The organism is Erwinia sp. 198, assembly GCF_003937915.1.
In the GTDB taxonomy this organism is placed as follows: domain Bacteria; phylum Pseudomonadota; class Gammaproteobacteria; order Enterobacterales; family Enterobacteriaceae; genus Erwinia; species Erwinia aeris.
In genome coordinates this window covers 295,703-409,672 of the sequence record NZ_RHUM01000003.1, presented here as the reverse complement: position 1 = coordinate 409,672, position 113,970 = coordinate 295,703, and the positions used below count along the sequence as shown (strand labels likewise).

The following is a 113,970-nucleotide window of genomic DNA, read 5'->3' as shown; positions in this document are numbered from 1 at the left end:
CCCCCCCCCCCCCCCCCCGCCCCCCCTCTCCAAATTTGATTCTTTTATTATCTTCTTCTTTTTTTCTTTTTTTCTTAGTTGCTGAGTTGCTGAGTTGCTGAGTTGCTGAGTTGCTGAGTTGCTGAGTTGCTGAGTTGTTGAGTTGTTGAGTTGTTGAGTTGTTGAGTGATTAGAGTTGATCTGCACAAGGTTGAGCAAAGAAGCCATTAGCCGATTAATGGAAAATAGTTGCGCTGGATCAAGAACTGCGGTCTGACAGAGGACTAATGTAAAGCGAATTCAAGCAAGGTTACCCGTTTGTTTAGCTCATAAAAGAGGTCGCTATGTCCCTGAAACTGTCGCTCGGTATTATCATGCTGGTCTGGCTGGCCTATGTCGCTTTCGCCAGCAATTTCTATATGCACACTTTCGCGCTGTTCAGCTAAAGCTGCCCCATAGCTACCTGCTTTTTCTGAACTGCCCGCCGATAACGGCAGCGCCCCCTGGGAGACGACTGCCGCCTGGCAATAACGTTAGCGGCTTGCAGCCAGCCTGTTAGCCTTCTTCAGCCTTCTCTTTTTTATCACGCTTTTTCTTCGCTTCGGCTTTCGCTTTTGCCTCCGCTTTAGCACGGGTGCTCATATCGTTGCGGATCTGCGCATGGCTAATCAGTGCAAAAATAAATGTGCCGCCGATAATATTGCCGGCCAGCGTAGGAAGAGCAAAAGGCCATAAAAATTCCTGCCAGCTGATAAGACCGTTAAAGACCAGATAAAGGACTTCTACCGAACCTACCACGATATGCGCCAGGTCTCCCAGTGCCACCAGCCAGGTCATCAGGACAATCACCCAAATTTTCGCATTGCCGGCGTAAGGAAACATCCAGACCATCGTGGCGATAATCCAGCCGGAGATCACCGCATTGGCGAACATCTCGCCCGGCGTGTTTTCCATCACTTTCTGGCTGATAGCCACAAAAGCCTGCCGCGTGGCATCGTCAAAGATCGGCATATGGGTAAAGGCCAACGAAGCCAGTGCCGTCCCGATCAAATTGCCGAACAGCACTACGGCCCACAGCCTCAGCAGCAGGACCAGATTGCCGCCGGTCGGTTTGTGCATAACCGGCAGCACGGCGGTTACGGTGTTCTCTGTAAACAGCTGCTGGCGCGCCATAATGACAATGATAAAACCAAAGGTGTAGCCAAGATTTTCCAACAGGAAAGCGCCGGGCACGCCGTCAAGGTGTGCCTGAAAAATCCCTTTGGCCATCAGCGAGGCGCCCATCGACAGTCCCGCGGCAATAGCCGAAAACAGCAGTGCCAGGCCATCGCGCTCCAGCTCTTTCTCGCCGTCCTGGCGGATCTCCTCATGGATGGCCGCCGCACGCGAGGGTAACGCTTCCTCATCCACCTCTATCTCTTCTCCTTCACGTTCTTCACTCTCGACTTCCACATTATCTTCTTTCATTCTTCCTGCTCCCGTAATCGACACTCTGCCTAAGCGTAGCGGGTTTTAGCGTTGCCGAAATGTAACTGTGTTTCAGAATAAGCGTAACAAGGATTTAAAGAAGCGGAATTTTTCGCCGTTAAGCGGCCTGCACGGGGCATAATAGCGGCAACTTAAGCATCCAGTGATACCTCGCAGGCTGCGATACCATTATCAGCTGTGGTACTATTTCACGCATTATTAACAAGCGCGATGCCACCTGATGCTCCAGGCCCACAATCTGACCTGCGTTCGTGATGAACGTACGCTGTTCAGCGAACTCAGTTTTACCGTTTCCGCAGGCGATATCGTCCAAATAGAAGGCGCCAACGGCGCGGGAAAAACCTCGCTGCTGCGTATTCTGGCGGGCTTAAGCCGGGCTGAGCAGGGCGAGGTACTTTGGCAGCAGCAGCCCGTGCGCAAACAGCGAGAAGCCTGGCACCGCGCGTTACTCTATCTGGGACATCAGCCCGGCGTGAAAGCGGTGCTGACCGCGCGGGAAAACCTGCAGTTTTTTCATGCGCGGGAGCCGCAAGAAAAACTGTGGCAGGCGCTGGAAGAGGTCGACCTGGCGGGATATGAAGAGGTGCCTGTCGCGCAGCTTTCCGCGGGACAGCAGCGTCGCGTTGCGCTGGCCAGACTCTGGCTGAGCCGTTCCCCGCTGTGGATCCTTGACGAGCCGCTGACCGCTATAGATAAATCAGGCGTGACAAAGCTGATGGCGCTGTTTGCCCGTCATGCCGACAATGGCGGTTCCGTGATCCTGACTACCCATCAGGATCTGCCGGGATCGGCGCAGCGCGTGCGTAAAATTCGGCTTTCCGTCAAGGAGGCAGGATGATGATCGGACGCATTATTATGCGAGAGCTGCGCGTCGCTTTTCGCAGCGGCGCGGAAGTCGTTAATCCACTGTGGTTTTTTCTGATCGTTATTACGCTGTTTCCGCTGGGTATCGGTCCCGAACCGCAGCTGCTGGCGCGTATCGCGCCGGGGATTGTCTGGGTTGCGGCGCTGCTCTCTTCGCTGCTGGCGCTGGAGAGGCTGTTTCGTGACGACTTTATTGATGGCTCGCTGGAACAGCTGCTGCTGTTGCCGACGCCGCTGCCGATAACGGTATTAGGGAAAGTGCTCGCGCACTGGCTGGTGACCGGCCTGCCGCTGCTGCTGCTTTCGCCGCTGGTAGCGCTGCTGCTGTCGCTGGATTTCATAACCTGGCGTGCGATGGCGCTTTCTCTGCTGTTGGGCACCCCGACGCTAAGTTTCCTGGGCGCGATTGGCGTAGGATTAACGGTCGGGCTGCGACGCGGCGGCGTTTTACTGAGCCTGCTGGTGCTGCCGCTGGCGGTGCCGGTACTGATTTTCGCCTCGGCGGCCATCGACGCTGCGGGAATGGGCCTGGCGATAAACGGCCAGCTGGCAATCCTTGGCGCGATGCTGGTCGCCAGCGCCACGCTGGCGCCTTTCGCTACTGCTGCGGCACTGCGGGTCAGCGTACACTAACAATAACAGACAGAAACGCGTTTCTTTTCAGATGAGCAATTAATAATGTGGAAATGGTTACACCAGTCAGGAAAGCCCGACAGGCTTTACCAGTTATGTGGTCGGCTGCTGCCCTGGTTTGCAGTTGCCGCGACGGTTACGTTAGCCACCGGCTGGATATGGGGATTTGGTTTCGCGCCGTCCGACTATCAGCAGGGCGACAGCTATCGCATCATTTATATTCATGTTCCCGCCGCGATGTGGTCAATGGGTATCTACGCCGCCATGGCGATCGCCGCGTTCACCGGCCTGGTGTGGCAGTGGAAAACGGCCGATCTTGCCGCCGCTGCGATGGCGCCCGTCGGCGCGGTGTTCACCTTTATCGCGCTGGTCACCGGTTCCGCATGGGGGAAGCCGATGTGGGGAACCTGGTGGATCTGGGATGCGCGGCTGACTTCGGAACTGGTGCTGCTGTTCCTCTATATGGGCGTCATCGCGCTTTATAATGCCTTTGACGATCGCCGTATGGCGGGCCGTGCGGCCGGGATCCTTATCCTGGTGGGCGTGGTAAACCTGCCGATAATCCACTACTCGGTGCAGTGGTGGAACACGCTGCATCAGGGCTCTTCTGGCGTCTTCCAGCAGGCGATAGCGCCTTCCATGCGCACGCCTTTACGTTGGGCTATTGCGGGCTTCTGGCTGCTGTTTATCTCGCTGACGCTGATGCGTCTGCGTAATTTGCTGCTGTTCAGCGAGCGCCATCGTCCTTGGGTAAGGGAAGTAGCGGAAAAAGGAGCGCGCCAATGACCGCTTTCCCATCCTGGCAGGCCTTTTGGGCGATGGGCGGCTACGCCTTTTACGTCTGGCTCGCCGTCGCCTGCACGCTGTTTGCGCTGGGCGTGCTGGTGCTGCACACCCTCATTAGCCGTCGGCGGCTGTTGGCCGACATTCGCCAGCGCGAGTCGCGGGAACGCCGCATCAAGGCGGCAAAAATGAAAAAGCAGGGAGCCTCATCGTGAATACCCGTCGTAAAAATCGCCTGCTCGTTGCGATTGCCATCCTGGCCGGACTCGGGCTGGCGACCGCGCTGGTTATGTACGCGTTACGTTCGAATATCGATCTGTTCTATACCCCCAGCGAAATCCTGAACGGCAAAGGCGAAAGCCAGCAAAAGCCGACGCCGGGTCAGCGTCTGCGCGTCGGCGGCATGGTGATGCCCGGCAGCGTCAAACGCGATGCCAACACGTTACAGGTTTCCTTTAAACTCTACGATGCTAACGGCGTGGTCAGCGTGAGCTATCTCGGTATCCTGCCGGATCTGTTCCGGGAAGGGCAGGGCGTGGTCGCGCAGGGCGTGCTGGAGCCGGGCAACCTGATCGAAGCGAAAGAAGTGCTGGCGAAGCATGACGAAAAATACACGCCGCCGGAAATTGAGGATGCAATGAAAAAGAACCATAAGATTGCGGTGAACCAGCCATGATACCGGAAATCGGCAGTTTCCTGCTTGCACTGGGCGTGGCGCTGGCGCTGCTGCTGAGCGTCTATCCGCTGTGGGGCGCTTCCCGCCAGGACAGACGGCTGATGGGGCTGGCCAGGCCGCTGAGCTACGCGCTGTTCGCCTGTGTGCTCGCCGCTTTTATCGTGCTGGTGCACGCCTTTGTGGTGAATGATTTCAGCGTTGCCTATGTTGCCACCAACTCCAATACGCAGCTGCCGGTTTACTATCGGATTGCGGCGACCTGGGGGGCGCATGAAGGTTCACTGCTGCTGTGGCTGCTGCTGCTCAGCACCTGGACGCTGGCGGTCGCGTTATTCAGCCGCGCTATGCCGCTGGATTCCGTGGCCCGCGTGCTGGCCGTCATGGGCATGATCAATCTGGGCTTTTTGCTGTTTATCACGCTGACCTCGAACCCGTTTACCCGCACGCTGCCTGACTTCCCGATCGACGGCAGCGATCTTAACCCGATGCTGCAGGATATCGGTCTGATCTTCCATCCGCCGCTGCTTTATATGGGCTATGTCGGTTTCTCCGTGGCTTTTGCTTTTGCCATCGCCTCGCTGATGACGGGCAGGCTGGATACCGCCTGGGCGCGCTGGTCGCGTCCATGGACCACGGCGGCCTGGGTTTTTCTGACCGTCGGCATCGTGCTTGGCTCGGCATGGGCCTATTACGAGCTTGGCTGGGGCGGCTGGTGGTTCTGGGATCCGGTGGAAAACGCCTCCTTTATGCCGTGGCTGGCGGGCACGGCGTTGATCCACTCGCTGGCGGTAACGGAAAAGCGCGGCACTTTTAAGGCCTGGACAGTGCTGCTGGCTATCACCGCGTTTTCGCTCAGCCTGCTGGGGACTTTCCTGGTGCGTTCGGGCGTGCTGATTTCGGTACACTCTTTCGCCTCCGATCCGGCGCGCGGCATGTTTATCCTGGCTTTCCTGGTCATCGTTATCGGCAGCTCGCTGCTGCTGTACGCCATCAAAGGCAGCAAAGTGCGCGGCCGCGTGCAGAACGAGCTTTGGTCGCGCGAATCCTTCCTGCTGGGCAACAATATTCTGCTGATTGCCGCTATGCTGGTGGTGCTACTCGGCACGCTGCTGCCTTTGGTGCACAAGCAGCTGGGCCTGGGCAGCATCTCTGTCGGTGAACCTTTCTTTAATACGCTGTTCACCTGGCTGATGGCGCCGCTGGCGCTGCTGTTGGGCATCGGGCCGCTGGTTCGCTGGCGTCGCGACGAGCCGCAAAAGCTGTGGAAGCGGCTGGCGGTGGCGCTGGTCGCCACGCTGGCGCTATCCATTTTGCTGCCGTGGCTGATGCAGGACAGCATTGAAGCGATGACGGTAGTGGGATTGCTGATGTCGCTGTGGGTTATCTTCCTGACGCTGATGGAGCTGCACGAACGCGCTACCCATCGTCATCGCTTTTTCACCGGGCTGCGTCACCTTTCACGCAGCCACTGGGGCATGGTGCTGGGGCACCTTGGCGTTGCCGTGACCGTTATCGGTATCGCTTTCAGCCAGAACTATAGCGTGGAGCGCGATGTGCGTATGCGTGCAGGCGATACGGTTGATATTCATAACTATCACTTTATCTTTCGCGATGTGCGTAACCTACAGGGCGCAAACTACAGCGGCGGCGTGGGCATCATCGACGTAACGCGCAACGGTAAGCATGAAGCGACGCTGCATGCCGAAAAGCGTTACTACAGCGTGGCACACACTATGATGACCGAAGCGGCAATCGACGGCGGCTTTACGCGCGATCTCTACGCGGCGCTGGGCGAAGAGCTCGAGGATAATTCCTGGGCGGTGCGTATCTATTACAAACCATTCGTGCGCTGGATCTGGTTCGGCGGCCTGTTTATGGCAGCCGGCGGCATTTTATGCCTGCTCGATCCGCGCTATCGCTCGCGTAAAAAGGTGCCGGCATGAAAAAGACCCTTTATATTCCGCTGGCGCTGTTTCTGCTGCTGGCCGCCGCGCTGATGTGGCAACTTACCCGTAACGCCAACGGCGACGATCCGTCAAAGCTGGAATCGGCGCTGGTAGGCAAGCCCGTACCGGTTTTCCGGCTGGAATCGCTGGACAGGCCTGGCAAAATCTATGACCAGTCGGTGCTGCATGACGGTAAACCCATCCTGCTCAACGTCTGGGCGACCTGGTGTCCAACCTGTCGCGCCGAACACCAGTATCTTAATACGCTGGCGGTGCAGGGCATCCGCGTGGTGGGGCTGAACTATAAGGACGATCGCAGCAAGGCCGTTAACTGGCTCAACTCGCTGGGTAATCCTTACGCGTTGAGTCTCTACGATGGCGACGGTATGCTGGGGCTGGATTTGGGCGTGTACGGCGCGCCTGAAACCTTTTTAATCGATGGCAAAGGGATTATTCGCTATCGCCACGCCGGGGATATGAACGACCGGGTATGGAACAGCGAAGTAAAGCCATTGTGGGATAAATACAGCAAGGAAGCAGGCCAATGAAACGCATTTTACTTTTCGCCGCACTGATCTTCTCTTTCAGCGTACTGGCGGACAACATAGATACCTACCGATTCTCATCGGTCACCCAGGAGCAGCAGTATCGGCATCTGACGGAATCGCTACGCTGCCCCAAGTGTCAGAACAACAGCATTGCGGATTCAAATGCGATGATTGCCGCCGATATGCGCCTGAAGGTTTATCAGCTGCTGCAAAGCGGCCAGACGCCAGAGCAGGTTAAAGCCTGGATGGTGGCGCGCTACGGTAATTTCGTCACTTACGAGCCGCCGGTGATGGCCTCCACGCTGATCCTGTGGGCAGGCCCCGTGCTGTTTGTAGTCGCGGGCATGCTGGTGATGGTACTACGCAGCAGAAAACGCACCGGTTCTGCACTGGATGCGGAGCAGCAGGCGCGGCTTGACGCGCTGTTAAATAACAGGAAGCAACCATGAGTGGATTCTGGCTCACCGTTCTGGCTTTACTGGTGGCCGCCAGTACGCTGCTGCTGATCGCCGGAGGCCGCAAGCGCGCGGCGCTGGCGACAGACCGTGACACGCTGAACAAAACTTTTTACCATCAGCGCCTGCAGGAGCTTGAGCAGGACGAAGCGCAGGGCGTCGTGGCAGAGCGCGCGGAGATGATCCGCGAGCTACAGCAGACGCTGCTGTTGGATATTCCTCAGCAAGCGCCAACCCACGAGCGCGCGCTCAGCCGCTGGGTTTTGTTGCCCGGCGTAGCGGTGCTGCTGGTCGTCAGCCTGGGCCTCTATTTCAAAACCGGCGGCTTTACGCAGGTGCTTGCCTGGCAGCAGGTCAATAACGAACTGCCCGAACTGCGGGCGCAGCTGATGGATCCGCAGGCCAAGCCGCTGACGATGGAACAGCTGGCCCGGCTTGGGCTGGGGATCCGCACCTCGCTGCAACAGGATCCGCGCAACGTGAGCGACTGGCTGATGCTGGGTCGTATCGGCATGGTGCTGAACAACGCCGCTACGGCCACCCAGGCTTTTCGCCGCGCCATGCAGCTTGCTCCCACCGATCCGGAAGTGAAGCTAAGCTACGTCGATGCCCTGACGCGTTCGCCGGATCCACAGGATAATCGCCAGGCGACGGCTATGCTCAACGACATGGTGAAAAGCGACGGCGACAATATTCGCCTGCTCAGCCTGTTGGCATTTAATGCTTTTAGCCAGCAGCGTTACGCGCAGGCCACAGCGATCTGGCAAAAGATGTTACAATTGTTACCGGCCGACGATAAGCGGGTGGCGGCGATCCGCCGCAGCATCGAACAGGCTAAGACAGAGTCCGGCGGACAAACCAGCCGCCTGGCGCTGACCGTGACGCTGGCCGCCGGCGCGGAAAAGCAGCTGCCCGAAGGCGGCGTGCTCTATATTTCTGTTTCCGACGGCGTGGCGAAAGTGCCGGTGGCGGTGAAAAGAGTGCCGCTGAGCCATTTCCCGCTCTCGCTGACGCTGGATGACAGCAACGCCATGATGCCGGAGCGTCTGCTCTCGGCGCAGCATCAGGTTCAGGTGCGCGTGCGCATCTCGCGAGACGGCAGCGCCAATCCGCAGGCCGGTGACTGGTTCGGCACCAGCGCGGTCACGCCTTTCGATGGTCATCAACAGCTGGCCGTTGAGATTAACCAACAGCAGCCGTAGTCGGCTTTATTTAACAGGGAGAGAGAGATGAACTACCGCGTGATGGGCGTGGCGTTGACCAGCGTACTGCTGATTGGCTGCGCCAGTTCGCAGACGGCGGATGAACCCCAGGGGCGCTCCGATCCCCTGGAAGGGTTCAACCGCACGATGTTCGACTTTAATTACAACGTGCTGGATCCCTATGTTGTTCGTCCCGTCGCCGTCGCCTGGCGCGATTACGTGCCGGTGCCCGCGCGTAGTGGCCTGAGCAACTTTCTCGGCAACCTGAGCGAGCCGTCTACAATGGTGAACTACTTTATTGAGGGCAAGCCCTATAAAGCAATGATCCACTTTAACCGCTTCTTCCTGAATACCATTCTGGGTTTGGGCGGCTTTATCGACGTGGCCGGCATGGCCAACCCGACGCTGGCGAAGGAAGAGCCGCGTCGTTTCGGTAGCACGCTGGGCAACTATGGCGTGGGTTATGGCACCTATGTTGAATTGCCGGGCTACGGCAGCTTTACGCCGCGTGAAGACGTGGGCGGCATGGTCGACGATCTTTATGCGCCGCTGAGCTGGCTGACCTGGTGGATGACTGCCGGTAAGTGGGCGCTGGAAGGCGTGGAAACCCGCGCGCAGCTGCTGGATTCCGACGCTATTCTGCACAACAGCAAAGATCCATATGCCTTTGTGCGCGCTGCCTATTTCCAGCGCCACGATTTCCTTGCCAGCGACGGCAAGCTGATCCCGCAGGAAAACCCGAACGCCGCCGCTATTCAGGGCGATTTGGACGATATCGACGCCGACTGATTTGCCGTATGCTGTCGGCAAAAAAGGCCCAAATCGGGCCTTTTTTATTGGCTTAAGCCTCAGAACTTATAGTTAAAGTTAGCGCCATAGAGCCAGGCTTTGCCGGTAGAACGGAAGGTATAAGGGCCTTCTTCTACCGTTACGTGCTGGCCGTGCATATAAGAAAGCCCCACGTCCACGGACGCATCCTGATTAAAGGCGTAGGACGCGCCGGTGCTTAGCCACAGGCGATCCTGATCGGGGATAGAGATGGAACGCTGATCGGCAGGCACCGGGCTGTCATCAAAGGCGATACCGGCACGAAACGTCCAGTTGTCATCATAAAAGTAGGACGTGCCCAGCGCGATACGGTAAGCATCCTTGTAGCTCTCATCCTTATAGAACAAAGTCTGACCGCCGCTGCCGGTGGCCTTCAACTCCTGGAACTGGCTCCAGCTGGTATAGGTCAGGCTGTAGTGTACGGCCCACTGCGGAGCAACTTTATGGTAGCCTGAGACTTCCCACATTTCCGGCAGGTTCAGCGTCAGCGCGCCGGGAATGGTCGATCCGCTGGTGCCGTACGGCAGGCCCAGATTAAGCGCCTGATTAAGCGGGTTGATAGCGCCCGGAATGCTGCTTTTATAGTCGCCGTCGAAATCGACCTTAACCTCGGAACGGTAAGTAAAGCCGAAGCGGTTATCCTCATCCACTTCGTACAGAATGCCCGCGTTCCAGCCGTAGCCCCACTCATCGCCCTTCAGATGCGCAATTTGCGTATCGGTCGGAAAGCCCAGTGCGCGGCCCGCTTCGCCGGCGTAACGTTCAATCTTCGCGCGGGCATAGACGGCGTCAAAACCGACACCAAAGCTGAAATGCTGGTTCAGTCGATAAGCGGTACTTAAGTTAAAGTTAACGGTTTGCAGATCCGTTTTACCGGCATACGGCCCGGCGGCGTAATCATTATTAAATTCCGTCGCCAGTCCGTAATTAGCGGTCGCGGACGCGCCCAGCCACCACTGGTCATTTAGCGGCTGCACATAATGGAGATTGGGCACCCATTGCGTGGGCGCGATATTATCTGCGTTCAGACTCTGGCCAGACAGGCTGCTGGTGCCGTCAATACTGACGCCCGGATCGATAAAAATCGCGCCTACCGAAAGCATTGGACGATCCATCAACGCCATGGTCGCCGGATTACGGCTGGCCGACGCAGCGGTATCGCCCATTGCGCCCTCGCCAGAATAGGCACGACCTAATCCGGCAGAGGAAAATTCATGAAGTTGAAAGCCGGCTGCAAATGCCTGAGAAGAAACAATGGCCACTGCGGCTGCAAGAGCAGACTTCGCAAACAGGTTTTTATGGTTCATGACCACAACCTCTTTATCTGATTTTATTAATACCGTTACGCAGGCAACGGCAGGACGCTACAGAGGGGCTGAAAGACGGCTAACTAATCAGACCAGTGGCCCCAGTATAGGTCTGGCCCCTGTAGTTGTTGCAATATTGTTTTATAAATATTTCTAAATTGATCAATAAAAAGCGATCTGCTTAACAAAAACCTGCGAGACACAACAGGCGGCGTTGAGTCTAGCCTGTTTCAGATCAAATTTATCTTTGATTTTCATTATCTGATGACGCTTATTCGCTGGATCACCGGACAGAAAAAAAGGGCAGGCGTAGAATAAAAGCATTATGACCTTAAGTCCGCCCCGAGCGGCCGTTAACCGGAGGATCTTATGACCCACGCCATCAATAAATGTAGCGCTAACGAAACCGCCGCCTGTTGCTGTGTGGATGTCGGCACTATCATGGATAACACCGACTGCACAGCCAGCTGGCGTCACCTGTATGAAAATCGTCAGCAGGCTGAAGCCGCCCTGCAGGCGCTTATCAACAAAGCGCGTCAGGTCGAATCCGAACCTTGCGATATCGTCGGCCGTTTCGAAGAGAAGCCGGACGGCGTGCAGCTGGATGCGGATTTCACCTTTAGTTGCCAGGCAGAAACGATGATCTTTCAGCTGGCGCTACGCTAATTTTTCAACGCGGGACCGCCGGGCCTGACCCGGCATCCTCAAAAAAATGAGTGGGCTACGTCCACTCATGGTTCCCAAAACCGTGGTTTCCCTCGCACTTTTCTTTTCCACATTATGCAAAATGTAAAAATCTGGTTAACAATAAACAGGTCTGACCTCTTTTGGCAGTGATGCCGCTGATTTTTACAGGTGAACAATGAAAGCGCTCCCCTTGCTGACGCGTCAGGGTCAACGCATAGCGATAACGCACGGTTTACGCACCCCTTTTGCTCGCCAGGCCACGGCGCTTCAGGCTATTCCGGCTATTGAGCTGGGGCGGATGGTGGTCAGTGAACTGCTGGTACGCAGCGATACCCCGCCCGACGTTATTGAACAGCTGGTGTTTGGCCAGGTGATCCAGATGCCCGAAGCGCCGAATATCGCGCGCGAAATCGTCCTCGGCACTTCCTTAAGCGTACATACCGACGCCTATAGCGTGAGCCGCGCCTGCGCCACCAGTTTTCAGGCCGTCGCTAACGTGGCCGAAAGCCTGCTGGCCGGCACCATCCAGGCAGGTATTGCCGGCGGCGCGGACTCCGCTTCCGTATTGCCTATCGGCGTCAGCAAACAGCTGGGCCGCGTGCTGGTGGACCTCAGTAAAACCCGCTCTCTACCGCAAAAGTTACGGCTGCTCAGCCAGCTTCGCCCGCGTGATTTGCTGCCCGTGCCGCCTGCCGTAGCGGAATACTCTACCGGCCTGCGCATGGGCGATACCGCGGAACAGATGGCGAAAAGCTACGGCATCACGCGTGAACAGCAGGACGCGCTGGCGCATCGTTCGCACCTGCGTGCGGCAAAGGCCTGGGAAGAGAACAGGCTGGCGCAGGAGGTGATGACGGCCTGGGTGCCGCCGTGGCGCAGCCCCTTACAGCAGGATAACAACGTACGCCTGCATTCCAGCCTGAAAGATTATGCCCGGCTACGTCCCGCTTTTGATCGTAAACACGGCACGGTAACGGCGGCTAACAGCACGCCGCTGACCGACGGCGCGGCAGCGGTAGTGCTGATGACGGAAGCGCGCGCCAGAGAGCTGGGCATTACCCCGCTGGGCTATCTGCGCAGCTACGCCTTTACCGCCATCGGCGTGCAGGAGGATATGCTGCTCGGCCCGGCCTGGGCATCGCCGCTGGCGCTGGACAGAGCAGGCGTTACCCTGAAGGATTTAACGCTTATTGATATGCACGAGGCATTTGCGGCCCAGACGCTGGCCAACCTCAAAATGTTCGCCGATGAGCGATTCGCTCGTGAAGTTCTGAACCGGCCTCATGCGCTGGGCGAGGTGGACGAAGAAAAATTCAACGTGCTGGGCGGCTCCATCGCCTATGGACATCCTTTTGCCGCGACCGGCGCACGCATGATCACCCAGACGCTGCACGAGCTGCGGCGTCGCGGCGGCGGCCTGGGGCTGGTTACGGCCTGCGCCGCTGGCGGTCTTGGTGCGGCTATGGTTCTGGAGGCGGAATAATGACGGCATCCGCATTTACATTCAGCCTGCGTGCCGACAACGTGGGCATCATTACTTTCGATGTGCCGGGTGAAAAGCTCAATACGCTAAAGGCAGAGTTCGTCCTGCAGATCCGTGAAGCGATTGCGCAGGCGCGTCGCCAGCCGGAGCTGGCTGGCCTGGTGTTTATCTCCGGCAAGCCGGACAGTTTTATCGCGGGCGCGGATATCACCATGATTGCTGCCTGCCGCTCGGCAGAAGAAGCGGCTGCGCTGGCGCGGCAGGGGCAAAAGGTCATGGCGGAGATCGCTGCCTTACCTTTTCCGGCGGTGGCCGCCATTCACGGCGCCTGTCTGGGCGGCGGGCTGGAGCTGGCGCTGGCCTGCCATCAGCGCGTCTGCACGCTGGACGAGAAAACGCAGCTGGGCCTGCCGGAAGTGCAGCTGGGACTTTTGCCCGGATCCGGCGGCACCCAGCGGCTGCCCCGGCTGATCGGCGCCTCTCACGCGCTGGATCTAATGCTGACCGGCAAAACGCTGCGCGCAAAGCAGGCGTTAAAGCTGGGTCTGGTGGAAGAGGCCGTGCCGCAGACAATCCTGCTGGAAACGGCAGTGGACATGGTACTCAGAGGCCGGCAGCCGCGCCGCGTGCTGCCGTTGAGCGAGCGTATGCTTAACGCGCCCATGGGACGCGCATTGCTCTTTAAGATGGCGACCAGACGGGCGGAAGCGAAAACGCGCGGTAACTATCCGGCCACGCGCAGAATTCTTTCGGTGGTGCGTACCGGCCTGCAGCAGGGCCGTAGCGCCGGTTACGCCGCCGAGGCTAAAGCGTTTGGCGAGCTGGCGATGTCGCCGGAGTCCATCGCGCTGCGCGGACTGTTCTTTGCGACCACGGAAATAAAGAAAGAGAGCGGGGCACAGGCGGCGCCGGAAGAGGTGAAATCCGTTGCGGTACTGGGCGGTGGACTGATGGGCGGCGGCATTGCTTACGTCACCGCCTGTCGGGGAAATCTGCCGGTGCGCATCAAAGATGTGCGGCCGGAAGGGATTACGCACGCGCTGAAATATAGCTGGGATCTGCTGGAGAAAAAGATCGCGCGCCGCCAGCTGACGCCGGGTCAGCGCCAGCGCCAGATGGCCCTGATTAGCGGCGGCCTGGACTATCAGGGATTTCGGCGTCGCGATCTGGTGATCGAAGCGGTATTTGAAGATCTTTTTTTGAAGCAGAAAATGGTGGCGGAAGTGGAGGCCAACACGTCGCCCGGCACGATTTTCGCCTCCAATACTTCCTCGCTGCCGATTAGCGATATCGCCGCGCACGCCCGCCGTCCGGAGCATATTATCGGGATGCACTACTTCAGCCCGGTCGACAAAATGCCGCTGGTGGAGGTTATTCCCCACGCGCAGACCAGCGAGCAAACCCTCGCTACAACGGTAAAGCTGGCGAAATTGCAGGGCAAAACGCCGATAGTGGTAGCGGACAGCGCCGGGTTTTACGTCAATCGAATTCTGACGCCCTGTATCAACGAGGCGCTGCGCTGCCTGCTGGAAGGCGAGCCGATAGAAAACATTGATGAGGCGCTGGCGGACTTCGGCTTTCCCGTCGGGCCGATCCAGCTATTGGATGAGGTCGGCATCGATACGGGCGCCCATATTCTGCCGGTGCTGGCCGAAGCCTGGGGCGAACGCTTTCAGGCGCCGCCGGAGCTGGACGCCGTCCTGAACGATAACCGTAAGGGACGCAAAAACGGTCGGGGATTTTATCGCTACGGCAAGAAAGAGGGCGGCAAAAAACGGCCCGATGCGACAATTTATAAATTACTGAACGTTCATCCAAAAGCGCACCTGAGCAAAGAGCTTATCGCGCGGCGCTGCGTGATGATGTTGCTGAACGAAGCGGCGAGAGCCTTTGATGAAAACGTTGTTCGCTGCGCGCGCGACGGCGATATTGGCGCGGTATTCGGAATAGGTTTTCCGCCGTTTACCGGTGGCCCGTTCCGCTATATGGACGCGCTGGGCGCCGGGCAGATAGTGGCGCAGTTGGAACAGCTTTCCCGCAGCTGCGGCGCGCGTTTTACCCCCTGCGAACGCCTGCGAAAAATGGCGCAAACGGGAGAAACCTTTTACAAAACTACAGGTAAGGCGAATATCCAGCCTGTTTCAACGGGTTAGATCGGACGCTTCTGAAAGGTGCTGATAACCGTTTGTCAACAGGCGGTTATTTAGTAAACAATCGGTTGACTTGCCTTCTGGCATTAGGGTACAACACAGCGTTCATTCACAGAGTGAAGAGTCGGAAAACCTGATTTTCCGGCGTTTATGTTTAATAACAGCGGTGCAATATGCAAGTTTTCATTATGCGTCACGGCGATGCGGCACTGGATGCAGCCAGTGATGCGGTAAGGCCTTTGACCCACTGCGGCTGCGACGAGTCGCGGCAGATGGCAGGCTGGCTCAACGGTCAGAAAGTGGATATCGATCGGGTGTTGGTCAGTCCCTATTTGCGAGCTGAGCAGACGCTCTCTACGGTACGTGAAGCGCTGATCCTGCCCGTGGAGCAGGAAGTGCTGCCGGAGCTGACGCCGGGGGGCGATCCGGCGCTGGTGGCCTGCTATCTTCAGGCGTTGGCGAAGGAAGGCGTCAAAGCGGTACTGGTGATTTCCCATCTGCCTCTGGTGGGCTATCTGGTGTCCGAGCTTTGCCCGCAGGAAACGCCGCCGATGTTCGCCACGTCTGCCATCGCCAGCGTCACGCTGAATGACGAAAGCGGCTGCGGCAAGCTGGAATGGCAGGTTAGCCCTGGACGGCTGGCAAAAGCGATGTGATCGCGCCGGGCCGGTTCAACCGGCCTGCTTCGTGGACGACGTCGCGTCGTAAGGGTAAAGCGGCCAGCCCCAACATGGCTCGCCGGGAGAAGGCCTGACTAAGGCAGCTCCGGCGGCTGCCACTCTTCCACTTCAATCAGCACCAGCAAAGCGGCATCGCCGCCAAACATTTTCGGCGCCTGATGAAAGGCCATTACCATAGGATGCTGCGCCAGCCACAGCGGCGTCTGCTGCTTGAGCACGTGCTTGCCGTGACCGTGCATCACGCTGGCGCAAAAGATATGCTCGCGGCGGCAGGCGGCTATCAGCGCGCCCAACTCCTCTTTTGCCTGTTTCTGCGTCAGCCCGTGCAAATCCAGAAAAATTTCTGGCGTATAGTCGCCTCGCCTGAGCTTTTTCAGCTCGTAATGGCTGACGTCGCTTCTGACGTAGCGCACCGGCCCCTCAGCGGACAGCAGAGGCTGAAATTCATCGGAAAAATAGTGGCTGTTGTCTATCTGCTCGGACAGCAGGCGCTTTTGCGGCACCTGCGAGAACGTTTTACGCAGCGGCTTATGTACTATTGTGTCCTGAGCCAGCTTACGCGTGCCGGTCATTAATCCACGGAACAGCGCTTCATCTTCGGCGCTCAGGGGCTGTTTTTTACTCATCTGATCCTCAGGCGGCACGCGGCGGCGGGATTTTTAACAATAATCCCGTCAGTTTACCCTGTCTAATCCCCGCAAATAAACAAATGTCAGTTTTTTCACGCCTGCGCGCTGGATTCTCGTCAGCTTCATGGCAAACTAGCTGCCGAGTTGAGTTTGGCCTGTGGAGGGCACTTTGGACAAAATTTTCGTTGATGAGGCAGTCAGTGAGCTGCATACCATCCAGGATATGCTGCGCTGGACGGTGAGTCGTTTTGCCGCTGCGGAGATCTGGTACGGCCACGGCACCGATAATCCCTGGGACGAAGCCGTTCAGCTGGTGCTGCCCACGCTGTATCTGCCGCTGGATATCCCGGAAGATATGCGCACCGCACGCCTGACTTCCAGCGAGCGTCACCGCATTGTCGAGCGCGTCATTCGCCGCATCAACGAGCGCCTTCCCGTAGCCTATCTGACCAACAAAGCCTGGTTCTGCGGCCACGAGTTTTACGTGGATGAACGCGTGCTGGTGCCGCGCTCGCCGGTCGGCGAACTGATCAATGACCGCTTCGGCGGCATTATCGCGCATGAACCCAGCCATATTCTGGATATGTGCACCGGCAGCGGCTGCATTGCCATCGCCTGCGCCTATGCTTTCCCGGAAGCGGAAGTGGACGCCGTAGACATCTCTGTGGACGCGCTGGCCGTGGCCGAGCAGAATATCGCCGCGCACGGTATGGATCATAACGTGACGCCGATCCGCTCCGATCTGTTCCGCGATCTGCCAAAGACCCCTTACGATCTGATCGTCACCAATCCGCCCTACGTGGATGAAGAGGATATGGGCGATCTGCCGGAGGAATACCAGCACGAGCCGGAGCTGGGGCTGGCCGCCGGGCGCGACGGCCTGAAGCTGGCGCGCCGCATTCTGGCCTGTGCGCCGGACTACCTGAGCGAAGAGGGCGTGCTGGTCTGCGAAGTAGGCAACAGCATGGTGCATATGATCGAACAGTATCCCGACGTGCCGTTCACCTGGCTGGAATTCGCCAACGGCGGCGACGGCGTATTTATGCTGACCCGCGAACAAATTGTTGCTGCGCAACATCATTTCGGCATCTATAAAGACTAAAAAATATCACAGGCATCCCCGGCGCAGGCGGTTTTGCTCTGGTCCACGCGGAAACCGTAGCCCGTGCACGGATTTCGCGCTGGCCTGACGGAAGCGGCAAACGGGATGGCCTCCTGAAAAGTTCAGAGGACTTCATGGCTGGTAATACGATTGGACAGGTTTTCCGCGTCACCACCTTTGGTGAATCGCACGGGCTGGCGCTGGGCTGTATTGTCGACGGCGTCCCGCCCGGCATCCCCCTGACGGAAGCCGATTTGCAGCACGATCTGGATCGCCGCCGTCCCGGCACCTCACGTTATACCACCCAGCGCCGCGAACCGGACCATGTCAAAATTCTCTCCGGCGTATTTGAAGGCGTTACCACCGGCACCAGCATCGGCCTGCTGATTGAAAATACCGACCAACGCTCGCAGGATTACGGCGCCATCAAAGATGTCTTCCGTCCCGGCCACGCCGACTATACCTATGAACAAAAGTACGGCCTGCGCGACTATCGCGGCGGCGGGCGCTCTTCGGCGCGTGAAACCGCTATGCGCGTGGCGGCCGGCGCTATCGCCAAAAAATACCTGGCCCTGAAGCACGGCGTGAAGGTGCGCGGCTATCTGGCGCAGATTGGCGACGTGGCTTGCGAGCTGAAGGACTGGGATCAGGTGGAACAGAATCCGTTCTTCTGCCCGGATCCGTCAAAAATCGAGGCGCTGGACGAGCTGATGCGCGCGCTCAAAAAAGAGGGCGATTCTATCGGCGCTAAGGTCTCCGTTATGGCAGAGAACGTGCCGGTCGGCCTGGGCGAACCGGTTTTCGATCGTCTGGATGCGGATCTGGCGCATGCGTTGATGAGCATTAACGCGGTGAAGGGCGTGGAAATCGGCGACGGCTTTGCCGTGGTCAACCAGCGCGGCAGCGAACATCGTGACGAGATCCGCGCGGACGGCTTTCAGAGCAACCACGCGGGCGGCATTCTGGGCGGCATCAGCAGCGGCCAGCCGATCCTGGCGACGCTGGCGATGAAGCCGACGTCCAGCATCACCGTGCCGGGCAAAACCATTACCCGCACGGGCGAAGAAACCGACATGATCACCAAAGGCCGTCACGATCCCTGCGTAGGGATCCGCGCCGTGCCAATCGCGGAAGCCATGATGGCGATCGTGCTGATGGATCATTTACTGCGTCATCGCGGACAGAATGCGGACGTGCAGACGAACATTCCACGCTGGTAACCACCATGAAAAAGACGCTGTTCGCGCTTTGCGGCCTGCTGCTCAGCGCTTCCACGCTGGCGGCCACGCCCTGGCAATCGATCCGACAGCCGATAAGCGGCGCGCCGCACGCTATCGGCTCTTTTGCCAACGGCTGTATCGTCGGCGCGCAGGCGCTGCCGCTTAACGATCCGACCTATCAGGTGATGCGCCAGGATCAGCGTCGTTTTTATGGTCATCCCGACCTGATCCTGTTTATTCAGCGGCTGGGTGCCCAGGTGCATAATTTGCAGCTGGGCGAGGTGCTGATTGGGGATATGGGCATGGCGGCAGGCGGCCGCTTCAGCAGCGGCCACGCGAGTCATCAGACCGGGCTGGACGTCGATATCTGGCTGCAGTTACCTCAGGCGCGGTGGAGTTCACAAATGCTGCTGAAGCCGCAGCCGCTGGATCTGGTGGCGGCCGACGGCAAAAGCGTGGTAGCGCGCCACTGGCAGCCGCAGATCGACAGCCTGGTTAAGCTGGCGGCAAAGGATGACGACGTTACGCGTATCTTTGTGAATCCGGCGATCAAAAAACAGCTCTGCGCCGATGCGGGCAGCGATCGCGACTGGCTGCGCAAGGTGCGCCCATGGTTCGGTCATCGGGCGCATATGCACGTGCGCCTGCGCTGCCCCACGGACAGCCTGGAGTGCCAGGATCAGCCCGCGCCGCCGCCGGGAGACGGCTGTGGCGCAGAGCTGGCAAGCTGGTTCGCGCCGCCAAAACCTTCCGGCGCGCCGGTAAAGCGCGAGCCGCCGCCGTTGCCGCCTTCCTGTCAGGCGCTTCTGGATAACCATCAGCTTTAGGAAGAACAAATGGAATGGTTTGCTGTCAGCCCGCTGCTGCTAGGGCTACTGTTTTGCATCGCCGTGCTGGCCGCTTTTATCGACTCTATCGCTGGCGGCGGCGGGCTGCTGACCGTGCCGGCGCTGCTGGCGGCGGGGTTTTCTCCGGCGCAGGCGCTGGCGACCAACAAGCTCCAGTCCGTTGGTGGCTCTTTTTCCGCCAGCCTCTATTTTGTGCGGCGCAAGGCGGTGGATCTTAAAGCGCAGCGGCTGAATATCCTGATGGCGTTTATCGGCTCGATCCTCGGCGCGATGCTGATCCAACACATTCAGCCGGGGCTGCTGCGCCAGGTGCTGCCGCTGCTGATTATCGCGATCGGCCTCTATTTTCTGCTGATGCCTAAGATCGGCGAAGAAGATCGCCATCGTCGCCTGCACGGTTTGCCGTTCGCGCTGGTGGCAGGCGGCTGCGTTGGCTTTTATGACGGCTTTTTCGGGCCGGGCGCGGGCTCCTTCTATGCGCTGGCCTTCGTCACGCTTTGCGGTTTTAACCTGGCGAAATCTACCGCGCATGCCAAGGTGCTGAATTTGACCTCCAACCTGGGTGGCCTGCTGTTTTTTATTTTCGGCGGCAAAGTGGTGTGGGGCACCGGCCTGATTATGCTGCTCGGCGCCATTTGCGGCGCACGGCTCGGCGCACGGCTGGTGCTGAGCCGGGGACAGCAGCTGATCCGCCCGATGGTGGTCACCGTTTCCATCGTCATGAGCGCTAAGCTGCTCTACGACAGCCACGGCGCAGAGATCGCTGCCTGGTTTCACCATCTGGTGGGCTGAATCTTAATTTTGACGCGTCGCAAGACGTGAAATTTTTGCAGAAGAGAACAATGCGTACTCACGACTATTCGCAGCTGATCGAGATTTTCGATCGCTGTTTTTTTGACGATTTTCAGACTCGCCTGGTAAAGGGCGATGACGAACCTATCTACCTGCCCGCCGATGAGGAAGTCAGCTATCACCGCGTGGTGTTCGCCCACGGCTATTACGCCAGCGCGCTGCACGAAATCTCCCACTGGTGCATTGCCGGGGCCGAGCGGCGCAAGCTGGTGGATTTCGGCTACTGGTATTGTCCCGATGGCCGCGACGCTATGACGCAAAGCCAGTTTGAAGCGGTGGAGGTCAAGCCACAGGCGCTGGAATGGCTGTTTTGTGTCGCGGCGGGCTTTCCCTTCAACGTAAGTTGTGACAATCTCAATGGCGATTTCGAGCCGGACCGCATTGCGTTCCAGCGCAAGGTTCACGCGCAGGTAATGGCTCATCTGGAAAAGGGAATTCCGTCACGGCCAGCCCGTTTTATCACCGAACTGGGTCGCTACTACTCAACGCCGCCGCTGACCGCAGCGCAGTTTCCCTGGCCGGAAGATCTCTGACCAGCATGGTAAATAAGGAATTGTATGATTGATGAATTTGAAGCGCGTATCCTGGCCCTGATCGATAACATGGTGGAGAGCGCCAGCGACGACGAGCTGTTCGCCAGCGGCTATCTGCGTGGGCATCTGACGCTGGCCGTAGCCGAAATTGAGCAGTCGGGTGAGCACACGCCGGAAGCACTGCAAATCCAGGTGCTGAACAGCCTGGAGACGGCGATCCACGCCGGAGAGCTTTCACCGCGCGATCAGGCGCTGGTGCTGGGCATGTGGGATAATTTATTCCTGCAGGCACGCCATCCCTCCTGATCCCTGACGGCGCCGTTGGCAACAAGCAAGGCCGCCGTGATTTTAGCGGCCTGATGCGTCCGGCGTCTCTGGTTTCCAGTCTGCCCCGTGCGGCGTCCCCGATTTCCTGTTTGTTCCACGCAACGTCTCTGATGACCAGTCTGCCCTACGGGGCGGCAGCGGCTTCTAGCCTGCCGCCTTCACCATTTTACCTTTCAGCAGCTTGCGCACCCAGTAGCGATTAGGATGGGTGGCGGCCAGCGTCTGCCTGTCCAGCGGGATCGGTTCGCCGCACAGCTCCGCCGCCAGCGCTTCTGCCGCCAGCGGCGCGCTGCATAATCCCCTGGAGCCCAGCGCCCCCAGGACGAACAGACCGCGCCAGACCGGAGCCGGTTGCGCTGCGGCTTTACTGTGTGCCAGATCCGCGTATTGCGCCAGCGTTTGCTGATAGTGCGGCAGCGGGCCGATCATCGGCAGATGATCGCGGGTGGCGCAGCGCACGCCGTTACGGGCGCTGCCTGCGCTGACGTCCACTTCGCGAGGCCATTCAGCATCCGGCAGACAGCGGATCAGCCGTTCGCGGTTTTCCTGCTGATCTTGTTCGCGATAAGCCGTAGCGCTGTCGGCGCGATGATAGCTTGCGCCGATGCAGTGCTGCTGATTATGCGGATTAACCGGCGTCAGATAGCCGTCATAGCATAAAACCTGTTTAAGCCGGCCCAGCGCGGGAGTGGTCGGGATATGGCTGACCTGGCCGCCGACGGCATAGGCGGGCAGCTTTTCACTCTGCGGCAGCGCGGTCAGCGCGTGGCCGGTCGCCAGCACCACGTTGCGATGTCTCTGCGCGGGCTGGTCGGCAAAATCGAGCTGCCAGCCCGTTGGCGTTGCGGTCAGCGCGGTCAGCCTGTGATGCCAGTGCGTAATCAGCCCCTGCTGCTGCGCCAGCGCAAACAGCGCGGGCGTCAACTGCGCGGGCGAAAGCCAGCCGCCAGCCGGATAAATAATGCCGCCGCAGCCGGTTTCCACCCCGCACAGCGCTTCGGCTTCCTGCCGATCCACGCCGCGAGCGAGGGTTTCCGGCAGCTGCATGGTCAGCATTTTAGTGATTTTGTCCGCGCTTTTTTCATCCCACCCCAGCTGGGTAACGCCGCACCACTCGTGATCGAACGCGACCGGCAGGCTATCGTAAACACGACGGGCAAAGGTAAATGCAGCCGGAAAAAAGCGCGCCAGCGCCGGATCGTGATGGTTCAGCAGCGGATAAAGCGCGCCCTGACGGTTGCCGGAAGCGCCCTGGGCCGGTTCGCCGTCGGCGCTGTAGAGCGTGACTTTTTTACCGCGACGTAGCAGCGCCAGCGCCAGCAGCGCGCTGGCCACGCCGCCGCCGATCAGCGCAATGTCATCGCCTTCCGCCGCCGGACGGTCATACCATGGCGCTTCGGCTGGTGCATCGATAGCGTTCTCCAGCACGCCCGCCAGCATTTCCCGTTTGGGGCCGAAGCCTTTACGCTTGCCGACGGTAAAACCCGCCTCCTGCAGTCCGCGCCGAACAAAGCCAGCCGAGGTAAAAGTCGCCAGCGTGCCGCCGGGACGCGCCATTTTCGCCATGCAGGCGAACAGCGCCGGCGTCCACATGTCCGGGTTTTTCGACGGCGCGAAGCCATCCAGAAACCAGGCGTCGACCTGATGATTGAGGCTGTCGTCGAAGGTGGGGATCAGCTGGTTAATATCGCCGAACCAAAGATCGAGCGTGACGCGACCCTCGGCCAGCAGCAGCCGGTGACAGCCGGGCAGGGCGGCTGGCCACTGTTCACGCAGCGCGCGCGCGTAGGCCGCCAGTTCAGGCCAGCTTTGATGCGCGGTGGCAAGATCGTTGACGCTGAGCGGATGTTTTTCACAGCTGATAAAGTGCAGGCGCTGCAGACGAGCCTGCGGCTGTTCGACGCAAAAGCGCTCGAAAGCCTGCCAGAGCGTTAAAAAATTCAGGCCGGTGCCAAAACCGGTTTCCGCCGTGATAAACAGATCGCGGGAATGGTGCGCAAAACGGTCGGGCAAGCCGTTGCCGCCAAGAAATACGTGGCGCGTTTCCTCCAGGCCGTTTGCGTCGGAAAAATAGACGTCGCCAAAGGTTCGGGATACAGGTGTACCCTGTTCATTCCAACTTAGTTCTGCATACTCTATTGGGGCGCTGTTCACGGCAAAAGCTCAGTTATCTCGCGGTGCGGCGATTGTAACTCTGGGGGTGTGCCTACGCAAATTTACAAAAATCAAACGCTGGTTGGACTTGTTCGGCTTACAACTGTACGCTAAAGTGCGTGTCGAATCCTAATATAAGTAGTTAACGAGGTATTGAATGAAACGTGCAGTGATTACTGGCCTGGGTATCGTTTCCAGCATTGGTAACAACCAACAGGAAGTCCTTGCATCCCTGCGTGAAGGCCGCTCCGGCATTACCTTCTCTCAGGAGCTGAAAGATTCCGGCATGCGTAGTCACGTCTGGGGCAACGTCAAACTCGATAAAGACGAAATCTCCAGCCTCATCGATCGCAAAACCCTGCGTTTTATGAGTGATGCGTCCATTTATGCCTATATTTCTATGCTGGAAGCGGTAAAAGATTCCGGTTTGACCGTTGAACAATACCAGAACAACCCGCGCGTGGGTCTGGTGGCCGGCTCCGGCGGCGGCTCGCCGATTAACCAGGTGGCCAGCGTTGACGGGATGCGCGCTAAAGGTCTGCGCGGCGTCGGCCCTTATATGGTGACCAAGGCGATGGCGTCCGGCGTTTCTGCTTGCCTGGCGACCCCGTTTAAAATCCACGGCGTAAACTACTCCATCAGCTCCGCCTGCGCCACCTCGGCACACTGCATCGGCAACGCCGTTGAGCAGATCCAGCTGGGCAAACAGGATGTGGTATTTGCAGGCGGCGGCGAAGAGCTGTGCTGGGAAATGTCCTGCGAGTTCGATGCGATGGGCGCGCTGTCCACCAAATATAACGAAACGCCAGAAAAAGCCTCCCGTACCTATGACAACAGCCGCGACGGCTTTGTTATCGCAGGCGGCGGCGGCATGGTTGTCGTGGAAGAGCTGGAGCACGCCCTGGCGCGTGGCGCGCACATCTACGCAGAAGTGGTTGGCTACGGCGCAACCTCCGATGGCGCAGACATGGTAGCGCCGTCAGGCGAGGGCGCAGCACGCTGTATGCGTCTGGCTATGCACGGCCTGGATACGCCGATTGATTACCTGAACACGCACGGCACCTCTACGCCGGTAGGCGATGTGAAAGAGCTGGGCGCCATTCGCGAAGTCTTCGGCGACAACACGCCGGCGATGTCGGCCACCAAAGCCATGACCGGCCACTCTCTGGGGGCGGCGGGCGTGCAGGAAGCTATCTACTCGCTGCTGATGCTGGAGCACGGTTTTATCGCGCCAAGCATCAACATTGAAGAGCTGGATCCGGCGGCGGAAGGTCTGAACATCGTGACCAAACCAACCGAGCAGCAGCTGACTACCGTGATGTCCAACAGCTTCGGCTTCGGCGGCACCAACGCCACGCTGGTGATGCGCAAGCTGTAATCTGTCAGCAATGTCAAAAAAGGGTGCCTCGCAAGGGCATCCTTTTTTTATGGCATGAATTTGGCTGAGCGCCGTAGCGGCAATGCCTGGCTGACCGATGTTTGATCATAGCCACGCTACATTCCGCCTCACACCATGCCACGCCACATTACTCCGCACTATGCCACCTCACGTCACGTGATGCCGCATCAGGTCGATCACCCTAAGGCTGATTGTCCGGGAAAAATACGGTAACCTTCCCACTTCGCTGTAATCACAGAAGCGTTGATCATGAACAACAGGATGACAATAAAGGATATTGCCCGACTGAGCGGGGTAGGGAAATCGACCGTGTCCCGCGTGTTGAATGGGGAAGGTAGCGTCAGTCAGAAAACGCGTGAGAAAGTAGAAGCCGTTATTCAACAGCAGAATTTTATGCCGTCAAGATCGGCCCGCGCCATGCGCGAGCGGAGTGACAGGGTGGTAGGCATTATCGTTTCACGCCTGGATTCCCCGGCTGAAAATCAGGCGGTCAGGGCCATGCTGCCGCTGTTTTATCAACAGGGTTTTGATCCCGTGGTGCTGGAAAGCCAGTTCGAACCGTGCCTCGTACAGGGGCAGCTGCGTATGCTGGCTCAGCGTCACGTGGATGGCGTGATCCTGTTTGGCTTTAGCGGACTGGATGAGCCGATGCTGAGCGGCTGGCAGGACAAGATGGTGGTAATGGTGCGCCGTTACGCCGGTTTTTCATCAGTGTGTTATGACGATGCAGGCGCGGTCAATTTACTGATGGATAAGCTTTATCAGCAGGGGCACCGCCACATCAGTTACCTGGGCGTGGAACAAAGCGATACCACTACCGGAGCCTGTCGTTATCAGGCCTACCTGGCTGCCTGTCGGCGCCTGCAGATCGACCCGCTCGGCGCGCTGGGTGAGTTGACGTACCAATATGGCTATGAGGGCGTAGCCGGGATCCTGACGGCGCAAACTACTGCGCTAATCTGTGCCTCAGACAGCATAGCGCTTGGAGCTAATAAATACCTGCAGCAACGGCCCCTTCCCCACGTCCAGGTTTGTGCCATCGGCAATACCCAGCTGGCCAGATTTCTGTTCCCTCAGACGCTTTCCGTGGATTTTGGCTACGGTGAGGCCGGTTCCCTGGCGGCCAGGCAGCTGCTTGCTCAGCTTAATGGCACCGCAGAGGTGCGGCAATTTATTATCCCCTGTCATTTCTGACAATACTTAATCGCCATAACCGCTATTTTTGTGATCTTCCCTTTAAAATGGGAACGTTCCCTTTTTTTGGTTTTTATTTGCCGTTACACTCGCGGGAATTAAACGGGCAAGGGGAGGGGATCAATTTTTAAATTGTATGGCCTTTATATTGTTACTGCCATGTTAATTTAATTTTGCATTAAAAAATAGTTAAATAAAGTATTTATTCAGGTAATTAAACTTCTTATTTTATTTTTTAATAAAAGGACTTACCGTGGAGAAAATAAAACAGGCGACCAACCGCTTAATCGAACTCGTAGGCGGCAAAAAGAATATTGCCGCCGTCAGCCATTGTATTACCCGATTACGCTTTGTCCTTCATGATGCGACCCTGGCCCGGCCCAAAATGATTGAGGCGCTTTCCGGTGTCAAAGGCTGTTTTACCAGTGCAGGACAGTTTCAGGTCGTGATTGGCACAGATGTCGGCGTCTGGCATCAGGCGCTGCTGGCCGCCACGGGGGCCGACGACGTTAATAAAGAGCAGGTGAAAATTAAGGCCCGACAGAATATGAAGTGGTCTCAGCGAGCTATTTCACATTTTGCTGAAATATTTTTCCCTCTCTTGCCTGCATTAATTTGTGGCGGTTTAATTTTAGGCTTTCGCAATATTATCGGCGACGTGCCCTTTTCTGGCGGAAAAACGCTGGCACAGCAGTCAGCAGCCTGGCAAACGCTTTATGATTTTTTGTGGCTGCCTGGCGAAGCCATATTTATGTTTTTACCGGTGGCCGTTTGTTGGTCAACGGTAAAAAAAATGGGCGGCACGCCGGTATTAGGTATCGTGCTGGGCATAACGCTGGTTTCACCTCAGCTGATGAACGCCTATCTGTTGGGTCAGCAGGTACCGGAAGCCTGGAATTTCGGCTGGTTTACCATTGAAAAAGTGGGCTATCAGGCCCAGGTTATCCCTTCCGTGCTGGCCGGTATGATGCTGGCCTGGATTGAACTGCGCCTCAAAAAATGGGTGCCGGATTATCTCTGGCTGGTTGTGGTGCCGGTCGTGACCGTTTTACTGGGCGTTTTTCTGGCACATGCGCTGATCGGGCCTTTGGGCAGGCTGATTGGTGACGGCGTTGCCTGGGGCGTAAAAGCGTTAATGACCGGCAGCTTTGCCCCCGTTGGTGCGATGCTGTTCGGCTTTTTATATGCACCGCTGGTGATCACCGGCATTCATCAGACCACGCTGGCAATTGATTTGCAGATGATTAACAGCATGGGCAGCACGCCGCTTTGGCCGCTGATTGCGCTCTCCAACATCGCTCAGGCCTCCGCCGTGGTCGGCATCATTATGCTCAGCCGCAAAGCCAACGAGCGTGAAATTTCCGTACCCGCCGCGATTTCCGCCTTCCTGGGCGTTACCGAGCCAGCCATGTACGGCATCAACCTGAAATATCGCTTCCCCATGCTGTGCGCCATGATCGGCTCCGCGCTGGCCGGTCTGCTGTGTGGGCTGAGCGGCGTTCTCGCCAACAGTATCGGCGTCGGCGGCCTGCCGGGGATCTTATCCATCCAGCCTCAGTTTTGGCTGACTTTTCTGCTGGCAATGCTGATAGCTATCGTGGTGCCGCTGCTGCTGACGCTGCTGGTGTATCGCCATAAGGCCCAACGTGGCGAGCTGTCCGTATAGATTTAAAGGATTATTGCGATGAGTAATGAACTTGCCTGGTGGCAGCAGGGCGTTATCTACCAAATTTACCCAAAGAGCTTTCAGGACAGCAGCGGCAATGGCTTTGGCGATCTGAAGGGCATTCTCGCCCGTCTGGACTATCTGCAAGCGCTTGGCGTAGACGCTATCTGGCTTACGCCGATTTATGTTTCTCCGCAGGTTGATAACGGATACGACGTGGCCGACTACTACGCCATCGATCCGCTCTACGGCACCATGGCCGATTTTGAGCAGCTGGTGGCTGCAGCGCGCCTGCGCGGCATCCGTATCGTGATGGATATGGTGTTTAACCATACCTCTACCGCTCATCCCTGGTTTCTGGCTGCACAGCATCCTGACAGCCCTTACCGGCAGTTTTATCACTGGCGTGACGGCAAAGAAGGGCGGCCACCGAACAACTGGCGCTCTAAATTCGGCGGTTCGGCCTGGCAATGGCATTCGGCAAGCGGGCAATACTATCTGCATTTATATGCCGTGGAGCAGGCCGATCTCAACTGGGCGCATCCCCCGGTACGGGAAGAACTGAAAAAGATCTGCCGTTTTTGGGCTGAAAAAGGCGTTGAAGGTCTGCGACTGGATGTGATTAACCTGGTGTCCAGACATCCGGATCTGCCGGACGACGACGAGGGTGACGGGCGGCGCTTCTATACCGACGGCCCGCTTATTCACGACTATCTGCGGGAGATGAGTCGGGATGTTTTTCAGCCTCTCAACCTGATGACCGTAGGGGAAATGTCTTCCACCACGCTGGCAAACTGCCAGCAATACGCAGCCATTGACGGCAGTGAACTGTCGATGACCTTTACCTTCCATCATCTGAAAGTGGACTACCCCGGCGGCGATAAATGGGCGCTGGCTAAGCCGGACTTTGTCGAGCTGAAACGCATTTTTAATCACTGGCAGCGCGGTATGCACAATCGTGCCTGGAACGCGCTGTTCTGGTGTAACCACGACCAGCCACGCATTGTTTCCCGGTTCGGCGATGAGGGCGCGCTGCGCGTGCCTTCCGCAAAAATGCTGGCGATGGTGCTGCACGGGATGCAGGGCACGCCTTACATCTACCAGGGCGAAGAGATAGGCATGACCAATCCGGGCTTCAGTCATATTGACAGCTACCGCGATGTGGAAAGCCTGAATATGTACGCCGGGCTGCGGGAAAAAGGGCGCAGCGAAGCCGACATTCTGGCCATTCTGGCGAGCAAATCGCGCGATAACAGCCGAACGCCCATGCAGTGGACGGCAGAAGCCAGTGCGGGTTTCACAACAGGTAAGCCCTGGCTGAGCTGTGCGAAAAATGCTTCGACCATCAATGTGGAGCAGGCCATGGCCGATCCCGATTCCGTTTTTCATACCTATCGCCAGCTTATTGTTTTGCGTAAAACGCATCCGATCCTGACATTTGGCGATTACGAAGATCTGGATCCGCAGCATCCAGCGCTGTGGTGTTACGTACGGCGCTGGCAAGGGCAACAGCTTCTGGTGGTGGCTAACCTGAGCCGCGAACCACTTCACTGGCACGGAGCGCCTTTGGCGGCCGATTCTGGCTGGCGCAGGCTACTCGGAAACTATCAGGATGCGCCGCCGCAAACAGGCACTTTACGGCCGTTTGAAGCGATATGGTGGCGGAAGGAATGAGCTTATTTAATAAGGGATTAGTAATGAAAAAGAACAACATACTTTTGAGAAAAACCTTTCTTGCGGGTGTTATTGGCGCGGCGCTTTCCGCTCCGGCTCTGGCGGTTGACTTTCATGGCTATGCCCGTTCGGGCATCGGCTGGAGCGGCAGCGGCGGGGAGCAACAGTGTTTCAAAACCACCGGTGCGCAGAGTAAATATCGTCTGGGTAACGAGTGCGAAACCTACGCGGAACTGAAGCTGGGGCAGGAGGCATGGAAAGAGGGCGATAAAAGCTTCTATTTCGATACCACGCTGGCCTACGCCGTGTCACAGCGCGCTGATTTTGAAGCGGTGTCGCCCGGTTTCCGCGAGGTGAATGTTACCGGCGTCAATTTGATCGATGCGCTACCGGGCGCCACGCTGTGGGCGGGCAAGCGTTTTTACCAGCGTCACGACGTCTTTATGACCGACTTCTTCTACTGGGATATTTCCGGGCCGGGCGCCGGACTGGAACATGTCGATCTGGGCTTTGGCAAACTGTCGGCGGCGGTTACCCGCAACAGCGAGTCGGGTGGCTCGCAGGGGTATATGGATACGCAGCGGGATGAGCGACCGACCGTCAACGATGTCTTCGATCTGCGCCTTGCCGGATTAAAAACCAACCCCGGCGGCAGCCTGGAGCTGGGTATCGACTATGGCCGCGCCAGCGTTCAGGATGGCTACCGGCTGGCCGAAAATGCCAGCAAATCGGGCTGGATGCTCACGGCTATCCACACCCAGGCGGTGGCGGACGGCATGAATAAATTTGTGGTGCAGTATGCCACCGATGCTTTGACCTCGCTGGGCAATGGCCGCAGCGAGGGGGCGTCGGTCGCTAATAATGGCCATATGATCCGAATATTGGATCATGGCGCTATCGATCTTAACGATCGCTGGGGAATAGCCTATGTGGCAATGTATCAGGATATCGATCGGGATAACCACAACGGCACACGCTGGCACACCGCAGGCGTAAGCCCGATGTATAAGTGGACGCCCATTATGAGCACGCTGCTGGACTTCGGCTACGATAATGTAAAATCTCAGCGAACCGGCGAGCGCAATAGTCAATATAAGATCACGCTGGCCCAGCAGTGGCAGGCAGGCACCAGTATCTGGTCTCGTCCGGCGCTGCGCCTGTTTGCGACGTGGGCGAAATGGGATGAAAAATGGGGATATGCTCCGGCGGTCGACAACGGCATGGCTTACAGCGATACCCGCCTGCATACCTTCAGTCGGGGCCAGGGCGATGAGGCCACCTTCGGTGCGCAGATGGAAATCATGTGGTAACTGTTAGCGTCAGTCTGAAAAAAGACGAGCCAGCTTTTCTACCGCGCTAACGATTTCTGCTGGCTGCAGGGCGGAAAAACCCAGCAGCCAGCCTTCCTGTGGTACGTTTCCCCGATACAAAAGCGACAGGCGCGGCAGCACTAACCCCGCCTGCAAAGCCTGATGCGTTAGCCTTTCTTCGCCGCCATCCGGCAGCGTGGCTGTCAGCTGTAACCCATGCTGAGAGTCCAGCGGCCGGAGCCTGCCACCCAACATGGTCGCAAGCTCCGCCAGCAGCAGCTCGCGGCGGCTGCCGTAAAGCTTGCGCATCAGCCGCAGATGCGCCTGAAAATGGCCGCGATCGATAAAATCTGCCGTAACCGCCTGCATCAGCTGCGCGCTGTGCCCGTCCATCACGCCACGCATCCGGCCGCAGGCGTCAACCAGCGCGGGCGGCACCGCCAGATAAGCCAGCCTCAGGGAAGGGAACAGCGTTTTGGAGAAAGTGCCCAGATAGAGCACGCGTCCGGCCTTATCCAGCCCCTGAAGCGCGGGCGCGGGCTGCGCGCCGTAATAAAATTCGCTGTCATAATCATCCTCAATCAGCCAGCTGCCGTGCGCGCGGGCAAAGGCCAGCCATGCCAGGCGACGCGACAGGCTCATGGTCACGCCGGTGGGATACTGATGGGACGGCGTCAGATAAACCAGCTTTGCCGCCGGCCGATCGGGAATTTTTGCTCCCTCATCATCCAGCTCCAGCGTGCCAATCGTGGCGCCTGCGCTGTTAAAAGCATGATAAGCGCCGCGGTAGCCCGGCTCTTCCAGCCAGACGGTATCGCCCGGATCGCACAGCAGCATCGCCAGCATCTGCAGCGCCTGCTGCGAGCTGGTCAGGATGATAATTTGTCCGGCATCGCAGCGTACGCCGCGCGACTGAGCAAGATAGCGCGCCACCGCCTCACGCAGTTCAGCCAGCCCCTGCGGCACGCCATAACCCATCATTTTTTCCGGCGTATGGCGCAGCCGCTGCGCCACCAGCCGTCGCCAGATAGCGTGAGGAAAAGCCCGCAGATCCGGCGAACCGGCGGCAAAAGCCTGGGGAAAAAGCGGATCGTCGCAGCCGCCGGAGGCGACGATGTTGCTGCCGCGTGACGAGAGCGCGGGAGCCGCTGTCAATGACGCCGGGGTGGGGCGTCGCGGCGCAGGCAGATCGGCGGCGACGAAAGTGCCTTTGCCGCTGTGCCGCAGCAGGCAGCCTTCGCTTTCCAGCTGCGCATAGGCCGCTTCCACCGTCACCCGGGACAGCGACAAATCGACGGCAAGCAGCCGGGAAGAGGGCAGCCGCTCGCCCTGCCGCAGCGTGCCGTCGGTGATGAGCTGGCGCAAGGCGGCGCATAGCCTGTCCCGTCGGGTGCGGGCCTGCTGCGAGGCGAACAGCTGGATTAAGGGCACGTTGGTCAGCGGCATAAGGGTCTTATCATCCGATTAAAATGGGTATCCTTTTTAAGGCCGTTTTACCCTATCATCAGGCAGACCTTAAGCAAAGGAGTACGCATGATGACCCTGTCCGCCGTTTTACAATTTCCGCCGCCTGACGCCGCACGTAGCGAAGCGTGGCTACGCGAAAAGCTGGCTTACTACAGCGATGCCTGGGATCTGGCCCAGGATCTCGCCAACGGCATTACCGATATTGTGGTGATCGATACCCGTGCGGCAGAGCAGTACTGCGCCGCACATATTCCCGGCGCGATAAGCTTTCCGCACCGCACCATGAGCGCAGAAACGCTGGCGGCGCTGGACAGCAGCAAAGTTTACGTGACCTACTGCGACGGCATTGGCTGCAACGGTTCCACCAAAGGCGCGTGGAAGCTGGCGTCGGCGGGCCTGCGGGTAAAAGAGCTGATTGGCGGGCTGGATTTCTGGCTGCGCGACCGGCATCCGGTCGCGCAAGGAGAAGAAGCGGGCAGCTGGCCGCTCCGGGATTTACAGGCGTGCGGCTGTTAAGCCTAAAGGAAAAGCCACAGCAGAAAAATAAACAGCACCAGCGCGGCAAAAGCGGTTACGGCCGGACGCGTCGCCAGCGGCCTTAATACCGGCGGCACGTAGCCGGAAATAATCGGCTGTGGACGGATCTCGCTGTCGGCCAGCGGCATCTCCTTGAGCCGTTCGGCCCGCCGCGCAAACAGCAGATTCACCAAATCCTGCGCCTGGGCCGCGGTCAAAATCGCCTGCGGCGGCAGCTGGAAGCGCTGCTGGCTGGCCTCTTCCAGCATGCGCTGCTCCGCATGATCGGAAGGCACCTTCAGCGAGGCGAGAAGCGTATGCAGCGTCGGGGCAGGCTGCTGGCTCAGCGTCTGGCTAACCTGAAGGTACTGGGTCAGCAGCGGGAACAGGCGTGAAGGAATGGGATCGCCGCTGTGCAGGTTGACCACCTTCAGCACGGAAGTCCACAGCTTCACCGGCTGTTCGCCGGTAACGGCGGCCAGGCGAGCGACCTGCTGATTGAGCGCGTGGTGCTCCGCCGGCAGCAGCGATCGATCGGTGACGCGGTTCTGCTGCGGCTGCGGGATCGCCATCTGGCCGTTTTGCAGCATGGTCAGCACCTGTCGCAGCTGATCGGGATTCAGCGAGCTGAGCACCGTATGACCAAACTGCTGCCGGATAAAATCGCTTACCGCCTGGCGATTATTGCCCGCAGGCAGCAAATCGCTCAGCTGCTGAAACAGCTGTCGGGTGGCGTGCGTGTTCTGCACCTGCGCAAGCCGCGCATTAAGAAACTGCTCCGCCGCCGGAAAATGACGCGCCAGCAGACCGGCATCGTTCTTCACGCCCACTTCATGACGTAGGCCGGCCCATAGCTCCGGGGCCTTTAGCGAACTGAGCGACATAATTTTGACAATCAGCCTTTCCAGCGTGGTGCGCTGAGCAGGGGTCAGCGGCTGATCGCCCGGTCCGGTTCGGCCGGTGTCAGCGACCGTCGCTCGTTCGCCGGGTAATGGCGCGCCTGGGCCATTAAGAGGTTGCATGGCAAAATCCTTAACTCAACACTGTCCGGAAAGCGCCGGAAAAAAGGGGGATTGGCTATGATAACAATCCCGTTACGCGATAGGTAGTAGCGCCGCGCCGTGCGGTGGATTATTTTTCAGGGATCCGCTGTCGCTCGCGCTGTTTTGCCGATCCGCAGCGGCGTACGCAGCCGCTGCGCCAGGATCACGCCGCATAACGTGACGCCGCCGCCGATAAAGTGATAGCTGTGCAGCTTTTCATGCAGAAAAAGCACGGCGATAACTGCCGTAAAAACAGGCGTCAGATTCATAAAAATCGAGGCGGTGCTGGCGCCCATGCGCATCACGCCCTGGATCCATAAAAACGGCGCAAGAATAGAAGCCGGAAGCGCGGCGAACAGCACCAGCGGCAGATTATGCGCGTTCAGCGCCACGTCTTTTGCCAGTAAAAATCCCGGCAGCAGCAGTATGACGCCAAACACTATCTGCACGTACAGGCTTTGCCAGTTCGGCAGCGGGATCGCCCAGCGACGGGTCAGCACGCCATACAGCGCGTAAGAGGTAGAAGCGGCGAACAGCATCAGTTCGCCTATGCCCATGCCCTGCGTCAGCAGCCGTTCAGGGCTGCCCTGGCTAATCAGCCACACCAGCCCGCCAAACGAGAGCACGCTGCCGATAAGAATGCCCAGCGTGGGCGCCACTTTCAGCAGCACGATGCTGATCAGCACGGTCAGTAGAGGGATCAGCGAAACCAGAATACCCATCGAGAGTGCGCTGACGCTGTGCGCGGCATAGTAGGCAAGGCTTTGATAAAGCACCATGCCCAGCAGACCCAGCGTCAGCAGCTTCCACCACTGCTGCCTGACCTGCGCCCGGTTGCGCCACACCGCAGGCAGTACGAAGGGCGTCAGCGCCACCAACGCTATCAGCCAGCGATAAAAGGAAATAGCGGCAGGATCGATAACGTTCGCCGAGACTTTGCTGACGATGGCGTTAAACGACCAGATCAGCACCGCCATCAAAGGATAAAGAAAATTCATTGTCGAGCCTGAATCAGTAATAAGAGCCGAGAGTGTACCCGTCTGCGGCTACAAATAAATAACCTTTATTACCGCGGCCTGATTTTCTCCCGTCTCTTCTCTGGCTGGTAAAGCGTCACTGCGTAAGGCCATCCGGGCAGAAATAAGAAAAGGCTATGGCAAAACGGCCTGAAGCCTTTTACTCCTTTTTCGGTAACGGCCAGAATTAATTCAGGAAATGACAGTTTTATGACGGCGAAACTGAAAAAAGGAATTTGCACGAGCTAAGCGCTAACGTCCACTACGCTAAGGCAGGAATTACGATGAGTTATTCAGCAAAACCGCCATCCACGCTCGGCGATGGGTTATCCAGTCGCCAGGTCACCATGATTTCTATCGCCGGGATTATCGGCGCCGGTCTTTTTATCGGCTCTGCCAGCGCTATCGCTACCGCAGGGCCGGCTATCTTAATTTCTTATGTATTAACGGGTTTTTTGGTGCTGCTGGTGATGAGAATGCTGGGAGAGATGGCGGTTATGCAGCCTGACTCCGGCTCTTTTTCCACCTACGCTTCACGGGCGCTTGGCCCCTGGGCGGGCTTTACCATCGGCTGGCTCTACTGGTGGTTCTGGGTGCTGGTGATCCCGGTGGAGGCGATAGCCGGCGCGAACATCCTCCATACCGCTTTACCCGCAGTACCCGCCTGGGTTTACACACTTTCTATTATGACTTTGCTGACCTGCACTAATCTTTTCAACGTGAAAAACTTCGGCGAGTTCGAATTCTGGTTTTCCCTGATTAAAGTGGTCGCTATCCTGGCTTTTATCGCGGTGGGCATCGCGGCGATCGCAGGCTACTGGCCTCTGGCGCACGTCAGCGGCGTGTCGCGCCTGTGGGATAGCGGCGGCTTTATGCCACACGGCGGCGGCGCGGTGCTTTCCGGCGTGCTGATCACTATTTTCTCCTTCTTTGGCGCGGAAATCGTGACCATTGCCGCCGCCGAGACCAGGGATCCGGGGCGGCAGATCCGGCGCTCGACTAACCTGGTGGTATACCGTATTGCCTTGTTCTATCTGCTGTCGATTTTTCTGGTGATTTCGCTGGTCGCCTGGAACGATCCACAACTGAAAGAACAGGGAACCTTTCAATACGCGCTGAACGTGCTGCATCTCCCGGGCGCCGGTATCCTGGTCAGCTCGGTAGTGTTTATCGCGGTGTGCAGCTGCATGAACTCCGGGCTGTATACCGCCTCCCGCATGTTTTACTCGCTGGCGCAGCGTGGTGATGCGCCGCAGGCTGGCGCGCGGATTTCCGCAGGCGGCGTGCCCCGCGTTGCCGTACTCAGCTCAACGCTGGCCGGTTTTGCAGGCTGTTTCGCCAACTACGCTTTTCCCGGCAGGGTTTTCGACTTTCTGCTTTCCACCACCGGCGCTATCGCACTGCTGGTCTATCTGGTTATCGCCGTTTCCCAACTGATTATGCGCCGCAGGCTGGAGCGCAGCGGCCGGACGCCGGAATTTAAGATGTGGCTGTTTCCGTGGCTGACGCTGTTTACCATCGGTATTATTCTGGTGGTATTAGGCTATATGTTTATTTCGCCCGATTATCGTTATGAAACGCTGATGACCGCTGCCGTGGCCGCGATCGTGCTGATGCTGAGTTTTATTGTCACGCGCAGGCGCACGGCGCAGACGCAAAAAGTCGGCAGCGGCAAAATGCAGCCTCGCGCGGTGCAAACGATGCGGTAGCTTGTGTCGAGGCGATCGTCAGCAAAAGCCATTCCTGCGAATGGCTTTTTTAGTGGCCGACGCCGCACCGCGTAAACAGGCGAAAAACAGGGCGAACAACCTGCCGCTGGCCGCTATGCTTGAAGAAAGGCTTTCGCTGTTTAAGCGCAGCGACCTTCTTCTATCATAAGGCCAGACTATGACCCGGTTTAGTTCGCCCGATGCGATCCGCGACGCCTTTTCCAAAGCGATGTCGCTGATGTACCAGCAGGAAGTGCCGCAGTACCGTACCCTGTTACGGTTAGTAAAAGAGGTTAACGCCTGCTATTTGCAGGCCCATCCCGAAACCTTTGCGGACGTCGACAGCGCGCCGGAGCTGAACCGGCTGGCGGTCGAACGACACGGCGCTATCCGCCTGGGCAAAGCGCAGGAGCTGGCGACCATGCGCCGACTGTTTGCGGTTATGGGGATGTATCCGGTCAGCTATTACGATCTTTCTGCGGCCGGCGTGCCGGTGCACGCTACCGCTTTCCGCCCCGTTGATGCGCGCTCGCTGCAATATAATCCTTTCCGCGTGTTTACCTCGCTGCTGCGCCTGGAGCTGATCGACGATCCCGAACTGAGGCAGAAGGCGAGCCAGATCCTCGACCAGCGGAATATCTTTACGCCGCGTCTGCTGGAACTGATTGATATCGGCCTTGCTCAGCAGGGCTTAACCGCCGCACAGGCGGATGAGTTTGTCGCCGAAGCGCTGAAAACCTTTCAGTGGCACAGCGAAGCGCTGGTGGACGGGGCAACTTATCAGTCGCTGCTGGATCAGCACCGCCTGATTGCGGACGTGGTTTCTTTTAAAGGGCCGCACATTAACCACCTTACGCCGCGTACGCTGGATATAGATGCCGTGCAGCGGCAGATGCCCGCTTATCAGATGGTGCCGAAAGAGAGCATTGAAGGGCCGCCGCCGCGTCGCGTGCCCATTCTGCTGCGTCAGACCAGCTTTAAGGCGCTGAGCGAAAAAATCAACTTTACCGACAACAGCGAGGGCAGGCACACCGCGCGCTTTGGTGAAATCGAGCAGCGCGGGCTGGCGCTGACGCCCGCAGGCCGCGCGCTTTACGATCGGCTTTTGCAACAGCCGACGGCGGGGGATAAAGCCGCCGGGCTGGCCGCGAACTTTGCCGCTTTCCCGGACGATATGCACGAGCTGCGTCGGCAGAAGCTGGGCTATTTTAGCTATCGGCTGTCGACGGGCGCGACGCTGCCGGAGCAGGCCAGCCGTGAGCAGCTGCAAAGTCTGATCGACGACGGCACCATAGAGGCCAGGCCAGTGGTTTATGAAGATTTTCTGCCGGTCAGCGCCGCGGGCATTTTCCAGTCGAATCTGGGCAGCGAAAGGGGAGCGGCGGGCAAGGGCCACCCCAATCAGTTGGCCTTTGAGCAGGCGCTGGGCTGCGCGGTTATCGACGAGTTTTCACTCTATCAACAGCTGGAAGAGGCGTCGCTGGCGGCCATTTTCGATCGCCCTTGACCGCGCTCTGTCTTTGACGTGGCTGCCGACTTAAGCCTAAAGTTAGCGCGGCGCACAGGCCGCTTTTCAAGGAGAATTTTATGTATACCCGGCTGGCTATTCTGCTGCTATCCCTGTTTCTCGGTATGGGGAACGCTTATGCAGCCACCACGCAGGAAGTGGATCGGCGTCTGGATTCTCTGTTTGGCTCCCATCAGAAATACCAGGATTTTCTTGGCGAACTGCAACAGGCGGTGGCGGCAAAAGACAAAGCCAAAGTGGCGACAATGATTGCTTATCCGCTTGAGGTCGGTTTAAAAGGGAAAGCGAAAACCTATCGCACGGCGGCAATGCTAAAGAAGCACTACGGCAGCGTATTCACGCCTGATTTAAGCCGCGTCATTATCGCGCAGAAATATGAAGATCTGTTTGCCAGGGATCAGGGCGTAATGGTGGGCGACAGCGGCCAGCTGTGGTTTAGCGAAGTGTGTCAGGACAAAGCCTGTCACAACACCCGCGTGCTGATTACACGCATCAATCAGTAGCCGATAATGCTTAAAGGACTCAATCACTTAACGCTGGCCGTTACGGACTTAGGTGTTAGCCTGGCATTTTACCAGCGGCTGTTACAGATGGAGGTTAATGCCGTCTGGGAAGGGGGCGCTTACCTGAGCTGCGGGTCGCTGTGGCTGTGCCTGTCCTACGATCCTGCGCGAGAAGTGCTTCCTGCGGAAAAAAGTGATTACACCCATTATGCTTTTACGGTTGAGTCATCAGACTTCGTCGCTGTGACATTGCGTCTTCAGCAGGCAGGTGTGGAAAGCTGGAAAGAAAACCGCAGCGAGGGAGATTCATTCTATTTCCTTGATCCTGACGGCCATAAGCTGGAAATACACGCAGGCGATTTGCGCCAGCGGCTGGCGGCCTGTCGCAAAAACCCTTATGCAAAAATGATCTTTAAATAGGGCGGCTTATTGGCTTGCTGCACCACGGGCTTATCCCTTTCCCGGCTTTATGGCAGAATAACCTCCCTCACTGTTACCGAGCAGGAACCCCGATTGTGAAAATTCTCGTTGATGAAAACATGCCCTATGCGCGCGAACTGTTTAGCCGCACGGGGGATGTAGTGGCCGTTCCCGGCCGTCCCGTCCCGCAGGCCGAGCTGGATGACGCCGACGGCCTGATGGTGCGCTCCGTGACCAAAGTCAATGCGGAGCTGTTAAACGGCAAGCCGGTAAAATTTGTCGGCACGGCCACGGCGGGCACCGATCATATTGATGAGGCTTTTCTGCAACAACAGGAGATCGCTTTTTCGGCGGCGCCGGGCTGTAACGCCATCGCCGTGGTGGAATACGTTTTCTCTGCGCTGCTGCTGCTGGCGGAACGCGACGGCTTCGCGCTGAAAGATCGCACCGTCGGCATTGTCGGCGTCGGCAACGTCGGCGGGCGCCTGCAGGCTCGTCTTGCCGCGCTGGGGATCCGCACCTTGCTTTGCGATCCTCCGCGTGCCGATCGAGGCGACGAAGGGGACTTCCTGCCGCTTTCACAGCTGGTGGCGGAAGCCGATATCCTGACCTTCCACACGCCGCTGTTTAAGCAGGGCGCCTACAAAACCCTGCATCTGGCCGACGAGGCGCTGCTGCGGGCGCTGAAACCCAACGCTATTTTGATCAACGCCTGCCGTGGGCCGGTAGTGGACAATCAGGCGCTGCTGAAGGTGCTGGCAACGCGCCGGGATCTCAGCGTGGTGCTGGACGTGTGGGAGCCGGAGCCGGAGCTTTCTCTGCCGCTGCTGGAAAAAGTGGATATCGCCACCGCCCATATCGCAGGCTACACCCTGGAAGGTAAAGCGCGCGGCACCACCCAGGTATTTGAAGCCTGGACGCAGTTTTTAGGCAACCCGCAGCAGGTGGCGCTGGAAACCCTGCTGCCCGCGCCGGAGTTTGGTCAGATCGCGCTGCGCGGCGAGCTGGATCAGCCGACGCTGAAAAGACTGGTGCATCTGGTGTATGATGTGCGCCGCGACGATGCGCCGTTGCGAAAAGTGGCGGCCGTACCGGGTGAATTCGATCGCCTGCGTAAAAATTATCTGGAACGTCGCGAATGGTCTTCGCTGCGCGTGCAGTGCGATAGCGAAAGCACCGCGACGCTGCTGTCGGCGTTGGGTTTCAGCGCGTTCTGGCAGGCCGATTGCTAAAAATTTCATGCGGCGTGCCCACGCGTAAGGGCGCGACGCATACTGCGAACAATTCTGAATCGTCGGGCGGTGTCGTCACCGCCCTCTGTTTTTTATGTACATTATCTGGAGTAAACCAACATGTCTGACGGCTGGAATATTGCGCTACTGGGCGCGACAGGCGCAGTAGGGGGAGCAGTACTGGAATTACTGGCCGAGCGTCAGTTCCCGGTTGGTGAGCTGTATTTGCTGGCGAGCGAACGTAGCGCGGGCGAAAACCTGCGTTTTGAAGGCAGAACGCTGCTGGTCAACAACGTCAGCGAGTTCGACTGGTCACAGGTGCAGCTGGCTTTTTTCGCCGCCGGTCGCGAAGCCTCGGCGCGCTATGCCGAAGAAGCCGCAAGCGCGGGCTGCCTGGTGATCGACAGCAGCGATCTTTTCGCGCTGGAGCCGGACGTGCCGCTGGTGGTGCCGGACGTGAACCCGCAGGTGCTGGCCGACTACCGCAACCGCAATATCATCAGCGTGGCCGACAGCGTCACCAGCCAGCTGCTCTGCGCGATCAAACCGCTGGTGGATCAGGCGGGCCTGGGCCGTTTGCAGGTCACCAGCCTGATTGCCGCTTCGGCACACGGCAAGGCCGCCGTGGACTCGCTGGCGGGCGAAAGCGCGCGGCTGCTGAACGGGATGCCGGCGGAAGAGAACTTCTTTGGCCGCCAGCTGGCTTTCAACATGCTGCCGCTGCTGCCGGACGCCGAAGGCAGCGTGCTGCAGGAGCGCCGCCTGATCGACCAGGTGCGTAAAGTGCTGCAGGATGAAGGGCTGCCGATTTCGGTCACCACCGTTCAGGCGCCGGTTTTTTACGGCAACGCGCAAATAGTGCACGTGGAAAACCTGCGCCCGATGTCGGCGGAAGAGGCGCGCGAAGCGCTGATGCAGGCGGAAGATATCGCGCTTTCCGATGAAAATGACTATCCGACGCAGGTCGGCGACGCATCGGGCAGCGCACAGCTCAGCCTGGGCTGCGTGCGCAACGATTACGGTGTCCCGGAGATGCTGCAGTTCTGGTCGGTGGCGGACAACGTGCGCTTCGGCGGCGCGCTGATGGCGGTGAAAACCGCTGAGAAGCTGGTTCAGGAGTACTTCTGGTAATGTCGGCGGCAGAAACTTACAGGCTGGCGCTGGGCATTGAGTATGACGGCAGCCGCTATTACGGCTGGCAGCGGCAGCAGGAAGTCAGAAGCGTGCAGGAGAAGCTGGAAAAGGCGCTCTCTAAAGTGGCCGATCATCCGGTGGTGGTGTTCTGCGCAGGCCGAACCGATGCGGGCGTACACGGTACCGGCCAGGTGGTGCATTTTGACACCACCTCGCTGCGTAAAGATGCCGCCTGGACGCTGGGCGTCAACGCCAACCTGCCGGACGATATCGCCGTGCGCTGGGTGAAGCCGGTTGCGGACGATTTTCACGCCCGCTTCAGCGCCACGGCGCGGCGCTATCGTTACGTCATCTATAATCGTCGTCTGCGCCCGGCTATTTTACACGGCGGCGTAACGCATTTTTACCATCCGCTGGATGTGGAAAAAATGCAGCGTGCGGGGCAGGCGCTGCTGGGTGAAAACGACTTTACCTCTTTTCGCGCGGTGCAGTGCCAGTCGCGGACGCCCTGGCGCAACGTCATACACCTTAATGTCAGCCGTCACGGCGCTTATGTGGTGGTGGATATCAAAGCCAACGCTTTTGTGCATCATATGGTGCGCAATATTGTCGGTAGCCTGATGGAAATAGGCTGTGGGAATCAGCAGGAAAGCTGGATGGCCGAGCTGCTGGCGGCAAAAGATCGCACGCTGGCGGCGGCAACGGCGCGGGCCGAAGGGCTTTATCTGGTCGCGGTCGACTACCCGGAACGTTATGATTTACCCCGTCCGCCGATGGGGCCGCTATTCCTCGAGGATTAACGCATTAAGGAACCTGTATGGAAGTGATTCACACCGTCATCGACTTTATTTTGCACATTGATGTGCATTTGCAGGCGATGGTTGCACAGTATGGCGTCTGGATTTATGCCATTTTGTTTTTGATTCTGTTTTGCGAGACGGGGCTGGTGGTAACGCCTTTCCTGCCCGGCGATTCGCTGCTGTTCGTGGCGGGCGCGCTGGCGGCTATCCCGGACAGTGCGCTGAACGTGCACGTGATGGCTCTGCTGCTGTGCGTAGCGGCGATTGTCGGCGATGCGGTGAATTACACCATCGGACGCCTGTTCGGCAATAAGCTGTTCAGCAATCCTAACTCAAAAGTTTTCCGCCGCAGCTACCTGGATAAAACGCATCAGTTCTATGAGCGTCACGGCGGAAAAACGATTATCCTGGCGCGTTTTGTGCCGATAGTCCGGACTTTTGCGCCGTTCGTTGCCGGTATGGGCAAAATGTCCTATCGCCATTTTGCGCTGTTTAACGTGGCGGGCGGCATCCTTTGGGTGGTGCTGTTCTCTTATGCCGGCTACTTCTTCGGCAACCTGCCGGCTATCCAGCAAAACCTGCACTATCTGATCGTCGCTATTATTCTGGTGTCGGTTCTGCCAGGCGTGGTGGAAGTGTTACGTCATCGCCGCGCGGCGCGTCAGCAGAAACCGCAATAGCCTCTTTGTTATCGTCCGTCCGCCGGCAGCGGCGGCGGGCGAGTTCTCCCGGCTTCCCTTCCTGATGCTTTTGCTCATAAAATATGTTTTCATGGCCGTTGCTGACCGCTTCGCGGCATGATAAATAAACAGCCCGGCTCGCCCGTGCCCGGTAGCGTAAAAGGGAAACGCGGGCCGTTGACGAATTGGTAGCGCGCAAAACGGTTTTATGATGTAATACCGCCTAATTCTCAGGCGATAATCTGTGTTAAGTATCTGATTTAGCACAATAAACAACATAACAGGTCATCAATGAGCTGGATTGAAAGAATTCTCAACAAGAGCACAATCACCCCATCGCGCAAAGCCAGCATTCCGGAAGGCGTCTGGACCAAATGCGACAGCTGCGGCCAGGTTCTCTACCGTGCCGAGCTGGAACGCAATCTGGAAGTTTGCCCGAAATGCGATCACCATATGCGTATGCACGGACGTGACCGTCTGCACAGCCTGCTGGATGAAGGTTCGATGACCGAACTGGGCAGCGAGCTGGAGCCGAAAGATGTGCTCAAGTTCCGGGATTCCAAAAAATACAAGGATCGTCTGGCTGCGGCGCAGAAAGACACCGGCGAGAAAGACGCGCTGATCGTGATGAAAGGCACGCTGCACGGCATGCCGGTTGTGACGGCCGCGTTTGAGTTCTCCTTTATGGGCGGCTCAATGGGATCCGTGGTTGGCGCTCGCTTTGTGCGTGCCGTTGAGCAGGCGCTGGAAGATAACTGCCCGCTGATCTGCTTCTCCGCCTCCGGCGGCGCCCGTATGCAGGAAGCGCTGATGTCGCTGATGCAGATGGCCAAAACCAGCGCCGCGCTGGCGAAAATGCAGGCGCGCGGTCTGCCTTATATTTCCGTGCTGACCGATCCGACCATGGGCGGCGTTTCCGCCAGCTTCGCCATGCTGGGCGATCTGAACATCGCCGAACCTAAAGCGCTGATCGGCTTTGCCGGCCCACGCGTGATCGAACAGACCGTGCGTGAAAAACTGCCGCCGGGCTTCCAGCGCAGCGAATTTTTAATCGAGAAGGGCGCTATCGACATGATCGTGCGCCGTCCGGTGATGCGCTTTAAGCTCGCCTCCGTGCTGGCTAAGATGATGAATCTGCCGGCGCCGCAGGAAGAGCGCGTGCCTGAGGTGGAAGAGGCGCCGCAAAGCCCTGAAGCCTGATCGATGTCCGAAAGGGCGCGCGTCGCCCTTTCACCAATGAACCGTAACTTGTGAACGGGATACATGGATACTCTTCCTCAAGCCACGTCGCCTCTGGCCACGTGGCTTCATTATCTTGAGAATCTGCATTCTCAGGCTATCGAACTCGGGCTGGCGCGCGTTCAGCGCGTCGCCGCACGGCTTGACCTTCTTAAACCTGCTCCGTTTGTTTTTACCGTTGCCGGCACTAACGGCAAAGGCACCACCTGCCGGACGCTGGAAACGCTGCTGATGGCCGCAGGCTATCGCGTCGGCGTCTACAGTTCGCCGCACCTGGTGCGCTATACCGAACGCGTGCGCATTCAAGGGCTTGAGCTGGCCGAAGCGGAGCATACCGCTTCATTTGCCGATATTGAGAAAGGGCGCGGCGACACTTCGCTGACCTATTTTGAGTACGGTACGCTTTCTGCGCTCTGGCTGTTTAAGCGTGCGCAGCTTGATGTGGTGATCCTGGAGGTGGGGCTGGGTGGCCGCCTGGACGCAACCAATATCGTGGATGCCGACGTATCGGTGATCACCAGCATCGCGCTCGATCATACCGACTGGCTTGGCCCGGATCGCGAAAGCATCGGCCGCGAAAAAGCGGGCGTCTTCCGTGGCGGCAAGCCTGCTATCGTTGGTGAACCTGATATGCCGCATACCATTGGCGAAGTGGCCGACGAGCTGGGCGCGCAGCTGTTGAAGCGGGGGCGCGACTGGTCTTATAGCGTTGGTGAGCACGACTGGCGCTTTACCGATGCGCAGGGCACGCTGAACGGGCTGCCGATGCCGCAGGTGCCGTTGCCGAATGCCGCCACCGCGCTGGCCGCGCTGCGCGCGTCGTCGTTAAAAGTCGATGACGCCACGCTTTACGAGCTGGATAAAGCGATTTTGCCCGGGCGTTTTCAGACCGTTGCACAATCGCCGCGCATTATTCTGGATGTCGCGCATAATCCTCATGCGGCTGGCTACCTGGCCGAACGCCTGAGCGAGCTGCCGAAAACCGGAAAGGTCCATGCGGTAGTCGGCATGCTGCACGACAAAGATATCGCCGGGACGCTGGCCTGTCTGGCACCGCAGGTTGACTACTGGTACTGCGCGCCGCTGGAAGGGCCGCGAGGCGCAAGCGCGGAGCAGCTGCTGGCGCATTTGTCGGGCGCGCAGGCCTGTACCAGCGTGGCGGCGGCGTTTGGCCAGGCGCGGCGGCAGGCCGGGCCGCAGGATATCGTGCTGGTGTGCGGTTCTTTCCACACCGTAGCGCAGGTAATGGAAACGATGGAAACGGAGAGTGGCAGTGGCAAGTAAGTTTCAAAATCGTTTGGTAGGAACGGTGATCATCGTGGCGCTGGGCGTTATCGTGCTGCCGGGCCTGCTGGACGGTAAGAAAAAGCACTATAAGGAAGAGTTCGCCGCGATCCCGCTGGTGCCCAAGCCTGGCGATCAGCAGGAAACGGAGATGGTGCCGCCGGTCACGCAGTCGCTGCCAGCCCAGCCGCCGGAAGGCGCAGGCACGGCGATAGCGGGCCAGACCAGTGAAAATACCTCGCAGGCTGAAAGCGGCTCTACCGCGCCGCAGGCGGGCAACCAGCCGACCGTGGTGTCACCGCCGCCGGTAAGTCATGTGGTGACGGAAAAACCGGTCGAGAAACCGAAAGCGCAGCCAAAACCCGTAGAGAAGCCGAAGGCAGAGCCCAGGCCGGTAGCGAAGCCGGAAACCAGGCCTGAGTCGAAACCGGAGCCGAAGCCCGTACAGCAGGAGAGCGCGCCGGCAGGCCAGGCGTGGGTCGTGCAGCTGGGCGCGTTGAAGAACGCCGCGAAGGTTAACGAAATCGTCGCCTCGCTGCGTCTTTCCGGCTATCGCGCCTTTACGGTGCCGTCCACGCCTGTACAGGGTCAGATTACCCGCGTTTACGTCGGGCCGGACGCTTCAAAAGCGAAGATGCAGGCCGCCGTGGGCGAGCTGAAAGGCATCTCCGGACTGAGCGGCGTGGTGAAGCCTTATAGCGCACGTTAGGCTGTTGCTATCGCAGCAAGAGCCGACGCCTTTCAGGCGCTGAAGTCGGGCTGTCGCCGTGCCGTTTCAGGCGAGGCGGCGGCCCGTAAAATAAAGTAAATCAAACAGTTGCCGGGGCGAGTCGGCCAGCCTGTTTTCCCGTTATCCTGGCAGGTTTTGCGCTGGTTTTTTTCACGCCCGGTTTTCGTCAGGACGGTTAAGGAAAAGCTACGCAAACGTTTTCTTTTTCTGTTAGAATTCGCCCCGAACTCAGGTTGTGTCCCTGTGCTGCCCGTGCCGACGCGGCAGACAGCAGAGGGACGCAGCCTGATCAGAGGCACAGTCGCTGGAAGAGTTCATGGTCTGGATAGATTACGTCATTATTGCGGTTATTGGTTTTTCGGCTCTTGTCAGCCTGATCCGCGGGTTCGTTCGGGAAGCACTTTCGCTCGTCACCTGGGGTTGCGCATTTTTTGTCGCCAGTCATTATTACTCCTTCCTTGCTGTCTGGTTCACAGGTTTTGAAGACGAACTGGTTCGAAATGGAATCGCCATCGCGGCATTGTTTATCGCCACGCTGATTGTCGGCGCGATAGTCAACTATGTGATTGGTTCGCTGGTTGAAAAAACCGGCCTGTCGGGAACCGACAGGGTGCTGGGAGTCTGTTTCGGGGCATTACGCGGCGTACTGATTGTGTCGGCCATGCTGTTTTTCCTTGATACCTTCACCGGCTTTTCCAAAAGCCCGGACTGGCAGCAGTCCCAGCTGATTCCCCAGTTTAGCTATATTATCAGGTGGTTTTTTGACTACCTGAAAAGCACGTCGAGTTTTTTACCCCGGTAATTGAGCCGGGGTTGCGGCTTATGAGGAAATGACCACATGTGCGGTATTGTCGGGATCGCCGGTTTTATGCCGGTCAACCAGTCGATTTATGATGCGTTAACGGTGCTGCAGCACCGTGGCCAGGATGCCGCAGGCATCGTTACCATTGATGCCCTGAACTGCTTCCGCCTGCGTAAAGCAAACGGCCTGGTGAGCGATGTTTTTGAAGCCCGCCATATGCAGCGTTTGCAGGGCAATATGGGCATCGGCCACGTCCGCTACCCGACCGCCGGAAGCTCCAGCGCTTCTGAGGCGCAGCCCTTCTACGTTAACTCGCCTTACGGCATTACGCTTGCGCACAACGGTAACCTGACCAACGCCCATGAGCTGCGCAAGCAGCTGTTTGAAAGCGGCCGCCGTCACGTTAACACCACTTCCGATTCGGAAATTCTGCTGAATATTTTCGCCACCGAGCTGGATCGTTTTCAGCACTATCCGCTGGAAGCGGAGAACATCTTCGCGGCGGTGGCGGCGGTGCACCAGCACGTGCGCGGCGCTTATGCCTGCGTAGCGATGATTATCGGCCACGGCCTGGTCGCCTTCCGCGATCCCAACGGCATCCGTCCGCTGGTTATCGGCAAGCGCGCCATGAAGGACGGCCGCAGCGAGTATATGGTGGCTTCCGAAAGCGTGGCGCTGGATACGCTGGGCTTTGAGTTCCTGCGCGACGTGGCGCCGGGCGAAGCGGTTTACGTCACCGAGAAAGGGCAGCTGTTCACCCGTCAGTGCGCGGAAAACCCTAAATGCAATCCGTGCCTGTTCGAATACGTCTATTTTGCCCGCCCGGATTCCTTCCTGGACAAAATTTCCGTATACAGCGCCCGCGTGCGCATGGGCACCAAGCTGGGCGAAAAAATCGCCCGCGAATGGGAAGACCTGGATATCGACGTGGTGATCCCGATCCCGGAAACCTCCTGCGATATCGCGCTGGAGATGGCGCGCATTCTGGACAAGCCCTACCGTCAGGGGTTTGTGAAAAACCGCTACGTGGGCCGCACCTTTATTATGCCGGGCCAGCACCAGCGCCGCAGCGCGGTTCGCCGCAAGCTGAACGCCAACCGCGCGGAGTTCCGCGGTAAGAACGTGCTGCTGGTGGATGATTCCATCGTGCGCGGCACCACGTCGGAACAGATTATCGAAATGGCGCGCGAAGCCGGGGCGAAAAAAGTCTATCTGGCTTCCGCCGCGCCGGAAATCCGTTTCCCAAACGTCTACGGCATTGATATGCCAAGCGCGACCGAGCTGATTGCGCATGGGCGGGAAGTGGACGAGATTTGCAAGCTGATCAAAGCCGATGCGCTGATTTTCCAGGACCTGGACGATCTGATTGAGGCGGTGCGCGAAGAAAATCCGGATATCGCCCAGTTTGAATGTTCGGTGTTTAACGGAGTCTACGTGACGAAAGATGTCGATCAGCGCTATCTGGAGCATATCCAGTCGCTGCGCAACGACGATGCGAAAGCGCTGGCGCGCCAGAACGAGGTCGAAAACCTGGAAATGCACAACGAGGGCTGATGCGCTCGCTGCTTTCCTGGTATCATGGGTCGGAAGCTATTCCGGCCCATTTTTTTGGGGCCGGCCTCAGGAAGGTTAAGGATTATTATGAAACGACTTATCATCGGCATTTCGGGCGCCAGCGGCGTAATTTACGGTATTCGCACGCTCCAGATACTGCAACAGGTCGACGGGGTGGAAACGCATCTGGTGATGAGCCAGGCCGCGCGCCAGACGCTGGCGCTGGAAAGCGACTATTCCGTGCGCGACGTGCAGGCGATGGCGGATGTGGTGCATGACGTGCGGGATATCGCCGCCAGTATCTCTTCCGGATCGTTTAAAACCGACGGAATGGCTATCCTGCCCTGTTCGATGAAAACGCTGTCCGGCATTGTCCACAGCTACAGCGACGGTCTGCTGACGCGTGCGGCCGACGTGATCCTGAAAGAGCGTCGTCGCCTGGTGCTCTGCGTGCGGGAAACGCCGCTGCATCTGGGACATTTGCGGATGATGACCACGGCGGCGGAGCTGGGCGCGATTATCATGCCGCCCGTCCCGGCCTTCTATCATCGCCCTGAAAACGTCATGGCCATCGTTGACCAGACGGTCAACCGGGTGCTGGATCAGTTTGATATCGAGCTGGATAACGATCTTTTCACGCGCTGGCAGGGTGCATAGACGCCTGTCTCCTGCGCTTTTTTGGTGCGCCTGCTCTCATAAAAACGCTTTGCGTGCAAAAAATGCACCAAAGCGAGGCATTCTTCTTCCATAATCCTGCTGTCGGGTCGCGTTTTTTTAACTTCTCCATGCGCCGGTGCGCTTCCTTGACCCTCTGGTAAAGATGGCATGAAAGCTGCACGTCTTTACGCTGGCCCATCCATAATAAAAGTGACTCTGAGGATAATCTATGAAGAAGCAGGTGATGGCTCTTTCTCTGCTGCTGGCGTTCTCTGCCGGTAGCGCGCTGGCCGCCGCGCCGAAAACGCTGCGTATCGGCACCGATCCAACCTACGCGCCGTTTGAATCCAAAAACGCGCAGGGCGAGCTGGTGGGCTTTGATATCGACCTTGCCAACGAGATCTGTAAGCGTATGGAAACGAAGTGTACCTTCGTCGAAAGCGATTTCGACGCGCTGATCCCGTCGCTGAAGGCGAAAAAAATCGATGCGATTATTTCTTCGCTGTCTATTACCGAAAAGCGTCAGCAGGAGATCGCCTTCTCTGAAAAACTTTATGCCGCCAACGCTCGTCTGATCGCCCCTAAAGGCTCCAAAATCGAACCGACCGTGGCGTCGCTGAAAGGCAAAACTATTGGTTTGCTTCAGGGTACGACGCAGGAAACCTATGCCAACCAGTACTGGCGCACGCAGGGCGTAACCGTAACGCCTTACGCCAATCAGGATTTGGTTTATCAGGATCTGACGGCGGGACGTATCGACGCCGCGTTTCAGGATGAAGTGGCCGCCAGTGAAGGCTTCCTCAAGCAGCCTGTTGGTAAAGATTACGCTTTTGCCGGCCCGGCAGTGAAGGACGAAAAAATCTTTGGCGTTGGCACAGGTATGGGGCTGCCGAAAGAAAGCACCGAGCTGAAAGCCGCTATCGATAAAGCCGTGGCGGCGATGCGCCAGGACGGCACCTATGACAAGCTGGCGAAAAAATATTTTAACTTTGACGTCTACGGCGGCTAAGAAAACCTGTCAGGGGGCGGCGCTGACGGCCCCCGATTTGCCCCCGGCATTGGGGCAAACGCCTTAAATCAGACAGGAAACTGCTTATGCTGTATGGCTACTCTGCAATCATTTTCAAAGGCGCGATGGTGACGCTGGAGCTGGCGCTCTGTTCGGTACTGCTTTCGGTAGTGTTGGGTCTTATTGGCGCGGGCGCAAAGCTCTCCGGCCGTCGCCCGCTGGCGATACTGTTTGAAGGCTACACCACGCTGATCCGCGGCGTGCCGGATCTGGTGCTGATGCTGCTGATTTTCTACGGGCTGCAAATCGCGCTTAATCAGGTTACCGAACTGATGGGGCTCAGCCAGTTTGATATCGATCCGATGACGGCGGGTATTATTACGCTGGGTTTTATCTATGGCGCCTATTTCACGGAAACGTTTCGCGGCGCCTTTATGGCCGTGTCGAAAGGGCAAATCGAAGCGGCCACCGCGTTCGGTTTTACCGCGTCGCAAACGTTCCGCCGCATCCTGTTCCCGGCGATGATGCGCTATGCGCTGCCCGGCATCGGCAATAACTGGCAGGTGATCCTTAAGGCGACCGCGCTGGTGTCGCTGCTGGGGCTGGAGGATGTGGTGAAAGCCACGCAGCTGGCGGGCAAAAGCACCTGGCAGCCGTTTTATTTCGCCATCGTCGCCGGCGTGGTTTACCTGATTTTCACCACGCTTTCTAACGGTGTGCTGTGGTGGCTTGCGCGCCGCTACTCCGTGGGCGTGAAAAGGGCGGACTTATGATCGATATTTTGCAGGAATACTGGAAGGCCCTGCTGTGGACGGACGGCTACCGCTTTTCCGGCGTGGCGATTACGCTCTGGCTGCTGATTATCTCCGTGGCGCTGGGCGGCTGTCTGGCGATACTGCTGGCGATTGCCCGCGTGTCGTCCGTTAAGGCCGTACGCTTTCCGGTCTGGCTGTTTACCTATCTGTTTCGCGGCACGCCGCTGTATGTCCAGCTGCTGGTGTTCTACTCGGGTATGTATACGCTGGAGGTGGTTAAAGGCAACGATCTGCTTAATACCTTTTTCCGCAGCGGCCTGAACTGTACGCTGCTGGCACTGACGCTGAATACCTGCGCCTACACCACGGAAATTTTCGCTGGCGCCATCCGCGCCGTGCCGCATGGCGAAATCGAGGCGGCGCGCGCCTACGGCTTCTCTACGTTTAAGCTCTATCGCTGCATTATTCTGCCTTCGGCGCTGCGCATCGCGCTGCCCGCCTACAGCAATGAGGTGATTTTGATGCTGCACTCTACGGCACTGGCCTTTACCGCGACCGTGCCCGACCTGCTGAAGGTCGCGCGCGATATCAACTCCGCCACCTATCGGCCTTTTGTTGCCTTCGGCATCGCGGCGGTGCTGTATCTGATTATCTCTTATGTATTGATTAGCCTGTTCCGCAGGGCGGAAAAGCGCTGGCTGGCGCATATGAAACCTTCATCGACCCATTGAGTAGATCTATGTCCAATAAACTAAACGTCACCGAGCTGCACAAACGCTATGGCGATCATGAAGTGCTGAAAGGCGTCTCGCTTCAGGCAAAGGCGGGCGACGTTATCACCATTATTGGTTCTTCCGGCTCGGGGAAAAGCACTTTTCTGCGCTGTATTAATTTTCTGGAGAAGCCGAGCGAAGGCTCTATTGCCGTCAATAATCAGCTGATTAATCTGGTGCGCGACACCGATGGCCAGCTGAAAGTCGCCAATAAAGAGCAGCTGCGGGCGCTACGCACCAGCCTGACGATGGTATTTCAGCACTTTAACCTGTGGAGCCATCTGACGGTGCTGCAAAACGTGATGGAGGCGCCGATTCAGGTGCTGGGCCTGAGCAGGGCCGAGGCGCAGTCGCGGGCCATTCGCTACCTGGATAAGGTCGGCATCGACGAGCGCGCGCGGGCAAAATATCCGGTGCATCTGTCCGGCGGCCAGCAGCAGCGCGTTTCCATTGCCCGCGCGCTGGCAATGGAGCCGGAAGTGCTGCTGTTTGATGAACCCACCTCGGCGCTCGATCCGGAACTGGTGGGCGAAGTTCTGCGGATTATGCAAAAGCTGGCGGAAGAGGGCAAAACCATGGTGGTAGTGACGCACGAAATGGAATTCGCCCGCCACGTCTCCAGCCACGTGATTTTTTTACATCAGGGCCGGATAGAAGAGCAGGGGCCGCCGGAGGTGCTGTTTAACCAGCCGCAAAGTCCGCGACTGCAGCAGTTTTTAGCGGGCGCATTGAAATAGGGCCGTTACACCACGTCCGCCAGCGCTTCGTCCAGCTGATACCAGCGAAAGCTGAAGCCTGACTCTTCCAGCCGCTTCGGCAATACGCGCTGACCGCCCAGCACCAGTACTGCGGATTCGCCCATCATCAGCTTAATCGCGCTGGCGGGCGTACGCATAAAGGCCGGTCGGTGCAGCGCGTGGCCGAGCATGGCGGCGAACTGTTCGTTGCGTACCGCGTAGGGTGAAACCATATTGAACGGTCCGCGCAGAACCGGGTTATCCAGCAGCCACAGGATCGCGTTTAGCATATCGTCCAGGTGGATCCACGGCATATATTGCTGTCCGCTGCCAAGGGGGCCGCCGATGCCCAGTTTGAAGGGCAGCTTCATTTTGCTCAGTGCGCCGCCGTTTTTAGCCAGCACGACGCCGGTACGCAGCAGGCAAACCCGTGTTCTGTCGCTGTCGGCCGCCATCGCCAGCGCTTCCCAGTGCGCGCACAGCTTATGGGTAAATTCCGCATGACCGGGATCGTCTTCAGTGATCGCCACATCGCCGGTATCGCCGTAAAAACCCGTGGCCGAACCGGAGATAAAAACTTTCGGTGGGGTCGTACTGGCATTGATCAGCGTGGCCAGCTTTTCGGTCATCTGCCAGCGGCTTTCACAAAGATGCTGCTTTTGCTGTTCGGTCCAGCGCTTGTCGGCGATAGGCTCGCCGGCCAGGTTGATAACGGCATCCACGCCGTCAAGATTACGCTGCTGATCCAGCCCGGACCACAGGCTAATCTTTTCCCCCAGTTTCTGCCGTGCGCTGACAACGTCGCGCGTGACCACGCTCACGCTGTCGCCCCGGGATATAAGACGAGGGATCAGATGGCTGCCGATCAGACCGGTGCCGCCCGTGAGTAAAATGTGCATTTTTTTCTCCTCAAAGGGTGTCGTCAATGCCATAAGCTTAGGCTAAGTTGCCGGGAAAGCGCGACGCGCGCCGGCAAAGTAACCGGCGCAGGCCAGGCAGAGATTGCCTTCTGTTAAAAAAATGGGTAAACAGGTTGCAGACGCCGCCTGATAAGGAACCGAGGATGAATTATCCCAACGTTGTTTTGTGGTCAGATGCCTGTTTTTTTAGTCCCTATGTGATGTCTGCTTTTGTGGCGCTCAGCGAAAAGGGGGTGCCTTTTTCGGTAAAGCGTGTCGATCTGGCCAGCGAGCAGCATCTTGAGGCGGCCTGTGTCGCGCTTTCGCTGACGCGCCGCGTGCCCACTTTGCAGCTCGATGATTTGATGCTTTCTGAATCCTCCGCCATCGCCGAATATCTGGAGGAGCGCTTTCCCGCGCCGGAGTTTGAACGGCTTTATCCGCAGGGTCGGGAAAAGCGTGCCAGAGCCAGAGAGATCCAGGCCTGGCTGCGCAGTGATTTTCTGCCGCTTCGCCACGAGCGTCCCACGGAAGTTTTGTTTGCTGGCGAAACCTTTGCGCCGCTGTCGCTAGCGGCGCAGCGCTCCGCTAATAAACTGATAAGCGCCGTTGAAAAGCTACTGCCGTCGGGTCAGCAGAATCTTTTTGGCGAGTGGTCGATAGCGGATACGGATTTAGCGATAATGATTAACAGGCTGGCGCTTCATGGCGACAGCGTGCCGGCGCGCGTGGCGGATTACGCTCATTTTCAGTGGCAGCGGGCGTCGGTGCAGCTTTGGCTGTCTGAATCTTCTAAAGATACCGCAGAATGACACAGCGGGATCAGTATCTTAAGGCGACCCGTGGCAGACTGCGCGGGCAGGCATCAACGAGCGCGAAGGCGCCAGAAAAGTAAGGGTTGGGGATGGTGGAGCAAGACAGCGGCACGGAGTGGGTGGATATCGTTAATGAAGATAACGAGGTAATCGCGAAGTCCAGCCGGGCGCAGATGCGGGCGCAATGTTTACGTCATCGCGCTACTTATATTGTGGTGCATAACGGCGCCGGCAAGATCCTGGTGCAGCGTCGGACGCAGAACAAAGACTTTATGCCGGGAATGCTGGATGCAACCGCTGGCGGCGTAGTGCAGAGCGGCGAAGAGATGCTGGAGTCGGCGCGTCGGGAAGCAGAAGAAGAGCTGGGCATTGCCGCTGTGCCTTTTGCGGAACATGGTCTGTTTTATTATGAAGACCAGCACTGTCGCGTGTGGGGCGGCCTGTTTAGCTGCGTGTCTCACGGCCCGTTTGCAATGCAGGAAGAAGAGGTTGAAGAGATATTCTGGATGACGCCGGAAGAGATCACTGGTCGCTGCGACGAGTTTACAGATGATTCGCTAAAAGCGCTGTCGCTGTGGCTGAGCCGCAACGGTGAGCAGAATCGCTAAAAAAAAGGCCGCATAAGCGGCCTTTTTAGCACTGGTGATTAGCGAGTTTCGCGTACGGCCAGGCGGGGCTGCGTTTTACGACCCAGCATACCCATCCAACCTGCGATCGCGGCTTCCACCAGCAGCGTGATCAGGGCGATCCAGCTGGCTTTAGCCGTAGCGGCGGCGGCTTTTTCACCGGCTTCACGCGCTTTCTGCTCCGCTTGTTTTTTCAGTTCCTGATATTTCTGGTAAGCCTGCTCGTAGCTCTGTTGCGTCTGAGCAACGATCTGATCGACTTCCTGATCGCTCTTACCGGTACGGGCTTTAACGATATTTTTCAGCGCGTCAACGTCGGCAGCCTGAAGGGTAGCCTGGTTACGCTGCACGACGCCTGAGAACCAGCTGGCTAAATCGGTATCGGCATTCTGCTGATCTTTGGCAGTATCCTCAGCCTGATTTTGCGCGGTATCAGCTTCTTTGTTGGCGTCCTGCTGCAGTTTTTCCGGCTGCAGCTCTGGCTTGCCGGTCTGACGCAGCGTGGTTTCCAGCTCGTTTTGCAAATTATTCAGGTCAATATTGTTTTCCTGCAGCTTCTGCTTGATGTTCTGTCCTACAGAAGGCGCCATGCTGGAAATACCGTTGCCCAGCATGTTAAAGCCGGAGCCAATCACGCTGGCGGTCCCGCTAACGGCGCTGCTAAGCACAACGGCGAACAGCCATACGCAAACCAGTGTGTTTACGGCCCACATCAGTAATCCGTGCAGCGCGCCTTCACGCTGTGCCAGACGGCCGGTGATATAGGCGCCCGCACCGACAGAGATCAGCATGCTCAGCCCTGTCCAGATAGTGGCGCCCGTACCCAGGCCTTCAAGCGGATTTTGTTCTTTTAACGGATCGACCGTGGTCGCGCCAATTGCCGTACCCAGAATGGTTAGCAGCAAATAAATAACCACGGAAAGGATCACGCCTGCGAAAATAGCACTCCATGAAATACGCTTTAGCGGAATGCCGCTATTTACTTCATTGTAAACCGGATGAACTTGGTGATCGCTCATGAGAGAACTCCCTTGCCTGATATAGGTGTTGTTCCTGAAGACATTATTATCAAAAAGACTCTGTCTCTTGCCATGATAAGCCTGGCACCGGAACCTGAATTCTACCAGGAATAATTTTATCCTGAATTTTTATTTTATATATCAGTGACTTTACTTTTTTTTCTTTGCGTAAAAATGAATTTTTCAGGACGAGGAAAAATAGCGGAGGTAAGGGTATTTCGCCGTAATGACTTTTTTATTTGTGCAAAAAAAAGCGGACCTTTCGATCCGCTTCAATTTAAAGTGCGTATTAACCTTCGGCCTGTTTAGCCTGAATGGCGGTCAGGGCGATAGTATAAACAATATCGTCTACTAACGCGCCGCGCGACAGATCGTTAACCGGCTTGCGCATACCTTGCAGCATCGGCCCGATGGAAATAAGATCGGCAGAGCGCTGTACGGCTTTATAGGTGGTATTACCGGTGTTGAGATCCGGGAAGATAAATACGGTGGCGCGACCGGCGACCGGTGAATCCGGCGCTTTAGATTTGGCGACATCGGCCATAATCGCAGCGTCGTACTGCAACGGGCCGTCGATCACCAGATCCGGGCGTTTCTCTTTGGCGATGCGCGTAGCTTCGCGCACTTTTTCCACGTCGCTGCCCGCGCCAGAGTTACCGGTCGAGTAGGAGATCATCGCCACGCGCGGCTCTATGCCGAAAGCGGTAGCGGAATCTGCGGACTGGATGGCGATTTCAGCCAGCTGCTCCGGATTCGGATCCGGGTTAATGGCGCAGTCGCCATACACCAGCACCTGTTCCGGCAGCAGCATAAAGAACACCGAAGAAACCAGCGAGCTGCCCGGCGCGGTTTTAATCAGCTGTAACGGCGGACGAATGGTATTGGCCGTGGTGTGCACCGCGCCGGAAACCAGGCCGTCCACCTCGCTGCTTTCCAGCATCATGGTGCCCAGCATCACGTTGTCTTCCAGCTGCTCCTGCGCCACAACCTCGGTCATGCCTTTGTTTTTACGCAGCTCCACCAGACGAGGCACATAGTTTTCCCGCACCTGCTGTGGATCGACGATTTCGATGCCTTTACCCAGCTCGACGCCCTGAGCCGCGGCCACGCGCTGGATCTCATCCGGATTACCCAGCAGCACGCAGGTAGCGATGCCGCGTTCGGCGCAGATAGCGGCCGCCTTAACGGTGCGCGGCTCGTCGCCTTCCGGCAGAACGATGCGCTTACGGGCATGGCGGGCCAGCTCGGTCAGCTGATAGCGGAAGGCCGGCGGCGACAGGCGGCGGCTACGCTCGGAGGCGGCGGTCAGCGAGTCAATCCAGTCGGCGCTGATATGGCTGGCCACGTATTCCTGCACCCGCTCAACGCGTTGGGTATCGTCGCTGGGCACTTCCAGGTTAAAGCTTTGCAGGCTCAGCGAGGTCTGCCAAGTATTGGTTTTCACCATAAACACCGGCAGGCCGGTGGCGAAGGCGCGTTCGCACAGGCGCTGGATAGGCGCATCGATCTGATAGCCGCCGGTCAGCAGGATAGCGCCGATCTCCACGCCGTTCATTGCCGCCAGGCAGGCAGCCACCAGCACATCAGGACGGTCGGCGGAGGTCACCAGCAGCGAGCCGGGACGAAAATGCTCCAGCATATGCGGCAGGCTGCGGGCGCAGAACGTCACCGACTTCACGCGGCGCGTGGCAATATCGCCTTCGTTAATAATCTGTGCATTAAGATGGCGGCACATATCGATAGCGCGGGTAGCTATCAGATCGAAGCTCCACGGCACGCAGCCCAGTACCGGCAGCGGGCTGTTGACGGCCAGCTGTTGTGGATCGATATTGGCAATGCTGGCCTTGGTGGAATCATCAAAAATTTCGGAAAGGTCGGGACGGGTACGGCCCTGTTCATCAACGGGCGCGTTCAGCTTATTAACGATCACGCCCGTGATGTTTTTATTTTTGCTGCCGCCGAAGCTGCTACGCGTCAGCTTTATACGCTCCTGTAGCGCTTCCGGCGAATCGTTGCCGGGCGACATCACAAAAACGATCTCCGCGTTCAGCGTTTTGGCGATCTCATAGTTCAGCGCCGTAGCGAACTGGTGCTTGCGCGTCGGCACCAGGCCTTCCACCAGCACCACTTCTGCATCACTGGTATTCTCGTGGTAGCGCGCGATGATCTCTTCCATCAGCACGTCCTGCTGATTAGCGCCGAGCAGCGATTCCACGCGGCTCATCTGCAGCGGTTCGGCTGCGGGAATAGCAGAGTTTTTACGGATAATCAGCGTGGTCTGGTCAAGCGAATCGCCGCCGGTACGCGGTTGGGCAATAGGTTTAAACACGCTGAGACGGACGCCTTTACGCTCCATCGCGCGGATAACGCCCAGGCTGACGCTGGTAAGACCGACGCTGGTGCCGGTAGGGATGAGCATGATGGTACGAGACAAGGTAAACCTCTCATAATTAGACCCGTTATGCCGGTGCTTTAGCGATAACTGCCGAAAAAACAGCGGCGGTGGGTTTCCTGATGTCTGAAACAGCACCGTCAGCCTGAGCTGACGGTGTGCACTTAAGCGGTTAAGCGGCTGGCGTCCTGCGCAATCACCAGCTCTTCGTTAGTCGGGATGACAATAGCAGGTCGGGTGCCTTCTTTATTGATAAAACCCGCTTTGCCGAAGCGAGCGGCCAGATTACGCTCACTATCGGGTTCAAAACCGAGCAGGGTCAGTTTGTTTAGCGTCAACTCGCGCACCATCGCGGCGTTTTCGCCAATGCCGCCGGTAAAGATAACCGCGTCCAGCCTGCCTTCCATCAGCGCCGTATAGGAGCCGATGTATTTGGCAAGGCGATGGCAATAAACGTCCATCGCGCGCCTTGCATCTTCTTTGGTGGTGTAGTTTTCTTCCACGTAGCGGCAGTCGCTGGTCACGCCAGTCAGTCCAAGCAGCCCGGACTCTTTGGTCAGCATTTTGTTGATGGCGTCAACGCTCATACCCAGCGTGTCGTGCAGGAAAAACACAATCGCCGGATCGATATCGCCGGAACGGGTGCCCATTACCAGGCCTTCCAGCGGCGTCAGGCCCATAGAAGTGTCCACGCACTCGCCGTTACGAATTGCGCTGACGGAACCGCCGTTGCCCAGATGACAGGTAATGACGTTGAGTTCATGCAGCGGTTTGTTAAGCGCTTTGGCCGCTTCGTGCGTGACGTAGTAGTGGCTGGTACCGTGAGCGCCGTAGCGGCGCACGCCGTGTTCCTTATATAGGTGATAAGGCAGGGCATACAGGTAAGACTCTTCCGGCATGCTTTGATGAAACGCGGTATCGAACACCGCCACGTTTTTATCGGAAAGATGCGGAAAGTTTTTCATCGCTTCGTCGATACCGATCAGATGCGCCGGATTATGCAACGGTGCAAAAGAAGAGGCGTCTTTAATACCCTGAACAACGTCCTGATCAATCACCACGGACTGGGTCAGCTTTTCGCCGCCGTGCACGATACGGTGACCTATTGCAGTAATTTGTGCAGACAGCGCTGGTTTTTGTGCCAGAATAGTTTTAACGATAAAGTTAAGAGCTTCACTGTGAGCTGCGCCAGCGCCCAGGGCCGCTTCCTGTTTTTCGCCTTCCAGTTTCCACTTGATGCGCGCTTCGGGCAGGTGGAAACATTCGGCTAAACCGGAAAGATATTCGTCGCCGTTTGCGGGATCAAGAATGGCGAATTTTAACGAAGAGCTACCGCAGTTCAAAACCAGAACTAACTTACTCGACATGGTAGGTCCTATTGGTTGAGGGTGGCGAAAAAAAACTCAATCAGACTATCAGCGTAGCGCATGAAAGCTGGTACATTATGATGAACATCATGCTGTCGGCATAATTTGTCCGAAAGCAAAAAAATTTCATAAAAACCCAAAGATTTTTTGAATTTGTGCGGGCCGACCCGTGTTAGCTCAGCAGAATCGCAGCAAGCATGTAACAGCCATTCAACAAGCGCGCACAGGATAACCAGAGTGCCTTGTAAAGACAAAATTTTTTGAAGGCTGTAAGGTAAAGTTGTTACGTGGTATTTTTTGTTTAATTTTTATCCGTGAAGTTGAGGTCAACCATGGCAAATGAATCCGGCACTGTCGGTTGGGTCAAGCTGTTTCAGAACGGGCAGCATTATATGAAGACGTGGCCAGCCGACAAGCGTCTTGCCCCTCTGTTTCCGGAAAACAGAGTCACTACGGCGACGCGATTCGGCATCCGTTTTATGCCGCCGCTGGCTGTCTTCGCCATGACCTGGCAGATCGCGTTGGGGGGCCAGCTTGGGCCTGCCGTCGCCACCGCGCTGTTCGCCTGTAGCCTGCCGATGCAGGGTCTGTGGTGGCTGGGCAAACGTTCCGCCACGCCGCTGCCGCCCGCCCTGCTGAGCTGGTTTCACGAAGTGCGCGAAAAACTTCAGGCCGCGGGCCAGGCGCTGGCGCCTGTAGAAGGCAAACCTACATACCAGGCGCTCGCCGACGTGCTGAAACGCGCTTTCGGTCAGCTGGATAAAACTTTCCTCGACGATCTCTGAGTTCTGCGTTTTTCGCCGCCGCAGCGGCGAAAAACTGCCCTGCATCAAAGAAGTAGCGGTTTGCTGTGCCTCGCCACAGCGCGTTATGCGATCCTTGCGCCATCCTTTCATTTTGTCCACCGTGTCACCAGGAGTTGATGATGGAAATGAGCCATGCGCAGCGTTTAATCCTTTCTAACCAGTACAAGCTGATGAGCCTGTTGGATCCCGATAATCTTGAGCGCTATCGTCGTCTGCAAACGATCGTTGAACGCGGCTATGGCCTGCAAATGCGCGAGCTGGATCGCGAATTCGGCGAGCTGCCGGAATCCGTCTGCCGTACGCTGATTGATATTATGGAGATGCACCACGCGCTGCATGTGTCCTGGACAAATCTGAAAGATCACAGCGCAATCGAAGCGCGCCGTCTGCAGTTTTTAGGATTTGACGCTGCTACCGAGGCGCGATTCCTTGGCTACGTGCGGTTTATGGTGCAGATTGAAGGCCGCTATACTCAGTTTGATGCAGGCAGCCACGGCTTTAACGCCCAGATGCCGATGTGGGAAAAGTATCAACGGATGCTGGCCGTGTGGCACACTTGCCCAAGGCAGTATCATCTGAGCGCGAACGAGATCGCGCAAATCATCAACGCCTGAGAAGGAACATGTAGTGAAGTGTAAAGGTTTTCTGTTTGATTTGGACGGCACGCTGGTGGACTCTCTACCGGTAGTCGAACGCGCCTGGGTAAACTGGGCCTCACGGCACAACATCGCAGCGGATGAGGTGCTGAATTTTATCCACGGCAAGCAGGCTATCACCTCACTGCGTCATTTTATGGCCGGCGCGTCTGAAGAAGCCATCCAGCAGGAATTTCTGGCGCTGGAAAAAACCGAAGCGGAAGATACCGACGGCATCGTAGCTTTACCGGGCGCGCAGGAACTGCTCGCCACGCTTAACGAGCTGCATATTCCGTGGGCTATCGTTACGTCCGGCTCCGTTCCCGTTGCTTCTGCCCGGCGTAAGGCGGCTGGCCTGCCGGAGCCGGAGATATTTGTCACCGCTGAACGCGTGCAAAACGGTAAACCGGCCCCGGATGCCTATTTACTGGGCGCCCAGCTGCTGGAGCTGGAGCCGGAAGAGTGCGTGGTGGTGGAAGACGCCGCTGCGGGTATCCTTTCCGGCCTCGCGGCGGGCAGCCATGTGATTGCCGTCAACGCGCCTGCCGGTTCACCTCGCCTGGAAGAGGTCGCCATGCAGCTCAGCTCACTGGAAGAGCTGATCGTCAATAAAAACGGTGACGGCACCATCGACGTGCATCGAAAGCATTAACTTATGATTTAGCCCCGCATCTGCGGGGCTTTTTTATGGCATCCTGCCGACAGTTTTGCTCATAAGCGGGAAGCGGATGTGAATAACGAGCTTATCTGGGTGCTGAGCCTGCTGGCGATGGCGATCGCGCTGTTTGTCAGCGGCAAGGTACGTATGGATGTTGTGGCGCTGCTGGTAATTATCGTTTTTGTGCTTAGCGGCACGCTGACCTTGCAGGAAGCTACGATGGGCTTCAGCGACGCTAACGTGCTGCTGATCGCGGCGCTGTTTGTGATTGGCGAAGGGCTGGTTCGTACCGGCGTGGCCCTGAGAATGGGCGACTGGCTGATGAAAATGGCGGGCAGCAGCGAAGCGAAAATGCTGGCTTTGCTGATGCTGACCGTAGCCGGTCTGGGCGCCTTTATGAGCTCAACCGGCGTGGTGGCGATTTTTATCCCGGTGGTGATGAGCGTCTCGGCGAAGATGAACCGTTCTCCGGGCAGGCTGATGATGCCGCTGAGCTTTGCCGGCCTGATCAGCGGCATGCTGACTCTGGTCGCGACGGCGCCCAATCTGGTGATCAACAGCGAGCTGGTACGGGAAGGGCTGGCGGGGTTCGGCTTCTTCGACGTCACGCCGATCGGGCTGGCCGCCCTGCTGCTGGGCATCGGTTATATGCTTGTTGCGCGTTTCTGGCTGGGTGCGGCGGAAAACAAACAGGCCAGAAAAGGGCAGGAACGTACTTTCCGCGATCTGATCAAGGATTACAGGCTGAGCGGCAGAGCGCGCCGCCTGGCCGTCCACCCCGGTTCGCCGCTTATTGGCGAGCCGCTGGACGATTTACGGTTGCGCGAGCGCTACGGCATTAACGTGGTTGGGCTGGAGCGCTGGCGTAAATTCCGACGGGTGATGGTGCCGGTGACCGGCATGACGCAGTTTCGCGCCCGCGACGTGCTGCTGATCGATATGTCCGCTGCCGATATTGATATCCGCGAATTTTGCAGCGAGTATCGGTTGGAACCGATGATCCTGCGCGGCGAATATTTTTCCGATCGGGCGCAGGATGTCGGTATGGCGGAAGTGCTGATTTTTCCCGATTCCGAACTCCAGGGCAAAACGCTGCGGGAAAGCTCGTTCCGCACGCGTTACGGCGTGAGCGTGATCGGCATCCGCCGTCGCGGCGAGGTGCTGGAAGGCGTGCTGAGCGATCTGCCATTGGAGCTGGGGGACTGTTTGCTGGTGATCGGCGACTGGAAAAAAATCACCCAGCTGCAGCTACAAAAGCGGGACGTGCTGTTGCTCAGCCTGCCTGCCGAGGTTAAAGACGTCGCGCCCGCCAGCAGCCAGGCGCCGCACGCCATTTTTTGTCTGGCGCTGATGGTCGCCATGATGCTCACCAATGAAATCCCCAATCCCATAGCGGCGCTCATTGCCTGTTTGCTGATGGGTAAATTTCGCTGCATTGATATGGAAAGTGCCTACCGGGCGATCCACTGGCCGAGCATTATTTTAATTGTGGGCATGATGCCGTTTGCGCTGGCGCTGCAAAAAACCGGGGGAATAACGCTGATTGTCGACGGATTGATGGATCTGGCCGGCGGCTATACGCCGCACGTTATGCTGACCTGCCTGTTTGTTCTCTGCGCGACTATCGGCCTGTTTATCTCCAATACCGCTACGGCGGTGCTGATGGCGCCGGTTGGCGTCGCCGCAGCGCATCAAATGGGCGTTTCGCCTTATCCTTTCGCCATGACTGTCGCGGTAGCGGCTTCCAGCGCCTTTATGACGCCGGTTTCCAGTCCGGTCAATACGCTGGTACTGGGGCCGGGCGGCTATCGCTTCAGCGATTTTGTCAAAACGGGCGTACCTTTTACGCTGTTGATTATGATGGTCAGCGTGCTGCTGGTGCCGCTGCTCTTCCCGTTTTGATCGCGGCTACAGCGATTGCTGGCTGATTTCATCCAGCGACAGGCTAAAGCTCGGCACGAAGACCTCAACAAAATAGTCCATCTCCGGGCTACGCCTTTGAGTCAGGGTCTTTTCCAGCCGGGCTTTCGCCAGCTGAAACTCATGGTTACCGGCGGCCAGCTCTTCCAGACATTTCAGGTAGGCGCAGAGCGCATCAGCCTGCTTGACGATAGCCGTCTCGTCTTCGCTGCGCTGCTGCTCGTCCAGCAGCGGTCGCCAGGCATCCTGCAGATCGTCGGGCAGCATCTCCACCAGCTTCTGCTGCGCTATCTTTTCAATCTTCTTGTATTCGTTGGCGATCTGGGCGTTGTAATACTTTACCGGCGTTGGCAAATCGCCCGTCAGGACTTCGCTGGCGTCATGGTACATCGCCATCAGCGCGATCCGTTCCGCGTTAAGGTTGCCGTTGAATTTTTTATTTTTAATCACCGCCAGCGCATGGGCTACCATCGCCACCTGCAGGCTGTGCTCGGAAACGTTTTCCGTGCGCACGTTGCGCATCAGCGGCCAGCGGTTGATGAGTTTAAGGCGGGAGAGATGGGCGAAAAAATGACTTTGATTCATCGGACGGTTTCCTGTGCCTGAAGACCAGAGCGGGAAGTATTCCGCTCTGGCATCACGGTAGTTGACAGAATGCAGCGATATTGGCCGATCCGGTTCGACAGCAGACTACTGGCGATAGCCTCCCAGGAAGCGGCCGAACTTGCTGATAGCCATTTCAAGATCGTTTACGTGGGGAAGGGTGACGATGCGTACGTGATCCGGCCATGGCCAGTTAAAGGCGCTGCCCTGCACCAGCAGTACTTTCTCCTGCAGCAGGAAATCCAGCACCATTTTCTGATCGTCATGGAGATTGAATTTTTTGGCATCAATTTTCGGGAACATATAAAGCGCGCCGTCCGGCTTGACGCAGCTGACGCCCGGAATATCGTTGATCAGTTCCCAGGCGCGCTGGCGCTGTTCATACAGCCTGCCGCCCGGCACGATAAACTCGCTGATGCTCTGGTACCCGCCCAGCGCGGTCTGAATGGCGTGCTGCGCAGGCACGTTAGCGCACAGGCGCATTGAGGCCAGCATTTCCAGTCCTTCAATGTAGCCTTTGGCATGTTTTTTCGGCCCGTTCAGCACCATCCAGCCCTGGCGGAACCCCGCCACGCGGTAGGTTTTTGACAGGCCGTTAAAGGTAATGGTTAACAGGTCCGGAGCCAGCGCGGCGATAGAGTGGTGCTGAGCGGCGTCATAAAGGATCTTGTCGTAGATTTCATCGGCGAAAATGATCAAATTATGCTGCCTGGCCAGCTCCACGACTTCCAGCAGCAGCTCCTTGCTGTAAACTGCGCCGGTTGGGTTATTTGGGTTAATAATCACGATCCCGCGCGTGCGCGGAGTGATTTTACTGCGAATGTCGTCCAGATCCGGGAACCAGCCAGCGGATTCGTCACAAAGGTAGTGCACCGCTTTACCGCTGGAAAGCGAAACGGCGGCCGTCCATAGCGGATAATCGGGCGCCGGCACCAGCATCTCATCACCGCTGTTCAGCAATGCCTGCATCGATTGCACGATCAGTTCGGAAACGCCGTTGCCAATATAAACGTCCTCGACGGTTATTTCGCGCAGGCCGCGAGCCTGATAGTGCTGCACGATAGCTTTACGCGCCGAATAGAGACCTTTAGAGTCGCAGTAACCCTGCGCGCTCGGCAGGTTGCGGATGACATCGACCAGGATTTCGTCAGGCGCTTCGAAACCAAAAGGCGCGGGATTGCCAATATTGAGCTTGAGGACTTTATTGCCTTCTTCTTCAAGGCGTCTGGCTTCTTTTAACACCGGGCCACGGATGTCATAACAAACGTTATCGAGCTTGCTGGATTTATCAATTGGGGTCATTTCATTCGCCTTTGGCTGAGCCGCATTCCTGCCGTGGAAAAGTAAACCCGCACAATGTACTCCTCTCGCCAGCGCTTTTGAAGCCCGATAGCGGGTTTGCCCGGCATGCCTGCGCGTTGTCTGAACGGCACAGCAGGAAAGCTCGTTCAGGTTCGAAGCTTTTTCCTGGAGAAGGTTTAATAAAACTTACACCTGCATCGAATGCCGCAGCCTGTAAAAAAGCCCGTTTTTTTGCAAGCAAAAAGGCTGTTTTTGTAACGATTAGGTAAAATAAGATGTATTGACACGGTGGGTAACTATTCAGTTATTCTTAACTGGCTGGTCAGGGGTTACTCACTACCGCCGCAACAGGCGACAATGGCAAGAAGCGGCGGCACCTTCAGAGGAGAGCCGTCGTTGCTGATATATTGTTACTAATTGATAAATTTTTATGGTGCGAAGCGAGCAGAAGGTGCGATTCACCATAAAAAATTATTTTACTGATAAGAATAATCGGATTTGGGCTTAAAAAGTAATCGACAGTATGTCAGGATATGCTTCAGGAAAAAGGACGTATGACGAGCCTGTTTCCGGAACGGTAATTAGCGCGTTTTATCGCCAATAATGTTAAGCTTTGTTTATTATTATTCCACTGTCACTACAGTGTTCTGGCTCTTTGATTTTTTATGGTTGTCTTACACTAACAGCGCCGGGCTAATCCAGCGGGCGGCTGGACGTTAACAGGGTGTGGCGGCAGGTAACCTGACGCCAGCCTGAAGTACCAAACGTATAAATCTGTCAGCGGCCTTGCGACGGCATCAGCCGGGCATATTGGGCCGCTGGGATAACGCGTTTGCGATTAAGGCAATGACGAGCCAACGGGTCGCATTGCCTACGGTTGTCTCTCTATCTTATTGATAAAGTAGATAATAACACCAGGATAGTAGTATCTTAAAAATCTTATAAAAGTGAAGAAAACATGACCAGTGCAAATCGTCCAATTCTTAATCTCGATCTCGATCTGCTCAGAACTTTTGTGGCCGTCGCCGATCTGAATACTTTTGCCGCGGCCGCCGCGGCAGTCTGTCGTACGCAGTCTGCCGTCAGCCAGCAGATGCAGCGTCTGGAGCAGCTGGTAGGGAAAGAGCTGTTCGCCCGCCATGGGCGTAATAAACTGCTGACCGAGCACGGTATTCAGCTGCTGGGGTACGCCAGAAAAATCCTGCGCTTTAACGATGAAGCCTGCACCTCGCTGATGTACAGTAATATCCAGGGCGTGCTGACTATCGGCGCTTCTGACGATACGTCAGACACCATCCTGCCTTTCCTGCTTAACCGTGTGACCTCGGTTTATCCGAAGCTGGCTATTGACGTTCGCGTCAAGCGTAATCCATTTATGATGGAAATGCTGAACCAGGGAGAAGTAGACCTGGTGGTAACAACGTCCAGCCCGATGAACTTCACCTGGCAGGTACTGCGTACTTCGCCAACGCTCTGGTACTGTGCGGCCGACTACGTGTTCCAGCGCGGAGAAGCTATTCCTCTGGTGCTGCTGGACGAGCCAAGCCCTTATCGTGATATGGCTATCGATCACCTTAACGAAGCGGGTATTCCGTGGCGCATCTCTTATGTGGCCTCTACGCTGGCTGCCGTCCGCGCCGCCGTTAAAGCGGGTCTGGGCGTGACCGCTCGTCCGGTAGAGATGATGAGTCCGGAACTGCGCGTGATGGGCGCGGCAGAAGGATTGCCGATGCTGCCGGACACGGAATACCTGCTGTGCCGCAATCCGGAAAGCGACAACGAGCTGGCGCTGGCTATTTTCAACGCCATGGAGTCGAGCAACGATCCCTACAATCTGACCGCTACGGGTCAGGATCGCTCCGCTTTTGCAGATGAAGATGAGTGATAATCTGATTTATCTAACTTTCTGATTAGTGTGAAAAAAAGTTAGAAGAATTGTCTAAAAAAGCCTTTCGAAACAGCTATTGTTTTGAGGGGCTTTTTTTATGCGTTAATTTCCTGTCTCCCATGCTTTTCCCCCGCCGTTTTTTATTCTGGTGTTTTAAAAAGCGCCAACGCCGTTTGCTGACCTTATCCGACATAGAGAAAAAATTAAATATCAAATTGAATTGATTTTGCTCACTTCTGCCTGGCTATTTTTTTCTCATAAAGACCGAAACCGTGTGCTGGATCAAAAAAATAACCCTTGTAAGGGGAAGGAAATGCAGGCAATTCCTGCCAGAATAGCCAGTGTTAAAACCGCGATCCGTGCAAGGAAATACCCGCTACACTTTAGTGCAGGATCGGTCACTGACACGATTTAGCGCAATCTTTGCGCATCAAATGTTAAATAAATGCTACTTGTGTAAAATAACCTGCGGATACTTTTATGAAAGTTGACAGAAGGTTATATAAAGGAGTAAAAAACCCCATAAAATTGCTGCTTAATCAATAAAGACAGCATAGTTTATCTGGTTTTTTATTTTTCCCGTGAATCGAGGCTTCAGCCAACTGCCGTGCATGAGAGCAGCCCCCTGACGCCCTTATTGAGTTAAGCAGAGTGTATGTCAACAACCACTGAAGTCGTCGCTCATCATTGGGCGTTTGCCGTATTTCTGATCGTCTCCATAGGTCTGTGCTGTGCAATGTTAGCCGGAGCGTGGTTTCTGGGCGGAAAAGCACGCGGAAGATACACAAATACCCCTTTTGAGTCCGGAGCCGCGCCTGTCGGCACCGCCAAGATGCGCATGTCCGCCAAGTTTTACCTGGTCGCGATGTTCTTCGTCATATTCGACGTGGAAGCGCTCTATCTGTATGCATGGTCGACCGCCATCCGTGAAAGCGGCTGGATCGGCTTTATCGAAGCCACCATCTTTATTTTGGTACTGCTTGCCGGACTGGTTTATCTGGTGCGGATCCGCGCGCTGGACTGGGCTCCCGCACCTCGCCGTGTGGTAGCCAAAACTACTACCGTTTCGCATTCCCATCGTCACACGCAGTAAAAGCGAGGCATAACAATGGATTATACGCTAACCCGCGCAGACCCGAACGGCGATAACGATCGCTACCCGCTGCAGAAGCAGGAGATCGTCACCGACCCGCTGGAAAAGCACGTTCATCAAAGCGTTTATATGGGCAAGCTCGAACACGCTCTGCACGATATGGTGAACTGGGGACGTAAAAACTCTCTGTGGCCGTTTAACTTCGGTCTTTCCTGTTGTTACGTAGAGATGACAACTTCTTTTACCTCCGTGCACGACGTGGCGCGGTTTGGTTCCGAAGTTATCCGCGCCTCGCCTCGTCAGGCCGACTTCATGGTAGTAGCCGGTACGCCTTTCACCAAAATGGCACCGGTTATTCAGCGTCTTTACGATCAGATGCTGGAACCCAAGTGGGTGATTTCGATGGGCGCCTGTGCTAACTCGGGCGGCATGTACGATATCTATTCCGTGGTGCAGGGCGTAGACAAATTCCTGCCGGTTGACGTTTATATTCCCGGCTGTCCGCCTCGTCCCGAAGCCTATATGCAGGCTCTGCTGCTGCTACAGGAATCGATCGGCAAAGAGCGTCGTCCGCTCTCCTGGGTGGTCGGCGATCAGGGCGTTTATCGAGCCAACATGCAGTCCGAACGTGAAAGGAAGCAGGGCGAACGCATTGCGGTCACCAACTTGCGCACCCCGGACGAAATTTAAGAGTTAATGAACAAGGCCCAAACAGCACGCAGAAAAAAATAATACGCGGGCGGCCTGTTCTGACGCCAATACTGAGTGCCTGTCGACAGGCCCACATGGTGAACGACCTATGACAGATTTAACCACGCAAAATCTCGCTCAGCCAGAATGGCAAACCCGGGATCACCTGGATGACCCGGTGATCGGCGAGTTGCGTAACCGTTTTGGGCCAGATGCCTTTACCGTTCAGCCAACCCGCACCGGCATTCCGGTGGTCTGGGTAAGACGCGAACAGTTACTGGAAATTGTAGCGTTTCTGCGCAAGCTGCCGAAGCCTTACGTCATGCTGTACGATCTGCACGGTATGGACGAACGTCTGCGCACGCATCGTGACGGACTGCCAGCGGCGGATTTTTCCGTTTTCTATCACCTGCTGTCCATTGAGCGTAATCGCGACATTATGCTTAAGGTGGCGCTGTCCGAAAACGATCTGCACCTGCCTACCATCACCAAAATTTTTGCCAACGCTAACTGGTACGAGCGCGAAACCTGGGAAATGTTCGGCATTACGTTTGACGGCCACCCGCATCTGACGCGCATCATGATGCCGCAAACCTGGGAAGGCCATCCGCTGCGTAAGGATTACCCGGCGCGCGCCACCGAGTTCGATCCCTTTGAGCTGACCAGGCAGAAAGAAGATCTGGAAATGGAGGCGATGACCTTCAAACCGGAAGAGTGGGGCATGAAGCGCGGCACCGCCAATGAGGACTTTATGTTCCTCAATCTCGGCCCTAACCATCCTTCCGCGCACGGTGCTTTCCGCATTATTTTGCAGCTGGACGGCGAAGAGATCGTCGACTGCGTGCCGGATATCGGTTACCACCATCGCGGCGCAGAGAAGATGGGCGAGCGCCAGTCCTGGCACAGCTATATCCCCTACACCGACCGCATTGAATATCTTGGCGGCTGCGTAAACGAGATGCCTTACGTGCTGGCGGTAGAAAAGCTGGCGGGCATTAAAGTGCCTGAGCGCGTTGACGTGATCCGCGTGATGCTTTCCGAGCTGTTCCGTATCAACAGCCACCTTCTCTACATTTCTACTTTTATTCAGGACGTCGGGGCGATGTCACCGGTGTTCTTTGCCTTTACCGACCGCCAGAAAATTTATGACGTGGTGGAGGCGATTACCGGCTTCCGTATGCATCCGGCATGGTTCCGCATTGGCGGCGTGGCGCACGATCTGCCGAAGGGCTGGGATCGCCTGCTGCGCGAATTCCTTGACTGGATGCCAAAACGCCTGAAGGCCTACGAACAGACGGCGCTGAAAAACTCCGTGCTGATTGGCCGCGCCAAAGGCGTCTCCGCCTACAACATGGAAGAGGCGCTGGCATGGGGCACCACGGGCGCGGGCCTGCGCGCAACCGGCCTGGATTTCGACGTGCGCAAATGGCGTCCTTATTCCGGCTACGAAAACTTTGATTTTGAAGTGCCAATTGGTGACGGCATCAGCTGCGCCTACACCCGCGTCATGCTGAAAATGGAAGAGATGCGTCAGAGTATGCGCATCCTGGAACAGTGCCTGAAAAACATGCCGGAAGGGCCGTTTAAAGCCGATCATCCGCTGACCACGCCGCCGCCGAAAGAGCGCACGCTGCAGCATATTGAAACGCTGATCACCCACTTCCTGCAGGTTTCGTGGGGCCCGGTGATGCCGGCCAACGAGTCTTTCCAGATGATTGAAGCTACCAAAGGGATCAACAGCTACTATCTGACCAGCGACGGCAGCACCATGAGCTACCGCACCCGCGTGCGCACGCCAAGCTTCCCGCATCTGCAGCAGATCCCTTCCGTCATCAACGGCAGCCTGGTATCCGATCTGATCGTTTACCTCGGCAGTATTGATTTTGTTATGTCAGACGTGGACCGCTAATTATGCACGATCAAAGAATTGCGATCGAAACGATCGAGCCTTCAGATGCTTTCGTCCTGAGTGCGACAGAGCATGATGCGATAGAACAGGAAAAGCACCATTACGAAGATGCGCGGGCGGCGTCGATTGAAGCGCTGAAAATCGTGCAGAAACAGCGTGGCTGGGTGCCGGATGGCGCTATTCAGGCCATTGCCGATGTGCTGGGCATTCCGGCCAGCGACGTAGAGGGCGTGGCCACGTTTTACAGCCAGATCTTCCGCCAGCCGGTTGGCCGCCATGTGATCCGCTACTGCGACAGCGTGGTGTGCCATATCACCGGCTATCAGGGTATTCAGGCAGCGCTGGAAGCAAACCTGAACATCAAGCCGGGTCAGACCACGCCGGACGGTCGCTTTACGCTACTGCCGACCTGCTGCCTTGGCAACTGCGACAAAGGCCCGACGATGATGGTGGATGAGGACACGCATGTGCATCTCACCCCGGAAAACGTCGTCACGTTACTGGAGCAGTATCAATGACTATTAAAGAGATTGTTCGTACTGCCGAGACGCACCCGCTGACCTGGCGTATGCGCGAAGACAAACAGGCGGTATTCCTCGACGAATACCGCAGCAAAAACGGCTATGCCGGCGCGGAAAAAGCGCTGAAGGGCATGGCGCCTGATGAAATCGTAGCGCTGGTAAAAGATTCCGGCCTGAAAGGGCGCGGCGGCGCAGGCTTCTCCACGGGACTGAAGTGGAGCCTGATGCCGAAAGACGAGTCCATGAATATTCGTTACCTGCTATGTAACGCCGATGAGATGGAGCCGGGCACCTATAAAGACCGACTGCTGATGGAGCAAATGCCGCACCAGCTGGTGGAAGGGATGCTGATCGGTGCCTTCGCGCTGAAAGCGTATCGCGGCTATATCTTCCTGCGCGGCGAATATATTGAAGCGGCCGTCAACCTGCGTCGCGCCATTGCGGAAGCGACCGAAGCGGGCTATCTCGGCAAAAATATTCTGGGCACCGGCTTTGATTTCGAGCTGATTGTGCATACCGGCGCGGGTCGTTATATCTGTGGTGAAGAAACCGCGCTGATCAACTCGCTGGAAGGCCGTCGCGCTAACCCGCGCTCCAAGCCGCCTTTCCCTGCTTCGGCAGGCGTCTGGGGTAAACCAACCTGCGTCAATAACGTGGAAACGCTGTCCAACGTGCCGGCAATCCTCGCCAACGGCGTCGACTGGTATAAGAACATCTCGAAGAGCGACGATACCGGTACCAAAATGATGGGCTTTTCCGGCCGGGTGAAAAACCCAGGCGTCTGGGAGCTGCCTTTCGGCACCACGGCGCGTGAAATCCTGGAAGACTACGCGGGCGGCATGCGCGACGGCCTGAAGTTTAAAGCCTGGCAGCCGGGCGGCGCGGGAACCGACTTCCTGACCGAATCGCATCTGGATCTGCCGATGGAGTTCGCCAGCATCGGCAAGGCGGGCAGCCGTCTGGGCACCGCGCTGGCAATGGCGGTCGACCACGAAATCAATATGGTATCGCTGGTGCGCAACCTGGAAGAGTTTTTTGCGCGCGAGTCGTGCGGCTGGTGTACGCCGTGCCGCGACGGCCTGCCGTGGAGCGTAAAAATCCTGCGCGCGCTGGAGCGAAAGGAAGGACAGCCGGGCGATATCGAAACCCTGCTGCAGCTTTGCCGCCAGCTTGGGCCGGGCAAAACTTTCTGTGCGCACGCGCCGGGCGCGGTAGAGCCGCTGCAGAGCGCCATCAAATATTTCCGTGAAGAGTTTGAGGCCGGCATGGCGCCACAGGTTTACAGCAACGCGCACGCGATCGCCGGTATCCAGGCGAATCTGCTGAAGGCGCGCTGGTAAAAATACCGTGCAAATAAAGAAATGCGCGAAATAACCAAATTAATTGGCGTTGTAGCCAGGCAGCAAGAGAACGCATCCCCGGGAGCTTACTTCAGTAAGTAACCGGGGTAAGAGAACGCCGCTAACACCGCTACAACGTCAAGTAAGACGGTTATTTAAAGAATTGTGTTTAACGCTCGGTTTCGAGCCTTACTTGAGCAATTTCATTATGGCTACAATTCATGTAGACGGTAAAGAATACGACGTCGACGGCGCGGACAACCTGCTCCAGGCTTGCCTCTCGCTCGGCCTTGATATTCCTTATTTTTGCTGGCATCCGGCGCTCGGTAGCGTCGGCGCCTGCCGCCAGTGCGCGGTCAAGCAATTTCAGAATGCCGAAGACACCCGTGGTCGCCTGGTGATGTCCTGTATGACGCCAGCCTCCGACGGCACCTTTATTTCCATTGATGACGGCGAAGCGAAAGAGTTTCGGGAAAGCGTGGTGGAGTGGCTGATGACCAACCACCCGCACGACTGTCCGGTTTGTGAAGAGGGCGGTAACTGCCATCTTCAGGATATGACGGTGATGACCGGCCACAGCTTCCGCCGCTATCGCTTTACCAAACGTACCCATCGCAATCAGGATCTCGGCCCGTTCATCTCGCACGAAATGAACCGTTGTATCGCCTGCTATCGCTGCGTGCGCTACTACAAAGATTACGCGGATGGCAAAGACCTGGGCGTGTATGGCGCGCACGACAACGTCTACTTCGGTCGTCCGGAAGACGGCGTGCTGGAGAGCGAGTTCTCCGGCAACCTGGTGGAAATCTGCCCTACAGGCGTATTTACCGATAAAACGCATTCCGAGCGTTATAACCGTAAATGGGATATGCAGTACGCGCCAAGCATCTGCCAGCAGTGCAGCGTTGGCTGCAACACCAGCCCCGGCGAGCGCTACGGCGAACTGCGCCGTATTGAGAACCGCTATAACGGCACCGTAAACCAGTACTTCCTGTGCGACCGGGGCCGCTTTGGCTACGGCTACGTTAACCTGAAAGATCGTCCGCGCCAGCCGATGCAGCGTCGCGGCGACGACTGGATCGCGCTCAATGCCGAGCAGGCGATGCAGGGCGCGGCGGACGTGCTGCGCCAGGCGAAAAAAGTGATTGGGATCGGTTCGCCACGCGCCAGCGTTGAAAGCAACTTCGCGCTGCGTGAGCTGGTCGGCGCCGAGAACTTCTCCACCGGTATTCCGGCTGGCGAGCAGGCACGTCTGGAACTGATGCTGAAAGTGCTGCGCGAAGGCGGCATCCATACGCCGGCGCTGCGCGAAATCGAAAGCTACGATGCCGTGCTGGTGCTGGGTGAAGATCTGACCCAGGTGGGCGCACGCATCGCGCTCTCCGTGCGCCAGGCCGTTAAGGGCAAAGCGCGCGAAATGGCGGCGGCGCAGAAAGTGGCCGACTGGCAGATTGCGGCGATTATGAACATCGGTCAACACGCCAAACATCCGCTGTTTGTCACCAACGTGGACGAAACCCGTCTGGACGACATTGCCGCCTGGAGCTATCGTGCGCCGGTGGAAGATCAGGCGCGTCTGGGCTTCGCTATCGCCAACGCGCTGGATGAAACGGCGCCGGCGGTAGACGGTCTCGATCGTGAACTGAGCGGCAAGATCGACGTGGTGGTGCAGGCGCTGGCCGGTGCGAAGAAACCGCTGATTATTTCCGGCGTGCACGCGGGCAGCGAGGCGATGATCCAGGCGGCGGCTAACGTTGCCAGAGCGCTGAAAGGACGCGGCGCGGATGTGGGTATCACTTTGCTATCCGGCGCAGCCAATAGCGTGGGCCTTGGCATGATCGGCGGCAAGCCGCTGGATGCCGCGCTCGACGAGCTTTCAAGTGGTTCTGCCGATGCCGTTATCATTATGGAAAACGACCTCTATCGCCATGCGCCAAAAGCCCGTGTCGATGCGGCGTTGACCAACACGCCGAACGTGATCGTTATCGATCATCAACGTACGGCGACCACAGAGAAAGCGGGTCTGATCCTTTCCACCGCCAGCTTTGCGGAAAGCGACGGCACCGTGGTCAACCAGGAAGGCCGCGCGCAGCGCTTCTTCCAGGTTTACGATCCGTCCTACTACGATGACAAAATTCAGATGCTGGAAAGCTGGCGCTGGCTGCACTCGCTAGCCAGCACCATCAGCAGCCGCGAAGTGGACTGGACGCAGCTCGATCACGTGATCGACGCCTGCGTGGCGGCGCTGCCGCAGCTGGCCGGGATCAAGGCCGCCGCGCCGGACGCCAGCTTCCGTATTCGCGGTCAGAAACTGGCCCGATCGCCGATCCGCGCCAGCGGTCGTACCGCGGCTCGCGCCAATATCAGCGTGCACGAACCGCGTCAGCCGCAGGATAAAGACACCATGTTCGCCTTCTCTATGGAAGGGAACAACCAGCCGGGCGCGCCTCGTTCGCAGATCCCGTTTGCCTGGGCGCCGGGCTGGAACTCTCCGCAGGCGTGGAACAAGTTCCAGGACGAAGTGGGCGGCAAGCTGCGCTTCGGCGATCCGGGCGTGCGCCTGTTTGAAGCAGGCGTTGGCCAGCTGGAGTGGTTCACCGCCGTGCCGGAAGCCTTTGCGGGCAAAGAGAACGGCTGGCGCGTCGCGCCTTACTTCCACCTGTTCGGCAGTGAAGAGATGACCCAGCGTTCACCGGTGTTCCAGCAGCGTATGCCGTTGCCTTACGTGATGGTGAACCCGCAAGACGCGGCGAAACTGGGCGTCAACGCAGGCGCTACGGTCGCCTTCCGCTGCGCGGGCGAAACGCTGAGCCTGCCGGTTCGCTTCTCGACCGCCTTGCAGGCAGGGCAGGTGGGTTTACCGTTGGGCTTGCCGGGCGTACCGCCGTTCCTGCTGGGGGCAAGTATTGAGGATCTGCAGGAGGCAACACAATGAGCTGGCTGACACCGGAAGTTATAGATGTACTGATTGCCGTCGGCAAAGCGCTGGTGATCCTGTTTGTGGTGGTAGGCTGCGGTGCCTTTATGAGCTTCGGCGAACGTCGCCTGCTGGGCCTGTTCCAGAACCGCTACGGGCCAAACCGCGTCGGCTGGGGCGGTTCGCTCCAGCTGGTGGCGGACATGATCAAAATGTTCTTTAAAGAGGACTGGACGCCACCCTTTACCGATCGCGTGATTTTCACGCTGGCACCGATGATCGCGTTCACCTCGCTGCTGCTGGCGATGGCCATTGTGCCGGTCACCTCGACCTGGATGGGTGCGGATCTGAACATCGGTCTGCTGTTTTTCCTGATGATGGCCGGTCTGGCCGTGTACGCGGTGCTGTTTGCGGGCTGGTCGAGTAATAATAAATACTCGCTGCTGGGCGCGATGCGCGCCTCGGCGCAGACGCTGAGCTACGAAGTGTTCCTTGGCCTGTCGCTGATGGGCGTGGTGGCGCAGGCCGGTTCCTTTAATATGGTGGATATCGTCAACAGCCAGCAGCATCTGTGGAATATCATTCCGCAGTTCTTTGGCTTCCTGACCTTCGCCATTGCGGGCGTTGCGGTCTGTCACCGTCATCCTTTTGACCAGCCGGAAGCAGAGCAGGAGCTGGCCGACGGTTACCACATCGAATACGCCGGCATGAAGTTCGGCCTGTTCTTTGTTGGCGAATACGTCGGTATCGTAACCGTCTCTTCCCTGATTGTGACGCTGTTCTTCGGCGGCTGGAACGGTCCGTGGCTGCCACCCGTTTTCTGGTTCGCGATTAAAACGGCTTTCTTCATGATGATGTTTATTCTGATCCGTGCTGCGCTGCCGCGTCCGCGCTACGACCAGGTGATGTCGTTCGGCTGGAAAGTATGTCTGCCGTTGACGCTGTTGAACCTGCTGGCGACTGCCGCAGTGATTCTGTACAACGCGCAGTAAGAGGTTATTACCATGAAAATAAAAGATATTCTGGTAGGGTTCGGCACCACGGTACGCAGTATCGTCCTGATCGGATCGAATGCTTTTGCCAGGCGTGAAACGCAGATGTACCCGGAGGAGCCGGTCTATTTGCCGCCTCGCTACCGTGGCCGCATCGTACTGACTCGCGATCCCGACGGCCAGGAGCGCTGCGTGGCCTGTAACCTGTGCGCGGTAGCCTGTCCGGTAGGCTGTATTTCACTGCAAAAGGCAGAAACGCTGGACGGTCGTTGGTATCCGGAGTTTTTCCGCATCAACTTCTCGCGCTGCATTTTCTGCGGCCTGTGTGAAGAAGCCTGTCCGACCACCGCGATCCAGCTTACCCCCGATTTTGAGCTGGGCGAGTTTAAGCGTCAGGATCTGGTTTATGAAAAAGAGAACCTGCTGATCTCCGGGCCGGGCAAATATCCGGAATATAACTTCTACCGGATGGCGGGCATGGCGATCGAAGGCAAAGACAAAGGTGAAGCGGAAAGCGAAGCCAAACCCATCGACGTCAAGGGTTTGTTACCTTAAGGAGCCAGGTATGGAATTTGCGTTTTATCTTTGCGGACTGGTGGCCGTGCTGACGACGTTGCGCGTTATCACCCACACCAATCCGGTCCACGCGCTGTTGTATCTGATTATTTCACTGCTTTCGGTGGCGGGCGTGTTTTTCTCGCTGGGCGCTTATTTCGCCGGGGCGTTGGAAATTATCGTTTATGCGGGCGCTATCATGGTGCTGTTCGTGTTTGTGGTGATGATGCTTAACCTGGGCGACAGCGTGCAGGCGCAGGAGCGCGAGTGGCTGAAGCCGGGCGTCTGGTTCGGCCCCGGTCTGCTGTCGCTGCTGCTGCTGGTGGTGATGGTTTACGCCATCCTGACTATTAATGACCAGGGCATTGACGGCACGATGATCGATGCCAAAGCGGTCGGCATCAGCCTGTTCGGCCCTTACGTTCTGGCGGTGGAGCTGGCTTCCATGCTGCTGCTGGCCGGTCTGGTGGTGGCTTACCATATCGGTCGCGAACAGCGTCCGGGCGAGGTGTTAAGCAATCGCCCTGATGCGGTGAAGAAGGAGGAAAACGCATGATCCCTTTGCAACACGGGCTTATCCTGGCGGCCATCCTGTTTGTGCTTGGCCTGACCGGTGTGGTGATCCGCCGCAACCTGCTGTTTATGCTGATCGGCCTTGAGATCATGATCAATGCGGCGGCGCTGGCGTTTGTAGTCGCGGGCAGCTATTGGGGACAGGCGGACGGTCAGGTGATGTATATCCTGGCGATCAGCCTCGCCGCCGCCGAGGCAAGTATTGGCCTGGCGCTGCTGCTGCAGCTGCATCGTCGCAGCCAGAACCTCAATATTGATAAAGTGAGCGAGATGCGCGGATGAATCTTCTCTATTTAACTATTTTGTTCCCGCTGATCGGTTTCGTGCTGCTGGCGTTTTCGCGTGGCCGCTGGTCAGAAAACCTGGCCGCTACGGTAGGGATGGGCTCCGTAGGGCTGGCCGCGCTGGTCACGCTCTATGCCGGACTGGATTTCTTTGCGCAGGGTCAGGCGGTGTTTAATCAGGCGCTGTGGACCTGGATGCACGTCGGCAACTTTGATATCAAAGTCAACCTGACGCTGGACGGCCTGTCGCTGACCATGCTGTCGGTGGTCACGGGCGTTGGCTTCTTTATCCATATGTTTGCCTCCTGGTATATGCGCGGCGAAGAGGGCTACTCGCGCTTTTTCGCCTATACCAACCTGTTTATCGCCAGCATGGTAGTACTGGTGCTGGCCGATAACCTGATGCTGATGTATCTGGGCTGGGAAGGCGTGGGGCTTTGCTCTTACCTGCTGATCGGTTTCTACTACACCAACCCGAACAACGGCGCGGCGGCGATGAAAGCCTTTATCATCACGCGCATCGGCGACGTCTTCCTGGCGTTTGCGCTGTTTATCCTCTACAACGAGCTGGGCACGCTGAACTTCCGCGAGATGGTCGAGCTGGCGCCTGCGCACTTTGCGGCGGATAACCACATGCTGCAATGGGCGACGCTGATGCTGCTTGGCGGCGCGGTAGGTAAATCGGCCCAGCTGCCGCTGCAAACCTGGCTGGCGGATGCGATGGCCGGCCCGACGCCGGTCTCTGCGCTGATCCACGCCGCGACCATGGTAACGGCGGGCGTTTATCTGATTGCCCGCAGCCACGGTCTGTTCCTGATGACGCCGGAAGTGCTGCATCTGGTGGGGATCGTTGGAGCGATTACGCTGGTGCTGGCGGGATTCGCCGCGCTGGTGCAAACCGACATCAAACGCGTGCTTGCCTACTCCACCATGAGCCAGATTGGCTACATGTTTCTGGCGCTTGGCGTACAGGCGTGGGACGCGGCAATTTTCCATCTGATGACCCATGCGTTTTTTAAAGCGCTGCTGTTCCTCTCGTCCGGTTCGGTGATCCTGGCCTGCCACCACGAGCAGAACATTTTCAAAATGGGCGGCCTGCGCAAAAGCATTCCGCTGGTCTATGCCTGCTTCCTGGTAGGCGGCGCGGCGCTGTCGGCGCTGCCGCTGATCACCGCTGGCTTCTTCAGTAAGGATGAAATCCTGGCGGGGGCGTTGGCGAACGGTCATATTAATCTGATGGTGGCCGGTCTGGTTGGGGCCTTTATGACCTCGCTCTACACCTTCCGCATGATTTTTATTACCTTCCACGGCGAAGAGAAAATTCACGCGCACGCAGGCAAAGGCATTACGCACCATCTGCCGCTGATTGTGCTGCTGATCCTCTCCACCTTTATTGGCGCGCTGATTGTTCCTCCGCTGCGCGGCGTGCTGCCGGAAACCACAGAGCTGGCGCACGGCAGCGTGCTGACGCTGGAAATCACTTCTGGCGTAGTGGCGATTATCGGCATCCTGCTGGCGGCCTTTCTGTGGCTGGGCAAACGCTCGCTGGTTAACAGCATCGCCGGCAGTGCGGTTGGCCGTTTCTTTACTACCTGGTGGTTCGCCGCCTGGGGCTTCGACTGGCTTTACGACAAGATTTTCGTCAAGCCTTATCTGTTCGTCGCCTGGGCGCTGTCACGCGATCCGCTGAATGCGCTGATGAACATTCCGGCACTGTTCTCCCGCCTGGCGAACAAAGGGCTGGTGGTCAGCGAAAACGGCTATCTGCGCTGGTACGTCGCTTCGATGAGCGTCGGCGCGGTCGTGGTGCTCGCGCTGTTGATGGTGGTTTAAAAGTTTGTGAGCGGGGTGGGGTAAACACTCACCCAGAATTAAAAGATGTTAAAAATTACCTGAATGTTGGGCGTTATCGGCGCAGTCAGTTTTGTCACGAGCCGCTTAGCAACCGCAGCATACTTTAGTATGTGAGGACTGCGAGCACTGCCGGGGGCAAAAATGGCCAGTAAGATAGCCCATGCAGGTTCAGAAAAGGGAATCAAATCGCCATGTTATTACCCTGGCTTATACTCATCCCGTTCATCGGCGGCCTGCTTTGCTGGCAGTTTGAACGCTTCGGGAGCAAGGTGCCGCGTTGGATAGCGCTGATCTCGATGGGGCTGACGCTGGCGCTCTCGCTACAGCTCTGGCTACAGGGCGGCTATTCGCTGACCCAGGCCGCCGGGCTGCCGCAGTGGCAATCCGAGTTTCTGGTTTCCTGGATACCGCGTTTCGGTATCAACGTGCACCTGGCGCTGGACGGCCTGTCGCTGCTGATGGTGGTGCTTACCGGTCTGCTGGGCGTGATGGCTATCCTCTGCTCCTGGAACGAAATTGAGAAATGGCAGGGCTTTTTCCACCTGAACCTGCTGTGGATCCTGGGCGGCGTTATCGGCGTGTTCCTGGCTATCGACCTGTTCCTGTTCTTCTTCTTCTGGGAAATGATGCTGGTGCCGATGTACTTCCTGATCGCGCTGTGGGGACACAAGGCGTCGGACGGGAAAACGCGTATCACTGCGGCCACCAAGTTCTTTATCTACACTCAGGCCAGCGGCCTGGTGATGCTGATTTCGATTCTGGCGCTGGTCTTCGTTAACTACAACGCCACGGGCGTCTGGACCTTTAACTACGAAGATCTGCTGAAAACGCCAATGAGCAACACCGTTGAGTATCTGCTGATGCTGGGCTTCTTTATCGCCTTTGCGGTGAAAATGCCGGTGGTGCCGCTGCACGGCTGGCTGCCGGACGCGCACAGTCAGGCCCCGACGGCGGGTTCCGTTGATCTGGCGGGCATCCTGCTGAAAACGGCGGCTTACGGTCTGCTGCGCTTTGCGCTGCCGCTGTTTCCGAACGCGTCCGCTGAGTTCGCGCCGATTGCGATGTGGCTGGGGATTATCGGGATTTTCTACGGTGCCTGGATGGCTTTCTCGCAGTACGACATCAAACGCCTGATCGCCTACACCTCTATTTCGCACATGGGCTTTGTGCTGATTGCTATCTATACCGGCAGCCAGCTCGCTTTCCAGGGCGCGGTAGTACAGATGATTGCGCACGGTCTTTCCGCCGCCGCGCTGTTTATTCTCTGCGGCCAGCTTTATGAGCGTCTGCATACTCGCGATATGCGTCAAATGGGCGGGCTATGGGCGCGCATCAAATGGCTGCCGGGCCTGTCGCTGTTCTTTGCCGTAGCGAATCTGGGAATGCCGGGCACGGGTAATTTCGTTGGCGAATTTATGATCCTGACCGGCAGCTTCCAGTCGGTGCCGACGATCATCGTCATTGCTACCTTCGGACTGGTGTTCGCTTCCGTATACTCGCTGATTATGATGCAGCGGGCCTATTACGGCGCACCGAAGTCAGAAACGCCGCTGCGGGGCATGTCGCCGCGCGAGTTCCTGATGATTATGGTGCTGGTGGTGCTGCTGCTGCTGCTGGGCGTTTACCCACAGCCGATTCTGGACACCTCACATGCTGCAATGAGCAATATTCAGCAGTGGTTTACCGCTTCAATTTCAACTACAAGGCCGTAATTCGCCATGACAATAACTCCTCAACATTTGATCGCGCTGCTGCCCATGCTGATCGTCGGATTGACGGTGGTAGTCGTGATGCTCTCCATTGCGTGGCGGCGCAACCACTTCGTCAATGCCACGCTGGCGGTAGTAGGGCTGAACCTGGCGCTGTTCTCACTCTGGTTCGTGGGACACGCGGGCGCGATGGACGTAACGCCGCTGCTGCGCGTCGATGGCTATTCAATGCTCTATACCGGCCTGGTTATTTTAGCCAGCCTGGCAACCTGCACTTTCGCCTATCCGTGGCTAACCAACTACCCGGATAATCAGGAAGAGTTCTACCTGCTGGTGCTGATTGCGGCACTGGGCGGCGTGGTGCTGGCAAGCGCTAATCACCTGGCTTCGCTGTTTATCGGTATTGAGCTGATTTCCCTGCCGCTGTTCGGCCTGGTGGGCTATGCCTTCCAGCTGAAGCGCTCGCTGGAAGCCAGCATCAAATACACCATTATGTCCGCCGTGGCTTCCTCCTTTCTGCTGTTCGGTATGGCGCTGCTTTATGCCAACTCCGGCAACCTGGGCTTTGTTGCGCTGGGCCGCAGCCTGAACGACGGAATGCTGCAACAGCCGCTGCTGCTGGCCGGTCTGGGCATGATGATTGTGGGGCTGGGCTTTAAGCTGTCGCTGGTGCCTTTCCACCTGTGGACGCCGGATGTTTACCAGGGCGCGCCTGCGCCGGTATCGACTTTCCTGGCGACCGCCAGCAAAATCGCCATCTTCGGCGTGGTGATGCGTCTGTTCCTGTACGCGCCGGCCGCCGACAGCGAAGCGGTACGTCTGGTGCTGGCGATTATCGCGTTTGCCTCGATTCTGTTCGGCAATCTGATGGCGATCTCGCAGAGCAATATCAAACGTCTGCTGGGCTACTCTTCCATTGCCCACCTGGGCTATCTGCTGGTGGCGCTGATTGCTATTCAGACGCACCAGCTGTCGCTGGAAACGGTGGGCGTTTACCTGGCCGGTTATCTGTTCAGCAGCCTGGGCGCTTTCGGCGTGGTCAGCCTGATGTCCAGCCCGTATCGCGGCCCGGACGCGGACTCGCTGTATTCCTATCGCGGCCTGTTCTGGCATCGTCCGATCCTGTCGGCGGTGATGACGGTAATGATGCTGTCGCTGGCAGGTATCCCCATGACGCTGGGCTTTATCGGTAAATTTTACGTCATTGCCGTAGGCGTAGGTGCGCAGCTGTGGTGGCTGACTGGTGCGGTAGTGGCAGGCAGCGCGATCGGTCTTTACTACTATCTGCGCGTGACCGTCAGCCTGTATCTTAATCCGCCGGAGCTGTTGCAGCGCGATACGCCAGCCAACTGGGCCTTTACCGCAGGCGGCGTGGTTGTGCTGATCTCGGCGATTCTGGTGCTGGTGCTGGGTATCTATCCGCAGCCGCTGATCTCGCTGGTGCAGATGGCGCAGCCGCTGATGTAACTCAGCAGGCTGTGAAAAAATCCCGGCTCCTGACTGACAGGCCGGGATTTTTTTTATGCGCAACCGGGCAGGCTTCAGTCCACCAGGTTGACGCCCAGGCTTTCCAGCAGGCTTAATGCTTCCAGACGGGAAAACGTTGCGCCTGCCACCGAATTGTTCAGTACATTGATGGAGAAATCGCGCGAGTCGGTCAAATCCGCCGCCTGAAGATTGGTTCTGTTAAACAAGCTTCCGGCCAGATCGCAGTTCAGTATTTCGGCTTTGCTCAGATCGCACTCTCTGAAATCCACGTCATGCAGTTGGCACTCCATCATTTTCACTTCTTGCAGCGTCAGGCCGAAAAAGGAGGCGTTGGACAACAGGCATTGCGTAAAACGCAGCTCGTGATCCAGATTAAAAGCGGGCCAGTAAGCGCGCGTCCAGTCTGTGCCGCTGAGTTTGCATTCGGTAAAGCTGACCTCGTTAAAACGCGAGTCGGGAATCTCCATCACGCTGAGATTACACTGGTCGAAGCGGCAGTTAATAAATTTGCAGCGGATAAACCTGGCGGCGGTAAAGTTGCAGTGGCTGAAGTCGCATCCTTCAAAAATGACGCCTTCAAAACAGGCATCTGACAGCGTCTGCCTGTCGAAGGAAACATCGAAATACTCTTTATTATCAACTATCTTTTTCATATAAAGCCTTAATCCTGTGCGGAAGGGGATGGCGCTGTCCCTCAACCGACAGTAACAAAATTGACGCACCTCGGGAGAAAGAAAATGGAGATCCGCTGGCAGAATCTACATCATAGCGAGCTGAATGCAACTCAGCTGTACCAGATCCTGGCGTTACGCAATGCGGTGTTTATCGTTGAGCAGAACTGTCCTTATCAGGACGTGGACGGCGCGGATCTGACAGGGGGAAACCGTCATTTGCTGGGCATGGCGAATAGCCAGCTGCTGGCCTATGCGCGCCTGCTTGCGCCAAAAAACCACGAGGATCCGGTGAAAATTGGGCGGGTGATCGTCTCTGGCGAGGCGCGAGGCCAGAAGCTGGGTAACCGGCTGATGGAGCAGGCCATAGCCTGCTGCGAGCGATACTGGCCGCAGCACGGGATCTTTTTATCCGCTCAGGCGCATCTGCAGGATTTTTACGGACGGTTTGGCTTTAAGCCGACGGGCGAGGTCTATCCGGAAGACGGCATCCCGCACGTGGATATGGAAAGGACGCGGATACACAAATAAGTAAGAGAGCGGAAAGACGCCTTAACAATGGCTTCTTAACGGCACGTCGGCTGCTGACATTTGCCAGCGGTGGCAAGCCCTGCGTTAGCAGGGCTATCCGGGCGGGTCACGCCACTTTTTTTGCTTTCTTGCCGGACTGTTTTTTCATCTCTTCAGAGTGAACCTGGCGTAAAATTCTTTTTTTCTCGCAGTCGGTAAATCTTGTCAGCACCTGCCTGATCAGCGGCTGATAGCCCAGCCCCGCAAGCTCTGCAATCATTTTGAGATCTTCAATCAGCGACTTGTTAAGACGTATTGAGATGGGCTGTAGCTCAAGCGCCTCATTAATCTCTTTTTCAAACGCCGCAGCGCTTGCCTCGCTGGAAATTTTAACATGCGCTTCGCTACGCCCAAGCACGCCTTCTTCCCATGCGGCATCCGTTGAGGCGATGAGAGAGGCGTTTTGGTCTGGCTTGTTAACGTTGTTACTCATAGTTTTTCGTATCCATATTTGTTGTAGATGCGTATTTCGTCATCGTTAGGGGCGTAGGCCGTCCTGATAGCTACCCCTCTACCCGGATAAAAGATAAAAACCACTTTGAGTTTTATTCCATAATCCGTTTCAGCAATAAACCAACGCGTCGGAGGATCTGACTGATGATCCTCTCTGTTATCTTCAAGAAAATGCCCGTCCCTGTTGGAAAAGCACTGGATTATTTCATCTTCCGTTACGGGAGGCTTTTTTTCAGACAGTTTCAGCCTGATTTTCTGAGAAATCATCAGCTCCATGATGTTTCATCCTTCTTCCCTGATTTTTGTATATACAAGGTAGTCCCACTTTATAACCATTTCAAGTGGTTTTCTTATTTTAATACTAAGATTAAAGGATTTTTTGTATATACAATTTTTCATTACGGATATTGACGATCGGATTGATGACAGAGGCCAGCAACTTCGATACGGAGTGGCTGGCTTAGGATTGCTCAGCTCAACCGGGCGTGAGGCAGGGGCGTCAGGTTGGCTTGCGCTACCCGATGGGATAGTGCTGTCCGGTTTTTTCTACAGCAGGCAGCGCCGTTCTTCTCGCGCCAGGCATCGTAGCCTGATGTCGGCACAGGACTTTCTTTGTAGGTAACAGAAATTAGCCGGACGGCTTTTGCGAGTACCCCTGTGCCATTTGCCTGAATTGAACAGGGATAAAAAAGGCGAGGAGTTCCTCGCCTGTTAACGTTTAGCCCGCCGTCATCTGCCGGTCATCAACGTATTTACGCTTATCCGGCGCCGGTGGGAAATACTGATAGAGCCAGGTTTCGGTCAGCGTCTGGTCTTTGGTGCGCAGGAACAAACGCAGGTTAACCGGCTCGACGGAATCGCTGTTCGGATACCAGTCAAACAGAATGCGATAGCCGTCAATCGGCTCGACATACAGGATCTCGACCTGTTTAACGGTGCCCGAGGTGACCGTAATCACCGGTTCGATGCCTTTTGGCGCGGCCGCTTTCAGATCGCCGCCGACAAAATCCACCGCAAAACGGCGTGCCCAGACGTCCGGATAATGCTCGCCCGGCGCCCAGCCTTCAGGGAAGCCGCCCATACCGGTGCGGGTTGCCTTCACGCGCGACAGATCGCTGTGAACCGGCGGCAGGCCGCTCCAGTAAAGCTTGTAGCTGAAGCTGTGCGCGCTGCCGGCCTTGATGCTTTCTGTAGGACGCCAGAAGCACACGATATTATCCAGCGTTTCGCCCGTGGTCGGGATCTCCATCAGGTTAATTGCGCCTTTGCCCCACTTGCCGACCGGCTCCACCCACAGGCTCGGACGCTTGTTGTACCAGCCGATCACATCCTGATAATTCTCAAAGTCGTGATCCAGCTGCAACATGCCGAAGCCGCGCGGGTTCTCGTCCTGATAGGCGTTAAACGTCAGCCGCTGTGGATTATTCAGCGGGCGGCAAATCCACTCGCCGCTGCCGGTCCACATCGCCAGGCGATCGGAATCGTGGATCTGCGGATGGATAGTGTCGCACATGCGGCGCTCGTTAGTGCCGCAGCTGAACATGGTGGTCATCGGCGCAATGCCCAGCTGGTCAATATCTTTACGGGCATAAAGGTGGTTTTCCACCTCCATTACCACGCGCTTCTCTTCGCAGTGAATAATAAATTTAAACGCGCCGGTGCAGCTCTCGCCGTCGAGTAAGGTATAGACGGTGAAGGTGGTGTCATCGGCTTTTGGCGTTTCAAACCAGAAGGCGGTAAAGTCCGGAAACTCTTCTTTGCTGCCGAAAGTGTTGATAGCAACGCCGCGTGCGGAAAGACCATACTGATAGGTATCGTCAACCGCACGGAAGTAGCTGGCGCCCAGAAAGGAGACGATATCACGGCTGGCCAGCTCCGGCTTTTTAAAAGCGCGGAAACCGGCGAAGCCTAAATCGGTTTTGCCTTCCAGCTGTTTGGTATCGACTTTGGCGTCGTTATAGTTAAACAGCTCAGGGCGGAAGTGAATTTCACGCGCCTGCCGATCGGCATCCACGGAGAACATGCGTAAACGGCGTTTAAACCCCATGCCGACGTGGAAAAACTGCACGTCAAGCTCGCGATCGGCGTTGCCGTTCCACAGCGAATGATTCGCATCGTACTGAATTTCGTTGTAGGCCTGCGGCGTCAGCGTGGCCAGCGTTTCGGGCAGGGGGGCGGGCGCGCCGCCGTAAGGTTTCTGCGCCAGGGTTGCGGCCATTTTTTGCAATACGTCAAAATCAAAACGCTTTGCCGAGCCGTCGGCGATATCGGTGTCGGCCCAGGCGGCCTGCGCAAACAACGTCGATAAACCGGACATCCCGCTTACCGTAGCGAAAGCCATTGACGCCTTCATAAACATTCTTCGATTCATGCCAGAGTCATATCCTTTGCTGAACGGAACTGTAAAAACTGCGCTAGATCTGTGGCTATAAGAGCCTGTTTTAGCTGAATTGTGAGCGGGTCACAAGGAGTTACGACAGCGTGTGGCGTCAGAAATTCAGTCAGGCAAAATTTAGCAGATAAATCTGACAAAAGCAGGCGTTTAACGGGAATCAATATCAGCCTATTCCTGGGCGGATAAACAAGCAAAGCGGCAAAAAGTGTCTATAGTTAAGGGTATTATTCGCACAAGGAGATGTTATGGCTAAGACAACTGACCCACAAGAAATCGACACCCGCCTGGATGACGATCTGGCTCTGCTGACCGAAACGCTGGAGGAAGTGCTGAAATCATCTGGCGATCCGGCCGATCAGAAATATGTTGAGCTGAAAGCCAAAGCGGAAAAATCGCTGAACGACGTTAAATCACGCGTCAGCAACGCCTCAGATAACTACTATCATCGCGCTAAACAAGTTGCCAGCCGTGCCGATGAGTATGTCCACGAGAAGCCGTGGCAGGGCATCGGCGTAGGTGCTACGCTGGGCCTGGTGGTAGGCCTGCTGCTGGCGCGTCGCTAAGCGATAACGCCGGGCGCTACGCCAGTAATAACGGGCACCCTAAGGGTGCCCGTTTTGTTTTTGCAGCCCGGGTTGCCAAACTGAAAATAACACGTTAATCCTGCCCTAAATCAAAATCGGCCCGCCAGGGCGCTTTTATACTGCCCGCTGCTTGTTTGATCCGGAGTGGGTGATGTCGCACAGTATCTTCAACCGCCGCTGGGCTGCCGTAATACTGGCAGCTCTCAGCCGTCACGGCGTGCAGCACGTCTGTATTGCCCCCGGCTCCCGATCCGCGCCGCTGACGCTGGAAGCCGCTGCGGGCAACCTGATCTGCCATACCCACTTTGACGAGCGCGGCCTCGGCTATCTGGCGCTGGGCCTGGCGAAAGCGACGCGCCGCCCGGTGGCGATAATCGTCACTTCCGGCACCGCCGTTGCCAATCTTGCTCCCGCTGTGATCGAGGCCAGCCTGACCGGCGAACGCCTCATTGTGCTCAGCGCCGATCGCCCGCCGGAACTCATTGACTGCGGCGCCAATCAGGCCATCATCCAGCGCGGTATTTTCGCCAGCCACGTCGGCGGCGCGCTGGATCTTCCTCGCCCCTCTGCGGATATTTCGGCTCGCTGGCTGGTTTCGGCCGTCGATGCGCTGCTGCAACAGCATCCTACAGGCGCCGTACATATCAACGTGCCTTTTGCCGAACCGCTATATGGCGAAGCGTCGTCAGCGTTCCAGGCCTGGCACGGTGCGCTCGGCAAATGGTGGCAACAGGAAACCCCCTGGCTGAACATCCATACGGAACGGGCCACGCCTGTGCTCGACAGCTGGCCGCGCTGGCGGCAAAAACGCGGGCTGATTATCGCGGGTAAAATCACGGCGCAGGAGGGCGTGGCGCTGGCTGGCTGGGCAGAGGCGCTGGGCTGGCCGCTACTGGCGGATATACAGTCCCATACCGGCGCGCCTTTTCCCTGTAGCGAACTCTGGCTACAGGAAGAACATGCGAGGCAGGCGCTCAATGGGGCGGAAATCATTATTCAGTTTGGCGCCCGGCTGACCGGGAAAAGGCTGACCGGCTGGCTGGCGGCAGCGGATCCCGCGGCATACTGGCTTATCGATCCGCTGCCCGGCCATCTGGACCCCGCCCATCATCGCAGTCAGCGCATTGTGGCCGACATCGGCAAATGGCTTACCGGACATCAAGCCGTTTCGCAACCTGCATGGCTGCCTTCTCTACAGGCGCTGGCTCTGGAAACCCATGCCGCGCTCGCCGACAGGCTGCGGGAGTTTGGTGAAGCGCAGCTGGCGCAGCGGCTGGCAGAGCTGCTGCCGGAGCAGGGCGCGCTGTTTCTGGGCAACAGCCTGACCATCAGGCTGGCCGACGCCTTTGCCCGCCTGCCTGCTGGCTATCCCGTGTATGCCAGCCGCGGCGCCAGCGGTATTGATGGGCTACTCGCCACCGCGACCGGCGTACAGCGCGGCAGCGGCAAACCGTTACTGGCGATAGTGGGCGATCTTTCGGCGCTGTATGACCTCAACAGTCTGGCGCTGACCGCCGGGCCGCTGGTGCTGATAGTGGTCAATAACGGCGGCGGACAGATTTTTTCCCTGCTGCCGACGCCTGAAAACGAGCGGGAGCGCTTTTTTACCCTGCCGCAGCAGGCGTGTTTCGCCAGCGCCGCCGCTATGTTCGGCCTTGCTTACCATCAGCCGGAAGACTGGCCGTCACTGCAGTCCGCGGTTGAAGCGGGCTGGCGCAGCGCCACCGCCACGCTGATTGAGATGAAGGTTGAGGCGGGCGCAGGGTGGCTGGCCGGAGCATGGCGAAAATGATGCTGCACGCGCGCTGGCAGGGCGAACACCGTAGCGACCGGCCGACGCTGGTCTGGCTGCACGGTTTTTTGGGCAGCGGCCGCGAGTGGCAGCCGGTACAGGATTTTTTCCGCGACTGGCCGCAGCTGAGCGTTGATTTACCCGGCCACGGCGGTTCACGCGCGCAGCGGATCGGCGGTTTTGAACAGCTTTCAGCGCGGCTGAACGCCACTTTGCGACAGCATCGCATTCGACGCTACTGGCTGATCGGCTATTCGCTCGGCGGCCGCGCCGCACTGTATCACGCCTGCCGTTGCGCGGATCCGTCGCTGGCTGGCGTGGTGGTCGAAGGGGCGCATTTCGGGCTGGTGACGCCTCGTGAGCGGGCGCAGCGGCTGGCTCACGATCGCCGCTGGGCCAGCCTGTTCCGCCAGCAGCCGCTGGGCGACACGCTGCATAAGTGGTATCAACAGCCGGTGTTTGCCGATCTGCGCGAATCGCAGCGGCAACAGCTGATCGCCCAGCGAACTGATAACGATCCGCAGGCGCTGGCCGCTATGCTGCTCAACACCTCGCTCGCCAGCCAGCCGTATCTGCTGCCGGAAATCCAGCGCCTTCCTGTTTTCCACTATCTCTGCGGCGAGCACGACCTCAAATTCCAGCGTCTGGCCGCCGGGGCCGGGCTGCCGGTTGCCACTATCCCGGCGGCGGGTCACAACGCCCATCACGCCTGCCCTCAGGCCTTTGCCGCAGCCCTGGCGCAAAAGCTAAACCCCGTTTAAGGAGAAATCATGATCTATCCCGATGAAGCGATGCTGGATGCGCCGACAGAATGGCGTCCATGCGGCGACTACCACGATATCCTCTATCACAAAACGGCGGACGGCATCGCCAGAATTGCCATCAACCGGCCCGAGGTGCGCAACGCTTTTCGGCCGCAGACCGTTAAGGAGATGCTGCATGCACTGAGCGACGCGCGGCACGACGAGCACATCGGCGTCATTATTCTTACCGGCTCGGGCGACCAGGCTTTCTGCGCCGGCGGCGATCAAAAAATTCGCGGCGACTACGGCGGCTACCGCGACGAGGCAGGCGTACATCATCTTAACGTGCTGGATTTTCAGCGTCAGATCCGCACCTGTCCCAAGCCGGTCGTGGCGATGGTGGCAGGCTACGCGGTCGGCGGCGGGCACGTGCTGCATATGCTGTGCGATTTAACGATAGCGGCGGACAACGCGCAGTTTGGCCAGACCGGCCCCAAAGTCGGCTCTTTCGACGGCGGTTGGGGCGCGTCCTATATGGCGCGGATCGTCGGGCAGAAAAAAGCGCGTGAAATTTGGTTCCTGTGTCGGATGTACAGCGCGCAGCAGGCGCTGGAAATGGGCCTGGTCAATACGGTCGTGCCGCTGGCTGAACTGGAAAAAGAGACGGTGCGCTGGTGTCGGGAGATGCTGCAAAACAGCCCGATGGCGCTGCGCTGCCTGAAGGCGGCGCTGAACGCCGACTGCGACGGTCAGGTGGGCCTGCAGGAGCTGGCAGGCAACGCGACCATGCTGTTCTATATGACGGAAGAGGGCCAGGAGGGCCGTAACGCTTTTAATCAGAAGCGGCAGCCGGATTTCAGCCGCTTTAAGCGAAACCCCTGATGCGCCGGGCAACGCTTTTTAATTACAACATACCAGTAACGACAGGCGTGGTGCTGCGCAATCGGCGGGTAGCATCGCGCCACGGGCTGCTGGTCAGGCTGGAAGAGGCGGGCCGCGAAGGGTGGGGCGAGATAGCGCCGCTGCCCGGCTTCAGTTCGGAAACGGTGGGGCAGGCGCAGACTGAAGCGCAGCGCTGGCTGCAAGGCTGGCGATCGGGTTGGGAAACGGGGCACGGCTTGCTGACGCCATTGTCGCCATTGCTTTCGTCCTCAGCGCCATTGCCAAAACAACAAAATCTGTCGCCTTCCGTGGCGTTTGGCCTCAGCTGCGCGCTGGCGGAGCTGGCTGGCGTAATGCCATCGACGGGCAATTATTCTGGCGCGATGCTGTGCACGGGCGATCCCGACGAGCTGATTGTTCAGCTTAATCAGCGGCCGCAGCCGCTAGCCAAGCTAAAAGTGGGTCTTTACGAAGCGGTGCGCGATGGAATAACCGCATCGCTGTTGCTGGAAGCGGTACCGACGCTGACGCTGCGGCTCGATGCGAACCAGCAGTGGAGTTTAGAGAAAGCCCGACAGTTTGCCCGTTTTGTGCCGAAGCCTTTGCGGTCGCGTATCGCTTTCATCGAGGAGCCGTGCCGAACGCAGGAAGATTCCCGTCTCTTCGCGCAGGAAACGGACATCGCGCTGGCCTGGGATGAGAGCAGCCGGATGCCGGGATACACTCCAACGGCGGAACCCCATCTGCGCGCCATCGTGATCAAGCCAATGCTTGTCGGCAGCCTGGCTACGGTTCGTGAGACTGTTGTCCGAGCCGGCGAGGCGGGCCTGACGGCGGTGATTAGCTCGTCGATCGAGTCGAGCCTGGGCCTGACGCAGCTGGCGCGGATAGCCTGCTGGCTGACGCCCGGCGTCGCGCCCGGCCTGGATACGCTTTCGCTAATGCAGCAGCAGCTGGTACGTGTCTGGCCGGGGTCGCCGCTGCCGCTGACGCCTGCTGAAGACCTGGAGGAAGTATGCTGACTTCAGGCCGCTGGCCCTGGCTGCCGTTGAAGCCTGCTGAAAATCTGGAGGAAGTATGCTGACTTCAGGCTGTTGGGCCTGGCTGCCGTTGAAGCCTGCTGAAAATCTGGAGGAAGTATGCTGACTTCAGGCTGTTGGCCCTGGCTGCCGCTGACGCCTGCTGAAGACCTGGAGGAAGTATGCTGACCGCTGACTGTTGGCCCTGGCTGTACTGGGCGAAGCTGGCGCCGACTCGCCTCGCGCTGACGGTTGACGATCGCGCCTACTGCTGGGCGCAGCTGGCAGACCAAATCGAGGCACTGGCGGCAGGCTTCCACGCGCAGGGCGTAAGCGCCGGAAGCGGCGTGGTGTTACAGGCCGCCAACAGCGAACGGGCCGTGCTGGCCTGGCTGGCACTGCTGCGCTGCGGCGCGCGCCTGCTGCCTATCAATCCCCGGCTGCCGGCCTGGCAGACTGCCGCGCTGCTGCCTTCGTTAAATATGGACTATGCGCTGACGCTGAACGGCGAGGGGCCAGCAAATATCCCTGCGTTAAAGATAATCAATCAAGCTGGCCCGATCCCGGCCCGCTGGCAGCGCGACGCCATCGCCACGCTGACGTTGACCTCCGGCTCCACAGGCCTGCCGAAAGCCGCCGCACATACCTTTAATGCGCATTTCGCCAGCGCGCACGGCGTAACGACGAGGCTTAACTTCGGGGCGGACGACAGCTGGCTGCTCTCGCTGCCGCTGTTCCATGTTTCCGGCCAGGGCATTTTCTGGCGCTGGCTTTATCGCGGCGCAAGGCTGGTGCTCAGCGATAACAAAATCAGCCCGGAAGCGACTTATGCCTCGCTGGTGCCTACGCAGCTCTGGCGTTTGCTGCAGGAGCCGACGCTGCGGCTGAACACCGTTTTGCTGGGCGGCGCGGCTATTCCGCCAGCGTTGACCGCTCAGGCTGAAGCGCGCGGTGTCGCCTGCTGGTGCGGCTACGGCATGACGGAAACGGCCTCGACCGTGGCGGCGAAAAGGGCGGACGGCGAGCCGGGCGTCGGCGAGCCGCTGCCCGGTCATAGCATCAGGCTAACCGAGGGAGAAATTACGATACGTTCAGAGGCGCTGGCCTGCGGCTACTGGCAGCACGGAAAGCTGCTGCCGCTTACCGATAAGGAAGGATGGTTTCACACGCGCGATGGCGGTGTGCAGCGTGGTAACGATCTGGTGATTAGCGGTCGTCTTGATAATCTGTTTTTCTCGGCGGGGGAAGGTATTCAGCCTGAACAACTGGAAGCGGTGCTGGCCCGACACGAAACGGTGGATCAGGTTTTTATCGTGCCGCAGCCTGATGAGGAATATGGACACCGGCCGGTCGCGCTGGTGGCGCTTAAGGGCACCTCTTCGTTTGCGCCGCTTCAGGCCTGGGCGGCAAAAAAGCTGGCCGGGTTTCAACGCCCGGTACGCTGGTACATCCTGCCGGAGCTGAGCGACGGCGGCATCAAGCCTTCCCGCAGGCAGCTGGCGGAGTGGGTTTTACGACAGGAAAAAAAAACAGCCTGCTGACAACGTCCTCGACCGCAGGCCATTCCGATCGCAACCTGTTGTGCTGACAACGGTTGGTCATCAAACGATAATGCCGGGAAAATATCCCGGCATTGCTATGCTGACTGGCGCTATCGAGGCCGAAGACGGCCCGGCATTTAGCCCTGTTTCGCTTCTTTCAGCGCCTGTTCCACGCCTGCACCGTAGGCCGGATGCACCTGGTAAAAGAGCGCGAGCTGGCGCTGCTGGATAAACTCCGGTATCTGACGCAGTTCTCCGGCGATACGCTGGAACATTCGCTGGTGTTCCTCTTCGCTCAGCAGGTTAAACAGCGCGCGCGGCTGGGTGAAGTAGTCATCATCTTCGCGATGGTTCCAGTGGTCGGCTGCGCCTTCCAGCGACAGCGGCGGCTCGCTAAAATCGGGCTGCTCCTGGAAGACGTTAAAGCTGTTGGGTTCGTAGGTGGCGCCGTTGCCGCTGTTGCCGTCCACGCGCATCGCGCCGTCGCGATGATAGTTGTGGAAAGGGCATTTCGGCGCGTTCACCGGGATCTGATGATGGTTGACGCCCAGGCGATAGCGGTGCGCGTCGCCATAGGAGAACAGACGACCCTGTAACATCCGATCCGGCGAGAAACCGATACCGGGCACCACGTTGGCCGGGCTCATGGCGACCTGTTCCACTTCGGCAAAGTAGTTGTCCGGATTGCGGTTCAGCTCAAACTCGCCCACTTCAATCAGCGGATAGTCGGCGTGCGGCCAGACTTTGGTCAGATCGAACGGGTTGTAAGGCGTGGAGGAGGCTTCGGCTTCCGGCATAACCTGCACAAAGAATTTCCAGCGCGGGAAGTTGCCTTGCTCAATGGCATCGAACAGATCGCGCTGCGAGCTTTCACGGTCGCGACCAATCAGCAACGCGGCCTCATCGTCCATCAGGTTCTGAATACCCTGCTGACAGCGCATATGGAATTTAACCCAAAAGCGCTCCTGCTGGTCGTTGATAAAACTATAGGTGTGGCTGCCGAAACCGTGGATATGGCGATAGGAAGTGGGCAGGCCGCGATCGCTGAAGTCGATAGTCAGCTGGTGCAGCGACTCCGGCAGCTGTGAGAAGAAATCCCATTTGTAGGTTGGGTTACGCAGGTTGGTACGCGGGTCGCGTTTTACCACGTGATTCAGATCGGGGAACTTCAGCGGGTCGCGCAGATAGAAAACGGGGGTGTTATTACCGACCAGATCCCAGTTGCCCTCTTCGGTATAAAATTTCATCGAGAAGCCGCGGATATCACGCTCCGCATCGGCACCGCCGCGCTCGCCAGCCACCGTAGAAAAGCGCATAAACAGCTCGGTTTTTTTACCCACTTCGGAAAAAATCTTCGCCCGGCTAAAACGGGTAATATCTTTAGTTACGGTAAAGGTGCCGTAAGCGCCGGAGCCTTTGGCATGCATACGACGCTCCGGGATCACTTCGCGGTCGAAGTGGGCCAGCTTTTCCAGAAACCAAACGTCCTGTAGCAGCATCGGGCCGCGGCGTCCGGCAGTCATTACATTATTATTATGGGCGACTGGCGCGCCTGAGGCGGTAGTGAGTCCTTTTTTGGTCATGAGCGCATATCCTCGTTAACTGAATATATACCTTTCAAAAGTTCTTTTTTAATCGGCACTGACTATTGTGTTGGCTATTCTGCCTGTCCGGGACGAACGGCGACAATCTGGCGTTAGCTATTGCTGCCATTTGCCGTATTGATGGTGAAATGACGTTGTAATTTTCCGTGAGGCTTCATACTGTTAAACAGGTCTGAACAATGCGGAGAAGAACATGATCAGAGTGGAAATGCTGTCTACCGGCGATGAAGTGCTGCACGGGCAAATCGTGGATACCAATGCGGCCTGGCTGGCCGAGCTGCTGTTTCAACAGGGATTACCCATGACGAGCCGCCAGACCGTTGGCGACAGTATGGAAGAGCTGGTCAGCGTGCTTACCGAGCGCAGCAGGGTGGCGGATGTGCTGATTGTCAACGGCGGCCTGGGGCCGACCAGCGATGATTTAAGCGCGGTCGCGGCGGCGAAAGCGGCAGGTGTAGGGCTGGTGATGCAGGAGGAATGGCTGGCGAAGATGGAGGCGTTTTTTGCCGGACGAGGCCGCAAAATGGCCGACAGTAACCGCAAGCAGGCGGAAATCCCGGCGGGTGCCGAGATGATCGACAATCCGATCGGCACCGCCTGTGGTTTTGCGCTTCAGCTCAACCGCTGCTGGATTTTCTTCACTCCCGGCGTGCCGTCAGAATATAAAAGGATGGTCGAGGAGCAAATCCTGCCTCGTCTTAAAGCTCGCTTCCCGGTGTCAGATCCGCCGGTGTGCCTGCGCTTGACTACCTTCGGGCGCGGAGAAAGCGATCTGGCGTCAGAAATTGAGCCGCTGCCGTTGCCGGAAGGCGTGGTAATGGGCTACCGCGCCTCAATGCCGATTATTGAGCTGAAGCTGAACGGCCCGGCCTCTAAGCGGCCTGAGATGGAGCAGTTCTGGCAGCAGGTACGTGAAATCGCTGGCGAAAGTACAATTTTTGAAGGTACGGAAGGGCTGCCCGCGCAGCTGTCGCGTCGCCTGCAGGAGCAAAACTATCGTCTGGCGATCGGCGAACAGTTTACCGCCGGACTGGTGCAGTATCAGCTCGCTTCGGTACAGGCGCCGCTGGCGGCGGGCAACGTGCTGCCGTCGCAGGATGAAAGCCTGGCTGAACTGATGCAGCGCGCGCAACGGTTGGCAGAAGCGGGTAAAGCCGATCTGGCGCTGGTGGTTGGCGCAGAAAAAGAAAATCACCTCGGCTTTGCCCTCTTTACGCCGCAGGGCTGCTGGAGCCAGCGGGTAAAGTTCAGCAACAACCGGCACGGGCTGAAAGCGCGTCAGGACGTTGCGGCCATGATGGCGCTGAATATGCTGCGACGCTGGCTGGACGGTCTGGAGGTGACGGGCGGCCACGGCTGGATTGACGTGGTGGAGACGCAGCGGGACTAAAAAAAACCGCGCCGGAGGGCGCGGTTTTTCAGCGTACAGCTAAAGGTGCAGGATCTCGATCTCAATATCACCTTTAGCCTTGCAGCAGCACGGCAGGATCTCCCCCGGCTGAATAAAGGCCAGCGGTTTCTCCGCATAGCTGACTTCACCTTTTACCAGGCGCATGCGGCAGGAGCCGCAGTAGCCTTCGCGGCACTGAAACTCCACCTGATAGTTGTGGGCTTCCAGCGTCGTCAGCAGGTTAGGGTGATCCTCTGCGCATTCGAGGCGCGTGCCGCAGGCGCTGAGGGTAACGTACATCCGCATATTACAGCTGGAAGTCGTCGAAGTCGTTTTCGCCTACTTCGGAATCGATCTGGCCAACCAGATAGGAGCTGACCTCCACTTCCTGCGGCGCAACCTGCACGTTGTCCGAAACCAGCCACGAGTTGATCCATGGGATCGGGTTAGAGCGGGTTTTGAACGGCAGCTCCAGCCCCACAGCGTTCATGCGGATATTGGTGATATATTCGATGTACTGGCAAAGAATATCTTTATTCAGGCCAATCATCGAGCCGTCGCGGAACAAATATTCCGCCCACTCTTTCTCCTGCTGCGCGGCCAGCACGAACAGGTCGTAGCACTCCTGCTGGCACTCTTTAGCGATTTCCGCCATCTCCGCATCGTCTTCGCCGCTTCTCAGCAGGTTCAGCATATGCTGAGTGCCGGTCAGGTGCAGCGCTTCATCACGGGCAATCAGCTTGATGATTTTCGCGTTGCCTTCCATCAGTTCACGCTCGGCAAAAGCAAACGAGCAGGCAAAGCTGACGTAGAAGCGGATCGCTTCCAGCGCGTTCACGCTCATCAGGCAGACATAAAGCTGTTTTTTCAGCTCTCTCAGGTTAACGGTCACGGTTTTGCCATTAACCTGATGCGTGCCTTCGCCCAGCAGATGCCAGTAGTTGGTCATCTCGATCAGATCGTCGTAGTAGCCGGAAATATCTTTGGCGCGCGACAGGATCTGCTCGTTGGTGACGATATCGTCAAACACCACCGCCGGATCGTTAACGATGTTGCGGATGATATGCGTATAAGAGCGCGAATGGATGGTTTCTGAAAACGCCCAGGTCTCAACCCAGGTTTCCAGCTCGGGGATGGAAATCAGCGGCAGCAGCGCCACGTTCGGGCTACGTCCCTGAATGGAATCCAGCAGCGTCTGGTATTTCAGGTTGCTGATAAAGATGTGCTTTTCGTGGTCCGGCAGGCCCTGATAGTCGATGCGATCGCGCGATACGTCCACCTCTTCCGGGCGCCAAAAAAAGGAGAGCTGCTTTTCGATCAGCTTTTCAAAAATGCCGTATTTCTGCTGGTCGTAGCGGGCGACGTTGACCGGCTGGCCGAAAAACATTGGTTCGTTCAGCTGGTCGTTTTTATTCTGCGAGAACGTGGTGTAAGCCATGACATTATCCAGTGAGGAAGGGCTGGGAAAACCCGGCCCGACGTAAAATCAGGGGGCGAAGCTCGCCCCGCTTTGGTTAAATTTTGCAGGCGCCGCTTTCACAGCCGTCATCCTGAATGGATGGCGCCAGGTCGTCCTGAGCATCTTCCGCACCGTCGCGGGTGTTCTGGTAATAAAGCGTTTTCACGCCGAACTTATAGGCGGTCAGCAGATCTTTCAGCAGCTGTTTCATCGGTACGCGACCGTTGGCAAAGCGCGTCGGATCGTAGTTGGTGTTCGATGAAATCGCCTGGTCGATAAACTTCTGCATCAGGCCGACCAGCTGCAGATAGCCGTCGTTGTTCGGCATATCCCACAGCAGTTCATACCGATCTTTCAGACGCTCATACTCCGGCACCACCTGACGCAGGATGCCGTCTTTGGACGCCTTGATGCTGATATGGCCGCGCGGCGGCTCAATGCCGTTGGTGGCGTTGGAAATCTGCGAAGAGGTCTCTGACGGCATCAGCGCCGAAAGCGTGGAGTTACGCAGGCCGTGCGTTTTAATTGCCTCACGCAGCGCTTCCCAATCCAGGTGCAGCGGCTCGTTGCTGATCGCATCCAGATCTTTCTTATAGGTGTCGATCGGCAGAATGCCCTGCGCATAGGTGGTTTCGTTAAACCACGGGCAGGCGCCTTGCTCCTGCGCCAGCTCGTTGGATGCCTTCAGCAGGTAGTACTGAATGGCTTCAAAGGTTTTGTGCGTCAGGTTATTGGCGCTGCCGTCAGAATAGCGCACGCCGTGCTTCGCCAGATAGTAGGCGAAGTTGATCACGCCGATACCCAGCGTACGACGGCCCATCGCGCCGCGTTTGGCGGCCGGGATTGGGTAATCCTGATAGTCCAGCAGCGCATCCAGCGCACGCACTGCCAGCGTGGCCAGCTCCTGCAGATCGTCCAGGCTCTCAATTGCGCCAAGGTTGAACGCCGACAGCGTACAAAGCGCAATTTCACCATTCTCGTCGTTGACGTCCATCAGCGGTTTGGTCGGCAGCGCAATCTCCAGGCAGAGGTTGGACTGGCGCACGGGCGCGATAGCCGGATCGAACGGGCTGTGGGTGTTGCAGTGGTCAACGTTCTGAATATAGATACGGCCGGTTGAGGCGCGTTCCTGCATCATCAGCGAAAACAGGTCTACCGCTTTTACGCGCTGTTTGCGGATGCTGTCGTCTTTCTCGTATTTGGTATACAGACGCTCGAACTCTTCCTGATCGGCAAAGAAAGCGTCATACAGGCCAGGCACGTCGGACGGGCTGAACAGGGTGATTTCTTCGCCTTTCAGCAGACGGGTGTACATCAGTTTGTTGATCTGTACGCCGTAGTCCATGTGACGCACGCGGTTGCCTTCCACGCCACGGTTGTTTTTCAGCACCAGCAGGCTTTCTACTTCCAGATGCCACATTGGATAGAACAGCGTAGCAGCTCCGCCGCGCACGCCGCCCTGAGAGCAGGATTTCACCGCCGTCTGGAAATGCTTGTAGAAAGGAATACAGCCGGTATGGAAGGCCTCGCCGCCACGGATCGGGCTGCCCAGCGCACGGATGCGGCCAGCGTTGATGCCGATACCGGCGCGCTGGGAAACATACTTCACGATGGCGCTGGAGGTCGCATTAATTGAATCCAGGCTGTCGCCGCATTCGATCAGCACGCAGGAGCTGAACTGGCGGGTTGGGGTACGCACGCCGGACATAATCGGCGTCGGCAGGGAAATTTTAAAGGTAGAAATTGCGTCGTAGAAACGCTTTACGTAATCCAGACGCGTCTCACGCGGATAGCCGGAGAACAGGCAGGCCGCCACCAGAATATAGAGGAACTGCGCGCTTTCGTAGATATCGCCGCTCACGCGGTTCTGCACCAGATATTTGCCTTCCAGCTGCTTAACGGCGGCATAGGAGAAGTTCATATCGCGCCAGTGGTCGATAAAGCCGTCCATCTGCTCGAACTCTTCCACGCTGTAGTCTTCCAGCAGGTGACGATCGTATTTACCCAGATCGACCATGCGCTTCACCTGATCGTAAAGCTTCGGCGGCTCAAACTGGCCATAGGCTTTTTTACGCAGGTGGAAGATAGCCAGGCGCGCGGCCATGTACTGATAGTCCGGCGCATCGCGGGAGATCAGGTCGGCAGCAGACTTGATGATCGTCTCGTGGATGTCGGAGGTTTTGATGCCTTCGTAAAACTGGATATGGGAACGCAGTTCAACCTGAGAGACGGAAACGTTTTGCAGACCTTCTGCAGCCCAGTCAAGCACGCGGTGGATTTTATCCAGATTGATGCGTTCGGTGCGGCCATCGCGTTTAGTGACAAGCAGGCTCTGATTCATGTGGCGTTTTTATCCTGTCCGTGAGATCGAAAATATCCCCCGTTTATACACAGACTGCTCAGGTGTGAGTAACTCTGTGGATAAACACTATATATAGGGGGTAGATGAAGTATTGATAACAATATGGTGGTTATTCTAGTAATTTCTGCGATCTTAACAAGCCTTGACGCAGCGGCAATTTTACGGATCGCGGGCTGGCTGTTTTCCTAAGTCCGCGTTTCTCAAGGCCCTGGGTCCATGTCAACAGGGCGAGAAATTTTTTCTTATTTTTCCTGAATGCGGGATCTTTGTGCACCCTTGATTCGCCGCCTTTTTTTTTGGCCAAAAAGTATACTTCAGATGCTGAAAATATCCCGAAGAATGGCGAAAAAATCGACGCAGGCACGAAATAAAATTTATGTCGAAGCGAATAAGAAGTTCCTGCAAAGGCAGAAGCACAAAAAGTGCGGTGCGGGCAGGGGAGCGCAGGTAAAGCGGAGGCAGGAAAAAATTTCCCTTAAGAAACAGCGCTCTTAAGGGAAATGGCGTTATTCCGCAGGGCGGTGCGTATGCACCATATAGTTAACGTCGACGCCCGGCGCCAGCTTGAATTTGTTGGTCAGCGGATTGTAATGCAGGCCGATCATATGGCGCTCGCGCAGCGAGGTTTCATCGACCCAGTTCAGTAGTTCACCGGGACGGATAAATTTCTTAATATCGTGCGTGCCGCGCGGCACCATACGCAGCACATACTCCGCACCGATTACCGCCATCAGCCAGGATTTGCTGTTGCGATTAAGGGTGGAAAAGAACACTTCGCCGCCGGGCTTAACCAGCTTCGCGCAGGCGTGCACCACCGAGCGCGGATCCGGCACGTGCTCAAGCATCTCCATACAGGTCACCACGTCGTACTGACCGGCGAACTGCTCCGCGTGCTCCTCAACGGTTTGCTGTACGTAATCAACCTTTACGCCGCTTTCCAGCGCGTGTAAACGGGCGATCTCCAGCGGTTCGGCGCCCATATCCAGGCCGGTCACCTCGGCGCCTTCACGCGCCATGCTTTCCGCCAGGATGCCGCCGCCGCAGCCAACGTCCAGCACCTTTTTGCCGAACAGGCCGTCGCTGTGCTGAGCGATATAACCAAGGCGCAGCGGGTTAATGCGGTGCAGCGGTTTAAACTCGCCTTCCAGATCCCACCAGCGCGACGCGACCGCCTCGAACTTGGCAATTTCCTGATGATCCACGTTAGCCGTGGCGCTGTTTTGCTCTGCCTTCATTGTTTCTTACTCCCTGGAAGTTTGGCTTCAGTATACATCTTTCCGCAGGCGAACGGCCGACAGGATAAAAGCGCGTGATTAAAGCGGGCGGAACGACGCTTTCCGTTCACCATAGAGCCTAAAGGTGATATACTTTCGCACCTTTAAATCCGGGTATAATTTAGAAGGAAAGCGCCTCCATGAGTGACCTGGCCAGAGAAATCACACCGGTCAATATCGAAGAAGAGCTAAAGAACTCTTACCTTGATTATGCCATGTCGGTCATCGTTGGCCGTGCATTGCCAGACGTCCGCGATGGCCTGAAGCCAGTACACCGTCGCGTGCTCTATGCCATGAACGTGCTGGGCAATGACTGGAACAAACCTTATAAAAAGTCAGCCCGTGTTGTCGGCGACGTTATTGGTAAATATCACCCGCATGGCGATACCGCCGTGTATGACACTATCGTGCGTATGGCGCAGCCTTTCTCGCTGCGCTACATGCTGGTAGACGGCCAGGGCAACTTCGGTTCCGTTGACGGCGACTCCGCTGCGGCAATGCGTTATACCGAAGTGCGCATGTCTAAAATCGCTCACGAGCTGCTGGCGGATCTGGAAAAAGAAACCGTCGACTACGTGCCGAACTATGACGGCACCGAGCAGATCCCGGAAGTCATGCCGACCAAGATCCCGAACCTGCTGGTTAACGGTTCTTCGGGCATTGCCGTAGGTATGGCGACCAATATTCCGCCGCACAACCTGACGGAAGTGATCAACGGCTGTCTGGCCTATATCGAAGATGAGAACATCAGCATTGAAGGGCTGATGGAACACATTCCGGGGCCGGACTTCCCGACCGCCGCCATCATCAACGGCCGTCGCGGCATCGAAGAGGCCTATCGTACCGGGCGCGGCAAAATCTATATCCGCGCGCGTGGCGAAGTGGAAGTGGACGCTAAAACCGGCCGCGAAACTATCATCATCCACGAAATTCCCTATCAGGTGAACAAAGCGCGCCTGATCGAGAAGATGGCGGAGCTGGTAAAAGAAAAACGTCTGGAAGGGATCAGCGCGCTGCGTGATGAGTCCGATAAAGACGGGATGCGCATCGTGGTGGAAGTGAAGCGCGATGCGGTAGGCGAAGTGGTACTGAACAACCTCTACTCGCTGACCCAGCTGCAAACCTCTTTCGGCATCAACATGGTGGCGCTGCATCAGGGCCAGCCGAAGATCATGCCGCTGAAGGATATTCTGGAAGCCTTTGTTCGCCACCGCCGTGAAGTGGTGACGCGCCGGACTATCTTTGAACTGCGCAAGGCTCGCGATCGCGCGCATATCCTTGAAGCGCTGGCGATCGCGCTGGCCAACATTGATCCAATTATCGAGCTAATCCGCCGGGCGCCAACGCCAGCGGAAGCGAAAGCGGGTCTGGTGGCGCGTGCCTGGGAACTGGGTAACGTTTCCGCCATGCTGGAACGCGCGGGCGACAACGCGGCGCGTCCGGAGTGGCTGGAAGAAGAGTACGGCATTCGCGACGGCCAGTATTACCTGACCGAACAGCAGGCCCAGGCGATCCTGGATTTGCGTCTGCAGAAGCTGACCGGCCTGGAGCACGAAAAGCTGCTGGACGAGTATAAAGAGCTGTTGGAGCAAATTGCCGAGCTGATCCGCATTCTGGAAAGCGCCGAGCGCCTGATGGAAGTGATCCGCGAAGAGCTGGAGCTGGTGCGTGACCAGTTTGGCGATAAACGCCGCACGGAAATCACCGCCAACAGTGCCGATATTAATATTGAAGATCTGATTAACCAGGAAGATGTGGTCGTGACCCTGTCGCATCAGGGCTACGTGAAATATCAACCGCTGACGGATTACGAAGCGCAGCGTCGCGGCGGCAAAGGCAAGTCGGCAGCACGCATCAAGGAAGAAGACTTTATCGACCGCCTGCTGGTGGCCAACACCCATGATACGATCCTCTGCTTCTCCAGCCGTGGTCGTCTCTACTGGATGAAAGTCTACCAGCTGCCGGAAGCGAGCCGTGGCGCGCGCGGACGTCCTATCGTCAACCTGCTGCCGCTGGAAGCCAACGAGCGCATCACCGCAATTCTGCCGGTGCGTGAATACGCGGAAGGCTGGAACATCTTTATGGCGACCGCCAGCGGCACCGTGAAGAAAACCGCGCTGACCGAGTTCAGCCGTCCGCGCAGCGCCGGCATTATCGCCGTCAACCTGCGTGAAGACGACGAGCTGATCGGCGTGTCGCTGACCAACGGCAACGATGAAGCGATGCTCTTCTCTGCGGCGGGTAAAGTGGTGCGCTTCGCCGAGAGCGCGGTGCGCGCGATGGGCCGTACCGCATCTGGCGTACGCGGCATCAAGCTGGCGGAAGGCGATCGTGTGGTCTCGCTGATCGTGCCGCGTGATGACGGCGCTATCCTGACGGTGACGCAGAACGGCTACGGTAAGCGTACCGCCAACAGCGAGTACCCGACCAAGTCTCGTGCGACCCAGGGCGTTATCTCGATCAAGGTCACCGAGCGCAACGGGCCGGTTATCGGCGCGGTGCAGGTGGTCGACAGCGATCAGATCATGATGATCACCGATGCCGGTACGCTGGTGCGTACCCGCGTGTCTGAGGTCAGCGTGGTTGGCCGTAACACCCAGGGCGTTATTCTGATCCGTACTGCGGAAGATGAAAACGTGGTGGGCCTACAGCGCGTGGCCGAGCCGGTTGCTGAAGAAGAGCTGGATGCTATCGACGGCAGCGTGGCCGAAGGCGACGAGGACATCGCGCCGGAAGTGATGGAAGACGACGCGCCGGAAGGCGACGAAGAAGAGTAATTTCTTCCGCTTAAGGTGCCAGAGGCCGGTTCAGTGAACCGGCCTTTTTTATGCGCCGAAGAAAATGCGGAAGGCGCTACGCAAAGTTAACGCTGAAACGGACTGCGGGGAAAGGGACTGCTATACAGGCAGGGCAAACTAAGGAGGGTTGTCAGGCAAATTAAAACCGAGCGCTGTTTTTCTTCGCTGACGAGCAGGGGAGAGTGCTACCTGATTAGCGCGATCAAACGGGAAGGGAGAAGCCGGGAATATGTCGTTGAGATAAACCCACTGCTCCAGGCAATGCATTTTTTATTTATTGGAGGCTGAGTGCGTGGCCGTGTTGAAAATTTCGCCTGGCCGTTGAGTTTTTATGCTTATGATGCGTTGTTCTTGTCCGGCACGCAGAGGCGACCGGCTATCTTTATCATCAGGCATATGTGCAGGAGGCTATTTATGTTATCGAGAAAAAAATCAAAAGCGCAAAGCCAGCAGACCTGCCAGAAAGAAGGTTATTGCACTATCGCTGGGTTGGATGAATGAATCAGCCGAAAAACTGGCTGCGCCGGCGAGAAGAAACGACGTTTTTGCGGGCTGTCGCCGTCCCGCTGACGGTTATCCAGAAAAGTCTTGAGTAAGCGCGGGGTTTTACGCAGAAAACAGCGCGTTGAGCGTACGGGTAACTGGCTTTTTAACGGCTCTGGCGGTACTGTAGCGGGATCGTATTTGTCATCCCGACCAGCCGCCACTGTAGGTTCCGTTTGAAATATTTAGTCTCGTTCAGAACGACGTTAAGGATCTCTCGCTATCTGTTCCGGGCGCTGGCGCTGATGCTCTGGACGCTTGGTGCGCTGCTCACCACCTTTTATATTATTAACGTGCTGCACGAGAAAGAGGCGCAGGTACGGCAGGAATTCAATGCCAGCTTTGAGCAGGCGCAGTGGTATGTTCGCCATTCAACAGACGTTACGCGAGAACTGAAGTATATCGCTGAGAACCGGCTGAACGCGTCCGCCAACGGCCTTGACGTGCTCAACGGCGTTTTTCCCGGCAAAACGGCGCTGCCACAGTTTTATCCGCTCTATTCCGACTCTGACTGTAGCGCCATGAGCGACGTCTGGCGCAATTCGCTGGAGTCGCTGAGCTATTTCCTGCACTACTGGAAAGCCAATTTTGCTTCCGCCTATGAGCTGAACAGGGTGTTCTTTATCGGCGGTGAAAGCCTGTGCATGGCAGACTTTGGCGTCGGCAACGCATCCGCCGACCGGGAGCGCGCGCTGAAAGCGCTGCACGAACGCATCCTGAAATACCGCAGCGGCAATGACGAAGAGCGCAAAAACAGCTTCTTCTGGATCGCACCGGCCAGCCAGCCCGGTACGGGCTACTACTATATGGTGACGCCGGTTTATGTCGCCAGCAAAATGGCGGCGCTGCTGGGTATTGAGCAAAGCATCCGCCTGGATGATTTTGTGGTGCCGGGCAGCTTCCCGGTCAACGCTATGCTGCTGGACGCAGACAATCAGCGCGTGCTGACTTCTTCCCGCCCCGGCAGTCGGGTATCGCTGGACGATCTGCCCGACGACAGTACCTGGTTCGGCTATATCAACGGCTACAAACAGCTGGTGCTGAAAAAAACGCTGACGCCGTCCTCGCTGACCATGGTCTATTCAGTGCAGACTAACGAGATGGTCGAAAAGCTGAAAATGCTGATCATCAATGCCATCCTGCTTAACGTCATCAGCGCCATCATTCTGTTTACGCTGGCCTGGCTGTTTGAGCGGCGCATGTTTTTGCCTGCCGAAGATAATGCCCATCGCCTGGAAGAGCACGAGCAGTTTAACCGCAAAATCGTCGCCTCTGCTCCGGTCGGCATTTGTATCCTGCGCACCAGTGACGGCACTAATATCCTCAGCAACGAGCTGGCGCATAACTACCTCAGTATGCTGACGCAGGAAGACAGGCAGCGCCTGACCGAAATTATTTGCGGCCAGCAGGTTAACTTTGTCGACGTGCTGACCGGCAGCAATACCAATTTGCAAATCAGCTTTGTGCATTCGCGCTATCGCAACGAAAACGTGGCGATTTGCGTGCTGGTGGACGTCAGCGCGCGCGTAAAAATGGAAGAGTCGCTACAGGAAATGGCGCAGGCAGCCGAGCAGGCCAGCCAGTCGAAATCCATGTTCCTGGCCACGGTCAGCCACGAGTTACGCACGCCGCTGTACGGCATTATCGGCAACCTGGATTTGCTGCAAACCCGCGCGCTGCCGAAAGGCGTAGAGTCGCTGGTCACGGCGATGAATAATTCTTCCAGCCTGCTGCTGAAAATCATCAGCGATATTCTCGACTTTTCCAAAATTGAGTCAGAGCAGCTGCGTATTGAACCACGTGAGTTCGCGCCGCGCGAGGTGATCACCCATATCGCCTCTAACTATCTGGCGATGGTAGTGAAAAAACGACTGACGCTCTGGTGCTTTATCGATAGCGACGTGCCGGTCACGCTGGACGGCGATCCGATCCGCCTTCAGCAGGTCATCTCTAACCTGTTAAACAATGCAATTAAGTTTACCCACACCGGCGGCATTATTTTGCAGGCTTACGTTAAGGATGGCTATCTGGCTTTCCGCGTACGCGATACCGGCGTGGGCATACCGGCCAAAGAGATCACCCGTCTGTTCGATCCGTTCTTCCAGGTCGGCACCGGCGTGCAGCGTAATTTCCAGGGCACCGGCCTGGGTCTGGCTATCTGTGAAAAGCTGATCAATATGATGGACGGCGATATTGAGGTCGATTCCGAACCGGGAATGGGCAGCCAGTTTATCGTGCGCATTCCGCTTTATAACAGCAAGGTGAAAACCCCGCAGCGGCATGAAGGCCTGGAAGGCAAAGCCTGCTGGCTGGAACTGCGTAACGAGGCGCTGGCCGCCTTCCTGGAAAAATTGCTCGACGGGCACGGCCTGAAGGTGCAGCGCCTGCATGAGCTAAGCCGCTGTGAGCCGGATGACGTGATCGTGACCGATTACGACTTCCAGAGCCAGCAGGTGCATCGGGCGACTATCCGCTTTGACGGCAGCCACAACGACGGCCCGCAGGAGCTGTCGCCGGGGCGTTGGGTTTACGGCACCACTACGCCGCACGAGCTGCCCGCGCTGTTGGGACGCATCTATCGCGTGGAGGTGGAGATGCCGGATGCTTCGTCGGAACTGCCGGAAACGGACGAGAAAAGCGTCACCAACGAAGATATTCTTATCCTGGTGGTGGACGATCACCCTATCAACCGCATGCTGCTATCCGATCAGCTTGGCTCGTTGGGTTATCGGGTGAAAACGGCGCAGGACGGCGTGGACGCGCTCAACGTGCTGAGCCGCAACGAGATTGATATTGTCCTGACCGACGTCAACATGCCGAATATGGACGGTTACCGCCTGACGCAGCGCTTGCGGCAGCTGGGCCTCACCTTCCCGGTGGTTGGCGTCACCGCCAACGCGCTGGCGGAAGAAAAACAGCGCTGTATGGAAGCGGGCATGGATAACTGCCTGTCGAAGCCGGTTACGCTGGACACGCTACAGCAGACGCTGGCGTTTTACGCGGATCGGGTCAGAAAAAGCCGGGAAGGGTAACGAGGGCGATAAAAAAAGCCTGGCGGGAGCCAGGCTTAGAACAGATCGACAGGTCCCGGGAATTTAGTCTTTATCCACCGGCATGGTGCTGACGGATGAAAGATAGTTCAGCAGCGCGATATCATTATCCACGCCCAGCTTCATCATCGCCGACTTCTTCTGGCTACTGATGGTTTTGATGCTGCGGTTCAGCTTCTTGGCGATTTCGGTTACCAGGAAACCTTCCGCAAACAGGCGCAGCACTTCGCTCTCTTTCGGGGACAGGCGCTTGTCGCCATAGCCGCCCGCGCTGATTTTCTCCAGCAGTTTAGCCACGCTTTCCGGTGTGTACTTCTTGCCTTTTTGCAGTGCGGCCAGCGCCTTAGGCAGGTCGGTTGGCGCGCCCTGTTTCAGCACGATCCCTTCAATGTCCAGGTCCAGCACGGCGCTGAGGATGGCCGGGTTGTTGTTCATGGTCAGTACGATGATCGACAGGTCCGGATAGTGACGCTTGATATACTTAATCAGCGTAATACCGTCGCCATATTTTTCACCAGGCATCGACAGATCGGTGATCAGGACGTTGGCGTCGAGCTTGGATAGGCTGTTGATTAATGCTGTGGAATCTTCGAACTCACCGACAACATTGACCCATTCAATCTGTTCAAGTGACTTGCGAATGCCGAACAGAACAATAGGATGGTCATCGGCAATAATTACGTTCAGGTTGTTCATATTATTGGTTACCTTGCTGCAGCAGTTCGTTGACGTAGCGGTCAATTTCACTGGTGGTATTTTTAATGTTTGAATTGTCACACTCGGTTATGTGCTGTTCTAACGTTTCACAAAGCTGCTTGCCCGGTGTCAAATTAAGCATGGCAAACACACCCTTCAGGCGATGCGCAGTCTGAGCAAGCGAACTCAAGTCCTTTTCTGCTGCCTCATTATACAATCTCTTTACATCATCTGGTACTGTCTCAACAAACAGCTGGAAATAGCCTGGCGCGAACAGCTGCGCAGGCGTCTCCTCTTCTTCGGTCTCATCCAGGGCCAGCTGAAGCTCAATAAGCTGCAGTAACGCATCCTGCATAGCGCTGCTGATATTGAAATTCACCCTGAAGCGATCGCGGGAAAGCGCGGTGTAGCCCGCCTCATCATCCGTCAGCAGCAGCGACCAGGCCGTCAGGCTGGCCGGGTCGTCCGTGACCAGCACATCGTGATCCTGTCCGGAAAAACGCTCGTCCGGCGTAATACAGCTGGCGCCCCAGTTTTCTAACTGATGCACCACAATTTTTCTGACCTCATCCACGTTGATATCAATTAACGCGGTCAGACCTTCCAGCAGCTTCTCTTCCTGAGCCTGCTGGTGTTCCTGCGGTGCATGAACCTGGATGCTGTAACGCGTGCCGATATCGGGACGCGCGACAATTTCAAGATGCCCGCCAAGCTGTTTGCACAGCTGCTTACAAAGGAAAAACGCCAGCCCCGAAGCCTGACCAAAACGGTCAAAGCTGGTTTCGCCGAGGAAAGGAAAATCGGTGTTGCCCATCTCGTCCACCGTCAGTCCGGCGCCGGTATCCACCATTTCAATCGCCAGCCTGTCCGGCCGATCGGCAGGATGGCTGACCTCAACAGAGATGCGGCCCCAGCTGGTGCTGGTAATGGAATAGTGCAGCAGGGTGGTCAGGATTTTGTAAATGGCGCGCCGATCGCCAAAACGGTTCTCGTCGCTGTTCAGGCGGTTGCTGACCACCAGCTTCAGCCCTTTACGCCGCAGCGAGGGCAGGGCCTCGGTCACCAGCTCATCAAGCACGCTTTGCAGGTTAAAGGCTTCGGCGTCCGGCGCCCAGTCATGCGTTTCCAGACGATTTAACAGCACGATATCATCCACCAGCCGACGCAGCGCCTGCGCTTCCTGCAGCGCGTCTTCCAGCTGTTCGCCCGGCTGCGCGGATTCGATTGCCTGCAAATGGCCGATCACATCGCCCAGCGGCCGGTTCAGCGCGTGTCCCAGATTCTGCAACAGCTGCTGACGCGTCTGGTGGCTTTTATCCAGCACCTGCTGCGCTTTTTGCAGCTTTTTATTCACCAGCAGCTCGCGATCCTGATCGCGCATCATAAACAGCTGGGTGCTGGCCGCCAGCATACTGCGCGCATGGCGGATCTCATAAACTTCGTTGTTAACGGTAGCCTGCAACACGCCCTGATGCTGATCGGACATATTGATAATCTTTTGCAGATTGAGATGCGGGAGCAGGTGCTCGGCGATTTTGTTGCTGATAATCGTGCGGTTGCTGGCAAAGTCATACACCAGCAGGCCAACCGGCAGGCTGGCCACAATCTCTTCGTTAAGGACGCGCAGCGACTCCAGTTCGGCGCTCTGGTTTTCGCTGGGGCGCAGCGACTGCTGGCGCAGCAGCAGCAGGCCGGCCAGCGAAAGCAGCAGCAGCACAAAATTCGCCAGCAGCGGCCATATCAGGTTACGCAGCGTATCGGCGATCAGGCCGAGGATCGGCACGCGATAAACCAGCTGCAGGGGCGTGCTGGTCAGCGAGGCGGCGATTTCTACATTGGGGTTAAGCAGCGTTACCTTAGTGCTGTGGGTGCTGTCTTCATCCACGCTGCTGCCGGTACCGGCCGTATCCTGCTTCAGCTGGAAATTTTCCAACGGCATATTCAGCGGGATCAGATCGTTAATCGGCAAATCGAAGGCGACCACCGTAGCCAGATGGCCCGGTTGGTTAAAGGTGGTGCGTACGGTAAAATAGTGGTCATTCTGCCAGGTAAAGCGGCGTAGCGGCGAGAAGCTTTCCCGTTCGTCCAGCGCGTTGGCCTGCTGGAGCATCTCCGCGCGGCGCGCATCGACAATAGTGCTGATGGCGCTCTCTTTATAACGCGTCGCCATATCCTTTAACGGCAGCGTCGAAATTAAAATCAGGCTGTTATCCTGCCCGTTGAGAAAATACATTGACCAGGTGCTGTTTTCGGCGCCCCATAGCGTATCCAGATAATTAGACATACGCAGCGTCATATCCAGCGTGCTGCTGTCGTGCGAGCCAAAAATCAGCGCTTCGGTTTTACGGCGGGTTTTCTCAAGATAATAAACATCGGGACGCAGGCGGGTTTCCTGCAGGCTGTTCGGCGGCGAGCCCGCGGCATTGGCCGCAAGATTTTCATAAATCTGCCAGGTTGCAAACCGGTAGGTGTCGATACGCTTCTGCATAACGTGAGCGATATCCGCCATCGCATAGCGTTTATCGGTCAGCCAGGCGTTAACGGCGTTGTGGATCATAAATCCGGATGCCAACAGCAGTACCAGGATAAACATCACGAAAAACCGGGTGACGTTACCGGAAGTCAGTGGAAATTTGTAGGGCATCATAGCCGTGGAACCCCAGTTAACGAGCCATCAGTCAGGCACAGGTAAAGGCAAGCCGCGAACAAAAGGACGAATGAGACAACGGAAGGCGGGCAGTAGCTGCCTGGCGATTCATCGGAACACAAGGATCTGTTGTGTGGCCACGCGCGTGTAAACAAAGAAATCGCGTGGGGGGCGGCCAGCGCGCAGGCGCTTGCGGGTCTGGCATCCTGAATCGTCATAGGTTCCGTTAAAAGCTTGTCGCAGTAAACACTACTTTTTATCACATTTCGCTAAATTAAAGAAGAACGCGCCACGGGCAAGGCGCATATTATATCGCGACAAAACCATAGCGACGCGGGCGTTTGTGTTAAATAACCTGAAAAAAAGCCCCTGTTAATCAAATATTGAGGCTAAAGGTGATTTTACAGATAACTCCTGGTGGATAGCGCGCCATCTTCTCTTAACTCAAATCATTGGCCAGAGGTAAAAAAAGCGTTTTAATGCGCTTTTGTCTGTCTCTCGATACTGCTGTTTTTTTGTACTACCCATGCCGTTTATCTTTACCGGTTTCTGCACGCTGATATGAAAATTTGCGCGCGGTCAAAAAAAACGAGCGGCAGCGGCGGCAGTAAATCTTCCGGGAGCTGTTACATTTTTTACACTTCCTTAAAAAAATTCCTTAAGTTAAATCAATTTATTAATGCGTTATTTCATCAATTTTATTTGATAGTTGACATTTTGCAGAATTGTAAACTAAGTCAAATTATAAATTATGTTTATCCTGTCGATAAATATTAATCAAGCCGAGTGGCGGGGTTTTTCATACTATCAGAAAGATAAAAGTTAAAAAAAATAGCGTATCAGCGCCTCTTTTTAGGTTGTTTTTAACATTTCTATGCCCGCCGGAAATGTCGTTGCACCAGGTAAAGCCGCCTGCCCTCGGGTAAGGCGATCTATTACTTTGCGCGTAAAGATGAAGGTTTTCTTCATGTTTACGTGTGAAACATTCAATGTCTGGTGTACACGAGGTTACTATGGCTCAGCTTACTGATGGCAGCGTGGAAATACTTTCGCGCGACGATGGCAGCATTCTTTCTCAGGTCGCTGCAGGGAACTCCAACAATACCATCCTCCTGAATCAACCCAGCGTAGTCCGCATTCATGGAACCCGCGCCATGGTGACCGAGTTCGAACGCCAGGGGAACGATCTCATTGTCCACATGCGTGACGGCAGCGTTAAACGCTATCAGCAATTTTTCCTGGATGACGTTGACGGCGATCACAGCGAGCTGGTTTTTGACGACGGCGTCAATCCGCCTGAACATGCGCTTTTCCCGGTCACCAATGAGTTTGCCGATGCGCAGGCGGCCATGACGATTACGCCACAGTATGAATCGCTTGGTTCGCTGGAACCGCTGCTGCTGGCTGATACCGGCGCAACCACCGGGGTTATCACTGCCGCAGGTATCGGCGCGCTCGGCCTTGGCGCAGCAGGCGTCGCCGCACTGGCAGGCGGCGGTGGCGGCGGCGGCGGCGGCGGCGATGATGATGCAGCAGCAGTAGCGCCATCCCTTACCGTCAATCCGTTAACCGGCGATAATACCCTGTCGACGGCGGAAAAAAATTCTGACCAGACGCTGAACGGTACTACCAGCGGCACGGAAGCGGGCAACACCGTTACCGTCGTGCTCAACGGCGTGACCTATACCACCACGGTCGGGGCCGATGGCAGCTGGAGCATCACCTTACCGGCCGCCGCCCTGGCTACGTTACCGGAAGGCAGCAATACGCTGACCGTCAGCGTGACCAACAATGCGGGCGGCACGGCGACCACCGCTGAAACCTTTACGGTAGAAGCTGGCGCGGTCACGCCGACCACGCCTTCCATCGCTATCGCTGCCTTTGCGGGCGACGACGTGCTGGATAACGGCGAGCAGCAGCAGGCGCAGACCATCAGCGGCACCACCAGCAACGTGCAGCAGGGTCAGACCGTTACCGTTACCCTGAACGGACAAACCTACACCGCCACCGTTGACGGCAGCGGCGCGTGGAGCGTGGCCGTCCCGGCTGCGGCCGTGCAGGCGCTGGCGGCGGGCACCGCGACCATTACCGCTACCGTTACCGATGCGGCAGGCGCGGCGGCAACCACCACCCATGATTTCACCGTTAACGCCCCGACTACCGTACCCGCCATCACCATCGCCGCCTTTGCGGGCGACGACGTGCTGGATAACGGCGAGCAGCAGCAGGCGCAGACCATCAGCGGCACCACCAGCAACGTGCAGCAGGGGCAGACCGTTACCGTTACCCTGAACGGGCAAACCTACACCGCCACCGTTGACGGCAGCGGCGCGTGGAGCGTGGCCGTTCCGGCTGCGGCCGTGCAGGCGCTGGCAGCGGGCACCGCGACCATTACCGCTACCGTTACCGATGCGGCAGGCGCGGCGGCAACCACCAC

100 protein-coding genes are annotated in these 113,970 nt (G+C 57.3%); 75 read left to right on the top strand and 25 right to left on the bottom strand.

The window, feature by feature from the left end; genetic code table 11:
- Both EGK14_RS21560 and EGK14_RS06750 read right to left on the bottom strand, forming a co-directional pair.
- The coding region (locus tag EGK14_RS21560) for a hypothetical protein (RefSeq protein ID WP_233598456.1) at nt 1-207 on the bottom strand (207 nt) is incomplete at its 3' end.
- A gap of 327 nt (nt 208-534) precedes the next feature.
- Nucleotides 535-1,446: a formate/nitrite transporter family protein gene (locus EGK14_RS06750; protein WP_125288316.1), complete on the bottom strand. Its 912-nt coding sequence runs from the start codon at nt 1,444-1,446 to the stop codon at nt 535-537.
- A gap of 241 nt (nt 1,447-1,687) precedes the next feature.
- Between EGK14_RS06750 and ccmA the strand changes: the two genes are divergently transcribed.
- The 10 genes from ccmA to mlaA are packed head-to-tail and all read left to right on the top strand — an operon-like array spanning nt 1,688 to nt 9,363.
- Complete coding sequence (gene ccmA / locus EGK14_RS06745) at nt 1,688-2,305, top strand: cytochrome c biogenesis heme-transporting ATPase CcmA (RefSeq protein WP_125288315.1); 618 nt, start codon at nt 1,688-1,690, stop codon at nt 2,303-2,305.
- Nucleotides 2,305-2,964 (top strand): heme exporter protein CcmB, encoded by a 660-nt coding sequence (gene ccmB / locus EGK14_RS06740; RefSeq protein WP_125288332.1) that lies wholly within the window; start codon nt 2,305-2,307, stop codon nt 2,962-2,964. The genes ccmA and ccmB overlap by 1 nt, the downstream gene beginning before the upstream one ends.
- A 45-nt stretch (nt 2,965-3,009) precedes the next feature.
- Complete coding sequence (locus EGK14_RS06735) at nt 3,010-3,750, top strand: heme ABC transporter permease (RefSeq protein ID WP_125288314.1); 741 nt, start codon at nt 3,010-3,012, stop codon at nt 3,748-3,750.
- Nucleotides 3,747-3,962, top strand: a complete 216-nt coding sequence (gene ccmD / locus EGK14_RS06730; protein WP_125288313.1) for a heme exporter protein CcmD — start codon at nt 3,747-3,749, stop codon at nt 3,960-3,962. Before EGK14_RS06735 ends, ccmD begins: the two co-directional genes overlap by 4 nt.
- Nucleotides 3,959-4,423 (top strand): cytochrome c maturation protein CcmE, encoded by a 465-nt coding sequence (gene ccmE, locus EGK14_RS06725; protein ID WP_125288312.1) that lies wholly within the window; start codon nt 3,959-3,961, stop codon nt 4,421-4,423. The genes ccmD and ccmE overlap by 4 nt, the downstream gene beginning before the upstream one ends.
- Entirely contained in the window at nt 4,420-6,366 is a 1,947-nt protein-coding gene (locus EGK14_RS06720; RefSeq protein ID WP_125288311.1) for a heme lyase CcmF/NrfE family subunit, read from the top strand. The genes ccmE and EGK14_RS06720 overlap by 4 nt, the downstream gene beginning before the upstream one ends.
- Nucleotides 6,363-6,917 (top strand): DsbE family thiol:disulfide interchange protein, encoded by a 555-nt coding sequence (locus EGK14_RS06715; protein ID WP_125288310.1) that lies wholly within the window; start codon nt 6,363-6,365, stop codon nt 6,915-6,917. The genes EGK14_RS06720 and EGK14_RS06715 overlap by 4 nt, the downstream gene beginning before the upstream one ends.
- Nucleotides 6,914-7,366, top strand: a complete 453-nt coding sequence (locus tag EGK14_RS06710) for a cytochrome c-type biogenesis protein (RefSeq protein ID WP_125288309.1) — start codon at nt 6,914-6,916, stop codon at nt 7,364-7,366. Before EGK14_RS06715 ends, EGK14_RS06710 begins: the two co-directional genes overlap by 4 nt.
- A complete protein-coding gene (gene ccmI / locus EGK14_RS06705; protein WP_125288308.1) occupies nt 7,363-8,574 on the top strand; it encodes a c-type cytochrome biogenesis protein CcmI in 1,212 nt (403 codons plus the stop codon). Before EGK14_RS06710 ends, ccmI begins: the two co-directional genes overlap by 4 nt.
- A 27-nt stretch (nt 8,575-8,601) precedes the next feature.
- Nucleotides 8,602-9,363 carry a phospholipid-binding lipoprotein MlaA gene (mlaA, locus tag EGK14_RS06700; protein WP_125288307.1) on the top strand — a complete coding sequence of 254 codons (762 nt, stop codon included), beginning with the start codon at nt 8,602-8,604 and terminating at the stop codon, nt 9,361-9,363.
- A 59-nt stretch (nt 9,364-9,422) separates the two neighbouring features.
- On the opposite strand, the gene fadL is transcribed toward mlaA, so the two are convergent.
- Nucleotides 9,423-10,709 (bottom strand): long-chain fatty acid transporter FadL, encoded by a 1,287-nt coding sequence (fadL, locus tag EGK14_RS06695; RefSeq protein WP_125288306.1) that lies wholly within the window; start codon nt 10,707-10,709, stop codon nt 9,423-9,425.
- Between the two features lie 369 nt (nt 10,710-11,078).
- Between fadL and EGK14_RS06690 the strand changes: the two genes are divergently transcribed.
- From EGK14_RS06690 to sixA, 4 genes are all read left to right on the top strand, one after another.
- Nucleotides 11,079-11,375 carry a YfcZ/YiiS family protein gene (locus EGK14_RS06690; protein WP_125288305.1) on the top strand — a complete coding sequence of 99 codons (297 nt, stop codon included), beginning with the start codon at nt 11,079-11,081 and terminating at the stop codon, nt 11,373-11,375.
- A gap of 196 nt (nt 11,376-11,571) precedes the next feature.
- A complete protein-coding gene (gene fadI / locus EGK14_RS06685) occupies nt 11,572-12,879 on the top strand; it encodes an acetyl-CoA C-acyltransferase FadI (protein WP_125288304.1) in 1,308 nt (435 codons plus the stop codon).
- On the top strand, nt 12,879-15,032 hold the full coding sequence (fadJ, locus tag EGK14_RS06680; RefSeq protein ID WP_370256036.1) for a fatty acid oxidation complex subunit alpha FadJ: 2,154 nt from the start codon (nt 12,879-12,881) through the stop codon (nt 15,030-15,032). Before fadI ends, fadJ begins: the two co-directional genes overlap by 1 nt.
- A 170-nt stretch (nt 15,033-15,202) precedes the next feature.
- The gene (sixA, locus tag EGK14_RS06675) at nt 15,203-15,685 is read left to right on the top strand and encodes a phosphohistidine phosphatase SixA (protein WP_125288302.1); all 483 of its coding nucleotides are present in this window, start codon (nt 15,203-15,205) and stop codon (nt 15,683-15,685) included.
- A 98-nt stretch (nt 15,686-15,783) separates the two neighbouring features.
- Here the strand turns inward: sixA and smrB are convergent, their stop codons facing one another.
- Nucleotides 15,784-16,335, bottom strand: coding sequence for an endonuclease SmrB (smrB, locus tag EGK14_RS06670; protein WP_125288301.1), 552 nt, complete (start codon nt 16,333-16,335; stop codon nt 15,784-15,786).
- 172 nt (nt 16,336-16,507) lie between these two features.
- Between smrB and prmB the strand changes: the two genes are divergently transcribed.
- The 6 genes from prmB to EGK14_RS06640 all read left to right on the top strand — a co-directional run bounded on the left by prmB (nt 16,508) and on the right by EGK14_RS06640 (nt 21,199).
- Nucleotides 16,508-17,440 carry a 50S ribosomal protein L3 N(5)-glutamine methyltransferase gene (gene prmB, locus EGK14_RS06665; protein WP_125288300.1) on the top strand — a complete coding sequence of 311 codons (933 nt, stop codon included), beginning with the start codon at nt 16,508-16,510 and terminating at the stop codon, nt 17,438-17,440.
- 134 nt (nt 17,441-17,574) lie between these two features.
- The gene (gene aroC / locus EGK14_RS06660) at nt 17,575-18,660 is read left to right on the top strand and encodes a chorismate synthase (protein WP_125288299.1); all 1,086 of its coding nucleotides are present in this window, start codon (nt 17,575-17,577) and stop codon (nt 18,658-18,660) included.
- Nucleotides 18,661-18,665: 5 nt separating this feature from the next.
- A complete protein-coding gene (gene mepA / locus EGK14_RS06655) occupies nt 18,666-19,487 on the top strand; it encodes a penicillin-insensitive murein endopeptidase (RefSeq protein WP_125288298.1) in 822 nt (273 codons plus the stop codon).
- A gap of 9 nt (nt 19,488-19,496) precedes the next feature.
- Nucleotides 19,497-20,300, top strand: coding sequence for a sulfite exporter TauE/SafE family protein (locus tag EGK14_RS06650; RefSeq protein ID WP_125288297.1), 804 nt, complete (start codon nt 19,497-19,499; stop codon nt 20,298-20,300).
- Nucleotides 20,301-20,350: 50 nt separating this feature from the next.
- Nucleotides 20,351-20,893 (top strand): elongation factor P hydroxylase, encoded by a 543-nt coding sequence (locus tag EGK14_RS06645; RefSeq protein ID WP_125288296.1) that lies wholly within the window; start codon nt 20,351-20,353, stop codon nt 20,891-20,893.
- 24 nt (nt 20,894-20,917) lie between these two features.
- Nucleotides 20,918-21,199 (top strand): YfcL family protein, encoded by a 282-nt coding sequence (locus tag EGK14_RS06640; protein WP_125288295.1) that lies wholly within the window; start codon nt 20,918-20,920, stop codon nt 21,197-21,199.
- Nucleotides 21,200-21,364: 165 nt separating this feature from the next.
- Here the strand turns inward: EGK14_RS06640 and mnmC are convergent, their stop codons facing one another.
- Entirely contained in the window at nt 21,365-23,374 is a 2,010-nt protein-coding gene (mnmC, locus tag EGK14_RS06635; protein ID WP_125288294.1) for a bifunctional tRNA (5-methylaminomethyl-2-thiouridine)(34)-methyltransferase MnmD/FAD-dependent 5-carboxymethylaminomethyl-2-thiouridine(34) oxidoreductase MnmC, read from the bottom strand.
- Nucleotides 23,375-23,531: 157 nt separating this feature from the next.
- On the opposite strand from mnmC, the gene fabB reads away from it, so the two are divergent.
- From fabB to EGK14_RS06610, 5 genes are all read left to right on the top strand, one after another.
- A complete protein-coding gene (fabB, locus tag EGK14_RS06630; RefSeq protein WP_125288293.1) occupies nt 23,532-24,752 on the top strand; it encodes a beta-ketoacyl-ACP synthase I in 1,221 nt (406 codons plus the stop codon).
- A 270-nt stretch (nt 24,753-25,022) separates the two neighbouring features.
- Entirely contained in the window at nt 25,023-25,967 is a 945-nt protein-coding gene (gene treR, locus EGK14_RS06625; RefSeq protein ID WP_125288292.1) for a trehalose operon repressor TreR, read from the top strand.
- 253 nt (nt 25,968-26,220) lie between these two features.
- Nucleotides 26,221-27,633, top strand: a complete 1,413-nt coding sequence (treB, locus tag EGK14_RS06620; RefSeq protein WP_125288291.1) for a PTS trehalose transporter subunit IIBC — start codon at nt 26,221-26,223, stop codon at nt 27,631-27,633.
- Between the two features lie 18 nt (nt 27,634-27,651).
- The gene (gene treC, locus EGK14_RS06615) at nt 27,652-29,307 is read left to right on the top strand and encodes an alpha,alpha-phosphotrehalase (protein ID WP_125288290.1); all 1,656 of its coding nucleotides are present in this window, start codon (nt 27,652-27,654) and stop codon (nt 29,305-29,307) included.
- A gap of 23 nt (nt 29,308-29,330) precedes the next feature.
- Nucleotides 29,331-30,617 (top strand): maltoporin, encoded by a 1,287-nt coding sequence (locus EGK14_RS06610; protein ID WP_125288289.1) that lies wholly within the window; start codon nt 29,331-29,333, stop codon nt 30,615-30,617.
- A 9-nt stretch (nt 30,618-30,626) separates the two neighbouring features.
- Here the strand turns inward: EGK14_RS06610 and EGK14_RS06605 are convergent, their stop codons facing one another.
- On the bottom strand, nt 30,627-32,063 hold the full coding sequence (locus EGK14_RS06605; protein ID WP_125288288.1) for a PLP-dependent aminotransferase family protein: 1,437 nt from the start codon (nt 32,061-32,063) through the stop codon (nt 30,627-30,629).
- Between the two features lie 87 nt (nt 32,064-32,150).
- On the opposite strand from EGK14_RS06605, the gene EGK14_RS06600 reads away from it, so the two are divergent.
- A complete protein-coding gene (locus EGK14_RS06600) occupies nt 32,151-32,600 on the top strand; it encodes a rhodanese-like domain-containing protein (protein WP_125288287.1) in 450 nt (149 codons plus the stop codon).
- 2 nt (nt 32,601-32,602) lie between these two features.
- Here the strand turns inward: EGK14_RS06600 and flk are convergent, their stop codons facing one another.
- Both flk and EGK14_RS06590 read right to left on the bottom strand, forming a co-directional pair.
- The gene (gene flk / locus EGK14_RS06595; protein WP_125288286.1) at nt 32,603-33,622 is read right to left on the bottom strand and encodes a flagella biosynthesis regulator Flk; all 1,020 of its coding nucleotides are present in this window, start codon (nt 33,620-33,622) and stop codon (nt 32,603-32,605) included.
- 116 nt (nt 33,623-33,738) lie between these two features.
- Entirely contained in the window at nt 33,739-34,641 is a 903-nt protein-coding gene (locus EGK14_RS06590) for a DMT family transporter (protein WP_125288285.1), read from the bottom strand.
- A 302-nt stretch (nt 34,642-34,943) separates the two neighbouring features.
- Here EGK14_RS06590 and EGK14_RS06585 point away from each other — a divergent pair, with 302 nt between their 5' ends.
- The 18 genes from EGK14_RS06585 (at nt 34,944) to hisP (ending at nt 52,205) form a co-directional block, all read left to right on the top strand.
- On the top strand, nt 34,944-36,368 hold the full coding sequence (locus EGK14_RS06585; RefSeq protein ID WP_125288284.1) for an amino acid permease: 1,425 nt from the start codon (nt 34,944-34,946) through the stop codon (nt 36,366-36,368).
- 178 nt (nt 36,369-36,546) lie between these two features.
- Nucleotides 36,547-37,875 carry a VOC family protein gene (locus tag EGK14_RS06580; RefSeq protein ID WP_125288283.1) on the top strand — a complete coding sequence of 443 codons (1,329 nt, stop codon included), beginning with the start codon at nt 36,547-36,549 and terminating at the stop codon, nt 37,873-37,875.
- A gap of 80 nt (nt 37,876-37,955) precedes the next feature.
- A complete protein-coding gene (locus EGK14_RS06575) occupies nt 37,956-38,399 on the top strand; it encodes a hypothetical protein (protein ID WP_125288282.1) in 444 nt (147 codons plus the stop codon).
- 6 nt (nt 38,400-38,405) lie between these two features.
- Nucleotides 38,406-38,819: a fosfomycin resistance glutathione transferase gene (gene fos / locus EGK14_RS06570; RefSeq protein WP_125288281.1), complete on the top strand. Its 414-nt coding sequence runs from the start codon at nt 38,406-38,408 to the stop codon at nt 38,817-38,819.
- Between the two features lie 95 nt (nt 38,820-38,914).
- Complete coding sequence (gene pdxB / locus EGK14_RS06565) at nt 38,915-40,051, top strand: 4-phosphoerythronate dehydrogenase PdxB (protein ID WP_125288280.1); 1,137 nt, start codon at nt 38,915-38,917, stop codon at nt 40,049-40,051.
- A gap of 120 nt (nt 40,052-40,171) precedes the next feature.
- Complete coding sequence (locus EGK14_RS06560) at nt 40,172-41,182, top strand: aspartate-semialdehyde dehydrogenase (protein WP_125288279.1); 1,011 nt, start codon at nt 40,172-40,174, stop codon at nt 41,180-41,182.
- Complete coding sequence (gene truA, locus EGK14_RS06555; RefSeq protein WP_125288278.1) at nt 41,182-41,985, top strand: tRNA pseudouridine(38-40) synthase TruA; 804 nt, start codon at nt 41,182-41,184, stop codon at nt 41,983-41,985. Before EGK14_RS06560 ends, truA begins: the two co-directional genes overlap by 1 nt.
- A gap of 17 nt (nt 41,986-42,002) precedes the next feature.
- Complete coding sequence (locus EGK14_RS06550) at nt 42,003-42,665, top strand: DedA family protein (protein ID WP_125288277.1); 663 nt, start codon at nt 42,003-42,005, stop codon at nt 42,663-42,665.
- 291 nt (nt 42,666-42,956) lie between these two features.
- The gene (gene accD, locus EGK14_RS06545; protein ID WP_125288276.1) at nt 42,957-43,865 is read left to right on the top strand and encodes an acetyl-CoA carboxylase, carboxyltransferase subunit beta; all 909 of its coding nucleotides are present in this window, start codon (nt 42,957-42,959) and stop codon (nt 43,863-43,865) included.
- Between the two features lie 63 nt (nt 43,866-43,928).
- The gene (gene folC, locus EGK14_RS06540; protein WP_125288275.1) at nt 43,929-45,188 is read left to right on the top strand and encodes a bifunctional tetrahydrofolate synthase/dihydrofolate synthase; all 1,260 of its coding nucleotides are present in this window, start codon (nt 43,929-43,931) and stop codon (nt 45,186-45,188) included.
- A complete protein-coding gene (gene dedD / locus EGK14_RS06535; RefSeq protein ID WP_125288274.1) occupies nt 45,178-45,897 on the top strand; it encodes a cell division protein DedD in 720 nt (239 codons plus the stop codon). The genes folC and dedD overlap by 11 nt, the downstream gene beginning before the upstream one ends.
- Before the next feature lie 337 nt (nt 45,898-46,234).
- Nucleotides 46,235-46,720, top strand: a complete 486-nt coding sequence (cvpA, locus tag EGK14_RS06530; RefSeq protein WP_125288273.1) for a colicin V production protein — start codon at nt 46,235-46,237, stop codon at nt 46,718-46,720.
- Nucleotides 46,721-46,756: 36 nt separating this feature from the next.
- Nucleotides 46,757-48,274, top strand: coding sequence for an amidophosphoribosyltransferase (purF, locus tag EGK14_RS06525; protein ID WP_125288272.1), 1,518 nt, complete (start codon nt 46,757-46,759; stop codon nt 48,272-48,274).
- An 87-nt stretch (nt 48,275-48,361) separates the two neighbouring features.
- On the top strand, nt 48,362-48,931 hold the full coding sequence (locus EGK14_RS06520) for a UbiX family flavin prenyltransferase (RefSeq protein WP_125288271.1): 570 nt from the start codon (nt 48,362-48,364) through the stop codon (nt 48,929-48,931).
- 229 nt (nt 48,932-49,160) lie between these two features.
- Nucleotides 49,161-49,940 (top strand): lysine/arginine/ornithine ABC transporter substrate-binding protein ArgT, encoded by a 780-nt coding sequence (gene argT, locus EGK14_RS06515; RefSeq protein ID WP_125288270.1) that lies wholly within the window; start codon nt 49,161-49,163, stop codon nt 49,938-49,940.
- 86 nt (nt 49,941-50,026) lie between these two features.
- Complete coding sequence (locus EGK14_RS06510; RefSeq protein ID WP_125288269.1) at nt 50,027-50,713, top strand: histidine ABC transporter permease HisQ; 687 nt, start codon at nt 50,027-50,029, stop codon at nt 50,711-50,713.
- The gene (locus tag EGK14_RS06505; protein ID WP_125288268.1) at nt 50,710-51,426 is read left to right on the top strand and encodes an ABC transporter permease; all 717 of its coding nucleotides are present in this window, start codon (nt 50,710-50,712) and stop codon (nt 51,424-51,426) included. The genes EGK14_RS06510 and EGK14_RS06505 overlap by 4 nt, the downstream gene beginning before the upstream one ends.
- Nucleotides 51,427-51,434: 8 nt before the next feature.
- A complete protein-coding gene (hisP, locus tag EGK14_RS06500; RefSeq protein WP_125288267.1) occupies nt 51,435-52,205 on the top strand; it encodes a histidine ABC transporter ATP-binding protein HisP in 771 nt (256 codons plus the stop codon).
- Between the two features lie 5 nt (nt 52,206-52,210).
- On the opposite strand, the gene EGK14_RS06495 is transcribed toward hisP, so the two are convergent.
- Nucleotides 52,211-53,104, bottom strand: coding sequence for a TIGR01777 family oxidoreductase (locus EGK14_RS06495; protein ID WP_125288266.1), 894 nt, complete (start codon nt 53,102-53,104; stop codon nt 52,211-52,213).
- A gap of 164 nt (nt 53,105-53,268) precedes the next feature.
- On the opposite strand from EGK14_RS06495, the gene yfcF reads away from it, so the two are divergent.
- The gene (yfcF, locus tag EGK14_RS06490; protein ID WP_125288265.1) at nt 53,269-53,916 is read left to right on the top strand and encodes a glutathione transferase; all 648 of its coding nucleotides are present in this window, start codon (nt 53,269-53,271) and stop codon (nt 53,914-53,916) included.
- Nucleotides 53,917-54,008: 92 nt separating this feature from the next.
- Nucleotides 54,009-54,527, top strand: coding sequence for an NUDIX hydrolase YfcD (gene yfcD, locus EGK14_RS06485; RefSeq protein ID WP_125288264.1), 519 nt, complete (start codon nt 54,009-54,011; stop codon nt 54,525-54,527).
- 38 nt (nt 54,528-54,565) lie between these two features.
- Here the strand turns inward: yfcD and EGK14_RS06480 are convergent, their stop codons facing one another.
- The 3 genes from EGK14_RS06480 to ackA form a co-directional block, all read right to left on the bottom strand.
- A complete protein-coding gene (locus EGK14_RS06480; RefSeq protein WP_125288263.1) occupies nt 54,566-55,564 on the bottom strand; it encodes a hypothetical protein in 999 nt (332 codons plus the stop codon).
- 289 nt (nt 55,565-55,853) lie between these two features.
- Nucleotides 55,854-57,998: a phosphate acetyltransferase gene (gene pta, locus EGK14_RS06475; RefSeq protein WP_199746384.1), complete on the bottom strand. Its 2,145-nt coding sequence runs from the start codon at nt 57,996-57,998 to the stop codon at nt 55,854-55,856.
- A gap of 122 nt (nt 57,999-58,120) precedes the next feature.
- Entirely contained in the window at nt 58,121-59,323 is a 1,203-nt protein-coding gene (gene ackA, locus EGK14_RS06470; RefSeq protein WP_125288262.1) for an acetate kinase, read from the bottom strand.
- Nucleotides 59,324-59,655: 332 nt separating this feature from the next.
- Here ackA and yfbV point away from each other — a divergent pair, with 332 nt between their 5' ends.
- The 4 genes from yfbV (at nt 59,656) to EGK14_RS06450 (ending at nt 63,324) form a co-directional block, all read left to right on the top strand.
- Entirely contained in the window at nt 59,656-60,108 is a 453-nt protein-coding gene (yfbV, locus tag EGK14_RS06465; protein WP_125288261.1) for a terminus macrodomain insulation protein YfbV, read from the top strand.
- A 140-nt stretch (nt 60,109-60,248) separates the two neighbouring features.
- Entirely contained in the window at nt 60,249-60,743 is a 495-nt protein-coding gene (locus tag EGK14_RS06460) for a YfbU family protein (RefSeq protein WP_125288330.1), read from the top strand.
- Nucleotides 60,744-60,756: 13 nt separating this feature from the next.
- The gene (locus EGK14_RS06455) at nt 60,757-61,416 is read left to right on the top strand and encodes a sugar phosphatase (RefSeq protein ID WP_125288260.1); all 660 of its coding nucleotides are present in this window, start codon (nt 60,757-60,759) and stop codon (nt 61,414-61,416) included.
- 78 nt (nt 61,417-61,494) lie between these two features.
- Nucleotides 61,495-63,324 carry an SLC13 family permease gene (locus EGK14_RS06450; RefSeq protein ID WP_125288259.1) on the top strand — a complete coding sequence of 610 codons (1,830 nt, stop codon included), beginning with the start codon at nt 61,495-61,497 and terminating at the stop codon, nt 63,322-63,324.
- A gap of 6 nt (nt 63,325-63,330) precedes the next feature.
- On the opposite strand, the gene yfbR is transcribed toward EGK14_RS06450, so the two are convergent.
- Together yfbR and EGK14_RS06440 are read right to left on the bottom strand one after the other, a co-directional pair.
- Entirely contained in the window at nt 63,331-63,927 is a 597-nt protein-coding gene (gene yfbR / locus EGK14_RS06445; RefSeq protein WP_125288258.1) for a 5'-deoxynucleotidase, read from the bottom strand.
- A 105-nt stretch (nt 63,928-64,032) separates the two neighbouring features.
- Complete coding sequence (locus tag EGK14_RS06440; protein ID WP_125288257.1) at nt 64,033-65,247, bottom strand: pyridoxal phosphate-dependent aminotransferase; 1,215 nt, start codon at nt 65,245-65,247, stop codon at nt 64,033-64,035.
- A 958-nt stretch (nt 65,248-66,205) separates the two neighbouring features.
- Here EGK14_RS06440 and lrhA point away from each other — a divergent pair.
- From lrhA to nuoN, 14 genes are all read left to right on the top strand, one after another.
- A complete protein-coding gene (gene lrhA / locus EGK14_RS06435) occupies nt 66,206-67,132 on the top strand; it encodes a transcriptional regulator LrhA (RefSeq protein WP_125288256.1) in 927 nt (308 codons plus the stop codon).
- Between the two features lie 658 nt (nt 67,133-67,790).
- The gene (locus tag EGK14_RS06430) at nt 67,791-68,228 is read left to right on the top strand and encodes an NADH-quinone oxidoreductase subunit A (RefSeq protein WP_125288255.1); all 438 of its coding nucleotides are present in this window, start codon (nt 67,791-67,793) and stop codon (nt 68,226-68,228) included.
- A 15-nt stretch (nt 68,229-68,243) separates the two neighbouring features.
- Complete coding sequence (locus tag EGK14_RS06425) at nt 68,244-68,918, top strand: NADH-quinone oxidoreductase subunit B family protein (RefSeq protein WP_125288254.1); 675 nt, start codon at nt 68,244-68,246, stop codon at nt 68,916-68,918.
- Nucleotides 68,919-69,027: 109 nt separating this feature from the next.
- Entirely contained in the window at nt 69,028-70,827 is a 1,800-nt protein-coding gene (gene nuoC / locus EGK14_RS06420) for an NADH-quinone oxidoreductase subunit C/D (RefSeq protein WP_125288253.1), read from the top strand.
- 2 nt (nt 70,828-70,829) lie between these two features.
- On the top strand, nt 70,830-71,345 hold the full coding sequence (nuoE, locus tag EGK14_RS06415) for an NADH-quinone oxidoreductase subunit NuoE (RefSeq protein WP_125288252.1): 516 nt from the start codon (nt 70,830-70,832) through the stop codon (nt 71,343-71,345).
- A gap of 2 nt (nt 71,346-71,347) precedes the next feature.
- Entirely contained in the window at nt 71,348-72,688 is a 1,341-nt protein-coding gene (gene nuoF, locus EGK14_RS06410) for an NADH-quinone oxidoreductase subunit NuoF (RefSeq protein ID WP_199746390.1), read from the top strand.
- Nucleotides 72,689-72,896: 208 nt separating this feature from the next.
- Nucleotides 72,897-75,623 carry an NADH-quinone oxidoreductase subunit NuoG gene (gene nuoG / locus EGK14_RS06405; RefSeq protein WP_125288250.1) on the top strand — a complete coding sequence of 909 codons (2,727 nt, stop codon included), beginning with the start codon at nt 72,897-72,899 and terminating at the stop codon, nt 75,621-75,623.
- Entirely contained in the window at nt 75,620-76,597 is a 978-nt protein-coding gene (nuoH, locus tag EGK14_RS06400) for an NADH-quinone oxidoreductase subunit NuoH (protein ID WP_125288249.1), read from the top strand. Before nuoG ends, nuoH begins: the two co-directional genes overlap by 4 nt.
- A 12-nt stretch (nt 76,598-76,609) precedes the next feature.
- Nucleotides 76,610-77,152 carry an NADH-quinone oxidoreductase subunit NuoI gene (gene nuoI / locus EGK14_RS06395; protein ID WP_125288248.1) on the top strand — a complete coding sequence of 181 codons (543 nt, stop codon included), beginning with the start codon at nt 76,610-76,612 and terminating at the stop codon, nt 77,150-77,152.
- Between the two features lie 10 nt (nt 77,153-77,162).
- Entirely contained in the window at nt 77,163-77,708 is a 546-nt protein-coding gene (nuoJ, locus tag EGK14_RS06390; protein WP_125288247.1) for an NADH-quinone oxidoreductase subunit J, read from the top strand.
- Entirely contained in the window at nt 77,705-78,007 is a 303-nt protein-coding gene (nuoK, locus tag EGK14_RS06385) for an NADH-quinone oxidoreductase subunit NuoK (RefSeq protein ID WP_125288246.1), read from the top strand. Before nuoJ ends, nuoK begins: the two co-directional genes overlap by 4 nt.
- Nucleotides 78,004-79,842 carry an NADH-quinone oxidoreductase subunit L gene (gene nuoL, locus EGK14_RS06380; RefSeq protein ID WP_125288245.1) on the top strand — a complete coding sequence of 613 codons (1,839 nt, stop codon included), beginning with the start codon at nt 78,004-78,006 and terminating at the stop codon, nt 79,840-79,842. Before nuoK ends, nuoL begins: the two co-directional genes overlap by 4 nt.
- A gap of 212 nt (nt 79,843-80,054) precedes the next feature.
- Nucleotides 80,055-81,575, top strand: a complete 1,521-nt coding sequence (nuoM, locus tag EGK14_RS06375) for an NADH-quinone oxidoreductase subunit M (protein ID WP_125288244.1) — start codon at nt 80,055-80,057, stop codon at nt 81,573-81,575.
- Between the two features lie 6 nt (nt 81,576-81,581).
- Complete coding sequence (nuoN, locus tag EGK14_RS06370) at nt 81,582-83,039, top strand: NADH-quinone oxidoreductase subunit NuoN (protein WP_125288243.1); 1,458 nt, start codon at nt 81,582-81,584, stop codon at nt 83,037-83,039.
- A gap of 74 nt (nt 83,040-83,113) precedes the next feature.
- Here the strand turns inward: nuoN and EGK14_RS06365 are convergent, their stop codons facing one another.
- Nucleotides 83,114-83,713, bottom strand: a complete 600-nt coding sequence (locus EGK14_RS06365; RefSeq protein WP_125288242.1) for a pentapeptide repeat-containing protein — start codon at nt 83,711-83,713, stop codon at nt 83,114-83,116.
- An 84-nt stretch (nt 83,714-83,797) separates the two neighbouring features.
- Here EGK14_RS06365 and EGK14_RS06360 point away from each other — a divergent pair, with 84 nt between their 5' ends.
- Nucleotides 83,798-84,262, top strand: a complete 465-nt coding sequence (locus tag EGK14_RS06360) for a GNAT family N-acetyltransferase (protein WP_125288241.1) — start codon at nt 83,798-83,800, stop codon at nt 84,260-84,262.
- 106 nt (nt 84,263-84,368) lie between these two features.
- On the opposite strand, the gene EGK14_RS06355 is transcribed toward EGK14_RS06360, so the two are convergent.
- The 3 genes from EGK14_RS06355 to EGK14_RS06345 form a co-directional block, all read right to left on the bottom strand.
- Complete coding sequence (locus EGK14_RS06355; RefSeq protein ID WP_125288240.1) at nt 84,369-84,734, bottom strand: hypothetical protein; 366 nt, start codon at nt 84,732-84,734, stop codon at nt 84,369-84,371.
- Nucleotides 84,731-85,030 carry a hypothetical protein gene (locus tag EGK14_RS06350; RefSeq protein ID WP_125288239.1) on the bottom strand — a complete coding sequence of 100 codons (300 nt, stop codon included), beginning with the start codon at nt 85,028-85,030 and terminating at the stop codon, nt 84,731-84,733. Before EGK14_RS06350 ends, EGK14_RS06355 begins: the two co-directional genes overlap by 4 nt.
- A gap of 442 nt (nt 85,031-85,472) precedes the next feature.
- Nucleotides 85,473-87,125: a glucan biosynthesis protein D gene (locus EGK14_RS06345; RefSeq protein WP_125288238.1), complete on the bottom strand. Its 1,653-nt coding sequence runs from the start codon at nt 87,123-87,125 to the stop codon at nt 85,473-85,475.
- A 269-nt stretch (nt 87,126-87,394) separates the two neighbouring features.
- Here EGK14_RS06345 and elaB point away from each other — a divergent pair, with 269 nt between their 5' ends.
- The 6 genes from elaB (at nt 87,395) to menE (ending at nt 93,710) form a co-directional block, all read left to right on the top strand.
- Nucleotides 87,395-87,712 carry a stress response protein ElaB gene (gene elaB, locus EGK14_RS06340; RefSeq protein ID WP_125288237.1) on the top strand — a complete coding sequence of 106 codons (318 nt, stop codon included), beginning with the start codon at nt 87,395-87,397 and terminating at the stop codon, nt 87,710-87,712.
- A gap of 172 nt (nt 87,713-87,884) precedes the next feature.
- Nucleotides 87,885-89,525 carry a 2-succinyl-5-enolpyruvyl-6-hydroxy-3-cyclohexene-1-carboxylic-acid synthase gene (gene menD / locus EGK14_RS06335; RefSeq protein ID WP_125288236.1) on the top strand — a complete coding sequence of 547 codons (1,641 nt, stop codon included), beginning with the start codon at nt 87,885-87,887 and terminating at the stop codon, nt 89,523-89,525.
- Nucleotides 89,522-90,286, top strand: a complete 765-nt coding sequence (gene menH / locus EGK14_RS06330) for a 2-succinyl-6-hydroxy-2,4-cyclohexadiene-1-carboxylate synthase (RefSeq protein WP_125288329.1) — start codon at nt 89,522-89,524, stop codon at nt 90,284-90,286. The genes menD and menH overlap by 4 nt, the downstream gene beginning before the upstream one ends.
- 9 nt (nt 90,287-90,295) lie before the next feature.
- Nucleotides 90,296-91,150, top strand: coding sequence for a 1,4-dihydroxy-2-naphthoyl-CoA synthase (menB, locus tag EGK14_RS06325; RefSeq protein ID WP_125288235.1), 855 nt, complete (start codon nt 90,296-90,298; stop codon nt 91,148-91,150).
- A complete protein-coding gene (gene menC, locus EGK14_RS06320; RefSeq protein ID WP_125288234.1) occupies nt 91,150-92,172 on the top strand; it encodes an o-succinylbenzoate synthase in 1,023 nt (340 codons plus the stop codon). The genes menB and menC overlap by 1 nt, the downstream gene beginning before the upstream one ends.
- A gap of 182 nt (nt 92,173-92,354) precedes the next feature.
- Complete coding sequence (gene menE, locus EGK14_RS06315) at nt 92,355-93,710, top strand: o-succinylbenzoate--CoA ligase (protein ID WP_125288328.1); 1,356 nt, start codon at nt 92,355-92,357, stop codon at nt 93,708-93,710.
- A gap of 137 nt (nt 93,711-93,847) precedes the next feature.
- On the opposite strand, the gene EGK14_RS06310 is transcribed toward menE, so the two are convergent.
- Nucleotides 93,848-95,293 carry a catalase gene (locus EGK14_RS06310; protein ID WP_125288233.1) on the bottom strand — a complete coding sequence of 482 codons (1,446 nt, stop codon included), beginning with the start codon at nt 95,291-95,293 and terminating at the stop codon, nt 93,848-93,850.
- A gap of 214 nt (nt 95,294-95,507) precedes the next feature.
- On the opposite strand from EGK14_RS06310, the gene EGK14_RS06305 reads away from it, so the two are divergent.
- A complete protein-coding gene (locus EGK14_RS06305; RefSeq protein WP_125288232.1) occupies nt 95,508-96,704 on the top strand; it encodes a nicotinamide mononucleotide deamidase-related protein YfaY in 1,197 nt (398 codons plus the stop codon).
- A gap of 39 nt (nt 96,705-96,743) precedes the next feature.
- On the opposite strand, the gene yfaE is transcribed toward EGK14_RS06305, so the two are convergent.
- The 4 genes from yfaE to ubiG all read right to left on the bottom strand — a co-directional run bounded on the left by yfaE (nt 96,744) and on the right by ubiG (nt 101,760).
- On the bottom strand, nt 96,744-97,004 hold the full coding sequence (gene yfaE, locus EGK14_RS06300) for a class I ribonucleotide reductase maintenance protein YfaE (RefSeq protein ID WP_199746382.1): 261 nt from the start codon (nt 97,002-97,004) through the stop codon (nt 96,744-96,746).
- A gap of 7 nt (nt 97,005-97,011) precedes the next feature.
- The gene (nrdB, locus tag EGK14_RS06295) at nt 97,012-98,142 is read right to left on the bottom strand and encodes a class Ia ribonucleoside-diphosphate reductase subunit beta (RefSeq protein WP_125288230.1); all 1,131 of its coding nucleotides are present in this window, start codon (nt 98,140-98,142) and stop codon (nt 97,012-97,014) included.
- Between the two features lie 76 nt (nt 98,143-98,218).
- Entirely contained in the window at nt 98,219-100,504 is a 2,286-nt protein-coding gene (gene nrdA / locus EGK14_RS06290; RefSeq protein ID WP_125288229.1) for a class 1a ribonucleoside-diphosphate reductase subunit alpha, read from the bottom strand.
- 527 nt (nt 100,505-101,031) lie between these two features.
- On the bottom strand, nt 101,032-101,760 hold the full coding sequence (ubiG, locus tag EGK14_RS06285) for a bifunctional 2-polyprenyl-6-hydroxyphenol methylase/3-demethylubiquinol 3-O-methyltransferase UbiG (RefSeq protein WP_125288228.1): 729 nt from the start codon (nt 101,758-101,760) through the stop codon (nt 101,032-101,034).
- 179 nt (nt 101,761-101,939) lie between these two features.
- Here ubiG and gyrA point away from each other — a divergent pair, with 179 nt between their 5' ends.
- Together gyrA and rcsC are read left to right on the top strand one after the other, a co-directional pair.
- Nucleotides 101,940-104,576: a DNA topoisomerase (ATP-hydrolyzing) subunit A gene (gyrA, locus tag EGK14_RS06280; protein WP_125288227.1), complete on the top strand. Its 2,637-nt coding sequence runs from the start codon at nt 101,940-101,942 to the stop codon at nt 104,574-104,576.
- Between the two features lie 740 nt (nt 104,577-105,316).
- On the top strand, nt 105,317-108,172 hold the full coding sequence (rcsC, locus tag EGK14_RS06275) for a two-component system sensor histidine kinase RcsC (RefSeq protein ID WP_125288226.1): 2,856 nt from the start codon (nt 105,317-105,319) through the stop codon (nt 108,170-108,172).
- Between the two features lie 63 nt (nt 108,173-108,235).
- On the opposite strand, the gene rcsB is transcribed toward rcsC, so the two are convergent.
- On the bottom strand, nt 108,236-108,886 hold the full coding sequence (gene rcsB / locus EGK14_RS06270) for a response regulator transcription factor RcsB (protein WP_034938033.1): 651 nt from the start codon (nt 108,884-108,886) through the stop codon (nt 108,236-108,238).
- A 1-nt stretch (nt 108,887) separates the two neighbouring features.
- Complete coding sequence (rcsD, locus tag EGK14_RS06265) at nt 108,888-111,533, bottom strand: phosphotransferase RcsD (protein ID WP_125288225.1); 2,646 nt, start codon at nt 111,531-111,533, stop codon at nt 108,888-108,890.
- Nucleotides 111,534-112,546: 1,013 nt separating this feature from the next.
- On the opposite strand from rcsD, the gene EGK14_RS21555 reads away from it, so the two are divergent.
- On the top strand, nt 112,547-113,970 hold a 1,424-nt coding region (locus EGK14_RS21555; protein ID WP_233598455.1), incomplete at its 3' end, for an Ig-like domain-containing protein.

Excerpts from the sequence above, each read along its gene's own strand:
- EGK14_RS06750 (WP_125288316.1), bottom strand. The coding sequence starts at position 1,446 with ATGAAAGAAGATAATGTGGAAGTCGAGAGTGAAGAACGTGAAGGAGAA.
- ccmA (WP_125288315.1), top strand. The coding sequence starts at position 1,688 with ATGCTCCAGGCCCACAATCTGACCTGCGTTCGTGATGAACGTACGCTG.
- ccmB (WP_125288332.1), top strand. The coding sequence starts at position 2,305 with ATGATCGGACGCATTATTATGCGAGAGCTGCGCGTCGCTTTTCGCAGC.
- EGK14_RS06735 (WP_125288314.1), top strand. The coding sequence starts at position 3,010 with ATGTGGAAATGGTTACACCAGTCAGGAAAGCCCGACAGGCTTTACCAG.
- ccmD (WP_125288313.1), top strand. The coding sequence starts at position 3,747 with ATGACCGCTTTCCCATCCTGGCAGGCCTTTTGGGCGATGGGCGGCTAC.
- EGK14_RS06720 (WP_125288311.1), top strand. The coding sequence starts at position 4,420 with ATGATACCGGAAATCGGCAGTTTCCTGCTTGCACTGGGCGTGGCGCTG.
- EGK14_RS06715 (WP_125288310.1), top strand. The coding sequence starts at position 6,363 with ATGAAAAAGACCCTTTATATTCCGCTGGCGCTGTTTCTGCTGCTGGCC.
- EGK14_RS06710 (WP_125288309.1), top strand. The coding sequence starts at position 6,914 with ATGAAACGCATTTTACTTTTCGCCGCACTGATCTTCTCTTTCAGCGTA.
- ccmI (WP_125288308.1), top strand. The coding sequence starts at position 7,363 with ATGAGTGGATTCTGGCTCACCGTTCTGGCTTTACTGGTGGCCGCCAGT.
- mlaA (WP_125288307.1), top strand. The coding sequence starts at position 8,602 with ATGAACTACCGCGTGATGGGCGTGGCGTTGACCAGCGTACTGCTGATT.
- fadL (WP_125288306.1), bottom strand. The coding sequence starts at position 10,709 with ATGAACCATAAAAACCTGTTTGCGAAGTCTGCTCTTGCAGCCGCAGTG.
- EGK14_RS06690 (WP_125288305.1), top strand. The coding sequence starts at position 11,079 with ATGACCCACGCCATCAATAAATGTAGCGCTAACGAAACCGCCGCCTGT.
- fadI (WP_125288304.1), top strand. The coding sequence starts at position 11,572 with ATGAAAGCGCTCCCCTTGCTGACGCGTCAGGGTCAACGCATAGCGATA.
- fadJ (WP_370256036.1), top strand. The coding sequence starts at position 12,879 with ATGACGGCATCCGCATTTACATTCAGCCTGCGTGCCGACAACGTGGGC.
- sixA (WP_125288302.1), top strand. The coding sequence starts at position 15,203 with ATGCAAGTTTTCATTATGCGTCACGGCGATGCGGCACTGGATGCAGCC.
- smrB (WP_125288301.1), bottom strand. The coding sequence starts at position 16,335 with ATGAGTAAAAAACAGCCCCTGAGCGCCGAAGATGAAGCGCTGTTCCGT.
- aroC (WP_125288299.1), top strand. The coding sequence starts at position 17,575 with ATGGCTGGTAATACGATTGGACAGGTTTTCCGCGTCACCACCTTTGGT.
- mepA (WP_125288298.1), top strand. The coding sequence starts at position 18,666 with ATGAAAAAGACGCTGTTCGCGCTTTGCGGCCTGCTGCTCAGCGCTTCC.
- EGK14_RS06650 (WP_125288297.1), top strand. The coding sequence starts at position 19,497 with ATGGAATGGTTTGCTGTCAGCCCGCTGCTGCTAGGGCTACTGTTTTGC.
- EGK14_RS06645 (WP_125288296.1), top strand. The coding sequence starts at position 20,351 with ATGCGTACTCACGACTATTCGCAGCTGATCGAGATTTTCGATCGCTGT.
- EGK14_RS06640 (WP_125288295.1), top strand. The coding sequence starts at position 20,918 with ATGATTGATGAATTTGAAGCGCGTATCCTGGCCCTGATCGATAACATG.
- fabB (WP_125288293.1), top strand. The coding sequence starts at position 23,532 with ATGAAACGTGCAGTGATTACTGGCCTGGGTATCGTTTCCAGCATTGGT.
- treR (WP_125288292.1), top strand. The coding sequence starts at position 25,023 with ATGAACAACAGGATGACAATAAAGGATATTGCCCGACTGAGCGGGGTA.
- treC (WP_125288290.1), top strand. The coding sequence starts at position 27,652 with ATGAGTAATGAACTTGCCTGGTGGCAGCAGGGCGTTATCTACCAAATT.
- EGK14_RS06610 (WP_125288289.1), top strand. The coding sequence starts at position 29,331 with ATGAAAAAGAACAACATACTTTTGAGAAAAACCTTTCTTGCGGGTGTT.
- EGK14_RS06605 (WP_125288288.1), bottom strand. The coding sequence starts at position 32,063 with ATGCCGCTGACCAACGTGCCCTTAATCCAGCTGTTCGCCTCGCAGCAG.
- EGK14_RS06600 (WP_125288287.1), top strand. The coding sequence starts at position 32,151 with ATGATGACCCTGTCCGCCGTTTTACAATTTCCGCCGCCTGACGCCGCA.
- flk (WP_125288286.1), bottom strand. The coding sequence starts at position 33,622 with ATGCAACCTCTTAATGGCCCAGGCGCGCCATTACCCGGCGAACGAGCG.
- EGK14_RS06590 (WP_125288285.1), bottom strand. The coding sequence starts at position 34,641 with ATGAATTTTCTTTATCCTTTGATGGCGGTGCTGATCTGGTCGTTTAAC.
- EGK14_RS06585 (WP_125288284.1), top strand. The coding sequence starts at position 34,944 with ATGAGTTATTCAGCAAAACCGCCATCCACGCTCGGCGATGGGTTATCC.
- EGK14_RS06580 (WP_125288283.1), top strand. The coding sequence starts at position 36,547 with ATGACCCGGTTTAGTTCGCCCGATGCGATCCGCGACGCCTTTTCCAAA.
- EGK14_RS06575 (WP_125288282.1), top strand. The coding sequence starts at position 37,956 with ATGTATACCCGGCTGGCTATTCTGCTGCTATCCCTGTTTCTCGGTATG.
- fos (WP_125288281.1), top strand. The coding sequence starts at position 38,406 with ATGCTTAAAGGACTCAATCACTTAACGCTGGCCGTTACGGACTTAGGT.
- EGK14_RS06560 (WP_125288279.1), top strand. The coding sequence starts at position 40,172 with ATGTCTGACGGCTGGAATATTGCGCTACTGGGCGCGACAGGCGCAGTA.
- truA (WP_125288278.1), top strand. The coding sequence starts at position 41,182 with ATGTCGGCGGCAGAAACTTACAGGCTGGCGCTGGGCATTGAGTATGAC.
- EGK14_RS06550 (WP_125288277.1), top strand. The coding sequence starts at position 42,003 with ATGGAAGTGATTCACACCGTCATCGACTTTATTTTGCACATTGATGTG.
- accD (WP_125288276.1), top strand. The coding sequence starts at position 42,957 with ATGAGCTGGATTGAAAGAATTCTCAACAAGAGCACAATCACCCCATCG.
- folC (WP_125288275.1), top strand. The coding sequence starts at position 43,929 with ATGGATACTCTTCCTCAAGCCACGTCGCCTCTGGCCACGTGGCTTCAT.
- cvpA (WP_125288273.1), top strand. The coding sequence starts at position 46,235 with ATGGTCTGGATAGATTACGTCATTATTGCGGTTATTGGTTTTTCGGCT.
- purF (WP_125288272.1), top strand. The coding sequence starts at position 46,757 with ATGTGCGGTATTGTCGGGATCGCCGGTTTTATGCCGGTCAACCAGTCG.
- EGK14_RS06520 (WP_125288271.1), top strand. The coding sequence starts at position 48,362 with ATGAAACGACTTATCATCGGCATTTCGGGCGCCAGCGGCGTAATTTAC.
- argT (WP_125288270.1), top strand. The coding sequence starts at position 49,161 with ATGAAGAAGCAGGTGATGGCTCTTTCTCTGCTGCTGGCGTTCTCTGCC.
- EGK14_RS06510 (WP_125288269.1), top strand. The coding sequence starts at position 50,027 with ATGCTGTATGGCTACTCTGCAATCATTTTCAAAGGCGCGATGGTGACG.
- EGK14_RS06505 (WP_125288268.1), top strand. The coding sequence starts at position 50,710 with ATGATCGATATTTTGCAGGAATACTGGAAGGCCCTGCTGTGGACGGAC.
- hisP (WP_125288267.1), top strand. The coding sequence starts at position 51,435 with ATGTCCAATAAACTAAACGTCACCGAGCTGCACAAACGCTATGGCGAT.
- EGK14_RS06495 (WP_125288266.1), bottom strand. The coding sequence starts at position 53,104 with ATGCACATTTTACTCACGGGCGGCACCGGTCTGATCGGCAGCCATCTG.
- yfcF (WP_125288265.1), top strand. The coding sequence starts at position 53,269 with ATGAATTATCCCAACGTTGTTTTGTGGTCAGATGCCTGTTTTTTTAGT.
- yfcD (WP_125288264.1), top strand. The coding sequence starts at position 54,009 with ATGGTGGAGCAAGACAGCGGCACGGAGTGGGTGGATATCGTTAATGAA.
- EGK14_RS06480 (WP_125288263.1), bottom strand. The coding sequence starts at position 55,564 with ATGAGCGATCACCAAGTTCATCCGGTTTACAATGAAGTAAATAGCGGC.
- ackA (WP_125288262.1), bottom strand. The coding sequence starts at position 59,323 with ATGTCGAGTAAGTTAGTTCTGGTTTTGAACTGCGGTAGCTCTTCGTTA.
- yfbV (WP_125288261.1), top strand. The coding sequence starts at position 59,656 with ATGGCAAATGAATCCGGCACTGTCGGTTGGGTCAAGCTGTTTCAGAAC.
- EGK14_RS06460 (WP_125288330.1), top strand. The coding sequence starts at position 60,249 with ATGGAAATGAGCCATGCGCAGCGTTTAATCCTTTCTAACCAGTACAAG.
- yfbR (WP_125288258.1), bottom strand. The coding sequence starts at position 63,927 with ATGAATCAAAGTCATTTTTTCGCCCATCTCTCCCGCCTTAAACTCATC.
- EGK14_RS06440 (WP_125288257.1), bottom strand. The coding sequence starts at position 65,247 with ATGACCCCAATTGATAAATCCAGCAAGCTCGATAACGTTTGTTATGAC.
- lrhA (WP_125288256.1), top strand. The coding sequence starts at position 66,206 with ATGACCAGTGCAAATCGTCCAATTCTTAATCTCGATCTCGATCTGCTC.
- EGK14_RS06430 (WP_125288255.1), top strand. The coding sequence starts at position 67,791 with ATGTCAACAACCACTGAAGTCGTCGCTCATCATTGGGCGTTTGCCGTA.
- EGK14_RS06425 (WP_125288254.1), top strand. The coding sequence starts at position 68,244 with ATGGATTATACGCTAACCCGCGCAGACCCGAACGGCGATAACGATCGC.
- nuoC (WP_125288253.1), top strand. The coding sequence starts at position 69,028 with ATGACAGATTTAACCACGCAAAATCTCGCTCAGCCAGAATGGCAAACC.
- nuoE (WP_125288252.1), top strand. The coding sequence starts at position 70,830 with ATGCACGATCAAAGAATTGCGATCGAAACGATCGAGCCTTCAGATGCT.
- nuoG (WP_125288250.1), top strand. The coding sequence starts at position 72,897 with ATGGCTACAATTCATGTAGACGGTAAAGAATACGACGTCGACGGCGCG.
- nuoH (WP_125288249.1), top strand. The coding sequence starts at position 75,620 with ATGAGCTGGCTGACACCGGAAGTTATAGATGTACTGATTGCCGTCGGC.
- nuoI (WP_125288248.1), top strand. The coding sequence starts at position 76,610 with ATGAAAATAAAAGATATTCTGGTAGGGTTCGGCACCACGGTACGCAGT.
- nuoJ (WP_125288247.1), top strand. The coding sequence starts at position 77,163 with ATGGAATTTGCGTTTTATCTTTGCGGACTGGTGGCCGTGCTGACGACG.
- nuoK (WP_125288246.1), top strand. The coding sequence starts at position 77,705 with ATGATCCCTTTGCAACACGGGCTTATCCTGGCGGCCATCCTGTTTGTG.
- nuoL (WP_125288245.1), top strand. The coding sequence starts at position 78,004 with ATGAATCTTCTCTATTTAACTATTTTGTTCCCGCTGATCGGTTTCGTG.
- nuoM (WP_125288244.1), top strand. The coding sequence starts at position 80,055 with ATGTTATTACCCTGGCTTATACTCATCCCGTTCATCGGCGGCCTGCTT.
- nuoN (WP_125288243.1), top strand. The coding sequence starts at position 81,582 with ATGACAATAACTCCTCAACATTTGATCGCGCTGCTGCCCATGCTGATC.
- EGK14_RS06365 (WP_125288242.1), bottom strand. The coding sequence starts at position 83,713 with ATGAAAAAGATAGTTGATAATAAAGAGTATTTCGATGTTTCCTTCGAC.
- EGK14_RS06360 (WP_125288241.1), top strand. The coding sequence starts at position 83,798 with ATGGAGATCCGCTGGCAGAATCTACATCATAGCGAGCTGAATGCAACT.
- EGK14_RS06355 (WP_125288240.1), bottom strand. The coding sequence starts at position 84,734 with ATGAGTAACAACGTTAACAAGCCAGACCAAAACGCCTCTCTCATCGCC.
- EGK14_RS06350 (WP_125288239.1), bottom strand. The coding sequence starts at position 85,030 with ATGGAGCTGATGATTTCTCAGAAAATCAGGCTGAAACTGTCTGAAAAA.
- EGK14_RS06345 (WP_125288238.1), bottom strand. The coding sequence starts at position 87,125 with ATGAATCGAAGAATGTTTATGAAGGCGTCAATGGCTTTCGCTACGGTA.
- elaB (WP_125288237.1), top strand. The coding sequence starts at position 87,395 with ATGGCTAAGACAACTGACCCACAAGAAATCGACACCCGCCTGGATGAC.
- menD (WP_125288236.1), top strand. The coding sequence starts at position 87,885 with ATGTCGCACAGTATCTTCAACCGCCGCTGGGCTGCCGTAATACTGGCA.
- menH (WP_125288329.1), top strand. The coding sequence starts at position 89,522 with ATGATGCTGCACGCGCGCTGGCAGGGCGAACACCGTAGCGACCGGCCG.
- menB (WP_125288235.1), top strand. The coding sequence starts at position 90,296 with ATGATCTATCCCGATGAAGCGATGCTGGATGCGCCGACAGAATGGCGT.
- menC (WP_125288234.1), top strand. The coding sequence starts at position 91,150 with ATGCGCCGGGCAACGCTTTTTAATTACAACATACCAGTAACGACAGGC.
- EGK14_RS06310 (WP_125288233.1), bottom strand. The coding sequence starts at position 95,293 with ATGACCAAAAAAGGACTCACTACCGCCTCAGGCGCGCCAGTCGCCCAT.
- EGK14_RS06305 (WP_125288232.1), top strand. The coding sequence starts at position 95,508 with ATGATCAGAGTGGAAATGCTGTCTACCGGCGATGAAGTGCTGCACGGG.
- yfaE (WP_199746382.1), bottom strand. The coding sequence starts at position 97,004 with ATGTACGTTACCCTCAGCGCCTGCGGCACGCGCCTCGAATGCGCAGAG.
- nrdB (WP_125288230.1), bottom strand. The coding sequence starts at position 98,142 with ATGGCTTACACCACGTTCTCGCAGAATAAAAACGACCAGCTGAACGAA.
- nrdA (WP_125288229.1), bottom strand. The coding sequence starts at position 100,504 with ATGAATCAGAGCCTGCTTGTCACTAAACGCGATGGCCGCACCGAACGC.
- ubiG (WP_125288228.1), bottom strand. The coding sequence starts at position 101,760 with ATGAAGGCAGAGCAAAACAGCGCCACGGCTAACGTGGATCATCAGGAA.
- gyrA (WP_125288227.1), top strand. The coding sequence starts at position 101,940 with ATGAGTGACCTGGCCAGAGAAATCACACCGGTCAATATCGAAGAAGAG.
- rcsB (WP_034938033.1), bottom strand. The coding sequence starts at position 108,886 with ATGAACAACCTGAACGTAATTATTGCCGATGACCATCCTATTGTTCTG.
- rcsD (WP_125288225.1), bottom strand. The coding sequence starts at position 111,533 with ATGATGCCCTACAAATTTCCACTGACTTCCGGTAACGTCACCCGGTTT.